The sequence below is a fragment of the Micromonospora sp. NPDC051543 genome (assembly GCF_044454415.1).
Taxonomy (GTDB): domain Bacteria; phylum Actinomycetota; class Actinomycetes; order Mycobacteriales; family Micromonosporaceae; genus Micromonospora.
In genome coordinates, this window is the sequence record NZ_JBITDT010000005.1 from 136152 (window position 1) to 251494 (window position 115343).

Sequence of the window (115343 nt, forward strand, 5' to 3'; positions counted from 1 at the left end):
CGGGACTACCTGGCCGCACTCTGCAAGGGCTGGCAGGTGGAACAGGTCCGCCAGATCGTCGCGGAGACGCTCCACGAGCTGATCAACCCCTATGTGTACGCCGAAGCCGCCGCCCTGATCGAGGAGCACCAGGCGGCCGGGCGGGACGTGGTGCTGGTGTCGGCGTCCGGCGAGGAGATGGTCCGCCCGATCGGCGAGCTGCTCGGGGTGACCGACGTGATCGCCACCCGGATGACGGTGCGGGACGGCCGTTACAGCGGTGAGGTCGAGTTCTACGCGGCCGGTCCGAGCAAGGTCGAGGCGGTCACCGAGTTGGCCGCTGCCCGGGACTACGACCTGGCCGACTCGTACGCCTACTCCGACTCGTACAGCGATCGCCCCCTGCTGGAGTGCGTGGGGCACCCGAGCGTGGTCAACCCGGACCGGCAGCTCCGCAAGCTGGCCTCGGAGAACGCCTGGCCGGTGCTGGAGTTCCGGCACCCGATTCCGCTGGGCCGCCGTTGGCGGGAGCGGCCGGCCGTTCCGGTGGCGGCGGCCGCGCTGGGGGTCGGTGTGGGAGTAGCCATCGGCATCGCCTGGTACGGCCGGCACCGCCGCACGCGCGCTGCCGCCACGGCCTGACCGAGCCCGTCCGGGCAACGCACGGCCTCGACACTCGCCGGCGACGCCACCCTCGGTAGGCATCCGCTCTCTCGGCGCTCACCCTCAGGCTGTCACCGGCATCGTCGACAGTCGTCTATCCGACACAGTTCATCATCCCCGGTCCCACGCCGTATTGAGCGGTCGCTCAAAAATACGTACCCTCCGTTTGAGCGACCGCTCAACAAGGGGCGGATCGCATGACCGACGACAGCGCACCGCCGCATCCGGCCCGTCCGAGAGGAGAGCCATGTCCGACACCAAGCAGCGTCTCCTCGACGGCGCCATCGCCGCCATCCGGGAACACGGCATCGCCGGCGTCTCGGCCCGCACCATCGCCGCCGCCGCAGGCGTGAACCAGGCGCTGGTCTTCTACCACTTCGGCACCGTGGACGACCTGCTCGCGGCGGCCTGCCGGGTGAGCACCGCCGAGCGGATCGAGCACTGGTCGGCGCGGCTGGCCTCGGCCGGTTCGCTGCGCGAGCTGCTCGCGGTCGGGCGGGCGCTGCACGAGGAGGAACGGCAACTCGGCAACGTCACCTTCCTGGCCCAGATGTTGGCGGGCGCACAGGCGGACCAGCGCATGGCCGCCCCCACCGCCGCAGCGCTCCAACTCTGGGTGGACGAGATCGAGCAGGTCCTGCGGAGGCTGCTCGCCGGGTCACCGTTCGCCGAGGTGGCCGACGTGCCCGGCCTGGCTCGCGCGGTCTCGGCCGCCTTCATCGGGCTGGAACTCTACGACGGGGTGGACCCGGCCGGCGCGGACCGGGCGATGGCCGCGCTCGACCAGCTCGCGCTCCTCATGGAGATCGTCGACGATCTCGGACCGATCGCCCGCCGCGCGCTACAGGCCAAGGTCAACCGGGCGACGCGGCGGGACTGAGCCACCGCTCACGCGGCGGCGAGAATGTCGTCGCCGATGGTGGTGAGCTGGTCGGCGCCGACCTCGACGGCCGACATGTAGTGACGCAGCCAGGAGCGCAGCCCATCCGGGGTGCCGGTGGCGAACGCGCCGGCCGCGCCGACGTACTCGGGCTCGCGTTCGGCGTGACCGACGTCCACGGCGAGCAGGCCGCGCGGGTCGAGGCCGCTGGCGAGCAGCACCAGCCGGGCGGCGCCGCGCGCCACCACGCCGGACGGTCCGGCGAACGGACGCAGATTGAGCAGTTCTCCGTGTACGACGGCGGCGAGCACCAGCGGGGAGACCTTCGTCCCGCCGGCCACCAGGCCGGCCAGCCCGTCGAGGCGGGCGGCGACCACCGGATCGGCGACCGGACGACCCAGCTCCGCCTCCGGCACGATGTCCCGGGCGGCGAGGACGTGCAGCCGGGCGAGGGCCTGCCGCGGCGCCTTCGGCCAGAGTTCACTCAGACCGGGCAGCGCACCGGCGACCCGTAACGCTCCCTGGAGCACCGGCTCGGTGACGGTCCCGGCGCGTACCTCCTCGCGCTCGTGGACGGCCCCTTCGAGCGCGGCGCTGGCCACGGCCGAGCGGAGGCCGACCTCGGCCGCGACCTGACCGCCGTTGCGGCGCAGCGCGCGGTGCCCGAGCGCCTGGTCGAAGCGTTCGCGGGCCCGGTCGACGGCGGGCGCGATGTCGGCGAGCGCGAGCAGCGGGGCGAGCGGGTCGGTGGTCACCCCGCCACGCTAGCGATCCCACCCGGCTGATCGGCCCACACCCGCCCGCAACGCGACCCGGGCCACCCGACTTGATCGCAGCGGCCCGCAGCACGGCCGTCGGGCGCGTGGCGGGGGCCACTCGGCGCGATGAGGTGGGCAGCGGTCGCCGGCCGGGGGACCCGCGACTACCCTCGTGCCCATCGAGACGCAGGTCACCCCGAGGACGAGGAGTCACGGCATGAGCGAGGCATTGGCCAATCTGCTGAACGAGACGCGCCAGTTCCCCCCGCCGGCCGAGCTCGCCGCGCACGCCAACGTCACCGTCGACGCGTACGCCGAGGCGCAGGCCGACCGGCTCGCCTTCTGGGCGAAGCAGGCCGACCGGCTGGCCTGGTCGAAGAAGTGGGACGAGGTGCTCGACTGGTCGAACCCGCCGTTCGCGAAGTGGTTCGTCGGTGGGCAGCTCAACGTGGCGTACAACTGTCTGGACCGGCACGTCGAGGCGGGCCGCGGTGACAAGGTCGCCATTCACTGGGAGGGCGAGCCGGGCGACACGCGGACTCTCACGTACGCCGACCTGCACGAGCTGACCTGCCGCGCGGCGAACGCGCTCACCGACCTGGGCGTGACCGCCGGCGACCGGGTGGCGATCTACCTGCCGATGATCCCGGAGGCGGCGGTGGCCATGCTGGCCTGCGCCCGGATCGGCGCGGCGCACAGCGTGGTGTTCGGCGGGTTCTCGGCCGACTCGTTGAGCAACCGCATCCAGGACGCCAGCGCCAAGGTGGTGATCACCGCCGACGGTGGTTACCGGCGGGGCAAGCCGTCGGCGTTGAAGCCGACCGTGGACGAGGCGGTGGCGAGCTGCCCGTCGGTGGAGCACGTGCTCGTGGTCCGCCGCACCGGCGAGGACGTGGCGTGGTCGGAGAAGGACCACTGGTGGCACGAGACGGTGGAGACCGCCTCGGCCGAGCACACCGCGCAGCCGTTCGACGCCGAGCACCCGCTGTTCATCCTCTACACCAGCGGCACCACGGCCCGCCCGAAGGGCATCCTGCACACCACCGGCGGCTACCTGACGCAGGCGTCGTACACGACGCACGCGGTGTTCGACCTGAAGCCGGAGACGGACGTCTACTGGTGCACCGCCGACATCGGCTGGGTCACCGGCCACTCCTACATCGTGTACGGCCCGCTCTCGAACGGCGCCACGCAGGTCATGTACGAGGGCACCCCGGACACCCCGCACAAGGGCCGCTTCTGGGAGGTCGTCGACAAGTACCGGGTGAGCATCCTGTACACCGCTCCGACGCTGATCCGGACGATGATGAAGTGGGGCGAGGACATCCCCGCCGGGTTCGACCTGTCGTCGCTGCGGCTCCTCGGCAGCGTCGGCGAGCCGATCAACCCCGAGGCGTGGATGTGGTACAGGCAGCACGTCGGCCGGGGTGAGCTGCCCATCGTGGACACCTGGTGGCAGACCGAGACCGGCGCCATCATGATCTCCCCACTGCCGGGGGTGACGGCGACGAAGCCGGGCTCGGCGATGGCCCCGCTGCCCGGCATCGTCGCCGACGTGGTGGACGACCAGGGTCAGTCGGTGCCGAACGGTGGTGGCGGCTACCTGGTGCTGCGCGAGCCGTGGCCGTCGATGCTGCGGACCATCTGGGGTGACGACGACCGGTTCATCGAGACGTACTGGAGCCGGTTCGAGGGCATGTACTTCGCCGGCGACGGCGCGAAGAAGGACGACGACGGGCACATCTGGCTGCTCGGTCGGGTGGACGACGTGATGCTGGTTTCCGGGCACAACATCTCGACGACCGAGGTCGAGTCGGCGCTGGTGTCGCACCCGTCGGTGGCCGAGGCGGCGGTGGTGGGCGCGACCGACCCGACCACCGGCCAGGCGATCGTGGCGTTCGCCATCCCGCGGGGCAGCACGGACATCGCCGGCGAGGCGGGTGAGCAGCTCATCGCGGACCTGCGCAACCACGTGGCGAAGACGCTCGGGCCGATCGCCAAGCCGCGGCAGATCATGCTGGTGCCGGAGCTGCCGAAGACCCGCTCCGGCAAGATCATGCGTCGCCTGCTGCGGGACGTGGCCGAGAACCGTTCGCTCGGCGACGTCACCACCCTGCAGGACTCCTCGGTGATGGAGCTGATCTCCTCCGGGATGAGTGGCGCGAAGTCCGACGAGGACTGACGACAGGCGTACCCCGATCGGTGGGTGATGGTCCGCGCGGACCGTCACCCACCGTCGTCTTTTGTGGACTCGACCGCCTGGCGTGCCGCCGGCCGACCGTTCGACGGATAACGCCTGCATCACGTTCCCGCCGTTCGGCCGGATTCTCATTTAGTTTCACGAAGGTCGGCTGGCCCTCGACGCGACGCTGCGTGCACGGAGTCCGCCGGCTTCCCTCGCCCATGCCCGAGAAACGGAGCGGCATGAACAGAAACTCCCAACCGGGGACGCGTCGACGACTACTCGTCGCGCTGCCCGTCATCGCCCTCGCGGCCACGTCACTGACCGTGAGTGGCAGTGCGGCGGCACAGCCGTCCACCACCCCCCGGGCGGTGATCGGGGCTGACGAGTACTACATCAACTACGCCGAGCCCGAGGTCCAGCCGGACACTGCCGGCCGTGAGGTCAAGGGCAAGAACGGCGTCTACACCCCCAAGGTCGACGACGCCCGCGCGTTCGACCAGAAGCACGCGCGGGGCAACCCGGTGACGGCCCGCCAGCTCGCGCAGATCGAGGCCAAGTCGATCAAGACGGGCAAGAGCCCGCGCCAGATCAAGCAGGCGCCCAACACGCAGACGGCGAAGCTGCTGACGCTGCTGGTCGAGTTCAACGACAAGGCCAACGACGACTTCACCAACGTGATGGTCCCGAAGACGGTGTTCGAGGACCGGACCTGCGTCCCCGGCACCGTGCAGAACGGGCCGAAGCACAACAAGATCCCGGACCCGTCGCGGCTCACCCACGAGGACAACAACTCGATGTGGGTGCCGGACTTCTCGCCGTCGCACTACAACAAGATGCTGTACAGCAAGAAGGGCATCACCGAGCGGGTCCGCAAGGACCTCAAGGGCCCGGACGGCAAGAAGGGCATCGACATCTCCGGCCGCACGATGCACAACATGTACCTGGAGATGTCCAAGAACGCGTACACGGTCGACGGGCAGGCCAGCCCGTGGATCACCGTGCCGCACTCCGAGGGCTGGTACGGGGCCAACCGCTGCACCCAGGACGAGAACGGCAACTGGGTGCCCGGCCGCGAGCAGTCGATGAACGGTCACCCGGACAACCCGGCCGGCGCGAGCCGGCTGGCCGGCGACGCGATCGACGCGCTCGCCGCCAAGGACCCGACCTTCCCGTGGGCCGACTACGACAAGGAAGACCAGGCCGACCGCGACGGTGACGGCAACCTCTTCGAGCCGGACGGCGTGATCGACCACCTCGTGCTGGTGCACGCCGGCAAGGGCAAGTCGAGCGGCGGCGGCAGCCAGGGCACGTACGCCGTGTGGGCGCACTCCTCCTCGGTGCCGGGTGGCTACACCATCCCGGGCACCAGCCTGAAGGTGTCGAACTACATCGTGCAGCCGGAGGACGCCGGCGTCGGCGTCTTCGCCCACGAGTTCGGTCACGACCTCGGTCTGCCGGACCTCTACGACACCTCCGGCAACGCCGACTCCGACGTGGACTTCTGGGACCTGATGGCCTCCGGATCGCACTCGGGTGAGATCTTCCAGGCGCTGCCGACGCACATGGGCATCTGGGACAAGTGGGTGCTCGGCTGGGCCGACCCGCTGACCATCCGTCCGGGCTCCAACCCGCGTGAGGTCAAGCTCGGGCAGACCTCGCGTACGCCGATCGACGCCGAGGACGGCATCAAGGTCGACCTGCCGGACAAGGTGACCGTGCTGGCCACCCCGCACAGCGGCACCAAGATGTGGCACAGCAACAACGACCAGAGCTGGGCCGACGTCAAGCTGAGCCGCTCGGTGGACGTGCCCAACGCCGCGGACTCCAAGTTCTGGATGTGGAACAACTACATCATCGAAGAGGACTGGGACTACGGCTTCCTCGAGCTGTCGACCGACGGCGGCACCACCTGGTCCGAGCAGAAGGTGTACGCCGAGGACGGCACGGTCGTCACGACGCCGGACAACTACGGCGACCCGAACGGCCGGATGAACGACTTCGGTGGCAAGAAGTACGGCCTGACCGGCAGCACCGACGGCTGGCGTCACGACTACGTCGACCTGTCGGCGTACGCGGGCCAGACCGTGCAGGTGCGACTGCGCCTGGCCACCGATGAGGCGTTCGAGGAGCGCAACTGGTTCGTCGACGACTTCTCGGTCACCGGCGGCGGCGCCACCGTATGGAGTGACGACGTCGAGGGCGGCGCCAACGGCTGGACGACCAGTGGCGGCACCTTCGTCGACACCACCGGCGCGGGCTGGAAGGTCTCCGGCGGCACCGAGGTGCACGCGCAGTACTACCTGGCCGAGTGGCGCAACTTCGACGGCTTCGACAAGGGCCTGAAGTACGCCTACGACACCATCTACTCGCGCGACGCGTGGAAGGTCGACCGGATCTCCTACAACGCGCCGGGCATGCTGGTGTGGTACCGGGACAGCGCGCTGGGCGACGTCAACCACGTCACCGGTCAGATGACCTCGCTGCCGAGCTACGGCGCCAAGGGCGGGCTGCTCATCGTCGACTCGCACAACGAGCCGTACCGGCGTACCGGCACGGCGGCCGAGAAGGACCCGTCGGTGACGGACAACCTGCCTAGCCGTCCGCAGTCGTCGAACGCGGCCTTCACGCTCCAGAAGACGTACCCCTTCACGGAGTGCCTGGAGGCGGCGGGCGAGCCGTACAGCGCGTACTGCACGAAGTTCAAGGCGCTGCCGCCGGTGAAGGGCTTCACCGACGCCAAGGGCTGGTACCCGGGCATCGAGATCCGCGACGGTGCCGCGTACGCCCGGGACAACGACGCCTCCGTCGTGATCCCGTCGCGTGGCAACGCGCCGTACACCACCCGGGTGACCAACCCGGACGGTAGCCCGGCGCCGGACTACTACGGCGTGACGCTGGGCGGCGGCGCGATCGTGCTCGGCACGGGCAACCCGGCCGACGCGGGCGTGCAGAACGGCGTCTCGTTGACGATCCGTAAGGCGGCGAAGGACAACTCGTCCGCCACGATCTACGTCACCCCGGCGACGAAGTGACGGTTTAACGGGTTCGGCAACTGATGGTGGGGCCGGTGGCGGGAGCGCCACCGGCCCCACTGTCGTTTCATCTGATCTTATTGATCGAAATACATCGTTGCGGACGTCGCCGCCCGGTCCGCCCTGACTCGAGCGCAGATGAAGCGCGGGGGTGTGACGGTGAAAAGCATTCCCAACAAAATCTTGCAACAAATCGACGCGTGCATCTTCCCACCCGTCGCAGCAGTGTCTATGTTCACCAATGGTCCCACTAGTGGGATCGATCTTTCACCGGCCCGTACCCCCGTTGGGTCGGTTCCCTCACACCGGAGGTACCACGTGCGCAAAGTCGCAGTGGGTCTGCTCGGGCTTTCACTGACGGCGACGGGGCTGGCGTTCGGACCGTCCGCCAGTGCCGCGCCGCAGCCGAAGTTGCCGACGGCCGCTCCGTCGGTCGCCGAGCCCGCCCTTGCCGACCACGACCTGCCGAACCCGCTGGAGGACAAGCGGCGAGCGCTGCGCCAGGAGGGCCTGAGCAAGGTCCTCACCGGCGAGGCGAAGGCACAGAAGGTCAACGGCAGCACGGTCGTCAAGGTCGGTAAGACCCAGGCCGACGGGGCCGCCGCCCGCACCACCGGGGCTGGCACGGCTCAGACCGAGGACCAGTACGTCGAACTCTCCCGCGAGCGGACCGACAAGATCTTCGTGATCCTTGCCGAGTTCGGCAACGAGCGGCACCCGGACTTCCCGGACAAGAGCATCGACCCCGACACCGCGGGGCCGACCAAGTTCGACGGGCCGCTGCACAACCAGATCCCGGCGCCCAACCGGGCCGTGGACAACTCCACCGTCTGGCAGCCGGACTACAACGCCGACCACTACCGGCAGCTCTACTTCGGCACCAACCCCGGTGACGAGTCGCTGAAGCAGTACTACGAGGCCCAGTCCTCGGGTCGCTACAGCGTCGAGGGCGAGGTCACCGACTGGGTCAAGGTCAAGTACAACGAGGCCCGGTACGGCCGCTCGGACGACCCGATCGCCGACGACGACACCGCCAACCCGGCCAACGACCCGGCGGTCTGCGACAGCAACGTCTGCGACAACACCTGGGACCTGGTCCGCGACGCGGCCAACCAGTGGGTCGCCGACCAGAAGGCCGCCGGCCGCACCGACGCGCAGATCGCCGCCGACGTCAAGTCGATGGACCAGTACGACCGGTACGACTACGACAACGACGCCGACTTCAACGAGCCGGACGGCTACATCGACCACTTCCAGATCGTCCACTCCGGCGGCGACCAGGCCGACGGTGACCCGATCCAGGGTGAGGACGCGATCTGGAGCCACCGCTGGTACGCCTACGCCTCGGACCAGGGCAGCACCGGCCCGGAGACCTTCCCGGGCGGCGGCACCGAGATCGGCAACACCGGCGTCTGGATCGGTGACTACACCATCCAGCCGGAGAACGGTGGCCGGAGCGTCTTCTACCACGAGTACGGCCACGACCTCGGTCTGCCGGACGACTACAACGTCATCAGCGGTGGCGACAACAACAACGAGCACTGGACCCTGATGGCCCAGAGCCGGCTCGGTGGCAAGAACGACGGCGGCATCGGCGAGCGCGGTGGCGACCTCGGCGCGTGGAACAAGTTCCAGCTCGGCTGGCTCGACTACGACACGCTCGGGCTGGGCGAGAAGCGCGATGTGGTTCTCGGCCCACAGGAGTACAACTCGCCGGAGGCGCAGGCCGCCGTCGTCGTACTCCCCGACCGTGACTACACCTTCTCGAACGGCGCGCCGTTCGAGGGCAGCAAGCAGTTCTTCACCGGCAACGAGGACAACATCAACAGCACGATGACCCGGACCCTCGACCTCACCGGGAAGTCGTCGGCTGCGTTGACCATGAAGGGCCGCTACAACATCGAAGCCAACTTCGACTACCTGTTCTTCGAGGCTTCGACCGACGGTGGCAAGACCTGGGCGACCCTGCCCGGCACCGTCAACGGCAACCCGCTGAAGGAGATCTCCCCCGGGCGCTTCGCTTTGGACGGCTCCAGCGGCGGCAAGTGGGTCGACGTCAACATCCCGATGAACTCCGCAGCGGGCAAGGTCGTGCAGTTCCGGCTGCGCTACCAGACCGACGGCGGCGTCTCCCGGGGCGGCTTCTACGGTGACGCGATCACCGTGACCGCCGACGGTCAGACGGTGTTCACCGACGGTGCCGAGAACGGTGCCAACGGCTGGACCTTCGGCGGCAGGTTCGAGATCGCCGGGGCCACCTACACCAAGGCGTTCGACAACTTCTACATCGCCGGCACCCGGTCGTACACCTCGTACGACAAGTACCTCAAGACCGGGCCGTACTACTTCGGCTACCAGAACACCCGCCCGGACTACGTGGACCACTACGCGTACCAGGAGGGTCTGCTGATCTCGTACTGGAACCTGCGGTGGTCGGACAACGACACGTTCGCCCACCCGGGTGAGGGTCGGAACATGATCATCGACGCACACCCGCGGCCGCTGTACAACCTGACCGGCGCCCCCTGGCGGGCCCGCGTCCAGGTCTACGACGCGCCGTTCAGCCTGAAGAAGGCGGACTCGTTCACGCTGCACATCAACAGCCAGGCCAACTACGTTCGTGGCCAGGCGGCGCAGCCGCTGTTCGACGACACCCAGCAGTACTGGTTCCCGGAGCTGCCGAACCACGGCGTCAAGCTGCCGGCCACCGGCCGGAAGATCCAGGTTCTGTCGCAGGACGGCATCAACACCACCGTCCGCTTCGGCTGATCCCTCGATCCGGCACCACCCGCACCACGGCGATGCCCGGGCAGGTCACCTGCCCGGGCATCGCCCGTTCCGGGGGAACCTTGGCCCGGTGGCGCGCGTCCGATCACCCGTGCGACCGCGCACCCCCACCACCTTGACCGGCGCCGGTCTGACCGTCCTGTTTGCGCTGGCCGGCTGCGCCGGAACGCGGAACGAAGGAGGCACCGTGTCCGCCGAACAGACCCCGTCCGGCACCCCGGCGACCAGCCCACCACCGGCCTCCGCCGCGCCGACCGGAAGCGGGGCCACGCCGTCGGCTCCCGCCGGCCGCCCGGCGCGCTCACGCGTCCCGCTGCCCACCCTGCGCCCGCCGACCGGACCACCGCGCAAGCCGACCGACGCCCGCCGGGCCAACGCCCTGGCCGGACGGATCAACCGGGGCGGCGACGGCCCCTGCTACGGCCTCGTCACCGACGACGGCCGGCAGTACGCGCTGCACGGCATCGGCAAGGGCACCTTCACGGTCGGCACGACCGTCCGGGTGACCATCGGCCCCGCCGACCCGGCCGCCGACTGTGGCCCGGGCATCCCGGCCACCATCGTCGACATCAGCCCGGTCGTCTGACCCCCGCAGGGTCACAGTCGGGCCGGCGAAACGGGCCACCTCCCGACGGGGTCCTAGGCTGTCAACCATGACCGACCAGCGCGGCGAAGCCGTCGACGAGTCCCGCGTCCTCACCGAGGGCCCGTGGACGCACCGTTTCGTCGGCGCCAACGGCAGCCGCTTCCACGTGGTCGAGGCCGGCACCGGCCCGATGGTGCTCTTCCTGCACGGCTTCCCCGAGCACTGGTGGGCCTGGCACCAGATGCTCCCCGCGGTCGCCGACGCCGGCTTCCGCGCGGTCGCCGTGGACCTGCGCGGCTACGGCGCCAGCGACAAGCCACCCCGGGGGTACGACGGCTACACACTCGCGGCCGACATCGCCGGCCTCATCCGGGCCCTCGGTGAGCGCTTGGCCACGCTCGTCGGCAGCGGCGTCGGCGGCATGGTTGCCTGGACGGTGGCGTCGTTCCACCCATCCCTGGTCCGTCGGCTGGTGGTCCTGGGCGCACCCCACCCGCTACGACTGCGCGCCGCGATCTTCGCCGACCCGCGCGGCCAGTTCGCCGCCTCCACCCCGGCGTTGAAGTTCCAGCTCCCCCGCTACGAACACGTGCTCACCAAGGACGGCGCGGCGGGCGTCGAGGAGATCCTGCGCCGCTGGGCCGGCCCGCGCTGGGCCGCCAGCGCGGACTTCGAGGCGTACGCCGAGCGGTGTCGGGAGGCGATGCGCATTCCGCAGGCCGCTTTCTGCGCGCTGGAAGGCTATCGCTGGGCCTTCCGTTCCGTGCTGCGGCTGCACGGCTACCGATTCGTGCGCCTCATGCAGAAGCCGCTGGTCACCCCGACCCTGCAACTGCACGGCGCGGCCGACGTCGCCGCCCTGCCACGGACCGCCCTCGGATCCGGCCGGTACGTCGTCGCCCCGTACGAGTGGCGTCTGCTGGACGGGGTGGGGCACTTCCCGCACCTGGAAGCCCCCGAGGTGGTGCTCGGCGAGATCCTGCGGTGGGCCAAGTCGTAACTGATTAGACCCGCTGTTCGCGTAGGTCGGTGACCTCGGCGGCCGGCGCCCAGCCCTGGTAGACGCCGAAGTCGAAGACCTCCAGCCGCATCGCCTCGGCCACCGGCCAACGACCACCCGTGTACTCGACGCGCAGCCACGCGTCGTGCTCGCCGAGCACGATGAACGGCTGGCTCTGCCAGGTGCAGGTGGTCCGCACGTACGCCAGATCCTCGATCTCGCTCGCCGGCAGCACCCGCACGTAGCGGCCCGCGCGGACCTCCTCGAAGCCCTCGCCCGGCTCGGGCTGGTACAGGCGGATGTCGTCGCCGTCCGGGCTGGCCTGGTACTCCCGGCCCTGCCAGCGGGCCACGTAACCGTCGCGCATCACTCCTCCGGAACCCGCCGCCAGGTGACCGCGTCCGTGTCGAGGACCGCGACCACCCGTTCGGTGCCGTCGCCACCGATTCGCCAGAGCTGCGCGCCGTGCGGCAGGCGGGCGCTGTCCACCTTGAACTCGGCCACCACGTCACTGCTCTCGCCCGGGGCGAAGCCGTTGCCCCGGAACGGCGGGCGCTCGATGACCCAGCCCTCCATGGCACGCATCGCCGCCTCGTTCTGCCCGCCGTACGGAATCCGGTAGAGGCTGGGCCGGTGCGCCGGCCAACGCAGCACGTAGATCTCCTCGGCGTCCCGCACGAACGGCGAACCGGGGTAGTTCAGGCCCAACGCGTCGTGCAGCTCGGCCGGCGTGGTCAGGTGGGCCAGCTCACCGGCCCGGTGCACGAAACCGGAGACCCGGTCGTACCCCCGCTCCAGGTAGTACGCGAGCTGGCTGGGCGCGATCGCCTTCTGCATCACCGTCGGGCGGGCCGGGTCGACCGCCGCCGGGGCGTACCGGGGACGCGCGGCGGGTTCCGCCTCGGCCGCCGGTTCCACCGGGTCGACCTCCAGGTCGTCGCCGAGGCCCACCTCGGCGGCCCAGTTGGCCAACGCGACGATCTGGTCACCGGGCAACTTCGCGCCGACCGGGGTGCCCGGGTTGACGGCGAACGACCAGTCCTCGTCGGGCCAGCGCCGGATCAGCTGGGCGAACTTCACCCGGACCGTGTCGACGGCGCCCTCGACGTGGTCGGCGAGGCGCTCCGGGGACGTGTAGACCACCACGTACGTCTCGCCGTCGAGGCGGGCGGTGCGCCAGACGAAGCCCGGGTCGCCGGGACGGCTGCCCCGCTTCGAGTCCGCCGCCGCCGGCAGCAGCACGCGGGCCAGCAGCAGAGTGGACAGGAACGTGTCCGTGCTCCCGGCCCCGGCCGCGCCGAGCAGATCCTCCTCGACGGTGTTCGCCGGCTGGAACTGCGGCGACGCCGGCTCGTCGACCGTCGGAGGCTCGACGGCGTCCGCGATCGTCGCCTCCGCGTCGGAGTCGGGGCGTACCGGCTCGGGTTCGTAACCCACCGGGGATCGGGACGACCGACCGGTGTCGCCGCCGGCACCGAAGCCAGCGTCGCCGGCCAAACGGGCATCGCCAAGGTCGGCGTCGGTAGCCGGGCCGGTACGGCCCAGGCCGGCGTCGGTAGCCGGGCCGGTGTTACCCAGGCCGGCGTCGGTGGCCGGGCCGGCGTTACCCAGGCCGGCGTCGGTGGCCGGGCCGGCGTTGGATGGCTCGAACAGGCTCGCTCCACCACCAGACGCGGCCCAGGCAGTGGGCTCCGGCACGGACGGGCCGGAGGCGAACGGGCCGGGCACGGCCGGGTCGGGCACGGCCGGGTCGGGCACGGCCGGGTCGGGCACGGCCGGGTCGGGCACGGCCGGGTCGGGCACGGCCGGGTCCGGCGCAAACGGGTCGGGCACGGCCGGGCTGAACGGTGGCGGGGCGGTGGTCGTCGGGCCGGGTCGCCGGGCGGTCTCGAAGAAGGGGCCGACCTCGGGCGGATCGAGGAGATCCCGGGACTCGATGATGGTGCCCTCGATGACGATGGGCGTGAAGCCGCGACGGGGGGCGGGCGGGCCGGAGACCGGCTCCGCGATCGCCGGCGGCAGATCCTCCACCGGTTCGTAGCGCCGCCGTTCACCGGGACGGCCACGCGGGATCGCCTGGGTCTCGTCCGCCGCGGGCGCCGGCTCCGAGAGGCGGGCCGGCGGCGGCCCGCCGTTGACCGGACCGGGCACCCGGAACGCGCGGGTGGGCTCCTCGGCCAACGGGTCGGGCCGTCGCGGCGGCAGCGGCTGCGTGGTCTCGTCGTCGGTCAGCGGCGCTCGTACCACCCGGGATGTGCCCAGGTCAGCCGCAGGCGGCCACGGCCCGCGGCTGGCGTCCGGCGTGGGCATCGGGAAGGCCTGGGTCGCGCTGTCGCCGCCGGGCGCGTCGGCGGGTCGGCGGCGCGGAAAGGGCTGACTGCCGCGCCCGAACCGCGACGGCGGCGCAGCCCGGTCGCCCGTCCGACCGTCGCCCGGGGGCAGGCCAGACTTACGACCGGACGTCGGTTCGAAGAAGGAACGCCGGCCGTCCTCGTTGGCGCCACCACCGACGGCTGGACCGTCACGCTCGCTGGCCGGCCGGGTCGCGGACGGTCGGCCGGCACGTGGAATCGGCTGGTCGACCGGGGCGGTGCGGGTGCGGTCGGCGGCCAACGGCACGTACCGCGAGGCGGCGGTGCGGCTCGGTCCCGGCCCGACGCCGGTGCCCGGCCGGACCGTGCGGGGCGGTTCGGTCGGCTGCGGTGGCCCGGCGGCGGGCATGTCCTCCACCCCGGAGCGGCGCGGCACATCACCCGGGCCGGGCGAGCGGGTGGGATGGCCCGTTGCGGGGGGCGGAGACACCGGCGGCGTGGCACCCCTCGGCCCGGGTCGTCCGGGCGGCGTCGCGTCGGGGACCGGCGGCGAGGGCGGTACGAACCCGGCGGCGGGCGGGGTCTCCCGACCGGTCGTACCCGCCCGGAACCGGGAGAGGGTCTCGGCCCGCTCCAGCCGGGCCCGGGCGCCCATGGCGCGGCCCGGCAGTCGGACGTCACCACGGGAGAGCTGCGACACGAACCAGGAGGGCAGGTACCCCTCGACGGGCAGCCCGGGGTTGACCGCGAGCCACCACTCGTGGTTTGGCCAGCCCAGCGCGAGGTCGGCGAACGGGACGCGCCGGTGGGTGCCCGCGTGCTCGCCGAGGCAGGCCCGCAGCGCGGTGCTGGAGGTGAAGGCCAGTACGTGCGTCCGGCCACCGGTCGTCCAGGTGCCCCAGCCGGCGGCCTGACCGGAGGATGCCGGTGCGGAGACGGGCAACAGCAGATCGGTACGGGACAGGAGGCGGAAGTAGAGCTCCTGGTCGTTGGCGCGCAGCGCGTCCCGCATCGCCACCTCGGCCTCCGTGGCCGGCTCCCATTCGGTCACGGCCACCTCTCCTCCCGAGAACAGGCCACAGGTATCGCGTACAACCTACAAGGTGGCATCAAGATCACAATGGCTGGCCGGCGACGGTGCGCCCCGGCGACGGCGAGGCGATAACATCCCGTTCCGGAGCCGACACGATACGGAGGCTGTCGATGTCCCGGTCGATTGCGCGCCCGGTCCTGGCCGGTCTGGCGGTCGCACTGCTGACCGGCGCGACAGGTCCGGCCGTCGCCGCCGGCGCGCGCCGATCGGCTCCGGTCTGCGCGACCCCACTGACGCCCGTTCGACCGGTCGAGGCCACACCGTGGCCCCAGCAGCGGTACGACCCCGCGCGGCTCGCGCCGCTGACCACCGGCGCGGGGGTGACGGTCGCGGTGGTCGACTCCGGCGTCGACCGGGCACACCCCCAACTGGCCGGTCGGGTGCTGCCCGGCGCCGACCTGCTCGAACCGGGTGGGGACGGCGGCCAGGACTGCGCCGGGCACGGCACCGGTGTGGCGAGCATCATCGCGGCGGCGCCGCGGCCCGACGTCGCCTTCCACGGCCTGGCGCCGGCCGCCCGGATCCTGCCGGTACGCGTGAGTGAGCAGCAGGTGGTGCAGGGCCGGGAATCGGGGCGCACGGTCAGCGCCGGCGAGTTCGCCCGCGCCATCCGCTGGGCCGTCGACCACGACGCCGACGTGGTGAACCTCTCCGTGGTGCTGTACGCCGACGACCCGCAGGTCCGTTCCGCCGTCCGGTACGCCGTCGAGCGGGACGTGGTGCTGGTGGCCGCCGTGGGCAACCTGCACGACAACGGTGACCCGCGCCCGTTCCCCGCCGCGTACGACGGGGTGCTCGGGGTGGGCGCGATCGGGGCGGACGGGGCGCGGGCCGCCTTCTCGCAGACCGGCGCGTACGTCGATCTGGTCGCCCCCGGCAGCGAGGTGCTCGTCGCCGCGCCCGCTCAGGGCCACCAGCGGGTGGAGGGCACCAGTTACGCCGCGCCGTTCGTGGCGGCCACCGCGGCGCTGCTGCGCGCGTACCGACCCGAGCTGACCGCCACCGAGGTGGTGGAGCGGATCGTCGCAACGGCTGATCCGGCGCCCGGCCCGGGACACGGCGGCGGGTACGGGGCCGGCGTGTTGAACCCCTACCGGGCGGTCACCGAGACCGGCGGCCGGCCGGGCGGACCCCGATCGGCCGCCGCGCTCGCCGATGACCGGACCGATCAGGCCGCGCTGGCCCGCCAGGCACGTCGCGCGACCGCCCGGGACCGGGCTCTGGTAGCCGGCGCGGTGATCGGCGTGACGGCGGTCGCCGTGGTGGTGCTGGCCCTCGTGCTGCCCCGGGGCGCGCGCCGACGTTGGAGACCGGCCGGGCCGGCCTGACCCGACCCGGTCGCCGCCGTGGCCCTCGCCCGACGGTGGCCGGGACGCCAACGCGGTCATGGTCAGCGCTCCCGGCCCACCGACGTCACTGGAACAGCCCGGTGTTCTTCTTCTCGGTGTCGAGGTAGTCGGCAGCGGAGTCGTCCACCGCCAACTTGATGGCACGCAGCATCGCCTGCAGGTCCTGCGAGGCGGAGCGCCACCGCGCCTGGCGCTGCTCGTACGCCTGGCGGGCGTCACCGGACCAGGCCGACACCAGCGGCGCAGCGTCACGTTCGAGTTGGCCGAGCTGCGAGTCGAGCGTGTTCAGCGCCCGCTGAATGTCCGCGCCGGCCTGTTGCAGCGCGGCAAAGTTGACGACCAGCACACCGTTGTCCATCGGAATGCCCTCCCGGCAGGTCAGAGCGGCAGCTGGATGCCGCCGCGGTTGGTGCCGGCCACCCGGCTGGCCGCCTCGTCGTCCGAGACGTCGTACTGTCGGCCGGCGGTGCGAATGGCACCGGCGGTCTCCCGCAGCGCGCGGTGCAACGCCGCCTGATCGTCTGCCCACTGTCGCTTGACCTGCTCGAACGACCGCCCGCCGGCGCCGCGCCAGGCCTGCTGCAACACCTCCAACTCGGCCAGCAGGCCGGTCAGCATGGACTGCAACGACTGGTCCACCTGCTCGAACTTCGCGGCGGTCTGCTTCATCACCGCTGCTTCTGCCTGGGTCTGGGACACCCGGACGTCACCTCGTCTCCTCGGTCGTGCCTGGCTGTCAATGCGCCCGCGGTGGGAGCGCACCGCTCGCGTGGCCCGCTCGACGAGCACGGTCGGACACGGGTCAGCGATGAACTTCGTGGCTGACGGTAGCGGCCTGGTAGCGGTTCTGCTACCCCCCGGCTCTCCCCTGTGGACAACTACGACAGCCATCGGTCGCCTACGATGTGCGGCAGCGCCGTCGCGGCGCGTGACGGGCATCCGGGGCGGTCGGCCGCCGGGCACGTCCAGACCGGGTCGAGGAGGCGCGGTGCCGCCGATCACCACTTCAGGCGCGCAATCGGCGAGCGACGCCGGGTGGGGCCCGACCGCAGCTTCCCCGACAGCCGGGCCGGACATCCCCGCCGTCTCGTCGCTCGACGCCGCCCCGGGCGTCGGATCGACCACGATCGGCGGCAACACGCCGGGCACTCTCGGCGGCGCCGCTCCCGGAGGCGGCGTACCCGCTCGACGGCCCACCGCGCGGTGGACCGCCATCGGTCGGCTCGGTGCGGGGATGCGCGCGGGCCAACTGGTCACCGGGCAGGTCGCCGTGGCGGTCGTCCTCGCCGCCTCCGGCCAGGGCGCCCCGGTCATGATCGCCGCGCTGTTGGTGGCGACGCTTCTGGTGATGGCCGCCTGCGTCCGGTTCCGGGGCCGGTGGCTCTTCGAGTGGCTGGGCACCGCCGTCGGGCACGTGACCCGCCGTCGCAAACTGGGCGAGCGGGCCGGTGCGGCCGAACTGCTCGACCTGGTCGCGCCGGGAGCCGTCGTCGGCTCGACCGAGTTGTCCAGCGGGCCGGCGGCGGTGCTGGAGGACACCGGCGGCATGGTGGTGGTGCTGGAACTCGGCGACCCGGGCGACCTCCTCGGCGACGCGCCCCGGGCGATCCCCACGCCGTCCACGCTGCTGCCGACGCCGGGGCCGGACGTGCCACCGGTACGGATCCAACTGCTGCTCACCGGCACACCGGCGCCCGTACCGACGGCGGGTGGCACGGTCGGGACCTCGTACCGGCAGCTCACCGACGGCCGCCTCGTCGGGCGGGAGCGGGCGGTGCTGGCGGTCCGGGTGCTGCGGGCGGACGGCTGGACGCCGGAGGCGCTGCGCCGGGCGCTCGCCGGCACGACCCGCCGGATCATCCGTCGGCTCGGGCCGCTGACCGCCCGGCCGCTCGGCGTACCCGCAGCGCTGCGGGTCCTGGGCGAGCTGGCCCATCACGACGGTGAGCCGGTACTCCAGGCCTGGCCGTCGCTGCGCACCGGCGCTCTGGTCCAGGCGACGTTCCGGCTGGTCCGCTGGCCGCAGGCCGGTGCGGCGGCGGCACGGCCTCTGGTGCCCCGGCTGTTGACGCTGCCGGTGACCGCGACGACCGTGTCGCTCTGCGCGGGGCCGGACGCGGTGACCGAGCTGACCGTACGCCTGGCCGCCACGTCGACGGCCGAACTGACCGTGGCCGTCGACGCGTTGGGCCGCCTCGTCGACGGCGCGGGTGGGGAACTGCGGCGGCTCGACGGCGCGCACCTGGACGGCCTGGCCGGCACGCTGCCGCTGGCGCTCCTCTCGGCCGGGCGGCCCGAGGCGGCGCTGGACGACTGGGAGCTGACCCTGGGCGAGGCGGGGATGATGGTCGGCACCAACCGGCACGGTGGAGCGGTCACCGTACGGCTGTTCCGGCCGGAGGGCACGCGGGTGCTGTTGCTGGGCGGGGTGCGTACCGCGCAGCTCGTCGCGTTGCGTGCGATGGCCCTGGGGGCGCTGGTGGTGGTGCAGACGGCACGACCCCGCGCGTGGGAGCCGTTCGTACGGGGGGTGGGCGCGCCGGGCGGAACGATTCCGCTCATCCCGCCGGGCCGGCCGGTCGCCGAATCGGCCGGCGCCGCACTGCGACCGTTGCTGCTGGTCGTCGACGCCGGACCGGTGCCGGCCGAGACCGAACCCGGTCCGGCGTGGCGGGCCACCCTCGTGGTGCGCGACGAGCTGACACCGGCCGACGTGGACACGTTGAGCCGCGCCGACCTGGCGGTGCTCCAGCGGCTGCACCCGGCGGAGGCGACGCTGGCCGGCGCGGCGCTGGGCCTGGGCGCCTCGGCCGACTGGCTCACCCGCATCCGCGACGACATGGTGGCGGTGGTGAACCGCCGCGCGTTGCGCTGGGCGCTGCTCTCCCCGACCCCGATCGAGGCCCAGCTGATCGGCCGGCCGGCACGGGCCTGAGCGCGCCCGCGCTCAGGACTTGAGCGCGGTCGGTGGTCCTCGATGGTCAACTGCCGGGTTACGCGCGTGGATGGTCCGTGGCACGATCCCCGCCATGGGTTTTCTGAAAGGGTTGCTGATTCGGCTGGCCACCACGGCACTGGCCTTCTGGCTGGCCACGCTGCTCATTCCGGGCATCGACCTGGAATCGACCTCCGCCGTCCAGACGGTCACCACGCTGATCCTGGTGGCGGCGATCTTCGGCATCGTCAACGCGGTGCTCCAGCCGGTCATCAAGACCGTCGGCTGCGGCTTCTACCTGCTCACGCTCGGCCTCATCGCGCTGGTGGTGAACGGGCTGCTGTTCCTGCTCACCAGTTGGATCGCCGACCAGGCCGGGCTGCCGTTCTCGGTGGACGGGTTCTGGCCGGCCGCCGTTCTCGGCGCCCTGTTCGTGAGCATCGTGACGTGGATCCTCGGGGCCGTCCTCGACCGCGACTGACCAACCACCGTCCCGGACCGCCCGGCCCCGAGGGGCGGGGCGGTCCGATGACCAGAGTTCGGGAATTGGCCGGCCGGCGGCCCCCTCGGGTCGGTTAGCGTCGCCGACGTGTTCACCCTGACCCGGCCCGACGGCCACCTGCTCAGCACCGATCCCGCCCGGCTCGACCTGGACCGCGTGCACCACTGGCTGTCCACCGACGCGTACTGGGCGCTGGGACGCGACCGGGACAGCGTCGTGCGGGCCTTCGCCGGGTCGCTGCCGTTCGGCATCTACCGGACCGACGACGACAGCCAGGTCGCGGTGGCCCGCGTGGTCACCGACCGCGCCACCTTCGCCTGGCTCTGCGACGTGTACGTCGACCGGGCCGCGCGAGGGCTCGGCCTGGGCACCTGGCTGGTGGGCGCGGTCCGCGACCACCTGGACGAGCTGGGCGTACGACGGATCCTGCTGATCACCAACGACGCGCACGAGGTGTACGCGCGGGTGGGCTTCACCCCGTTGGACGTTCCCGGACGGTGGATGAACCTCGATCGGCGGCCGCCGGTGACCCCGATCACCGGAAAGGAACAAAAGGGAGGTTGACCCCTTACGGTGGAGGCGTGACGCCACTGCGCCTGGGATACCTCTACGGCATCGGCGCGTACCTGCTCTGGGGTTTCTTCCCGCTCTACTTCAAGTTGCTGCGGCCCACCGGCCCGTTGGAGATCCTGGCCCACCGGATCGTGTGGTCGGTGCTCTTCGTGGCCCTGCTGCTCGGCGCGCTGCGCAACGTCGGCTTCCTACGGGCGCTGCTGCGCCGACGCGCGGCGCTCGCCGGGATCGTCGCCGCGGCGGCGCTCATCGCCGTCAACTGGGGTACCTACATCTACGGCGTCAGCTCCGACCGGGTGGTGGAGACCGCGCTCGGCTACTTCATCAACCCGCTGGTGGTGGTGCTGCTCGGGGTGACGGTGCTGCGGGAGCAGCTGCGGGCCGCGCAGTGGGTGGCCCTGGGTATCGGTGGGTCGGCCGTCGCGGTGCTCGCCGTCGACTACGGCCGGCTGCCCTGGCTGGCGCTGACCCTGGCGTTCAGCTTCGCCGGCTACGGCCTGATCAAGAAGCGGCTCGGGCTGCCCGCCGCCGAAGGGCTGTTCGTCGAGTCCGCGGTGCTGGCGCTGCCCGCGCTGGGTTACCTGGCCTGGTTGTCGAGTCAGGGCGGGATGACCTTCGGGCACGTCTCGGCCGGGCACACCGCGCTGCTGGTGCTGGCCGGCGCGGCCACCGCGATCCCGCTGCTGCTCTTCGCCGGGGCCGCCAACCGGCTGCCGCTGACCGGCCTCGGCATGATCCAGTACCTGGCGCCGATCCTCCAGCTCGCCTGCGGTGTGCTGATCTTCCACGAGCCGATGCCGCAGGCCCGCCTCGCCGGCTTCGCGCTGGTCTGGCTCGCCCTGGTGGTGTTCACCGCCGACGCCATCCGCGCCGCACGCCAGTCCCGCAACACGTCCCGCGTCCCCACCCCGGTCCCAACCCCCTAACCCCACCCTCCCAGCCCAGCCAGGCCCCAGCCCAGCCCGGCCCAGCCCAGCCCGGCCCGGCCCGGCCCGGCCCAGCCCAGCCCAGCCCAACCCCGGCCCAGCCCGGCCCGGCCCAACCCAACCCGGCCCAACCCGGTCCGGCGCGGCGATCTTGCAGTTTCTGTTGCCGATTTGTCGGCATGGACCCGGTATGACGCAACAGAAAGTGCAAGATCGCGTGGGGAGGGGGCGCGGGGTCAGGGGGCGCGGGGTCAGGGGGCGTGGGGAGGGGGCTCGGGGTCAGGGGCGCGGGGCCGCGGGGTCAGGGGCGCCGGGTCAGGGGACTGCGTAGGTGAGCAGGGGGGTGCCGTCGGCTCTCTGGAGTTCCACGCTGACCAGCTCCGCGTCGGTGAAGCGGGTCATGCCGGTGAAGACCAGGTCGTCGCCGGGCGCGGCGAGCCAGGAGCCGATCTGTTCGCTCGCGCCGCTCGGCCCCTTCGCCACCAGCCGGAACGGGTAGGCCTTGCCGTAGCTCGTCCGCGCGTCGTACCCGCAGTGCATGGTGATCTCGGTGCCCCACTTGCTGCCGGTCAGACCGATGTCGGCGTGCACCGGACCGGCGAGTGCCACCGGCCGCATGGCGACCATCGACACCTGCGGGGCGGGGCGGGAAGTGCCCTGCGCCCCCGGGTCCGGCGGCGGGGCGACCGGTCGGGGCAGCACGGCGGCCGTTCCCACGCCGACCACCAGGGCCAACGCGGCGGCGGCCAGCGTCGTCAGGGCGTACCGGCGACGGGTCCTGGTCCGTTCGCGGCGCCGGCGCGCCCGGGCCTCCTCGAGCAGCGCGGGCGCCCGGGGCGCGGTCGGCGGTGGCAGGAACTGTTCCAGGCCCGCCGGGTCGAGGCGGCCGAGCAGTCCCGGTAGGACGGCGATCTCGGCGACGGCGTCCCGGCAGGAGGCGCAGCCGGCGAGGTGCCGCTCGTAGGCCGCCCGCTCGGCGGGGGCCAGGGCGCCCAGCACGTACGCGCCGTCGTCGTGCGCGAACTCGCACCGGGTCATCCCGTCACCCCCATTTCGGCCAGGACCAACCGTAGTGAGCGCAGCGCATAGTGGGTGCGTGACTTGACGGTGCCCGGCGGCACCCCCAGCCGCGACGCCGCCTCCGCCACCGACCGCCCCTGGTAGAAGCACTCCACCAGGACTTCACGGTGGGTCGGGCTGAGCCGGTTCAACGCCTCGGCGACGGTCCACGCCTCGACGGCACGCTCGGCCTCGTCGACGACCTCTGGCGGCTCGGGAATCTCGTCGGTGAACACCTCGCCGACCCGCGTGGAGCGTCGACGCCAGGCGTCGATGGCCAGGTTGCGGGCGGTGGTGAACAGCCAGGCCCGCACGGAGCCGCGTCGTGGGTCGAGGGACTCGGGATGCCGCCAGGCCCGCAGCAGCGTCTCCTGCACCAGGTCCTCGGCCCGCTGCCGGTCGCCGTTGACCAGCCGCAGGGCGTGTGCGTACAGCGCCTCCGCGTGCTCGTCGTGCAGCGCCCGCAGCAGTTGGGCGTCATGGTCGCTGATGGCGGTCTCCTCACTTCCGGCGCGTGTCCGGCGGTGCGTCCGCCCGGGAATACGTGTGGTGACGCCGAACGGTTCAGCCCGAGGTCAGACCACTGGCGGCCGGGCAGGTGTTCACGCCCGGTTCACATCGCGGCCGACGACCGCTCACCGCGTCCTCCTAGCGTCCGGCTGGTACGCCGCCTGTCGCGCCACCACACTCACCTGGAGGCCTCCCCCATGAGCGACCGTCCCCGGCTGCTCCCGCTGTTGACCGGCAAGCGCCACGGCGCCCGTGACGCCATGACCTGCCTCTACCGCTGCGGCAACGCCTGTGACCACCCCGTACCGAACACGTCCGACAACGCGTACTTCGGTGACGTGGTGGACGCGGAGGTCTCCCGGCGCGGCGTGGTCCGGGCCGGCGCGGTCGGCGCCCTGGTGCTCGGCTTCGGCGGCACGGCGGTCGGCGCGCTGGCCGGTGCGGCCCCCGCCAGCGCGGCCCCCACCAACCCGGACGTGCCGGAGAACTTCGGCTTCGGCCGTCCCACCACGGGTGTCGGCAGCGGCGCGCTGACCTTCAAGCCGATTCCGCCGAACAAGCTGGACACGCTGGTCGTGCCGAACGGCTACGACCACGCCGTGGTGATCAAGTGGGGTGATCCGGTGCTGCCGGGCGCGCCGGCGTTCGACCTGCACCACCAGAGCGCCGCCGCGCAGTCGAAGCAGTTCGGCTACAACAACGACTTCGTGGGCGTGCTGCCGCTGGACAAGCAGGGCCGGCGGGCGCTGCTCGTGGTCAACCACGAGTACACCAACGAGGACCTCATGTTCCCCGGGTTCCCCGGCCTGGACGGACTCTCCGTGGAGCAGCTGCGCACCGCGATGGCCGCGCACGGCATGTCCGTGGTCGAGCTGGAGCGGGTCGGCGGCACCGGGCAGTGGAAGCCCGTGGGCAACGGCCGCCGGCCGTACAACCGGCGGGTCACCGCGCTGAGCACCAAGTTCGACCTGACCGGCCCGGCTGCCGGCTCGGCCTGGCTGAAGACCGCCGCCGACCCCAAGGGTCGTACGGTCGTCGGCACGCTGAACAACTGCTCCGGTGGCGTCACCCCGTGGGGGACCGTGCTCTCCGGTGAGGAGAACTTCAACCAGTACTTCGTGGGCGCGGACGCCGCGCCGGCCGAGCTGAAGCCGAAGCTCGACCGGTACGGCATCAGCACCGCGAGCCGCTACCCCAGCGGCAGCCGCAAGTGGGAACGCGCCGACGAGCGTTTCGACCTGGCCAAGCACCCCAACGAGGCGCACCGGTTCGGCTGGGTCGTCGAGATCGACCCGTTCGACCCGGAGAGCCGTCCGCGTAAGCACACCGCGATGGGTCGCTTCAAGCACGAGGGCGCGAACGTCATCGTCGCCAGGGACGGCCACGTGGTCGCGTACATGGGCGACGACGAGCGGTTCGACTACCTGTACAAGTTCGTCTCGGACAAGAAGTTCCTCAAGGGCAACTCCTGGGCCGCCCGCAAGCACAACCTGACCCTGCTGGAGTCCGGCACGCTGTACGTGGCGAAGCTCGACCAGACCAGCGCCGCCGAGATCGACGGCTCCGGCACGCTCCCCACCGACGGAGCGTTCAACGGTCGGGGGCGCTGGATCAAGCTGGTCAGCGGCAACAGGTCGTTCGTCGACGGGATGACCGCCGCGGACGTGCTCACCTTCACCCGGCTCGCCGGTGACAAGGTCGGCGCGACCAAGATGGACCGCCCCGAGGACGTCGAGCCGAGCCTGCTGACCGGCAAGGTGTACGTCGCGCTGACCAACAACACCGACCGCGGCAAGGCCGGCAAGGCGGCGGCGGACGAGGCCAACCCGCGCAACGCCAACAAGCACGGGCAGATCCTGGAGCTGGTCGAGGACCGCAACGACAACACCTCGGAAGCGTTCGCCTGGTCGCTGCCGATCGTCTGCGGCGACCCGACCGACCCCTCGACCTTCTTCTCCGGGTATGACAAGACCCAGGTCTCTCCGATCTCCTGCCCGGACAACGTCGCCTTCGACGCCACCGGCAACCTGTGGATCTCCACCGACGGCAACGCGCTGGGCAGCAACGACGGCCTCTTCGCCACCGCGGTCGAGGGTCCGGAGAAGGGCCACCTCAAGCAGTTCCTGACCGTGCCGATCGGCGCGGAGACCTGCGGCCCGTTCATCACCGGCGACAACCGCTCGGTGTTCGTCGCGGTGCAGCACCCGGGTGAGATCACCGGCGCCTCGGTGGAGAACCCCGCCTCGAACTGGCCCGACGGCGACTACGCCAAGCCGGGCGTGGTCGTCACCTGGCGCCTCGACGGCGGCCCGGTGGGCAGCTGACGTTCCCCTGGCGGTTCGGCGCTGGACCGCCGCGAGAGGCCCTCTCCCGGCCCGGGAGAGGGCCTCTCGGCCTCGCTGCGGTCAGTGATCGGCGGCGATGCCGTCGGCGACCGTACGGGCGACGGTGAGCAGCTTCGCGCGTACGACCCGGGCGGAGGTCATCATCTCGCTCGCGGGCAGGGCGCAGGCCAGCACGACCCGACGTTCCATGTCCTTGTCGGGTGCCACGAGCACCGCCGCGCAGGCCACCCCCTGGCGGAACTGTCCCAACTCCAACTGCATCCCCCGGCGGTCACCGGCGGCCAGGTCGGCCTCGAACGTCTCGCTGGCGGTCAGCGTGGCACTGGTGAAGGGACGCATGCCGTACTCGCGGAGATAGCGGAAGCGCTGCTCGGCGGTCAGGGTGGCGAGCAGAGACTTGCCGAGAGCGGTCGCGTGGGCCCCCTCGTCGAAGCCGGGAACGAGATCCTCCAGGTACGGCGAACGGTGCCCCTCGGCCACCGCCGTGATGGCGACCTGACCGCCCACGAACCGACCGAGGAAGTGGCTGTAACCGGTGTCGACGGCCGCGCGTCGCAACGTCTCGCCGACCACCGGCGGCCCACGGAACGCGGTCACCAGCTCGCGGTAACGGTCGGCCACCTCGAGACCCACGATGTACGTGCCGTCCTCGCGACGGATCACGTAACCCTCGTACGCGAGGGTGCGGACGAGGTGGTAGGTGGTGGCCACGGTCAGCTCACACCGTCGGGCGATCTGCTTGACGGTCAGGCCCTTCGGGGCGCGACCGACCGACTCGAGCACCCGCAGTGCTCGGGACACGCTGCGGATCAGGTCCGAAGGTTCTGCCAAGGGGTCGCGCACAACCACCTCCGCCGCCGGGGACTTACACCATATGAAAAACAGGCCGCGTGCGAAATGCCTGTTCGGGTCGAGGATGCCAGATCACCATCCACTCCTCGTACACCAGTGGTCACCGGGAGTTGCCTGAGCGCGACTCGCGTAGGTTTGCCGCACGATGACCGACACCGTCCTCACCCCCGCGCGCGTCCGCACCCGCCCCATCCGGGCCAGCGCCGGTGCCGTGGCCACCACCGTGGCCTGCGTACTGCCCGTCTTCCTGCTCGGCGGCCTCGCCGTCCAGATGGGTACGGATCTGCGCTTCTCCCCCGCCGGGCTGGGCCTGGCCGTCTCCGTCTACTTCGGCGTGAGCGCGCTGGCCTCGGTGCCCTCCGGACGCCTCGTCGAGCGGTACGGGCCGGCGCTGGTGGCCCGCTGTGGCATCGTGCTGGCCTCCGGGTCGATGCTGGCCGTGGCGGCGCTCGCCCGCTCGTACGAGGCGCTGCTCGCCCTGCTGGCGCTCAGCGCCGCCGCGAACGCCCTCGGCCAGTTGGCCAGCAACGCGGCGCTCGCCGAGCACGTCCCGCCGAGGAGGCAGGGCCTGTCGTTCGGCGTCAAGCAGGCGGCGATCCCGGTCTCGACGCTCTTGGCCGGCGCGGCGGTGCCCACCATCGCGCTCACCGCCGGCTGGCGTTGGGCGTTCGTGGTGGCGGCAGTCGCGGCGCTGACCACGCTGCCGGCCGTACCCCGGGAGGTGTCCGGTCGTGCGCGTCGGGCCGACGGGACGCGCGGCGGCCGGGCCACGACGGCCCTGGTGGTCGTCGGCGCGGCGGCGACGTTGGCGTCGGCCGCGGCCAACGCGCTCGGCACCTTCCTGGTCGACTCGGCCGCCGCCCGGGGCCTCTCGCCGGGCCTCGCCGGCCTCACCCTGACCCTGGGTAGCGCGGTCTGCGTCGTCGCCCGGGTGGGCGCCGGCGGACTGGCCGACCGGCGGGCCAACGGTCACGTCGCGCTCATCGCCGCGATGCTGGTGATCGGGGCGGTCGGGCTGGGCCTGCTCGCGGTGGCCGGCCCGGTGCCGCTGGTGGCGGGCGTGGTGCTCGGGTTCGGCCTGGGCTGGGCGTGGCCCGGCCTCATGAACTTCGCCGTGGTGCGGCTGCATCCGCAGGCTCCGGCCGCCGCCACCTCGATCACCCAGACCGGGGTGTACGCGGGCGGCTGCCTCGGCCCACTGAGCCTCGGCCCGCTCGCCGCCCACCTGGGCTACCCGACGATGTGGGCCACGGCCTCGGTGTCGATGCTGCTGGCCGCCGCCCTGATGCTGACGGGCAGCCGCCTCCTCAAAACCCCCCACCCCTGACCCGTTGATCATGAAGTTGTTGCCCGATCAGACGGCGTGTCGGGGCAATAACTTCATGATCAACGGAGCTGGGGTGGGGCCCAGCCGGGAAGGAGGGAGAGGGTGGGTCAGCTTGTGCGGTCGGCTATGTAGTCGCAGAGCGACTCCAGAGCCTGGCGGGACGAGTTCGCCGGGAGCGGGGCCAGACAGGCGCGGGCGTCCTCGGCGTAGCTGCGCACGGTCTCCCGGGCACGCTTGAGCGCCGGGCTCTCCCGCAGCAGCCCCAGCGCCTCGGCGTGCAGGGCGTCGTCGGTCAACGGACCGGTCGCCAGGATCTCCCGCAGCCGCACCGAGGAGGCGTCGGAGTCGTCGGCCGCGCGCGCGTACAGCACCGGGAGCGTCGGGACTCCCTCGCGCAGGTCCGTGCCGGGCGTCTTGCCCGACTGCACCGACTCGGACGCGATGTCGAGCAGGTCGTCGGAGAGCTGGAAGGCGACACCGATCGTCTCGCCGTACCCGGCGAGCGCCTCGACGTACTCCGCCGGAGCGCCACTGAACATGCCGCCGAAGCGGGCCGACGTGGCGATCAGGGAGCCGGTCTTGTCGGCGATCACGTTCAGGTAGTGCGCGACCGGGTCGTCGCCGGCACGCGGCCCCACCGTCTCGGCGATCTGCCCGTGCACGAGCCGGGCGAAGGTGCGCGCCTGCAACCGGACGGCCTCCGGGCCCAGGTCCGCCGCGATGTCCGCGGCGCGGGCGAAGAGGTAGTCGCCGACCAGGATGGCGAGCGAGTTCGTCCAACGCGAGTTGGCGCTCGGTGCGCCCCGCCGCACGTCCGCCTCGTCCATCACGTCGTCGTGGTAGAGGGTGGCCAGGTGCGTGAGTTCCATCACCACGGCCGCCGGGACCACCTGCGTGCCCGTGGGATCGCCGAACTGGGCGCCGAGCGCCACCAGCAGCGGCCGGAACCGCTTGCCCCCGGCGTCGAGAAGGTGCCGGGCCGCCTCGGAGACGAACGGGTCGGCGCTGGCCACACTGGCACCCAGCTCGACCTCGACCGCTTCCAGCAGACCCAGCACGGATGCCTCGACGCGGGGATCGGCGAGATGAAGGCCGAGCGCGCCGAACTGACTCATGCTCGCCCGACCCCGGCGACCGCCGGAACCGGTGGCACCTGAACGCTCGCCAGCCGGAATCACCACACCATCAACCATGCCACACCCGTTCTACCTGCTCCGGCTCGGGGATACGCAGCGGGGGCCGGCACGCTGCCGCGCGCCGGCCCCCGGTGGTCGAGCCACGTCTCACCGCACGAATTCGGCGGCTCCGGTAGCCAGGTCGAGCAGCGGCGCCGGGGCGACCCCCAGCGCCAGGGTGGCCAGCACGCCGATCATCAGGGCGGCGGAGGTGAGCCCGCCCGGCACGGTCACGGTCGGGGTGGACTCGCCCGGCTCGGACAGCCACATCATCACCACGACCCGCAGGTACGGGAACGCGAGCACCATGCTGGTCAGCACGCCGGCGATCACCAGCCACGCCTGACCGCCCTCCAGGGCCGGCCCGAAGATGGCGAACTTGCTGGTGAATCCGCTGGTCAACGGAATACCGGCGAAGGCCAGCAGGATGAACGTGAACAGCGCGGCGAAGAACGGCGAGCGCCGGCCCAACCCCGCCCACCGGGACAGGTGGGTGGCCTCGCCGTCGGCGTCCCGGACCAGGGTCACCACGGCGAACGCGGCGAGCACCGAGAAGCCGTACGCGACCAGGTAGAACATCGTGCCGGACAGCCCGTCCTTGCTCGGGGACAGCACGCCCACCAGCAGGTAGCCGGCGTTCGCGATCGAGGAGTACGCGAGCAGCCGCTTGATGTCGGTCTGGGTGACCGCGAGCACCGCGCCGATCAGCATGGTCAGCACCGCCACCGCGCCGAGGACCGGGGTGAAGTCCCAGCCCCCGCCCTCGAACGCGACGTGGAAGACGCGCAGCAGGGCGCCGAACGCGGCGACCTTGGTGCAGGCCGCCATGAAGCCGGTGACCGGGGTCGGCGCGCCCTGGTAGACGTCCGGGGTCCAGACGTGGAACGGCGCCGCGGCGGCCTTGAAGAGCAGACCGATGGCGAGCAGCGCCATGCCGGCGAAGAGCAGCACCGGGCTGGCCGGAGACTCACTCACCGCCGCGTTGACGGTCGCGAAGTCGACACCGGCGGAACGGCCCGGAACACCGGCGGTGAAGCCGTAGATCAGGGCCACACCGAACAGGAAGAACGCCGAGGCGTACGCGCCGAGCAGGAAGTACTTCATCGCCGCTTCCTGGCTCAGCAGCCGCCGGCGGCGGGCCAGCGCGCAGAGCAGGTACAGCGGGAGGGAGAAGACTTCCAGCGCGATGAACATGGTCAGCAGGTCGTTCGCCGCCACGAAGATCAGCATGCCGCCGATGGCGAACGTGACGAGCGGGTACACCTCGGTGAGGCCGTTGCGGCCCTCGGCCTGCTTCCGGTCGTCGGCCGACTCCGCCGTCACGGCGGCCTGGGCGACGAACGCGCCGCCCCGCTCGACGGAGCGGTCGCCGATCAGGAGCAGCGCCATGGCCGCCAGCACCAGGATCGCGCCCTGGAGGAACAGCGTCGGCCCGTCCACCGCGATGGCCTGACCGGCCGTGATGAGCCGATCGTCGGCGTTGAGGACCACCATGGTCAGCGCGGCGAGCACGGCCAGCAGTGCCAGCGTCAGCTGCACCAGGTGCCGCGAGCGCCGGGGCACGAACGCCTCGACCAGCACGCCGAGCAGCGCGGTGCCCAGCATGATCAGGATCGGGGCGAGCGCCGCGTAGTCGAGCGACGGCAATTTCAACTCGGTCACTTTGCCGCCTCCTGAACGGTGCCCACCGACGGGGCAGGGTCGGTCTTGCCGATGTCGTCCATGGTCGCCTGGACGGCCGGGTTGATCACGTCGGTGACCGGCTTGGGATAGAACCCGAGCAGCACGATCAACGCGATCAGCGGGGCGATCACGACCTTCTCGCGCAGGTTGAGGTCCCGGCGCATCCCGTCGACCTCGGTCAGCGCCGGGTTGAGCGTGCCCTGCGTGGTGCGCTGCACCATCCAGAGCACGTACGCCGCCGCCAGGATGATGCCGAGCGTGGCGATGACCGCCACCGGCTTGTTCACCGTGAACGTGCCGATCAGCACCAGGAACTCGGAAATGAACGGCGCGGTCCCGGGCAGGGCGAGCGAGGCCAGACCGGCGAAGAACAGCACCCCGGCGAGCACGGGGACGAGCTTGCCGGCCCCACCGAAGTCGCTGATCAGCGCCGAGCCGCGCCGGCTGACCAGCATGCCCACCACGAGGAAGAGCAGGCCGGTGGCCAGGCCGTGGTTGAGCATGTAGAGCACCGCGCCGGTGCCGGCCTGGGTGGTGAACGCGAAGATGCCCACCCCGATGAAGCCGAAGTGCGCGATCGAGGTGTACGACACCAGCCGCTTCAGGTCGTTCTGACCGACCGCCAGCAGCGCGGCGTAGATGATGCCGATCACGCCCAGCGCCAGCGCCCAGGGTGCGAACCACTTCGACGCCTCGGGGAACAGCGGCAGGCAGTAGCGCAGGATGCCGAACGTGCCGACCTTGTCCAGCACGCCGACCAGCAGCGCCGCAGCACCCGCTGGGGCGGCACCACCGGCGTCCGGTAGCCAGGTGTGGAACGGGAAGAACGGGGCCTTGATGGCGAACGCGAGGAAGAAGCCGAGGAACAGCCACCGCTCGGTGCCGGTGCTGATGTCGACCTGCGACAGCGCCTGCCAGTCGAACGTCTTGCCGCCGACCACCCAGAGGCCGATCACCGCGGCCAGCATGAACAGACCGCCGACCAGCGAGTAGAGGAAGAACTTCACCGCCGCGTACTGCCGCTGGTGGCCGCCGTAGCTGCCGATCAGGAAGTACATCGGCACGAGCATGACCTCGAAGAACACGTAGAACAGGAAGACGTCGGCGGCGGCGAAGACGCCGATCATCGTGCTCTCGAGGATCAGCAGCAGCGCGAAGTAGACCGGGATGGACCGCTTGGACGATTCCGCGTCGTGCCAGGACGCCAGGATCACCAGCGGCACCAGGACCGCGATCAGCATCAGCATCACCAGCGCGATGCCGTCGGCGGCGAAGGTGAAGCTGACACCCCAGTTCGGAATCCAGGTGTACGACTCACGGAACTGGAACCGGTCACCGCCGGCCTTGAAGCTGACCCACATCACCACCGAGAGCACCAGCACCAGCAGCGACCAGACGAACGCCACCTGCTTGGCCAGCTCGGGCCGACGGCGCGGCAGGAAGGCCACCACCAGAGCGCCCACCAGTGGCGCCACGGTGAGCACCGAGAGGAACCTGAAGTTCGACATTATGCGGCCTTACCTCCGTCGTGGATGCGTGGTCCGCCGGCGGGGGCGGGCGCATTGAGGTCGATCACGCCAACCACCCCGCCTGCACCGCGAGGAACGCCGCCATCACCAGCAGCGCGCCGGCCAGGATCGAGGTGGCGTACGAGCGGACGAAGCCGGTCTGCATCCGCCGGAGTCGACCCGAACCACCGCCGACGGCGGCGGCGAGCCCGTTGACCAGACCGTCGATGCCCCGGTTGTCGAGGAAGACCAGCGCCCGGGTGAGGAAGATGCCCGGCTTCTCGAAGACCGCCTCGTTGACGGCGTCGGTGTAGAGGTTGCGTCGGGCGGCGGTGACGAGGATCCCGGCCGGCTGCGGCGCGGTGGCCGTACCGGCCCGGAACAGGAACCAGGCCAGGCCGGCGCCGAGCACGGTGACCAGCAGCGACAGCGTGGTGATCACGAGGTGCGAGAGGACCGGCTCGTGCTCCGCATGCTCGCCGCCCAGACCGGCGGTGGAGGTCAGCCAGTCCGGCACCGAGGTGGAGAGCAGGAAGCCGGCACCGACCGAGCCGATCGCCAGCAGGATCAGCGGGATGGTCATCAGCTTCGGCGACTCGTGCGGGTGCTCGATGTCCTCGGTCCACCGCTTCGGACCGTGGAAGGTGAGCACGAACAGCCGCGTCATGTAGAACGCGGTCAGCCCCGCACCGAGCAGCGCCGCACCGCCGTAGAGCCAGGCGGTCCAGTCCTCCCGCTCGAAGGCGGCAACGATGATCGGCTCCTTGGAGAAGAAGCCGGAGAACGGGAACATGCCGATGATGGCCAGCCAGCCCATCATGAACGTCAACCAGGTGACCTTCATGTACGACGACAGCCCACCGAAGCGGCGGATGTCCACCTGGTCCTTCATGCCGTGCATGACCGAGCCGGCGCCCAGGAACATGTTGGCCTTGAAGAAGCCGTGCGCCAGCAGGTGCACGATGGCCAGCGCGTACGCCCCACCGCCCAGGCCGACGCCGAGGAACATGTAGCCGATCTGGCTCACCGTCGACCAGGCAAGCACCCGCTTGATGTCGTCCTTGGCCGCGCCGATGATGCAGCCCATCAGCAGGGTGAGCGCGCCGACACTGACCACCACGAGCTGGAGCGTCGAGTTCGCGGAGAAGATCGGGTTGGAGCGGGCGATCAGGTAGACGCCGGCGGTGACCATGGTGGCGGCGTGGATGAGCGCCGACACCGGGGTGGGCCCCTCCATCGCGTCCGGCAGCCACGCCTGCAACGGGAACTGGCCCGACTTACCGGCCGCGCCGAGCAGCAGCAACAGGCCGAGGACCAGCACGGTGGTGCCGGTCAGCGAGCCGACGCCGTTGAAGACCTCGTCGTACTGGGTGGTGCCCAGGGTCGCGAACATGATGAAGATGCCGATGGCGAGGCCGGTGTCACCGACCCGGTTCATCAGGAACGCCTTCTTGCCGGCCGTGGCGGCGCTCGGCCGTCCGTACCAGAAGGAGATCAGCAGGTACGACGCCAGACCGACGCCCTCCCAGCCGAAGTAGAGCATCACGTAGTTGTTGCCGAGCACCAGCAGCAGCATGGCGGCGACGAACAGGTTGAAGTACGCGAAGAACCGGCGGCGACCCGCGTCGTGCGCCATGTACTCGACGGCGTACAGGTGGATCAGGAAGCCGACGCCGGTGATGAGGAGCACGAAGACGGCGGCCAGCGGGTCGAACAGCAGGCCGAAGTCGACCCGCAGGTCACCGACCGCGATGAAGTCCCACAGGCTCAGCTCGACCGACTTGTTCTCCAGGCCCCGCAGCTGGAAGAAGGACGCCAGCCCGAGCACGAACGCGGCACCGATGGCCGCGACGCCCAACCAGTGCCCCCAGCGGTCGGCCCGCCGACCGAGCAGCAGCAGGATGGCCGCGCTGACCAGCGGGATCGCCACCAGCAGCCAGACGCCCCCGAGCAGCCCCGTGGCCTGGGCGTATTCCACAGTCTCTTCCACCGGTGGACCCCTTTAGTACTTCAGCAGGTTGGCGTCGTCGACGCTCGCCGAGCGTCGCGTCCGGAAGATGGCCATGATGATCGCGAGGCCGACCACGACCTCGGCGGCGGCCACCACCATCACGAAGAACGCCATGATCTGGCCGTTGAGGTCACCGTTGATCCGGCTGAAGGTGACCAGCGTCAGGTTGGCCGCGTTGAGCATCAGCTCGACACACATGAACAGCACGAGCGCGTTGCGCCGGACGAGCACACCGGCGGCGCCGATGGTGAACAGCACCGCGGCCAGCACCAGGTAGTAATCAGGAGTCATGGCCGGGCCTGCCTTTCGTTCGCGACTGCGGGGCTCCGCTTCGCTGCACTCCTCGCGCTCACCGGGCCTGCCTTTCGTTCGCGACTGCGGGGCTCCGCTTCGCTGCACTCCTCGCGCTCACCGGTCGGTCCCCTTCAGAGTGGTCTCCTGCGCGGTCAGCTCACGCACCGGCAGGATGTCCGGCGTGCTCCGCTCGGTGAGCCGGCCGTCCGGCAGTCGCGCCGGGGTGGCCACCGAGGAGGAGGTCGCGAAGACGCCGGGGCCCGGCTTGGGGCCCGGGTAGTTGCCCGGCGCGAAGCGGGCCCGCATGGTCGACGGCTGGTCCATCTTGTCCTGCTTGCGCCGCTCGACGTGCGCGAGCACCATGGCGCCGACCGCCGCCGTGATCAGGAGCGCCGAGGTCAGCTCGAACGCGAAGACGTACTTCGTGAAGAGCAGCCGGGCGATGCCCTGCACGTTCCCCTCCGCGTTGGCCTCGTCCAGGCCGACGGCGGTGGAGCCCTCGACGGCCCGGTACAGGGCGCCGCCGACGAGGCCGGCGAAGCCCAGCCCCAGCACGATCGCGGCGACCCGCTGACCACGCAGGGTCTCGATCAGCGAGTCGGACGCGTCCCGACCGACGAGCATCAGCACGAAAAGGAAGAGCATCATGATCGCGCCGGTGTAGACGATGATCTGCACCATGCCGATGAAGGGCCCGGCCTGGAGCACGTAGAACACGCCCAGGCAGAGCATGGTCAGCACCAGCCAGAGCGCCGAGTGCACCGCGTTGCGGGCCGCCACCATCCCGATCGCGCCGATCAGCGCGAGCGGCGCGAGGATCCAGAAGGTGACCTGCTCGCCGCCGGACACCCCGCCCGCCGCGGCGAGCACCGTAGACGTGGTCATGCGTTCTCTCCCTTGCCGACCGCCGCACGCTGGGCGGCCTGCTCGGCGCCCGGGAACGTCACGCCGGGGTGCTCCTCGACCTGGTAGCGGCCGGGGCCCATCGGCGACGTCTCGGCTCCGGCGGAGGTGCCCGGGTTGTCCAGCGCGCCGACGTAGTAGTCCTTCTCGCTGTCACCCAGCCGCATCGGGTGCGGCGGCTGCTCCATGCCCTCCAACAGCGGGGCGAGCAACTGCTCCTTGGTGAAGATCAGGTCCTGTCGGTTGTCCCGGGCCAGCTCGTACTCGTTGCTCATGGTCAGCGAACGGGTCGGGCAGGCCTCGATGCACAGTCCGCAGAAGATGCACCGCGCGTAGTTGATCTGGTAGGTGCTGGCGTACCGCTCACCCGGCGAGAAGCGCTGCTCGTCGGTGTTGTCGCCGCCCTCGACGTAGATCGCGTCCGCCGGGCAGGCCCAGGCGCACAGCTCGCAGCCGATGCACTTCTCCAGGCCGTCCGGGTGCCGGTTGAGGATGTGCCGCCCGTGGTAGCGCGGCGCCGACACCGGCGGCTTGAACGGATAGTCGGTCGTGACGACCTTCCTGAACATGTGCGAGAAGGTGACACCGAATCCCTTGAACGTTCCGGTGATCGCGCCCACGTCACACCTCCCTGGAGTCCGAGCCGGCGACGATGTTGGCCGGCTCCCGCTCGGCGACCACGCGCGTGATACGCGGGCTCGGTGGTACCTGTAGATCCATCGGCGGCAGCGGGAAGCTCCCGTACGGCCGGCTGTCGACCTGCTCCTGCGTGGTCGGCTTCGGCTGCGGCTTCCGGCTCGGCCAGAAGAGCGTGGCGAGCAGCAGGATGCCGGCCGGGATGCTGACGGCGATGACCTTGCCGCGCGTGTCCCAGTCCTCGATCGAGCGCAGGCCCGACAGGACCAGGATCCAGACCAGGTTGATCGGCAGCAGCACCTTCCAGCCGAAGCGCATGAACTGGTCGTAGCGCAGTCGGGGCAGCGTGCCGCGCAGCCACACGAAGACGAAGACCAGAGCGATCACCTTGCCGAAGAACCAGAGCATCGGCCACCAACCGGAGTTGGCGCCCTCCCACAGCGTGATCGGCCAGGGTGCCCGCCAGCCGCCGAGGAACAGCGTGGTGGTGACCGCGGACATGGTCACCATCGCGACGTACTCGCTGAGCATGAAGAGCGCGAACTTCAGCGAGCTGTACTCGGTCATGAAGCCGGCGACCAGCTCGGACTCGGCCTCGGGCAGGTCGAACGGCGCCCGGTTGGTCTCACCCACCGTGGCGATGAAGAAGATGACGAAGCTGGGCAGCAGCAGGATCGCGTACCAGCCCGGGGCCGGGATCTCGGTGCCGAAGATGGTCAGCCGGGTGGCGTCACCCTGTGCGGCGACGATCCCGCTGGTGCTCATCGTGCCGGCGGTCATGAAGACCGCCACGATGGAGAGGCCCATCGCGACCTCGTACGAGATCATCTGGGCGCTCGACCGGAGACCGCCGAGCAGCGGGTACGTCGAGCCGGAGGCCCAACCGCCCAGCACGATGCCGTAGACGCCCATGGAGGAGCAGGCCAGCAGCAGGAGCACGGCCACCGGCACGTCGGTGACCTGCAACGGCGTGTGGTGGCCGAAGATGCTCACCATCGGGCCGAACGGCACCACCGACAGCGCGGTGACCGCGCAGATCACCGAGATCGTCGGTGCGAAGAAGTAGACGACCTTGTCGGCCGCCTTCGGGAGGATGTCCTCCTTGAAAGCCATCTTCAGGCCGTCGGCGAGGGTCTGCAGCAGGCCGAGCGGGCCGACCTGGTTCGGGCCGGGCCGCACCTGCATGTAACCGACCACGCGCCGTTCGAACCAGACACCGAGCAGGGTGGCCAGCAGACCGAACGCGAAGGCGAAGACAATCTTGCCGAGAACCAGCCACCACGGATCCCGACCGAAGTCGGCAAGCGTCGGGTCCTGAGCCAGGACGATCGAGTTCACTGGTTACCCCCAGAACTGAGGATGGTCTCGTCGGCCGCCACGCGCCCGGCCGGGATGGCCGTACCCGATGCGGGGACGGAGATCCGGACGACCGTGCCGGACGTCGCCCCGAGGCTGCGTCGCACGGTCGAACCGGGTGAGTTCGTGGGCAGCCAGACCACGCCGTCCGGCATTTCGGTGATCTCCGCCGGCAGGGTCAGCGCACCCCGGTCGGTGCCGACCGTGACCGCGTCACCGTCGGCGACACCGAGCGCCTCGGCGGTGGCCTTGCCCAGCCGGACCACCGGCAGGCGGGCGGTCCCGGCGAGGTTCTCGTCGCCCTCGGTCAGGGTGCCGTTGTCGACGAGCTGGTGCCAGGTCGACAGCACGGCCTCGCCGGCTCCCGGGTGCGGCACCGTGCCCGGCGACACCGACGGCGCGGACGGCCGGGTCGTGCGCGTGGCCGGCAGCGAACCCAGCTCGCGGCGGACACTCGGCACGTCGGCGGTGCCGAGGCGAACGTCGAGGAGCGCGGCCAGCGCGTCGAGGACCCGCCCGTCGGTCATCGCGGCGGTGTTCAGCACCGCCTCGAACGGACGCAGCCGGCCCTCCCAGTCGAGGAAGCTGCCGGCCTTCTCGACCACCGGGGCGACCGGCAGCACCACGTCGGCCCGCCGGGTCACCGCGCTGGCGCGCAGTTCCAGGCTGACCAGGAACGGCACCGCGTCCAGCGCGGCCTCGGCCAGCCGCGGGTCGGCCAGGTCGGCCGGGTCGACGCCGCCGACCACAAGCGCGCCGAGCTGCCCGTTGGCCGCCGCCGCCAGGATGCCGTCGGTGTCCCGACCGGCCTGGCTGGGGATCACCCCGGCCGGAATGTCCCACGCCTCACCCAGCTCGGCCCGCGCGGCCGGCTCGTTGACCAGCCGGCCCCCGGGGAGCAGGTTGGGCAGGCAGCCCGCGTCGACCGCGCCGCGGTCACCCGCGCGCCGCGGCACCCAGGCCAGCTTCGCACCGGTACGCCGGGCCACGTCCGCCGCGGCGGAGAGCCCGCCCGGCACACCGGCCAGCCGCTCACCCACGATGAGGATCGCGCCCGGCGCGCTGAGCGCCTCGGTGACCGTGGCGTGCTCGGCGAGCACGCTCGCCTCCTCGCCCGGCACGACCCGGGCCAGCTTGGCGCCGAGCTTCTCCAGGCCCCGGGTGGCGAACGGCGCCAGCGCGTACACCGTCAGGGTCTTCTTGAGGTACGCCTTGCGCAGCCGCAGGAAGAGGATCGGGCACTCCTCTTCCGGCTCCAGGCCCACCAGCACCACGGCCGGCGCGTTCTCCACGTCGGTGTAGGTGACGTCGGTGACCCCGGCGACCGAGCTGGCCAGGAAGTCGGCCTCCTCGCGGGAGACCGGCCGGGCCCGGAAGTCGATGTCGTTGGTGTTCAGCGCGACCCGGGCGAACTTCGCGTACGCGTAGGCGTCCTCGACGGTCAGCCGACCGCCGGTGAGCACCGCCGTGCCCTGGCCGCCCTCGCGGGCCGCGTGCAGCCCCTCGGCGGCCCGGGTCAGCGCCTCACTCCAGGACGCCTCCCGCAGCTCACCGGTGTGCTCGTCGCGGACCAACGGGTTGGTCAGGCGGTCGGCGGCCCGGGTGTACTGGAAACCCCACCGACCCTTGTCGCAGTTCCACTCCTCGTTCACGGCCGGCTCGTCACCGGCGAGCCGGCGCAGCACCTTGCCGCGCCGCCAGTCGGTGCGCTGCCCGCAGCCGGCCGAGCAGTGCTCGCAGACGCTCGGGCTGGACACCAGGTCGAACGGGCGGGCCCGGAACCGGTACTGCGCGCCGGTCAGCGCCCCCACCGGGCAGATCTGCACGGTGTTGCCGGAGAAGTAGGAGTTGAACGGCACATCGCCGTCGTCACCCTGCTCGCCGTACGCGTCGTCCCGGTAGATGTTGATTTCCTCGGCGGACGACCGGCCCATCAGGTCGATGAACTTGTCACCGGCGATCTCCTCGGAGAACCGGGTGCAGCGCTGGCAGAGCACGCAGCGCTCGCGGTCCAGCAGCACCTGGCTGCTGATCGCCATCGGCTTCTCGTACTCGCGCTTGTGCTCGTGGAAGCGCGAGTCGGTGCGGCCGGTGGACATCGCCTGGTTCTGCAGCGGGCACTCACCGCCCTTGTCGCACATCGGGCAGTCGAGCGGGTGGTTGAGGAGCAGCAGCTCCATCACCCCCTCCTGCGCCTTCTGGGCGACCGGGGAGGTGAGCTGGGTCCGGACGACCATGCCGTCGGCGACGGTCTGGGTGCAGGAGGCGACCGGCTTGCGCTGCCCCTCCACCTCGACCAGGCACTGTCGGCACGCGCCGGCCGGGGCCAGCAGCGGATGGTCGCAGAACCGGGGGATCTCGGTGCCCATCTGCTCGGCGACCCGGATCAGCAGCGCCCCCTTGGGGGCGGTGACCTCGACGCCGTCGATGGTGAGGGTGACGGTCTCGGTCTGCTTGGCTACGTCGGTCATCAGTGCGCCCCTACCAGGGTCTTCTCCGACAGCATGGGAGCTTTGCGACCCTCGATGTAGTCGAGGTAGTCCTGCTTGAAGTACTTCAGGGACGAGGTCACCGAGCTGGTAGCGCCGTCACCCAGGCCGCAGAACGAGCGGCCGAGGATGTTGTCGCAGGTGTCCAGGAGGGTGTCCAGGTCCTCGTGGGTGCCCTGGCCGGAGAGGATCCGCCGGTAGACCCGGACCATCCAGTAGTTGCCCTCCCGGCACGGGGTGCACTTGCCACACGACTCGTGGTGGTAGAACTCCAGCCACCGGTACGTCGCGTAGACCGGGCAGTCCTGGTCGGAGAAGATCTGCGTGGCCGTGGTGCCCAGGATCGAGCCGGCCGCCGCCACGCCCTCGAAGTCCAGCGGCACGTCCAGGTGCTCGGCGGCGAGCAGCGGGGTCGACGATCCACCCGGGGTCCAGAACCGCAGGTTGTGACCGGGCTGCATGCCGCCGGCAAGTTCCAGCAGCTCGCGCAGCGTGACACCCATCGAGCACTCGTACTGGCCCGGGTTGTTGATCCGCCCGGACAGCGAGTAGATCATCGGTCCGGAGGACTTCTCGGTGCCCATTGACTTCCACCAGTCGGCCCCACCGAGCACGATCGGCGGCACGCTGGCGATGGTGCCGACGTTGTTCACCACCGTCGGGCTGGCGTACAGGCCGTGGGTGGCCGGGAACGGCGGGCGCAGCCGGGGCTGCCCCCGGAACCCCTCCAGAGAGTCGAGCAGCGCCGTCTCCTCGCCGCAGATGTACGCCCCGGCGCCGGAGTGCACGACCAGCTCCAGGTCGAAGCCGCTGCGCAGGATGTTGCGACCCAGGTAGCCCTTGTCGTACGCCTCCTGGACGGCGTTGCGCAGCCGCCGGGCCGCGTGCACGGCCTCGCCCCGGATGTAGATGTAGGCGCGGCTGGCCCGGATCGCGTACGACGCGATGATCACGCCCTCGACCAGCGCGTGCGGATCGTGGGTCATCAGCGGGAGGTCCTTGCAGGTGCCCGGCTCGCCCTCGTCGGCGTTGACCACCAGGTAGTGCGGCTTGCCGTCACCCTGCGGGATGAAGCCCCACTTGAGACCGGTGGGGAAGCCGGCGCCGCCACGACCGCGCAGCCCGGAGTCCTTGATCAGCTGGATCAGGTCGTCCGGGTGGGCCTTGAGGGCCTTGCGCAGGGCGGCGTAGCCGTCGAGCTGCTCGTAGGTGCCGATCCGCCAGGCGTCCGGTGACAACCAGCGCTTGGTCAGCACCGGCGTCAGCTTGGCCAGCGTCTCTGGGCGGGGAGTGGTCACTTGTGGGCCCCCGTTTCGTTCGCGGCGGCGGGGTCCGTGCCATCCGCGTCCGCCGACGCTTCGGTGAGGTTGCGCTCCTGCGCGCCGGTCGAGTCACCGGCGGGCTTACCGTCGCCGGCCGGGGCGTTGGCCGCCGCGCCGGCAGCCTCGGCCGCCTGCGCGTCGCGCGGGGCCGGCGGCGAGGTCTCCGCCGGCGCCTTCGTGCCGGGCGCGTCCGGCACGGCCGTCTTCGCGTCGGGCTGCCGGGTCTCGGCGGTACGCACCTGCGGCGACTTGTCGTCCGGCGCCTTCACGTCCGGTGCGGTGCTGCCGGTGGCCGCCTCCGGCTCGACCCGCTCGGCGGTGCCGGCCGTACCCGTGGGGGTGGCCGCGCCGTCGCCGCTGGTGACCGGGGTGGCGGGGGCCGCCGCCGGAGTGGCCGCTCCGTCGCCGCCCTTGACCGGTGCCGTGGTGGCCTCGACGGGTGCCGGCTTGGCGGCCTCCGCCTTCGCCTTCGCCTCGGCGGCTGCCTTGTCGGCCTCGGCCTTGCTGCGGATCGGGGTGTTCGGGTCGAAGCCCGGCACCGAGACGCCGTGCTCCTGCGCCAAGCGCAGACCCCGCAGGGTCGGCTCGCCCGGCCCGCCGTCGCCGACCGCGCCGTCGCGCTCGTCGGCGAAACCGGCGAGCTGCACCGCCATCTCCTTCAGCGTGCACAGCCGCGCGCCGCGCGTCGGCATCGGCCGTCCGCCCGCCCGCAGCTCGTCGACCACACCGACCGCGGTGGACGGGTCCACGCCGTCGAAGAAGTCGTAGTTGACGGTCATCACCGGGCCGTAGTCGCAGGCCGCCAGGCACTCGGCGTGCTCCAACGTGATGGTGCCGTCGGCGGTCGTCTCGTCGTGCCCGACACCCAGGTGCTCGGAGAGGGTGTCGTAGACCTCCTGGCCGCCCAGCACGTTGCACATCGTGTTGGTGCAGACGCTGACCAGGAAGTCGCCGGTGGGCTTGCGCTTGTACATGGTGTAGAAGGTGGCGACCGCACCGACCTGGGCCTTGTTCAGCCCGAGCACCTCGGCGCAGAACGTCACGCCGGCCGGGGAGACGTACCCCTCCTCGGACTGGACCAGGTGCAGCAGCGGCAGCAGGGCCGAGCGGGACCGGTCCGCCGGGTAGCGGGCGATGATCTCGCGTGCCCGCTCCCGCGTCTCGTCAGTGAACGTCGTCGTCATCGGTCACAACCACCCATCACGGGATCCAGCGAGGCGCCGCCGGCGATCACGTCGGCGATCAGGCCACCCTCGGCCATCGCCGGGAGGGCCTGGAGGTTGACGAAGCTCGGCTCCCGGTAGTGCACCCGGTAGGGCCGGGTGCCACCGTCGGAGACGGCGTGTACGCCCAGCTCGCCGCGCGGCGACTCGATGCCGACGTACACCTGGCCGGGCGGGACCCGGAAGCCCTCGGTGACCAGCTTGAAGTGGTGGATCAGCGACTCCATCGACTGACCCATGATCTTCGCGACGTGCTCCAGCGAGTTGCCCATGCCGTCGACGCCGATGGCGAGCTGCGCGGGCCATGCGATCTTGCGGTCGGCGACCATCACCGGGCCCGGACGCAGCCGGTCCAGCGCCTGCTCGACCAGCTTCATCGACTCACGGATCTCGGCGAGCCGGACCTGGTAGCGGCCCCACACGTCGCCGTCGGGGTGGGTCGGCACGTCGAACTCGTACGTCTCGTAGCCGCAGTACGGCATCGTCTTGCGCAGGTCCCAGGCGAGCCCGGCCGAGCGCAGCACCGGACCGGTGATGCCGAGCGCCACGCAGCCGGTGACGTCCAGCACCGCGACGCCCTTCGTCCGCTCGGTCCAGATGGGCTGGCCGGAGAGCAGGTCCTCGTACTCCTTGAGCTTCTTCGGCATCATCTTCAGGAACTCGCGGATCTTGCGGATCGCGTCGTCCGGCACGTCCTGCGCCACACCGCCCGGTCGGACGTACGCGTGGTTCATCCGCAGGCCGGTGATGGTCTCGAAGATGTCGAGGATGTACTCCCGCTCGCGGAAGCCGTACAGCATGATCGAGATGGCGCCCAGCTCCATGCCGGTGGTGGCCAGCCAGACCAGGTGCGACGAGATCCGGTTGAGCTCCATCATCAGCACGCGGATGGTGGTGGCCCGCTCGGTGACGTCGTCGGTGATGCCGAGGAGCTTCTCCACGGCCAGCGCGTACGCCGTCTCGTTGAAGATCGGGGAGAGGTAGTCCATCCGCGTCACGAACGTCGAACCCTGGACCCAGTTGCGGTACTCGAGGTTCTTCTCGATGCCCGTGTGCAGGTAGCCGACGACCGAGCGGGCCTCGCGGACCGTCTCGCCCTCCAGTTCGAGGATCAGACGGAGCACCCCGTGGGTGGACGGGTGCTGCGGACCCATGTTGACCACGATGCGCTCGTCGTTGATCGGGTCGGTGCCCGAGACGACCGTGTCCCAGTCCCCACCCGTGACGGTGAAGACCCGGCCCTCGGTGGTCTCGCGTTCGGTCGCGTAGTTCGACGTGGTCACTGGTAGGACCTCCTCCGGTCCGGCGGCGGGATCTCGGCGCCCTTGTACTCGACGGGCACGCCACCGAGCGGGTAGTCCTTGCGCTGCGGGTGGCCCTCCCAGTCGTCCGGCATGAGGATCCGGGTCAGGTTGGGGTGGCCGTCGAAGACGATGCCGAACATGTCGTACGCCTCCCGCTCCTGCCAGTCGGCCGTCGGGTAGACGGCGGTGACGCTGGGCAGGTGCGGAGACTCGGCGGAGACGGCGGCCTCCAGCCGGATCCGACGCCGGTAGGTCATCGAGGTGAGCAGGTAGACCGCGTGCAGCCGGCGCTCGTCGGCGCCGAGGTAGTCCACCCCGGACACCGAGGAGCACAGCTCGAACCGCAGCGCCATGTCGTCGCGCAGCACCTGGCAGACCTCGGCGATCCGCTCGGGGCGGACGTGCAGGGTCAGCTCGCCCCGGTCGACGACCACCTTCTCGATCGCGTCGCCGAAGGCCGGGTACGCCTCCTCCAGCGCGTCGCGGACCTCGTCGAAGTACCCGCCGTACGGCCGGGCGGCCTCCTCGATCGGCTGGCGCGGGCGGACCAGGCCGCCGTAGCCGGACACGTCGCCGGTGCCCTGGTTGCCGAACATCCCGCGACCCGCCGGGCTGGCCGTCGGGTACTCGGCCGGGGCGGTCGCGCTGGCGCCGGGCGGCGTCACCGGCACCGGCACCCCGCCGTCGTTGGTCTTGTCCGTCGGAGACGTCATTTCGGGCCTGCCTGCGGGTGGAGATGGTTCTGGGCGTTCATCCAGTTCTCGATCCGCAACTGCTCCTCGCGCCCCTCGCGGACCGCCTGGGTCCACTCGGCACGCCGGGCCTTGTCGTTGCGGTAGGAGGACGGCATCGAGCCGTACGGCACGACCGGGACGTCGCCGCGCTCCTGGCGGGCCGCCAGCATCTTGCGACCGTTCGGGCCCAGCGGCTCGTACATGATCTTCTCGCGGAGCTTGAGGATCGCGTCGATGAGCATCTCCGGCCGGGGCGGGCAGCCGGGCAGGTACATGTCGACGGGTACGACGTGGTCGACGCCCTGCACGATGGCGTAGTTGTTGAACATGCCGCCGCTGCTGGCGCAGACGCCCATCGAGAGCACCCAGCGGGGCTCGGCCATCTGGTCGTAGATCTGGCGCAGCACCGGCGCCATCTTCTGGCTCACCCGGCCGGCCACGATCATGAGGTCGGCCTGCCGGGGCGAGGCCCGGAAGACCTCCATGCCCCAGCGGCCCATGTCGTAGTGCGGACCACCGGCGGCCATCATCTCGATGGCGCAGCAGGCCAGGCCGAAGGTCGCGCCCCACACGGACGACTTCCGGGACCAGTTGACCAGCTTCTCCACCGAGGTGAGCAGGACGCCGGCGGGGAGCTTCTCCTCGATGCCCATCTGACGTTCCTTCCTCAGTCCCAGTCCAGGCCGCCGCGACGCCACACGTAGGCGTACGCAACGAAGACCGCGACGATGAACAGGACCATCTCCACGAAGCCGAAGATCGGCAGAGCGTCGAACGAGACCGCCCAGGGGTAGAGGAAGATGATCTCGATGTCGAAGACGATGAAGAGCATCGCCGTCAGGTAGAACTTGATCGGGAACCGCCCACCGCCGACCGGCTGCGGGCTGGGCTCGATGCCGCACTCGTACGCCTCGAGTTTGGCCTTGTTGTAACGACGGGGACCGGCGAAGCGGGCGGCGCCGACGGAAAACAGCGAGAACGCCGCGGCGAGGGCGAACAGCCCGATGATCGGTGCGTAAGGCGAGAGCGACATCGTTTTCTCCTGCTCGTCCTTCCCTGCCGTCAGTGCTTGACGAAAATCACACTATTCACGTCCCTCGCGGTGGCTGCCGGCGGGGGTCGATCTTTGTCGGCGTCGAGGCTGTGACCAGCACCGATGCCGTCCCAACTAGACGGCTGGGGCCGCCTTTGTCATCGCATTGATGACCCGGTCCATCGCGTCCCCACCCCGGGGGTCGGTCAGGTTGGCCAGCAACTTGAGCACGAAACGCATCAGCGTCGGGTGCGGCATGCCGTGCTTGGTGGCGATCCGCATGATCTCCGGGCGGCCGATCAGTTTCACGAAGATGCCGCCGAGGCGGTAGTAGCCGCCGAGGCGGGCCTTCAGCTCGTTCGGGTACGCCATCAGCGCCCGCTCCCGCTCCGGCCCGGCCGGACGCGCGAGCGCCTGCACCGCCACCTCCGCGGCCAGTTCGCCGGACTCCATCGCGTACGCGATGCCCTCGCCGTTGAACGGGTTGACCATGCCGCCGGAGTCGCCGACCAGCAGGACGCCACGGGTGTAGTGCGGCACCCGGTTGAAGCCCATCGGCAGGGCTGCGCCGAGGATCGGGCCGTCCGCGTTGGTCTCGTCGGTCATCCCCCACTCGGCGGGGGTGTTGGCCAGCCAGTCGGTGAGCAGCCGGCGGTAGTTGGTCTTGCCGAACGCGGACGACGAGTTGAGCACGCCGAGACCGACGTTGACCCGCCCGTCGCCGAGCCCGAAGATCCAGCCGTACCCGGGCAGCAGGTTGTCGCCGCTGTCCTTGCTGCGCAACTCCAGCCACGACTCCAGGTAGTCGTCGTCGTGCTTGGCCGGCGAGTGGTAGTAGCGGCGGACGGCCACGCCGATCGGCCGGTCCTCCCGCTTGGCCAACCCGAGCGCGAGCGGGAACCGGCCGGAGACACCGTCGGCGGCCACGACCAGCGGGGCGTGGAAGGTGGCGGGCTCCTTGCCGGGCCCCACCTCCGCCTGCACGCCGGTCACCCGGCCGTCGTCGTCGAGCACCGGGCCCAGCACGTTGACGTTGGTCCGCAGTTTGGCGCCGGCCGCGACCGCGCGCTGGGCGAGCAGGTCGTCGAAGTCCAGCCGGGTACGGACCAGCCCGTAGTTCGGGAAGCTCGCCAGCTCCGGCCAGTCCAGTTCCAGGCGTACGCCGCCGCCGATGACCCGCAGACCCTTGTTGTGCAGCCAGCCGGCCTCGGGCGAGGTGTCCACGCCCATCCGGATGAGCTGGCGCACCGCACGCGGGGTCAGTCCGTCACCGCAGACCTTCTCCCGGGGGAACTCGGTCTTCTCCAACACCAGGACCCGTACGCCGTGCCGGGCCAGGTGGTACGCAGTTGCCGATCCACCGGGACCGGCGCCAACGACGATGACATCGGCGTCGTGTTCCACCGCGGTCATTCGCGCCTCCTCCCGCACGCTCGTGAAATGCTTCACAAGCCAGACGGGACGAGTGTATGACCGGCGTCATACCTGCGCAGGATCAGGGGTACCTAACTCGCCGATGTGACAGCCGACGACCGTCCACAGCAGTCGACTGTCAGGCCGGGCTGGGCGCGTCCAGGCCGGCGTCGACCCGGATCGTCTCCGGTAGATGCTCCCGTAGCGCGCCACCCGCAGCACGGTCCAGGGCGGCCAGCACCTCGGCGACCACCTGCCGGACGTCCGCCGGGTCCGCGCCGGCCAGCGCGCGCAACTGCGTGATGAGTTCGGCCGCGTCGTCGTCGGTGGCGGCCACCGGGCTCGCCGGGTCTGCTCCGGTCATGCGGACGAGCGTACGGCGCAAAGTGGACTAAAGTCGGATATTCCTGAAACGCGCAAGCGTCTCGCGTGCTACGCGCGGACGTCTCGCCGTACTACGCGCGGACGGCCCGGTGCAGCGCGACCACGCCGCCGGTCAGGTTGCGCCACGCCACCCGACCCCACCCCGCCGCGGCCACCCGCCCGGCCAGCGCCGCCTGGTCCGGCCACGCCCGGACCGACTCGGCCAGATAGACGTACGCGTCGGGGTTGCTCGACACCGCGCGGGCCACCACCGGCAGCGACCGCATCAGGTACGACAGGTACACCGTCCGGAAGACCGGATTGACCGGGGTGCTGAACTCGCACACCACCAGCCGGCCGCCCGGCCGGGTGACCCGGGCCAGCTCGCGCAGCGCCGCGTCGGTGTCGTTGACGTTCCGCAGGGCGAAGGAGATGGTCACCGCGTCGAAGCTCGCGTCGGCGAACGGCAGCCGCAGCGCGTCACCGGCCAGCAACGGCACCTCGGGACGCACCCGCTTGCCGACCTGGAGCATCCCCAGCGACAGGTCCGCCCCGACCGCGTACGCCCCGGACTGGGCCAGCTCACGGGTCGACACACCGGTGCCCGCTCCCACGTCCAGCACCCGCTCACCGGGTCGCAGCCCGAGAGCCGCGCGGGTGGCCCGCCGCCAGGAGCGGTCCTGCCCGAAGGCGAGCACGGTGTTGGTCAGGTCGTAGCGCTCGGCCACGCCGTCGAACATCGCGGCGACCTCGTGCGGTTGCTTGTCGAGACTGGCGCGCTGGCCCTGCGGGGTACGGCTCACCCCGTCCACTCTGCCAGCCCCGCGCGAGCCCTCGGCCGCTGGGTCCGCGTACCCCACGGTGGTCGGCGCGCCCACATGCGCGAGGGCGGGGTGGTCGCCCACCCCGCCCTCGCGTCGCGCCTGCGTGTCAGTCGGTCGACTTCTCGTCGCCGGGAGCGACCATGACGACCTTGCGGCGGCGGGAGAGCACCAGCAGCGCTCCGCCCGCGAGCAGGATCAGACCACCGATGCCGCCGATCAGGCCGGCCTGCACACCGGTGACCGGCAGCCCACCGCCACCGGAGCCACCGCCGCCCGTGGTCGGCGACGTGCTCGTGCCCGGCGTCGTCGTGCCGCCCGGAGTCGGAGTCGCGGTCGGCGTCGGCGTGACGGTCGGCGTCGGGGTCGGCTGCGCGCTCAGGTCGACGAACACGTCGAACTGCGCGGTGTTGTCCACCTCGTCGGTCTCGGTGAACGCCCGGCGCTGCGCGCCGGAAGCGTCCCGCGGCTCCTCCTCGGGGCTGCCCTGGGTGGCCTCGAGACCGGCGGCCCAGACGAACCCGGGCCGGAGCACCGACTCGGTGACGTCCTCGCCGATCTTCACCCGGACGTCGCCCGTGTAGAACTGCCCAGGCTTCAGCACGACGCCACTGTCCTCGCAGTAGGCGTTGGCGAACCCGCCCAGCGGCTGCTCGACGCAGCCCTCGGGCAGCTTGGCGAAGGTGACGCCGGCCGGCAGCGTGATCCCGTACGCCACGCCGGTCGCCTTCTTGCTGCCGTCGTTGTAGACCGCCCAGTCCAGCGGCGCGGTGTCGCCCCGCTTGACCGGCTTGAGGCCGGACTCGCCCGCCTCGTCGCCGTCCACCGTCACGTCGGCGTAGACGTCCTGCACCCAGGTCGTCAGGTCGTAACCCGGCTTGGCGACGGTGATGTCGTGCTCGACCGAGTCGCCGCCGAGATTGGCTGAGCTGATGGTGACCACCAGCGTGCCGGCCGCGCCACGACCACCGGTGGAGAAGACCGGGATGCCGAAGTCCTCGGTGGTGCCGGCGGGCAGATCGCCGAGCAGGCAGGTGAAGGTCGTGCCCTTGACGTCACAGCCGTCCGGCGCGAGGACGCCGACCTTGCGGTTCTTCAGGCCCTTCGTCTCCACGGTGACCCGGACGTCCTTGGCGTCGACAGTGCTTCGGGTGTTGTCGACCTGGAACTTGAACGGCTTGGCCTTGGCCGCCTTGACGCCCTGAGCCAGCTCGTAGCTGAGCGGCACCAGGGCCAGGTCGGCCTGGTCGGCGGCCTGCGCCGGGGCGGCGACGGTGGCCACGCCACCGGCCGCGAGCAGGGCCACGACGCCGGCACGAACCAGGGCCGAGCGGTGGAACGCTGTCATCAGTCCCCCGGGGGTAGGGAAGAAAATTAGGATCGGCTGCGCCGAACGAGCGGACGTTATCGGAGGTCGATCTCCCACGCCAGCGTGGCGGCCGGTTTTCAACCGTCCGGCCTGGACCCGGCACACGGATCGGGCGGGATGGTCACCCATCCCGCCCGTACCGCCGTGCGTTATGTGAACGACCCTCATGGGCCGATGGAGGACGCGCCTCAGCCAGACGGCCGCACGCTATCCGTCGGCGATCATCTCCACCAGACCCACACCGGGCTATGCGCCGGCGAGCCGACCGGGAGAACCCGTACCGCCGAGTGGACGCAGGCGGAAGCAGGATCCCCGGTCAGCCGAACGGCCGGCCGCGACGTACCTCAGTTGACCTCGACGAGCGGCAGGGACCGGCCCGCGCCGCCGCCCGGCAGCGCGATCGAGGAGAAGTGCGAGACCACCCGCTCGTCGGTCGGGTCGTCGGCCGGCGTGTGGTGCACCGCCAGCCGGTTGTAGAGGGTGTCGCGCTGGGCCGGGATCCGGTCGGCAGAGCGGATCATGCCGATCAGCTCGTGCAGGTTGGAGCGGTGCCGGGCGCCGGCGGAGGAGATCACGTTCTCCTCCAGCATGATCGACCCGAGGTCGTCCACGCCCATGTGCAGGGCGAGCTGCCCGACGTCCTTGCCGGTGGTCAGCCAGGACGCCTGTAGGTGCGGCACGGTCTCGAAGAAGAGCCGGGCCACCGCGACCAGTCGCAGGTACTCGAGCGTGGTCGCCTGCGTACGACCCTTGAGGTGGTTGTTCTCCGGCTGGTACGTCCACGGGATGAACGACCGGAACCCGCCCGTACGGTCCTGCACGTCGCGGATCATCCGCAGGTGCTCGATCCGCTCGGCGTGCGTCTCGCCGGTGCCCATCATCATGGTCGCGGTCGACTCGACACCCTGCCGGTGGGCCAGCTCCATGACCTCCAGCCAGCGCTCGCCCGACTCCTTGAGCGGGGCGATGGCCCTGCGCGGGCGCTCGGGCAGCATCTCCGCGCCGGCGCCGGCGATCGAGTCGAGGCCGGCGGCCTTGATACGGGCGATGGCCTCGTCCAGGCTGACGCCGGAGACCTTGGCCATGTGCAGGATCTCGCTCGGCCCGATCGAGTGGATGGCCAGCTGCGGGTACGCCTGCTTGACCGAGGAGAACAGCTCCTCGTAGTACTCGACGCCGTAGTCCGGGTGGTGCCCGCCCTGGAGCATCACCTGGGTCGCGCCCAGCTCGACCGCCTCGCCGCAGCGACGCAGGATCTCCTCCGTCGGGTGCGTCCACCCCTCGGCGTGCTTCGGCGCGCGGTAGAACGCGCAGAACTTGCACGCCGTCACGCAGACGTTCGTGTAGTTGATGTTGCGATCGATCAGGTAGGTGACGACGTTGTCCGGATAGCGCCGCCGGCGCACCGCGTCCGCCGCCTCGCCCAACGCGTGGAAGGGCGCCTCGGTGTACAGCAGCAGGGCTTCCTCGGGCGTGATCCGCCCGCCGTCCGCGCCACGCTGCAGGATGTCGTCGATCTCCCGGCTCACCGTCACAACCCCGAGCCTACGTCGGCCGCCCGGCGGCCGGCGCGCCCCTGGGTCGCCGGTGACGAGCGCCCCAGTACGACGCTCCGCCCGCCACGGCCGTCAGGCGTCGTAGTCGACCGTGAGCTTGTCGGTGGTCGGGCTGGACTGGCAGGTCAGCACATAGCCGGCGGCCACCTCGTCCGGCTCCAGGGCGTAGTTGCGGGCCATCGTGACCGACCCGTCGACGACCTTCGCCTTGCAGGTCGAGCAGACACCGCCCTTGCAGGCGTACGGCAGTTCGCCGCGCACCTTCAACGCGGCGTCCAGCACCCGCTGCTCCCGGCCCATCGTGAAGCTCGACGAGCGGCCGTCCAGGACGATGGTGACGTCGGTCCCGACGCCCGGCTGCTCGGTGGGACGCGCCACCGGCTCGGGCGGCGCGTCGACGTGGAACAGCTCGGTGTGCACGGCCGACTCCGGCAGACCCCGCGCGGCCAGCACCTCCCGGGCGTCGACCACCATGCCGTACGGCCCGCAGAGGAACCACTCCTCGATCAGTTCGTCCGGGACGATGGTGCCCAGCAGGCGCCCCAACCGTTCGGCGTCGATCCGTCCGGACAGCAACGGCGACTCGCCCTGCTCCCGGGACAGCACGTGCACGAGGTGCAGCCGGGACGGGAACCGGTCCTTCAGGTCGGCCAACTCCTCGGCGAACATCACGGTGTTCGCCGTGCGGTTCCCGTACACCAGGGTGAAGGTGCTGGCCGGTTCGACGGCCAGGGCCGTCGCGACCAGCCCGAGCACCGGCGTGACGCCGGAGCCGGCGACGACCGCGCCGTAGTGGCGGACCCGGTCCGGCGCGAACGCCGTGGTGAAGGCGCCCAGCGGGGGCAGTACGTCGACCGTGTCGCCGCCGCGCAACGCGCCGCACGCGAAGGCCGAGAAGGCGCCGCCGGGGACCTCCCGCACCCCGATCCGCAGCCGGCCGCGCCGGGCCAGGTCGTCGGGGGTGGAGCAGATGGAGTACGACCGGCGCACGTCCTCGCCGTCGTCGGTCACCCGCCGCACCGTCAGGTGCTGGCCCGCCTGGAACGCGAAGGTCTCCCGCAACTCCTCGGGTACGGCGAAGGTGACGGCCACGGAGTCGTCGGTGAGCCGGTCGACGGCCGCGACCGACAGTGGGTGGAAGGCCGGCCGACGACGGACCGGCCGGGTGATCGTGACTGTCACAGCGCCTTCAGGTGGTCGAAGGGTTCGGAGCAGGAGCGGCAGCGCCACAACGCCTTGCAGGCGGTCGAGCCGAACCGGCTGACCTGCTCGGTCTCCGGCGAGCCGCAGAGCGGGCAGCGGACCGCGAGGGTCAACGCCACCACGCCCGGGGCGGGCGCCGGGGCGGGCGGGGCGATCCCGGCGGACGCGAGCTTGGCCCGTCCGGTGTCGGAGATCCAGTCGGTGCTCCACGGTGGGCTGTAGACCGTTCGCACGTCGACGTCCGGGTGACCGGCCGCCGCCAGGGCACGGCGCACGTCGGCCCGGATCACGTCCATGGCGGGGCAGCCGGTGTAGGTCGGGGTGATGGTGACGACGACCCGACCGGTGCCCCGGTCCTCCTCGACCGCGCGGAGGATCCCCAGCTCGTCGATGGTGATCACCCGGATCTCCGGGTCCACCACGCTCGCCGCCGCCGTCCACGCGTCGGTCCGACTCCGCTGTGCGGTCGCTCCCGCGCTCACCACTGCGCCCCCGGGTGGGCGCGGTGCAGCACCTGCATCTCGGCCAGCAGGTAGGACAGGTGCTCGGTGTGCACGCCGGCCCGTCCGCCGGTCGGTGCCCAGCCGCGCTCGGGACGGGTGAGCGTCGCCTCGGCCAGCACCGGACCGACGACCTCGTCGAACGCCGGCCGCAGACCCGCCGGATCGACCGGCGCCGCCGGGTCCGCCGCGAAGAGCTCATGGGTGTACGGCCAGACGTGGTCCACGGCCTCCTGCATCCGGCGGTGCGACTCCTCGGTGCCGTCACCGAGCCGCTTCACCCACAGCGCGCCGTGGTCCAGGTGGTACGCGGACTCCTTGCGCGCCTTCGCGCCGATCGCGGACAGCCGCTCGTCCGCGCAGCCGGCGAGCGCGGTGTAGAGCGGCACCTGGTACGCCGCCAGGAAGAACAGCTTCGCCATGGTCACCGCGAAGTCGCCGTTGGGCAGCTCGACCAGGAGCACGTTGCGGAACTCGCGGTCGTCGCGCAGGTACGCGAGCGCGTCCTCGTCCCGACCCGCGGCTTCCAGCTCACCCGCGTACGACAGCAGCAGGCGGGCCGCGCCGAGCTGGTCGAGGGCGATGTTGGCGAGCGCGATGTCCTCTTCCATCTCCGGTGCGCGGGTCGCCCACTCGGCCAGGCGCTGCGCGGCGACCAGCGCGTCGTCGCCCAGGCCGAGAGTGAAGGCGAAGGGCCCCTTCACAGGTGTGCCACCCCGTCCGGTACCTCGTAGAACGTGGGGTGCCGGTAGACCTTGTCGGCGGCCGGGTCGAAGAAGGCGTCCTTCTCGTCCGGGCTGGACGCGGTGATCGCGCCCGCCGGCACCACCCAGATCGACACGCCCTCCTGGCGGCGGGTGTAGAGGTCACGGGCATTGCGCAGGGCCAGCTCGGCGTCCGGGGCGTGCAGGCTGCCGACGTGGGTGTGCGACAGGCCCCGCCGCGCCCGGACGAAGACCTCCCACAGAGGCGAGTGTTCGTTGCTCACGCGGCCACCTTCTCCCTCGTGTCGGCGCGCTTGGCGGCGTACGCCGCGGCGGCCTCGCGGACCCATGCGCCGTCGGCGTGGGCGGCCCGACGGTGCGCCATCCGCTCGCGGTTGCACGGACCGTCGCCCTTGATGACCCGCATCAGCTCGTCGTAGTCCGGCTGGCTGTAGTCGTACGCCTGCCGCTCCTCGTTCCAGCGCAGGTCGTCGTCGGGAATGCGGAGCCCGAGGACCTCGGCCTGCCCGACGCACATGTCGACGAAGCGTTGGCGCAGGTCGTCGTTCGAGAAGCGCTTGATCTTCCAGGCCATCGACTGGGCGGAGTGGGTGGAGTCGCCGTCCGGCGGACCGAACATGGCCAGCGACGGATACCACCAGCGGTCGACCGCGTCCTGGGCCATGGCCTTCTGCGCCGGGGTGCCGTGCGCGAGGGTGTGCAGGATCTCGTACCCCTGGCGCTGGTGGAACGACTCCTCCTTGCAGACCCGGATCATGGCCCGGGCGTACGGCCCGTAGGAGCAGCGGCACAGGGGCACCTGGTTGACGATCGCCGCACCATCCACCAGCCAACCGATCGCGCCCACGTCGGCCCAGGTCAGGGTGGGGTAGTTGAAGATCGAGCTGTACTTCTGCCGGCCGTCGAGCAGCAACCGGACCAGTTCGTCGCGGCTGATGCCGAGGGTCTCGGCGGCGGCGTAGAGGTAGAGGCCGTGGCCCGCCTCGTCCTGGACCTTGGCCAGCAGGATCGCCTTGCGCTTCAGCGAGGGCGCCCGACTGATCCAGTTGCCCTCGGGCTGCATGCCGATGATCTCGGAGTGGGCGTGCTGCGCGATCTGCCGGATCAGCGTCCGCCGGTACGCCTCGGGCATCCAGTCGCGCGGCTCGATCTTCTGCTCCGCGTCGACCACCTCGGTGAAGTAGGCCGCCAGATCCTCGTCCGGTGCCGGGCCGCCGCGCCGTTGACGAGCGGCGGCGGCGCGCAGCTCGGCCTCGGCCGCTTCGACCTCGCCGAGCAGGCCCGCGCCGGGCGCGTCCGGTGCGTCGCCGGGTGCGGAGAAGTCGTTGCCATACATGAGGACAAGTGTTACAGCTTGCGCCCGAATGCACTAGGGGGTGTAACAGGAATCCCGAGTGACATTCCGTCACCGATAGGCAGATCTTCGCTACCCACCGCGACATCGGCGTTTATGACGTGGCTCACGGAAAGATGGTCAAACCTCCCATAAGCCGCAAAGTTTCGGGATTTCCTCCCGATTTCGCACGTTGCCTGGTGTCGACCTCTGGCGATCGGCCCGTCCGGACGTAGACTTCTGCCGGTCACACGATCGGCTGCCCCCACGCCGGCTCCACAGAGGCCACCTCCCCCGGCCTCGGCGCACGCACCGGTCGCCCCGGACAACGAAGCCGGTCCCCCCGGCCCTGACATCTGGAGCTCACCCAACTCATGCGATCTCGCGTGACCATGGTGTTCGCCGTCGTGGCGGTGATTCTCGGTGGCGTCCTACTGGTCCCCACCGCGTACGCCCGACTGTCCAGCGACGCCGGCGAAGGCGGCAGTGGTGGCGGCACCACCACCAGCAGCGTCGCCGCGCCCGCGCCGGCCCCGCCACCACCTCCCACGCTGGCCGCGGGCCGCGTGTCGGTGGCGTTCAAGGGCGAATTCTTCTCGTGGGCGTTGCTCGACCGGAAGACCGGCAAGATCTCCGGATCGTCGAACATGAGCGCGACCAGCTCCACCGAATCGATGATCAAGGCGTGGATCGTCTCCGACTTCCTTCGCCAGCTCAAGGACCGGGAGCCGGACCCCTCGCTGAAACAGGCGGCCAGCCTCGCCATCATCGACAGCAACGACGCCGCGGCCAACAAGATCCACGCCGCCGCGGGGGGGTCGTACAAGCCGTCGAAGAGCAGCATCCCCGACCCGGTGATCCAGCGAGCGATCAAGATCTGCGGCCTGACCGACACCAAGCGCGGCAACGTCGAGCCCTACACCGGCTACTGGAGCTTCACCCGGATGTCCCCGCGCGACGCGGCCCGGCTCGGTGACTGCATCGCCGACGGCAAGGCTGCCGGCCCCAAGTGGACCAAGTGGGTGCTGGACCAGATGAGCAAGGTCCGCGGCACCACCGACAACCAGAAGGCCAGCTCCGGTGGCGGCCGTTGGGGGATCATCGACGGCCTGCCCAAGTCGATCACCGCGCAGGGGCCGGTCAGCATGAAGAACGGCTGGACTCCGCTCGCCTACGACGGAAACTGGCACGTCAACTGCCTCGCGGTCAACGGAAAGTGGAGTCTCGCGGTGATGCTGCGCTACTCGATCAAGCTAGGGCTGAGCTACGGCGCGAAGGTCTGCGCCAGCGTCGCCACCCAACTGGTCACCCCGCAGCCCGGCGCCGCGCTCAAGGTGCCGCAGCAGCCGGTCGGGAAGCTCTGATGGCCGGGAACCGGCGTGCCGATCGACGTGGTGGAGGCGAGACGTCGCCGCTGCGCCTGATCGCCGTCGCGGTCATCCTCATCGGGCTGGTGCTGGTCTCGCTACGCCTGCTGCCCGGGTCGCCGTTCGAGTCGGCCGCCGCCGCCAAGTGGGGTGACTCCGAGGCGACGACCAGCGACCGGTCCACCAACGCGGCCACCGACCGCAGTGCCCGCCAGCCGGCCCCGCCGAGCCCCAGCCCCAGCCCTTCGCTGACGCCGCTGCCGTTCCAGGCCAAGAACCTCGACCTCGACATCGAGGGCTGGTACTCCTGGAGCGTCCTCGACCGCCGGACCGGGAAGATCATCGGTTCGAAGAACATGGGTGAGACCAGCACCACCGCCTCGCTGATCAAGTCCTGGATCGTCGCCGACTACCTGCGCCGCGCCGCCGAGGCCGGCCAGACACCGAGCGACGCGAAGCTCGCCGACGCCACCCGCATCATCCGGGACAGCGACAACACGCGGGCCGAGCAGTTCTACAACTCGGTCGGCCGGGACGCCTCGATCCGGCGGCTGCTCTCCATGTGCAAGCTGACCGACAGCAGCGTCGCCCCGGACAAGGGTTGGTCCCGTACCGCGCTCTCCCCCCGCGACACCGCGCGACTGGGCAACTGCATCGCCACCGGCACCGCCGCCGGGCCGAAGTGGACCAAGTGGCTGCTCAACGAGATGAAGCTGGTCCGGGGCGCGGGAGACTTCGGTATCCGCAAGGCGTTCCCGCCCGCGCAGCAGAAGCAGATCGCCATCAAGAACGGGTGGATCGACCGGACCGCCGAGCAGGAGATGCACATCAACTGCCTGGCCATCGGCGACACCTGGACGATGGGCGTGATGGTCCGCTACCCGATCAACATGGGCTACGAGTACGGCATGAAGAACTGCCAGAAGATCACCGAGGCGCTGCTGCGCCCCGGCACCTGACGGCGGCTGTCCTTCCGCATCCGAGCACCGCTCTGTCCTGCAGAGCGGTGCTCGGTCTATTTCGCGGCCCTCAGCGGCTTCGCGGCGCGGCGGCTACGCGGCACGGCGGCTACGCGGCCCGGCGACTTCGCGGCACGGCGCGGCTTCGCGGCACGGCGACTTCGCGGCGCGGTGGCTGGTCAGCCGGCGAAGAACTCCGGGCCGTCGGCGGGCAGCGCCGGGACCTCGCCGAGCGTGGCGACCCGCCGGGCGAACTCCCGCAGCCCGGCGACCTGCCGCTCGCCGAGCGAGAAGTCCAGGGCCCGGAAGTACGTGGCCAGCGTCGCCGCGTCGAACGCCTCCCAGCGCGCCGCCGCCTCGGCGACCTGGTCCAGCTCGGAGAGGCAGAGGTCACGCGAGCGCAGGAACGCCTCGTGCACCTCCTTGACCAGGCCCGGGTGCGCGGCCGCGAAGTCGCGGCGGACCGCCCAGACGGCGAAAACCATCGGCAGCCCGCTCCAGTCCCGCCACGCCTGCCCCAGGTCGGTCACGGTGAGGCCCCGCAACGGCGCCTCGTAGTACGCCCGCAGCGCCACGTCCCCGATCAGGACCCCGGCGTCGGCCTCCAGCAGCATCTGGGTCAGGTCGGGAGGGCAGCGGAAGTACTCGGGCCGCACCTCGTACCGCTCGGTGAGCAGCAACTGCGCCAGCATCACCCCGGTCCGCGACGTCGAGCCGAGCGCCACGCGGGCGCCGTCCAGCTCGGCGAGGGGCCGCGTGGAGACCATGTTGACCGAGAGCACCGGCCCGTCGCTGCCGACCGCCAGGTCCGGCAGGAGGAGCAGCTCGTCGGTGTGCTTCAGGTACTCCATCAGCGTGATCGGACCGATGTCGAGGTCGCCGGCCACCAGCGCCGCGCTCAGCCGGTCCGGGGAGTCCTTGTGCAGGTCTACGTCGAGCAGGCTGCCCGAGCGCATCAGGCCCCAGTAGATCGGCAGGCAGTTCAGGAACTGGATGTGCCCGACCCGCGGGCGTGCGACGCGCTCAACCATGACCCGACCGTATCCCCGGCCTCGGGATCCAGCCCGGCGGGCCGGCCCGGAGTGGCCAACCCCGCACCCGACCCACCCGATCGCGGACGCTCCGACGACGTCACCGCCGGCCACCCACGTTCGGTGGGCTGCGCGTTAACCCGCCCTGCGGGTCTCGGCCAGCCACGTCACTGACGAGCCGGCGGGCCGCCCGCGCGACGACCGGCACGAAGAGCAGCACCACCAGGAGCCCGGTCACGCCCACCCCCGCGATCAGTGGTCGAGGTGGGATTCGTGTGAGCAGGGCGCCACCGATCAGGTACCCACCCATTGAGCCACCCTGCACGGCCGCGCCGTACGTGGCGTACGCCCGGGCGCGCATCCCCTCGGGCACCCGCCGAGCGGTGAGGAGGTTGGCGAAGACGTTCCCCGCGCCGTTCGCCGCGCCGCCCACCAGCCAAAGTGGCACCAGCAGGGCCGCAGCGGGCACCCTCGCGGCAAGCAGCACCATCAGACTGCACCCGGCCAGCGTGATCAGCACTCCGCGGACCAGCGCAGCGTCGTCCGCGATCCGGCGTACGAGCTGCGCCGCTAGCCAGCCGCCCGGCAACATCCCGGCCATCCAGGCGGCCCCGACGAGGCCGTACGTGGTGGCCGACCCACGCAGGGTCTCCCGGATGAAGAACACCTCGATCACGTTGATGCCACCGATCGCCGCGATCACCACGGCGGTACTGACCACCATGACGACCATCAGCGGGTCCCGGCGGAGCCGCCAGCCCTGCGCCGTACCGGCCGGCGCGACCGGGCTACCGGCGTTCTGCTCGGCGCGGCTGGACTGCTCGGCCCGGCCGGGTTGCCCGGTGCTGTCGGGCTGGTCGCTGGCGGGTCGCCGACCACCGCGCCGAGTTCGCAGCGCGAAGCCCGCGACCACGAGCGCGAGGTAGGTCGCGGCGTCGATCAGCAGTGGTACGCGGGTGCCGAACTGCCCTACCAGCAGGCCGGCCAGCACCGGACCACCGAGCGCGCCGAGGGAGACGGCGGTCTGGCTGATCGCGCTCGCCCGCGGCAGGTCGGCGGGGCGGACCATCGCCGGGAGCAGCGCCGCCAGGCAGGGCTGGGTGACCGCGAGACCACAGGCGAGCAGCGCCACGAGGGCCACGACGAGGACTGGGTCGTCGGCGACGGCGAGCAGCAGGCAGATCGCGGTCTGCGCCAGCCCGATCGTCACCAGCAGGGTGCGGCTGTCCACACGATCGGCAAGCCGTCCGGCGAGCGGGGCCAGCACCACCAGGGGAAGGGTGGCCGCGAGCAGCAGCCCCGAGACGGCGAGCCCGCCGGCACCGGCCCCCTGCAGGGCCAGCGCGAGCGCGGTGGCGGCGAGGAAGTCCCCGCAGATCGTGGTGCCGCGAGCCGCGGCGACGATCCAGACGTCCGGCCAACGCGACGCGTCACTTGTGAAGGACATATTTCGAAAATAATCCTTCACAAGTGTTCGACACAACCCCGTCTATGCCAGCGGCACCGTCCGGTACTGCACCGCTACGGAACGTGCGCCCGCCGGCGCGTCGGTACGACGTCGAGGGTGGTACGGCCGCAGCAGCGCCAGGACCGCCTCATTCAGGGCGGCCAACTCTTCCGCGGTGAGCAGCAGCAGCGTGTCGTTGGACAGCGCCACGTCGTACCACTCGGCAGGCTCATCCCCCGCCCGCCGCAACCAGTCCCGGGCCCGTTCCATGCCACGAGCGGCGTGCGCCTCCACCAGCGCCCGCTCAGCCGCACGCCCCTCGGGACCGGCCTCGCGGCCCGCGTCGACCCACAAACTGACGCCCGGCGTACGCCACACCCGCTCCCGCGCGTCCCCCCGGCTGGGCGCCTGCTCGACCAGGCCGAACTTCGCCAGCGCCCGAAGGTGGTAGCTGGTAGCGCTCGGCGACAACCCCGCGATTTCGGCGCATTCGGTGGCGGTGCCGCCGCCCTCGCGGCTGCTCAGGTACTCGATGATCGCGATCCGGGCCGGATGCGCCAACGCCCGCATCACCTGCGGATCGCTGATCGTCATCCGACGCGACTCGGGACTGGCCTCGGTCATGCCCCCATGATCCCGGCCACCCGCCCGACCCGCCATCAACCCCGCGCGCCACTGCCCGGCGGCACGCACCGTCGAGCCGGTGGAAGCGCTGTCGGCACCCCCGGCATCCGCCGCACCACAGCGCGCCCGGGTCGGCGCCACACCGACTGCCGCCGCGCGTACACCAACGCACGAGCACGCCGAACCGCCGCGTCCGCCGCACAGGGTGAGGCCGTGCCGCCACGTGTCACGGGGCATGTAGGGCGTCATGACCGCGCGACGCAGGACCGCGTGGCGGAGGTGCGGCGCCGCCGAAAAAGCTGACCCCAGGGCGGTCCTTCGGGACGAAAATTGTCGTACACCTGTTCTAGTGTTGGTCCATGTTGAGGGCGTTGGCGCAGGCGGGCGGCGGTGTCGACGCCTGCGCCGACACCGCGCCATGGGCCCTTCCCGACGACGAACTGCTCGCGGCGCTGGACGCTTCGCACGCCCTGGCGCAGCGCCTGGCAACCATCCAGCTCGCTCTCGTGCGCGAGCTCGACGGCCGTGGTCTCGCGGTCGCCCAGGGCGCATCGTCGACCGCCGTCTGGTTACGGGAGCGGCTGCGGCTGTCCGGGCGGTCGGCCCGCCAGTTGGTCCAGCTCGCCGCCACCATCGACGCGGCCCCGCCGACGGTCCGCACCGCCCTGCTCGACGGCAGCCTCACCGTGGAGCAGGGCAAGGTGGTGGCGGAGACGATCGCGGCCCTTCCCGTCGAGGCCGGCCCGGAGGTGGCGGAGAAGGCCACCGAGTTGCTGATCGCCTGGGCCGACCGCTTCGATCCGACCACCCTGAGTCGCCTCGGCGAACGCGTCCTCGCGCACGTCGCGCCCGACCTGGCCGACGAGGCCGAGCTGGCGGCCCTCGACCGGGCCGCCGAGCGGGCCGAGGCTCGCCGGCACGTCACCCTCTCGGAGCCGAAGGACGGGCAGGTACGCCTCACCGGCAACCTCGACACCGAGACCGCGAGCCTGCTGCGGGAGGCCATCGATCCGCTCTGCGCTCCGGCCGGTGAGCACGACGACCGCAGCCCGGGCCAACGCAGAGCCGACGCACTCGGCGAGATCTGCCGGCTGGCACTGCGCACCGGCCATCTGCCCGACAACGGTGGAGACCGTTCGCAACTGGTCGTCACCATGGCGCTCGACGCGCTGGTCAACGAGGTCGGCCCGGGCACCCTGGACACCGGAGTGCGTCTCACGCCGGGCGCGGTCCGCCGCCTGGCCTGCGATGCCGCCGTGCTGCCGGCAGTCTTGAACGGCAACAGCCAGATCCTGGACGTCGGGCGTCAGCGCCGGCTCTTCACCGGTCCGCTGCGGCGCGCGCTGGTGCTACGCGACGGCGGCTGCGCCTTTCCCGGCTGCGACCGGCCATCCCGTTGGTGCGACGGCCACCATGTGCGCCACTGGGCCGACGGCGGCGCCACGACCCTGGGCAACGCGGTCCTGCTCTGCGGGCATCATCACCGGCTCCTGCACCAGGGCGACTGGGTCGTCCGCATCGCGTCGGACAGCCAGCCCGAATTCCTCCCGCCCGCCTGGGTGGACCCGCTGCGCGCCCCACGCCGCAACCTCTACCACCGGCGCTGCTGAACACGAGCGGTTCATCCCGCCACACGTCACGCACCCACAGCACGATGTGCTCGTCCTTCGTGAGCACGTCTTCGGGGGACGCCACGACAAGGCAACGCTCCCGCTCGCAGCTCGGCCCGGCAGGCGGCTCGCTGTCGCGCGGGCTCGGGCGTAGCTATCGCACAAGTCCACGACGCGCCGACTCGTCCGGGTGGTTGGCTCGGTAATTCTGTGGAAGGGGTGGCGAGAAAGGCGTAGCGTTGCAGCCCGCTTGACGGCCGAGGTGAGCTGCACCGGAACGGACGTCGTCGCGCCGGGAGGTCGGCCATCCGCCCCCGGAAACGCGAGCGAGCAGCAGATGTGAACGATGGGACGTCAGCATGCCCGCACCTGACCTCGACACGGATCTAGACACGGATCTCGCGGCCGAACGCACTCACCTCGCCACCTCGCGCGCGGCACTGCGCCGGATGCGGGAGCGGGCCGAAGCCCTCTTCTCCACCGGTGACCAGGTCGCCGGCGACTCCTACGCGGCGGAGACCCTCGGCCGCACACTCGCCCGCCGCGTCGCCGAACTGGCCGACGACCCCACCACTCCGCTGTTCTTCGGCCGCCTCGAATTCGGCGGACAAGCACTAAACGAGGACACCGCAACCGGCCTGCCGGAGGCAACCAGCAACAGCCCGACCACCAGCAACCCGGCCGGCGGCAGCAGCGTCGCAAGCAGGAGCGCCGGCAGCCCAGGCGACGGCAGCAGCGGCAGCGGCAGCGGCAGCGGCAGCGAGCATGCTGGGCGGCGGTACCACGTCGGGCGGCGGCATGTCACCGATGAGCTTGGCGAGCCGCTGGTGCTGGATTGGCGGGCGCCGGTCTCCCGCTCGTTCTACCGGGCCAGCGCTCGCGACCCGCAGGGTGTCGCGGTGCGGCGGCGGTTCGGGTTCAGCAACGGGGTGTTGACCAGCTTCGAGGACGAGCGGCTGGACCGGGGCGAGGAGCTGGGTACGGCCAGCCGGATCCTCACGGCCGAGATCGAGCGACCGCGCGTGGGACCGATGCGCGACATCGTCGCCACCATCCAGCCGGAGCAGGACGAGCTGGTCCGGGCCGACCTGGCCGATTCGATCTGTGTGCAGGGGGCGCCGGGCACCGGGAAGACGGCCGTCGGCCTGCATCGGGCCGCGTACCTGCTCTACCTGCACCGGGAGCGGTTGCGTCGGGCGGGCGTGCTGATCGTGGGGCCGAACCGGGCGTTCCTGTCGTACATCGCGGCGGTACTGCCGGCCCTCGGCGAGGTCGAGGTCGAGCAGGCCACCGTGGAGGAGCTGATTTCGCGGGTTCCGGTGCGGGCGGTGGAGACGCCCGCCGCCGCCGCGCTGAAGCACGACGCGCGGATGGCGACCGTGCTGCGCAGGGCGGTGCAGGCCCACATCGGTACGGCAACCGACTCGATCACCGTCTCCGACGGCTCGTTCCGGTGGCGGATCGGGCTGGAGCCGCTGCACCGGATCGTCGAGGAGACCCGACGGGAGGGGCTGCCGTACGGCACCGGTCGGGAGCGGGTCCGGGCGCGGGTGGTCAGTCTGCTGCAACGGCAGGCCGAGGCGCGGCGGGCCGAGTCGCCCGGCGACGCGTGGCTGCGCCGGATGGGCCGGTGCCGGCCGGTGGTGGACTTCCTGGACGCGGTCTGGCCGGCGCTCACCCCGGAAGGGCTGGTGCACGGCCTGCTCGCCGACCCGGCCCGTCTCGCCGCCGCCGCGGACGGGCTGCTCAACGATGCCGAGCAGGAGCTGCTGGTCTGGGCGAAACCGGCGCGTACCCCGAAGGCCACCCGCTGGACCGCGGCGGACGCCGTGCTCGTCGACGAGGCGGCCGGGCTGTTGGAGCGACCGTCCGGGTTCGGGCACGTGGTGCTGGACGAGGCGCAGGACCTGTCCCCCATGCAGTGCCGGGCCATCGCCCGCCGCAGTGAGCACGGGTCGATCACGCTCCTCGGTGACCTCGCGCAGGGCACCGCGCCGTGGGCGGCGACCGACTGGCGGGAGTCCCTGGCACACCTCGGCAAGCCGGACGCCGTGGTGGTCCCGCTGACGGTCGGCTTCCGGGTGCCCGCCGCCGTGGTGGCCTTCGCCAACCTGCTGTTGCCGGCGCTCGCGGTGGACGTACCCCCGGCGGAGTCGCTGCGTCACGACGGCGGCCTGGACGTGCGTACCGTGGCCGACCTGACCGCCGCCACGGTGGCCGAGGTGCGCGCGGCGCTCGCGCACGACGGGTCGGTCGGCGTGATCGCCGCGGACGACGCGGTCGACGGGCTGCGCGCGGCGCTGGCCGCCGTCGGCGTCGCCAGCGCGACCGCCGACGACGTCACGGCCGCCCAGCGGGTCACCGTGGTGCCCGCGACGTTGGTCAAGGGCCTGGAGTACGACCACGTGGTGGTGGTCGAGCCGGCCGCGATCGTCGCGGCCGAGCCGCGCGGGCTGCACCGGCTGTACGTGGTGCTCACCCGCGCGGTGTCCCGGTTGTCGGTGCTGCACAGCGAGCCGCTGCCCGCGCCGTTGCTGACCGCACCGCAGGCCACCACGCTGGCGCCGGTGCCGCTCTAGGTCGCCTCTCGCAGAAGCCCCGGCGTCGGGCGCATCCTGGGGCACGGCCGATGCCTGTCGCACGTGCCCCAACGTCGAACGCGTCCTCGGGGCACGGCCGACGGGCCAGCGCGCGGCGTCTCTGTCGGCAACCGGGCAGTCGCGCGGGGCACACAGGTTCGACTTTGCATCGTAAAGTAGTTTGCATGGGGCCCGAAGACGATGACCTTCCACCCTCCGACGCCGCCGCCGCTCTCCGGCTGATCGACGACCAGCGGGCGACCACCGTTCGCCACCTACAGCCCGACGCGCGGCTGCTCTACTGGCCGTGGGGGGTGGCCTGGTTGATCGGTTTCGGGCTGTTCTTCCTGCGCTTCTCCCCGGGTGGTCGGGTGCTGGTCGCCCTGCCCGACTGGCTGCCCCTGACGGTGCTCTTCGCCCTGCTGATCGTCGCCGGGGTGATCCAGGCGGTGGCGGGCGCGCGGGCGTACGGGCAGGTGTCCGGCGACTCGGCGGTGCGTGGCCGTTGGTACGGGTGCGCCTGGGCGCTGGGCTCGGTGAGCGTGTACGCGGCGGTCGGCCGGGTGTCCGAGCACCTGCCGCACGACCTGGCCGGTCTGCTCTGGTCGGCCGCTGCGGTGGGGCTGACCGGCGCGCTGCACATGGCCGGCGGCGCGATCTGGCTGGACCGGGACCTGTTCCGCCTCGGCGTGTGGATCAGCGTCATCAACGTGGTTGGCGCGATCGCCGGGCCTGGTTGGCACGCGCTGGTCATCTCGGTGGCCGGCGGCGTCGGAATCCTGGCCGCCGGGGCGATCGCCCGGCTGCGCCAGCGAGGGCGTTCGTGACCGACCTCGATCCGGTCATCCACGCCCAGGCACGGCTGCGGGTGGTCGCCGCGCTCTCCGCGCTCGGCGACGGCGACCGAATCACGTTTCCCCGGCTCCAGGAACTGCTCGCGATGACCGCCGGCAACCTCTCCGTGCACCTCCGCAAACTGGAGGACGCCGGCTACGTCGAGATCAGCAAGACCCACCGTGGACGTACGCCGGCCACCCTGATCCGGCTCAGCCGGCGCGGTCGGCTGGCGTTCGAGGAGTACACCGAAGCGATCCGCAGCCTGCTCGATCCCTCCCCTCTGGACTCCACAGCGTCGAAGGAGCAGTCATGACCCTCGCCCGCGCCGACCAGGTCAGCCGCCGGTACGGCGACGTCCTCGCCCTCGACCGCGTCGACCTGGAGGTCCGGGCCGGCGAACTGGTCGGCCTGCTCGGCCCGAACGGCGCCGGCAAGAGCACCCTGATGAACCTGCTGGTCGGTCTGCGCAGGCCCACCTCCGGGCGGGTCGAGTTGAACGGCCGCGACCCGCGCGACCCGGAGGCGCGGCGGCAGATCGGCGTCACCCCGCAGGAGACCGGTCTCCCGGGCACGCTGCGGGTAGGTGAGGTCGTCGACTTCGTCTCCGCCCACTACCCCGACCCGGTGCCCCGCGGCGAACTGCTCGACCGTTTCGGGCTGGGCGACCTCACCCGGCGGCAGACCGGCGGACTGTCCGGCGGCCAGCGTCGCCGGCTGGCCGTGGCGCTGGCCTTCGTCGGCCGACCCCGACTCGTCCTGCTCGACGAGCCGACCACGGGCCTGGACGTCACCGCCCGGCACACCCTGTGGGACGCGATCCGCGCGTTCCACGACGACGGTGGGACGGTGCTGTTGAGCAGCCACTACCTGGAGGAGGTGGAGGCGCTCGCCCGCCGCGTGGTGGTGATCGGGCAGGGCCGGGTGCTCGCCGACGACACCGTGGACGCCGTACGCGGCATCGTCGGCGTACGGCGGGTCAGCCTGGTCACCGACGAGCTGCCCGACCTGCCCGGCGTCGTCCGCGCCGAACGGATCGACGGACGCCTGCACCTGCTCACCACTGACGCCGACGAGCTGGTCCGGGCGCTGGTCCGCTCCCAGGTCGCCTTCACCGACCTGGAGGTCCGGCCCACGTCGTTGGAGGAGGCGTTCCTCGCCCTCACCGGCGGGACCGACACGGCCCTCACCGGTGGGACGGACACGCCGGCTCAGGCCTCACCCGCTGCCGCCGACAGCGGCCAACCCACCGCCGTCTGAGGAGGCGCACCGTGCAGCTCGCCCTGGTCCACGCCCGCTACCAGCTTCTGGAGACCATCCGGATTCCGGTCGCCGTCTTCGGCAGCGCCTTCTTTCCCGCCGCCGCCATGATCTTCTTCGTGGTGCCGTTCACCGGCGACGATCCGGTCGGCGCCACCTTCGCCACCGCGTCGATGATCACCTTCTCGGTGATGAGCGCCAACATCTTCCAGTACGGCGTCGGCGTCGCCGAGGACCGCGACCAGCCGTGGAGCCCGTACACCCGGACCCTGCCGGCCGGGCCGGCGCCCCGGTTCGCGGGCCGCGTGCTGGCCGGCCTCGCGTTGACCTACCTGTCGCTGATCCCGGTCGTGGTGATCGGCGCGACGCTCACCCCAGCCCGGGTCACCGCGACGGCGTTCCTGCTGACCGCCGTCATCGTGGCCGTCATCTCGGTGCCGTTCACGCTGATGGGTCTCTCCATCGGCTACTCGCTGCCCAGCAAGGCGGCGATCGTGGTGGCGCAGGTCGTGTTCCTGCCGCTCGCGTTCGGCGGCGGACTGCTCTCCGCACCGGGCGACGCGCCCGGCTTCATCGAGACGATCGCGCCGTTCCTGCCCACCCGGGGCGCGGCCGAACTGATGTGGTGGGCGGTCGGCGACTATCCCGTCCAGCCACTCGCGATGATCATGCTCGGTGTCTGGATCGTGCTCCTCGCCTCGCTCGCCGCCTGGGCGTACCGGCGGGACGAGGGTCGCCGGTTCAGCTGACGATTCGTCCGTTTCCGCCCCGTGCCCCAGCGGGACGGTGCCAGGATTCCCGCAGGAGGCCCGCCCGTGGCCGCCGGCCGAGAGGGGTCTTGACGTGAGCACCGTCCCGCCGGGCACGCCGTGCTGGGCCGACCTGGCCACCCCGGACCTGACCGACGCGCGGCGCTTCTACCCCGAACTGTTCGGCTGGACCGGACGGGTGACACCGGAGCCCGAGGCGGGCGGCTACACCGTCTTCCTGCTCGACGGCAGGCCGGTGGCCGGCGTCGGGCCGCCCGCCATCGAGGACCAGGTGCCGATCTGGTCGACGTACATCGCCACCGACGACGCGGCGCTGGCCGCCGGCCGGGTCGAACGGGCCGGCGGGCAGGTCGTCGTACCGCCGTTCGAGGTCTTCGACCGGGGCTGGATGGCCGTGTTCTCCGACCCGGCGGGCGCGACGTTCAGCGTCTGGCAGCCGCTGACGATGCCCGGGGCCGAGGTGTTCAACGTGCCCGGCGCGATGAGCTGGAACGAGCTGGTCACGCCCGACCCGGAGGGCGCGAAGGTCTTCTACGAGCTGGTGTTCGGCTGGCAGCCGGACGAACAACCGGTCGGCGACATGACGTACACGGGGTGGCGGCTCGGGGCGCGGATCGTCGCCGGGATGATGCCGCCGCTCGGGGACGGCTACCCGGCCGACCTGCCCGCATACTGGACGGTGTACTTCGCGGTGACCGACGCGGACGCCGCCGCCGCGCGCGCCGCCGAACTGGGCGGGACCATCCTGGTGCCACCGCGGGACATCCCGACCGGCCGGTTCGCCGCCCTGCGCGACCCCCAGGGCGCCCTCTTCTCGGTCATCGACCTGGGCTGACCCCTCGGCGAGCCGCCACGCCCCAAGATCGCTCCGATCTTGCACTTTCGGTTGTCGACATCAGCGGGAATGCCCCTTGTGTCACGACAGAAAGTGCAAGATCGCGGGGGAAGGCGGGTCAGGCACCAGGGCGGACGGGGACCACCAGGGGGCCGTTGGTGCCGGGGAGCACCCGGACGCTCGCCCGGTAGTGGGTGGCGAGGAGGTGTTCGGTCAGCACCTCGTGCGGCGTGCCGGTCGCCACCACCCGACCCTCGGCGAGCATGACCATCCGGTCGGCGTACTCGCCCGCGAGGGAGAGGTCGTGCATGGTGGCGAGCACCGTCAGGCCGTGTGCCCGGCGCAACTGGTCGACCAGTTCCAGGACCTCCTGCTGATGGCCGATGTCCAACGCGCTGGTCGGCTCGTCGAGTAGCAGCAGCGTCGCGCCCTGGGCGAGCGCCCGGGCCAGGAAGACCCGCTGTCGCTCGCCCCCGGACAGGGTGGCCAACTCGCGGCGGTGGAAGCCGCCGAGGTCCAGGCGGTCCAGCACGTCGTGGACGGCGGTCACGTCGGCGGCCGACTCCCGACCGAGCGGCGGGATGTACGGGGTGCGCCCGAGCAGCACGTAGTCCAGGACGGACATGCCGGGCGGTACGACCGGGGACTGCGTCACCGTCGCCACCACCCGGGCCCGTTCGCGGCGGCGCAGCGCGCCGCTCGGTGTACCGAAGAGGGAGATGGCGTCCGGCGCGGGCAGCAGGCCGCCGACGGCACGCAACAGGGTCGACTTGCCGGCGCCGTTCGGGCCGATCACGGTGACCCACTCGCCGACGGCGACGGTGAGGTCGACGCCGGTCAGGATCGGCGTGCCGTCCAGGCTGACGTGCAGCTCGCGGACCTCGACGGCCGGCGCACCCGCGCTCACGTGAGCACCCGGCGGGCGGTCCGCAGCACGAGGACGAAGAACGGGCCGCCGAGCAGGGCGGTGACCACGCCGATGGGTACCTCGGCCGGGGCGGCGGCGGTACGGGCGACCACGTCGGTCAGGGCCAGGAACGCAGCGCCGAACAGCAGCGACAGCGGCAGGATCACCCGGTAGCTCGACCCGGCGAGCAGCCGGACGGTGTGCGGCACGATGATGCCGACGAAGCCGATGAGGCCGGTCGCCGAGACCGCCGCGGCGGTGCCCAGGGACGCGGCGGCGATCAGCAGGTAGCGGGAGCGCTGCGGGTGCAGGCCGAGGCTCGTCGCCTCGTCGTCGCCGAGCGCGAGGACGTCCAGCTCGCGGCGGTGCAGCAGCACCACGACCGTGGTCACGGCGGCGTACGGCAGCACCAGCAGCACGTCGTGCCAGCCCGCCGTGGCCAGCCGTCCCAGCAGCCAGGAGTAGACCGGCTGGATGCTGTCCGCGTGGCGCTGGAGCAGGTACGTCTGCCCGGCGGAGAGGAACGCCGAGACCGCGACCCCGGCCAGGATCAGCATCGCCGGTGACCGGCTCCGCCCGCCGGCCGCGCCGAGCAGGTAGGTCATCGTCACGGCGAGCAGCGAACCGACGAACGCGGCCAGCGGGATGGTCAACGGCAGCCCGGAGATCGCGCCCTGCCGACCGACGCCGCCGAGGGCGATCACCGCGGTGACCGCGAGGCCCGCGCCGGCGGCCACCCCGAGCAGGTACGGGTCGGCCAACGGGTTGCGGAAGACGCCCTGGTAGCAGCCACCGGCGAGGGCGAGCAGCCCGCCGACGAGCAGGCCCAGCACGACCCGTGGCAGCCGCAGCTCGGTGACGATGGCGATTTCCCGCTCGTTCAGTCCACTGTCGAGGTGCACACCGGGGATCAGGTTGAGCAGCTCGGCGGCGACGCTGCCCGGTGGCAGGCTGACCGGTCCGAGCGACACCCCGGCGACGAGCGCGACGAGCACCGCGAGGACACCGATGACCAGCCAGCGCGCACGCAGCCCGGCGGGCCGGGACGCGCGAGGCGTACCGGCCGGCCGGGTGGCGGGTGCTCCAGAGGTCATCTGCGACGTTCTGGTCACGGACGGACCACGGTCACGCGGGCACCTTGGCGACCGCGTCGATGATCGTCCGGAGCAGGTCGACGACGCGCGGACCCCAGCGGGACGCGATGTCGTCGTCCAACGTCACGACCTGGTTGTTCTTGACGGCGGTGAGCCCGGCCCAGCCGCTGCGGGCCTTGACCGAGTCGCCGTTCTGCTGGCAGCACTTGGAGTCGGCCAGGAAGACGAAGTCCGGGTCGGCCTTGACGATGACCTCCTGCGACAGCTGCGGGTAGCCGCCGTTCTTGCCGTCGGCGTCGGCCGGGTCGGCGATGTTGGTCAGGCCGACGAGGCTGTAGATCGAGCCGATGAAGGTCTTGCTGGTCGCGCTGTACAGCTCCGGGCCCAGCTCGTGGTAGTAGGTGAGCTTGTCGGTGCGCTGCGGCAGGTCCTTGACCAGCTTGGCGATGTCGTCCTTCATCCGCTTGGCGACGTCGGCGGCCTGGTCGGCGTGCCCGGTCAGGGAGCCCAGGTCGGTGATCTGCTGGTAAGAGTCGTCGAGCGTGGTCGCCGCCGGGGTCAGGTACACCGGGATCTTCAACTTGCCGAGCTGGTCGACGATCTTGTTGGTGTCGTTGGAGAGCACCACCAGGTCGGGGTTCTTGCCGGCGATCGCCTCGGCGTTCGGCTGGAAGCCGGACAGGTCGCTCTTGGGCGCCTCAGCCGGGTAGTTGGACTGGTCGTCGACGGCGCTCACCTGCGAGCCGGCGCCGATGGCGAAGAGCATCTCGGTGGCGCTGGGCGAGAGCGACACGATCTTCTCGGGACGCTTGTCGAGCGTGAGCGTGCCGACCGTCACCGGGTAGCTGGCGGCCGCGGTGCCGGCGGCCGGCTTGTCGTCGGTCTTCTCCGCGCACGCGCCGAGGGCGAGCGCGGCGACCGCGAGGGTCGCGGCGAAGAGCCGAGGGGTACGTCTGAACATGGGGCCTCCTGTCGGTCGAGGAGTGTGGTGCTTCGCCGACAGGACTTCGGTACGCCCGCCCACGAGGCGCCCTTCCTCGAGAGCGCGTGTCGCGACCCCTCCGCAGGCGACCTGGCTCGTCCCCGCCGTCGGGCGGGGCATCACAGTTGCGGGACAGCGCCGGTTTCACACCGGCTTCGCTGCGGATTGGTCGCTAAGACGGTAGCGCACCGCCGGGACGTGCCGGATCGATCAACGACCGATCGACGTACGACGATCAGGAGTGGGGCCTTTGCCCCGGAATGGGAGGCTCGGGAGTGGGTGGTGGGGCCCCGCAGGGGCGGTACGGGGCCCCACCCGATCAGGAGGCCGTGATGGTGACGTTGTCCACAGCCGCCTCCACCAGGCTCGCGCCGGACGCGTCCGCCGCCTCGACGAGGATGCGGACGGACTGCCCGGCGTACGGGCTCAGGTTGAGGTTCGCCACCGCCCAGCTCCCGTTACGGTTGCTGGCCGCGCCGGCCTGGGTGAGCAGGGCGGTGGTGCCGCCGCTGTGCACCACGCTCACCCGCAGGTAGTCGGCCGAGGACGCGTTCGAGCCGTGCGCCAGGTACCAGGCCAGCGAGAGCGTCAACGTGCCGGACGACGGCAACGTCACCGCCGGGGACCGGGCGCTCGTCACACCGCCGTCGACGTCGTAGTCACCGGCCGCCGAACCGGCGAGCCGGCCGGTGACCAGGTCGTTCGAGCCGGCGTACGGGGCGAGCTGCTTCGCCCCGGACGAGGTGGTCGCCTGGGCGGCGCCCACCTCGAACGCCCCGAGCGTCGCGGTGTCGGTGCCGGACGGGTTGATCGTCCAGCCGGTGGCCGTCTCGAAGGTGTCCGACCAGACCGTGGTGCCCCCACCGCCGCCGCAGTACTGCGACTGCTTGCCGATGGCCCGGTACGGGCAGTCGGCGTACTCGCTGAGCATGAGTACCGCCTCGCGGTTACGGGTGGTCTGCGCGGGGATCACCTCGTCGGGCGGGTAGAAGCCGCCACCGCTGGCGGAGCCCGGGTACATCTCGAAGGTGTACGCCCAGATGCCGTGGGTGGCCCACATCCAGTCGATGCTGGTGCCGTCGGCGATGTAGAGATCGCTGGACTGCTCCGGCGTGTAGCTGTTGGTGGCCGCCATCTGCTGACCGATGGTGGCGAAGGTGTTGTACTGGTCCGCGCTCATCCCGGACGGGTTGTTCGCCGTGGTGTAGCCGAAGGGCCAGAGCACCAGCTGCGAGTACGTGTGGAAGTCGATGTTGGCCTTGATCTGCTGGACGCCACCGACGACGCGGCTGTTGACGAAGTTGCGCAGCGCCTGCGTCTCCGGCGCGGAGAACGCCGACGGCCCCCGGTACGTCTCCGACGAGGTGGTGCCGGACGAGCCACCGCAGCAGCCCCACTGGTAGGACCAGTTGCGGTTCAGGTCGGTGCCGACGTTCGACGAGCCGCTGTTGGGCTGGCGGTTCTTGCGCCAGGACCGGTACGACCCGGTGGCGATGTCGTACTCGCTGCCGTCCGGGTTGACCGTCGGCACGATCCAGATCTCCCGGCTGTTGACGAGGTTGGTGATCCGGGAGTCGCTGCCGTAGCTGTCGGTGAAGAGGTTGAGCAGGTAGATCGCCATCTCGACGGTCAGGTGCTCGCGGGCGTGCTGCTGGGCGTTGAACAGGATCTCCGGTTCACTCTCGTCGGTGCCGACGTTGTCGGAGATCTTCACGGCCATCAGGTCGCGGCCCTCGTACGACGTACCAATGCTGATCTTGCGGGCGATGGCCGGGTGGTCGGCGACGGCCTGGTTCACGACGGCGGTCAGTTCCGCGTAGTCGTGGTAGTTGGAGTCGGCGGGCGGGAACGCCAGCGTGCCCACCTCGCCCGCGCCGCGTTCGGTGCTCGGTGGCGGAGCGAGCGGTTCCAGCCGGTAGCCGAGCTTGCCGATGGCGGCGGCCTCGGCGGCGGTGGCCGAGACGTGCAGGACGCCGTGCTCGGAGTAGTCGATGGCGGCCCCGGTGCGGGCCACCGCGTTGCGGTCGGCGAGGGTCCGGGGCCCGAGTACCCGGTAGCCGGCGGCGGCGGCCGACTCGGTGGTCCGATCCGGCGCCGGTTGGGCGGCGACCGGTCCGGCGGCGACGGTGACGATTCCCAGTCCGGTGACGACGGCGAGCACCAGGACGCGGCGGAGAGAGTGAGGTGGGCGGAGGGCCATGGACTACCTCCTAGAAGGGCGGAAGATCCCGCTCGGTGATGCACACTTCACCATCAGTCACATGGTCATCTCAATATCGATCGCCGCGAAATCCATCCCAGGTTGACCATCGCTGCGGCAATGATTTTCTACCGCTGAACATCTGGCGAAACTTCCCTCCAAGCGGAAAACTGACCAGCGACGATGCCCCCACTCGACACCGCGGAGCACCCATGGCCCCCTCCCGCCTGCACGCGGCCGCCCTCGCCGGCGTCAGCGCGCTCACCCTGCTCGCCACCGCGGCCCCCGCCGCGGCGGCCCGGCCACCCGCACCCGCCCACGACGAGCAGATCACCTTCCAGGACTGGTCCGGGCCCGCCGACTGGCACCGGGGCAGCCAGGCCGGCACCCGCGTCGTGCCCGGCCCGCGCGCCGGCGTCACCCTGGCCCGCCCGACCGGCACCACCGAGTACGCCGACCCGCACACCGGCACCACCCGCACCTGGGAGTACGGCACCTGGACCTCACCCGTGACCCGGATCGGGTTCGACGCCACCGAACTGATCGCCTCCTGGAACGCGGAGACCCCCGCCGGCACCTGGATCCAGGTGGAGATGCAGGGCGGCTACACCAGCGGCGACCAGACCCCCTGGTACGTCCTGGGCCGCTGGGCCTCCGGCGACACCGACATCAGGCGGACCAGCGTCGACGGGCAGGGCGATCCCTGGTCGACGGTCTGGACCGACACCTTCAGCATCGACGACGCCGACGCCGGGGTGCTGCTGCGGTCGTACCAGCTGCGGCTGACTCTCTACCGGACGCCGGGGCAGACCGCCGCCCCGGTGGTACGGATGCTCGGCGCGATGAGCTCCGCCGTGCCGGACCGGTTCACCGTGCCGCCGAGCGCCGGGCACATCGCCTGGGGCGTCGAGCTGCCGGTGCCCCGCTACTCGCAGAACGTCCACAAGGGGCACTACCCCGAGTACGACGGCGGTGGTGAGGCCTGGTGCTCGCCCACCTCCACGGAGATGGTCGTCGAGTACTGGGGGCGCAAGCCGTCGGCCGCCGACACGTCCTGGGTGGACCCGACCTACCCCGACCCGACCGTCAACCACGCCGCCCGGATGACCTTCGACTACGCGTACGACGGCGCGGGCAACTGGCCGTTCAACACCGCGTACGCGGCCAGCTTCCCCGGCCTGGAGGGTCGGGTCACCCGGCTGCACTCCCTGGACGAGCTGGAGCGTTTCATCGCCGCCGGCATCCCCGTCGTGACCAGCCAGTCCTTCCTCGCCAGTGAGCTGGACGGGGCGAACTACGGCACCTCGGGGCACCTCTTCGTGGTGGTCGGCTTCACCGCCGACGGCGACGTGATCGTCAACGACCCGGCCTCGTCCAGCAACGACGTCGTCCGCAACGTCTACAAGCGCACCCAGTTCGAGCAGATCTGGCTGCGTACCAAGCGCACCAACGCCAGCGGCGGAGTCTCCGGCGGCTCCGGCGGCGTCGCCTACCTCATCAAGCCCGAGTCCAAGCCCTGGCCCAAGGTCCCCGGCTCCACCAACTGGTAAAACCCGTCCATCCGGCCCGACTGAGCGCGGTTGATCAAGAGGTTTGCGTCACTGGATGCCACTCTGGTGACGCAAACCTCTTGATCACGCTTCTCAGGTGCGGTCGGCTGGGTCGGGGAGGGTCTCGGTTGGGGCGCGGCGGCGGCGGATCTTCCAGGCGAGGAAGAGCACCCAGGCGACGGCGGCCACCACACCGGCGAGGGTCAGGGCGGTGACTAGCAGCCAGGTGGAACCGCCGGCGGCGGCGAAGACGCCCTTGCGCGCGCCGGTGTCCAGTGCGGGGGCCGTCTCGCCCGTCGACAGGGTGTCCGGGGCGTCGTAGAGGATCACGTCCGCCCGCTTGGCACCTTCGTCGGCCACGAAGTCGCCGTGCCAGGTGCAGCTACGGCGGGAGCACTCCTTAGAGACGGCCGTGAAGGTGCCCGCGGTGCCACCACCGCCCTTGGCCTGCCAGGCCGGTCCGAGGTCACCAGCGCCCAGCACCAGACCGATGCCGGCGATGACAGGCAGGCCGATCCAGACGAACAGCTTGGCCCGCCAGTCGTTGATCTTGTTGAAGATTTCCACGGCGGGAGACACTAACGGCAAGCAGCCGCTCCCGCCGCCCCGTTTTGACGGGTCCCGCGCGGCGCGCGTCCGCAGGCCCTACGGCTGCCGCCGCTCACCCTCGTCGGACTGCTCGTCCTCGCCGGCCAGGGCGGAGCGGAGACGCTCCTTCTCCGCCTTGCGACGGGCCGTGGCCTCGGCCATCTCGTGAGCCATCTCGTCGCGCCAGCCGCGCAGCAGGAAGAAGGAGAGCGCGGCGGAGAACGCCAGCGCCAGGATCAGCTTCAGGAAGATGTCCACGTCGACCAGCCAGAGGGCCGCCAGTACGGCGACGAACAGCCCGATCCGGCCCAGCGTGTACTTGAGCGCCGCGCTCACCTCATGCACTCCTTCTCCGCGCCCGGTGGGCGGGTCATTCAGCCCGTCCGGCGGGCCAGCCAACGGACGCCGGGAAACCAGATCGTCGCGTACGCCACGGTGAACGCCGCCGCCGCCAACGCGCCGGACAGCAGCGGCGCCAACCCCGCGCCCAGCCCGGCGACCAGCAGCCCCACGAACACCGCGACCGCCGCCGCGACGAGCGCCGCCACCACCCGGGCGGCCCCGAACCCCCAGGCGCGGAAATCGTCCCAGAACAGCCAGGCCGGCAGGATCACCGCGAGCCAGCCGTTGGTGTGCCCGAAGTCGGCGGCGCCGAACGAGGCGAACGCCCACTCGAACAGCACGAGCGCCAGCACACCGATGACCAGGCCGGCCAGGCACACCCCGAGCAGGTCGCCCAGCGTACGGACTCGTCCCTCGGCGTCCCGTCGGGGAAAGCCGCCCTGCTGCTCGGCGCTGCGCTGCTCGGTCATCGACTGCGAGGGTACGTGGTGTCTCAGGCCCAGACCTGCTGCGGCTCGGCGCGGCGCTCGGCCAGCGACGGCGCCCTGTCGTACTCCCGGACGACGTTGTAGCGGGTGTCCCGCTCGACCGGCTGGAAGCCGGCGTCCCAGATCAGGTGCAGCAGGTCGTCGCGGTGCATGGTGTTCGGGGTGCCGTACGAGTCGGCGTCGTGGGTGATCTTGTATTCGACCACCGAGCCGTCCAGGTCGTCCACGCCGAAGTTCAGCGAGAGCTGGGCCACCGACAGGCCGTGCATCACCCAGAAGTTCTTCAGGTGCGGCACGTTGTCGAACAGCAGCCGGGACACGGCGAACGTCTTCAGCGACTCGGCCGGCGAAGCCATCGTCGTCCGCGCCTGGATCCGGTTACGGATCTTGCCGTCCGCCGAGTCGACGAAGTCGTGCTGGTAGCGCAGCGGGATGAAGACCGCGAAACCGCCGGTCTCGTCCTGCAACTCCCGCAGGCGCAGCACGTGGTCGACGCGGTGCCGGGGCTCCTCGATGTGGCCGTACAGCATGGTCGCCGGGGTCTTCATGCCCTTCGAGTGGGCCAGGGCGTGGATGCGCGACCAGTCCTCCCAGTGGCACTCGTGGTCGACGATGTGCTGGCGGACCTCCCAGTCGAAGATCTCCGCACCGCCACCGGTCAGCGACTCCAGGCCGGCGTCCATCAGCTCGTCGAGAATCTCGTCGGCGCTCAGGCCGCTGATCTTCTCGAACCACTGCACCTCGGTCGCGGTGAAGCACTTGAGCTTGACGTTCGGCAGCGCCGCCTTCAGCTCGCGCAGCACCTTCGGGTAGTAGCGCCACGGCAGCGTCGGGTGCAGGCCGTTGACGATGTGCAGCTCGGTGAGCCGCTCATCCTCCATCTCCTTGGCCTTGCGGACCGCCTCGTCGATGCGCATCGTGTACGCGTCCTTCTCGCCCGGCTTGCGCTGGAACGAGCAGTACGCGCAGGACGCCGAGCAGACGTTCGTCAGGTTGAGGTGCCGGTTGACGTTGAACATCACCCGTTCACCGTTCAACTCGGTGCGCCGGTGGTGCGCGAGCCGCCCCAACCAGGTCAGGTCGTCGCTCTCGTAGAGGGCGACGCCGTCCTCCCGGGTCAGCCGCTCACCGGCGTACACCTTCGCTTCGAGCTCACGCTTGAGTCCGGCGTCCATGGCACGTCCCTTCCACCTGCGGTCTTTCCCGAGGGTACGTCGGGGTCCGGGCGGACCGGGCGGCACGGTCGGCCGGAGCGATCCGGTTCACCGGACTCTCAGCCTCTCGTAACCTGCCGACGCATCGACATCGCTGCCGCTGTGCGGTAAGACAAGGTGGGGCGGAACTCACACACTGGTACCGTCCCGACGGTCGCGCCCACCGAGCGCGACGACGAGCACCGGACGGGGAGCGGAATGGTCGACAGCGGGCGCGGGCGACGGCAGCGACGACGGAGCCCGGTGATCTCGCCGGTGCTGCGGCCGAAGCTCTGGGCCGCCCTGCTCGGCGCGATCGCCGCCGCCGTGCTGGCCACCCCCGCGTACGCCGAGCCCACCATGCCCTCGACCGTGCCGGACACCGGCTCGCGTCCGCCGGCCATCGGCGCCCCGCAGGTGCCCGGCAGCCCGCCCGTCGGCGGCATCCCGGCTCCCCCGGTCAACCTCGGCAACGGCCCGCTGGCCGCCCAGATCGCCGCCGCCGAGAGCCAGGTCGGCCTGCTCGGCGACCAGCTACTGCTGACCCGGCAGAAACGTACCGACGCGCAGGCACAGCTCGTCGCGGCCGGCAAGGTGCTGGCGACCACGCAGGACGCCCTCCTCCGCGCCCAGCAGGCAGCCGACTCCGCAGCCTCGGATGCGGTCAAGGCGGCCGCCGCCCTGCCGCCGGGTGACTTCGTCGACGACATCCAGGGGCTGAGCCGGCTCCAGCGCATCAACCGCGGCGAGAAGGTCGAGGGCGCCACCACCGCCGTAACCGGCGAGTTGGCGCGGGCCCGGGCCAGCGAGCAGGACGCCTACCAGAAACACGCCGCGGCCAAGGCGGCCGTCGACGCCGCCGAGGCGGAGTTCGCCACCGGCGAGAACGCCCTGCGCACCGCCGAGACCAGCCTGCTCAAGCTCCGCAAGGACAACGCCGCGCAGCTGATCCTGCTCGAACGACAGCAGGAGGCCGCCGAGCAGCAGTTCGGATCCGGGTACGTCGCCGGCCAGAGCACCAGCGGCATGTCCGCGCACCCGCGGGCGCTGGCCGCCGTCCGGTACGCGCTCGCCCAGCTCGGTGACCCGTACAAGTGGTCCGAGGAGGGGCCGGACCAGTTCGACTGTTCGGGGCTGATGTGGGCCGCGTACCGCTCGCCGGGCGCCGACTACTTCGACCTGCCCCGGGTCTCCCGCGACCAGTACGCCGCCACCCGGGCCCGCACCGTACGGCCCACCGAGGCGCTCCCCGGCGACCTGATGTTCTTCGCCTCCGGCAGCAGCTACACCACGATCCACCACGTCACCATGTACATCGGCAACGGCAAGATGGTGCAGGCGCCCACGACCGGCGACGTGGTCAAGGTCTCGACGGTCAACTGGTCCCGGCTCTACGCCGTCACCCGGGTGATCGGGGCGGTGCCGACCCCGAGCGTGCCCCTTCCGCCCGTGGTGCCGCCCGCCACCACCAAGCCGACGCCGCCCGCGAAGCCGACGCCCACCCCCAAGCCGACGCCCACCGGCAAGCCGACCACCAAGCCGACGCCCACGCCGACCGGATCGGGGACGCCGAAGCCCACCGGCACGCCGACCGGTACGCCGAAGCCGACCGACAGCGGCTCGCCGACCCCGACGGACAGCCCGACCAACACGCCGACGACGCTGCCGCCGCCCCCCACCACCGCGCCGGCCAGCTCATCGGCCTCCGCCGCCAGCACGCCGTCCACCAGCCGGAGCGGGACGACCAGCGACAGCCCGAGCGCGGGACGCTGATCCGCCACCCGGGGCTCCGGCTGTCCGCCCGGGACGATCTGTGGCACGGTGACAACCAGGCACACCCGGTCCGATGTCGCGGGCCGGGTGCGAGCGTGGCGCGGAGGGCGGAGATGGCCGAGCAGAGTGATCCGGCGGAGAGTGTCGACGTCGGCCGGGCCGCGAGGCTGACGACCGCAGATCCGGCGACCGCAGACCAGGCGACCGCTGATCCGACGACCGACACCGGCTCGCCGGGCGGTGCTCCCAGCGCCACGCTGAGCAGCGCCGACCGGGACGCCGCGCCCACCGACGCCGCGGCGCGGGACGGGAACGCCACGCTCGACGGCGAGACCGGCGACGGGGTCGCGGAGCCCGGCGGAAAGGCCGTCGGCACGTACGACGCGACTGCCGGGGACGACGCCGCAGGCGACCCCCTCGACGACGTCGCCACGCACGGCGGCGGGGCGGAGGGCGAGCCGTCGGAGAATGCCGCCGCCGAGCCGGCCGCCGCCCCGGTGCGGGCGCGAGCCAGCGTCGCGACAGCCCACCCCCGCCCCGATGATCTTCCGGTGAGCGCTCCCGCCACCGCGACCACCTACCGGGCGGCCGGCTCGGCCAGCACACTGCCCGCACAGCGGGACAGCTCGCCCGCACCGGCATCGGCCGACGCCTCGACCGCCCCGGCGCGCGCCAGCGCGACGGCGTCGGTGACCGCCAGCGCCACCACGCCGACCAGCGCCACCGCCACGGGCCAGACGCCGCCGCAGGCCACCGCCACGGGCCCAACGCCAGCGCCCGCCCCCGCCACCGGCCGGACGCCGGCACAGGCCACCGCCACCGCCACCGGCCCGACGCCGACGCCGACGCAGGCCACCGGCCCGACGCCGGCGCGGGCCAGCGCCACGGTCCCCGGCAGCAGCCGCGTCGCGGCCGGCGGCGAGGCCGCGCCGGAGCCCCGGGCGAGCACGTCCGCCGTCTACCGGTCGGGACCGGTGAATCCCGAACCGCCCGAGCCGGCGCAACCTCCGGAGCCGGCGCAGCCACCCGCGCGTCCGGCCCCGGAACCGACACCGCCCGGGCCGGGCGAGCCGGAGCCCGCACCGAGCCCGGGGCCGTACCCGCCCGGTCCGACACCGACGCCGGGCCCCTTCCCCACGCCCCGACCCGACCCGGTGCCGCCGGTTCCGGGACCGCCCGTGCCACCACCCTCGCCGGTTCCGCCGGTACCGGGGCCGCCGACGCCACCCGTCCCCGGGCCGCCGATGCCGCCGCCCGGCCCGCCGGTGCCCGCGCCACCGCTGCCGCCCGGGCCGATGCCGGCGCCACCGTTTCCGCCGCCACCGGCGACGATCGGCACGCCAGGCGCACCCACCATGGGGTCGGTCTCCGCGCCGCCGGCCACCTTCCCCGGATGGACCGCCGCGCCGCCCGCCCCGGCCAGCGCCTGGGCCGGGGCACCCGTATCGGCCCCGCCGGTGGTTCCCGCGCCCGCGCTGCCGACGTGGCCGCCGTCCACCACCACCCCCCTGACCGGCGGTACGGACCACCGGACGACCACCCCGCACGGCGGGCCCGAGCGGCGAAGCACGACGGCCGGTGGTCGTACCGGAACCCGTGCCGGCGGCGCCGACCAGGCGGGCACCGTCTACGCCAGCGGCGACGGGCCGGGTTTCACCACGATCGCCCTACCGGCGAACGCGGCGGTGGAGAATTCCGGCTCGCTGACCGGGCACATCCTCGCCCAGGGCTGGTCGGACACTCCGGCCGAACGCTCCCGGAACACCCGCGTGGTGATCGTCCTGATCGCCGCGTTGGGGCTCCTGATCGGGATCAGCGTGCTGGTGGTCCTGCTCGCCAACAACGCCCTGGACGGCCTGATGGGCGGCATGCTGAACGGCTGATCGACAGCACGGCTGGGAGGGTGAGTCCGCCCACTACGGTCGGTCATCCGGCTGGCGACTCCGCCGAATCGCCGTACACTGGTCAGGATCACTGACCTGGCGCGCCCGATGTGCGCCCATGGGCGATCTTGCGGGCGATCCGGCGGCACAGCCGCGGCAGGCCATCGCGAAGATGCGCCCCGCTTGAAGGGCATTTTTTGACCACCTCTGCTGACCCCAGCATCGTTCCGTCCGTTTTCGATTCCGCCCCGGCGGCGGTCGACGCCCCCGTGACGTCTGACGCCCCCGAGACGCCCGACGCCGTTCCGGCCGAGACCGCCGAGTCGATCGACTTCGCCGGTCTGGGCCTGCCCGAGCCGCTGGTTCGCGCTCTGGCACGACAGGGCATCACCGCCCCCTTCCCGATCCAGCAGGCCACCGTCCCCGACGCCCTCGCCGGCCGGGACGTGCTCGGCCGTGGGCAGACCGGGTCGGGTAAGACCCTCGCCTTCGGCCTCCCGCTGCTGGCCCGGGTCGCCGCCGGGCGTCCGGCGCGTCCCCTGCGGCCGCGCGCCCTGGTCCTGGTACCGACCCGCGAGTTGGCCATGCAGGTCAACGACGCGCTCCTGCCGTTGGGCAAGGCGCTCAACGTGTTCCTGAAGACCGCCGTCGGCGGTGTTCCGTACGACCGCCAGATCGACGCGCTCCGCCGTGGTGTGGAGATCATCGTGGCGACCCCGGGGCGGCTCGGCGACCTGATCGAGCGGGGTGTCTGCCAGCTCGACGATGTCGAGGTGACGGTGCTCGACGAGGCCGACCAGATGGCCGACATGGGCTTCCTTCCCGAGGTGACCGAGCTGCTGGCGAAGACGCCGGCCGGCGGTCAGCGCCTGCTCTTCTCCGCCACCCTGGACGGCGACGTCGACGCGCTGGTCAAGCGCTTCATGAACGACCCGGTGACCCACTCCACCGCGCCGTCCACCGCCTCGGTCTCCACCATGGACCACCACGTGCTGCTGATCCCGCCGCACGACAAGTTCCCGGTGGCCGCCTCGATCGCGGCACGGGACGGGCGGACCATGGTGTTCGCGCGTACGCAGATGGGCGTCGACCGGCTGGTCGAGCAGCTGGCCGCGGTCGGCGTGCGGGCCGGTGGTCTGCACGGCGGCAAGACCCAGCGGATGCGGACCAAGACCCTCGCCGAGTTCCGCGAGGGTCGGATGAACGTCCTGGTCGCCACCGACGTGGCGGCCCGGGGCATCCACGTCGACGGGGTCACGCTGGTGCTGCACGTCGACCCGCCGAAGGACCCGAAGGACTACCTGCACCGCGCCGGTCGTACCGCCCGGGCGGGCGAGTCCGGCGCGGTCGCCACGCTGGTGCTGCCCAAGCAGCGTCGTACCACCCTCGCGATGATGGAGAAGGCCGGCGTCGCGCCGGCCGAGACCCGCGTCCGGGTCGGTGACCCGGTGTTGGCGGAGCTGATCGGCGCCCGCGAGCCCAGCGGCGTTCCGGTTCGCGTCGAGGCGGAGCCGCGCGGCTTCGGTGACCGCTCCGGCGGTGGACGACGCTTCGACGACCGCTCCGGCGGCCCGCGCCGGTTCGGCGACCGCCCGCAGGGCGAGCGCCGCTACAGCGACCGGCCCACCGGCGAACGCCGCTACGGCGACCGGCCCCAGGGCGACCGGCAGTACAGCGACCGGCAGTACGGCGACCGCCCGCAGGGCGAGCGTCGCTACGGCGACCGGCCCACCGGCGAGCGCCGCTACGGCGACCGCCCGCAGGGCGACCGGCAGTACGGCGACCGTCCCCAGGGCGAGCGCCGCTACAGCGACCGGCCCACCGGCGAACGCCGCTACGGCGACCGGGACAGTCGTGGCTACGGCGACCGCCCGCAGACCGACCGGGGTGACCGCCCGGCCGGCGAGCGCCGCTTCGGCGACCGTCCCCAGGGCGACCGGCAGTACAGCGACCGCCCGCAGGGCGACCGGCAGTACGGCGACCGTCCCCAGGGCGAGCGGCGCTACGGCGACCGGCCCACCGGCGAGCGCCGCTTCGGCGACCGCCCGCAGGGTGACCGGCAGTACGGTGACCGGCCGACCGGCGAGCGGCGCTACGGCGACCGCCCGCAGGCCGACCGGGGTGACCGGAGTGAGCGGCGCTTCGCGGACCGCGACAGCCGGGGTGGCTACCGCTCCGAGGGCCGTGGTCGGGATGACCGGCCGCGTGACGATCGGCGGGGTTTCGGCGGGCGGCCGCCGGCGCGTACCCACTGATCTTCTGATTTAAGCCGAACGCCGTCGCGGAGCTTGCGCTCCGCGGCGGCGTTCGCGCATGCGCTGCCGACGGCGTCCGGGTCGCGTAACGTCCGGCTCATGGCGACCATGACCAAGTCGATCTTCTGGTCCCGGACGGACACCGCCGGCAGCGAACATGCCCTGCTCGACGACGGCGAGGCGTTGTCGGCGCGCGGCACCGTGCTCGCCGTCGATCCGATTCCGTTCACCGCCCGCTACCGACTGACGACCGCGCCCGACGGGAGCACCGCCCGGGTCGAGGTCGAGGCCGAGGGGTCGGGTTGGCTTCGGCGCGTGACCCTGGAGCGGGCCACGTCCCGGTGGCGGGTGACCACCGCCGAGCAGGGCGACCTGGACGCCGCGCTGGTCGGGGCCGGACACCCGCGAGCCGGCCTGCCCGGCACCGACGACCCGGATCGCCTCGCCGACGCCCTCGACGTCGATCTGAGTGGCTCGCCGCTGTTCAACGCCCTTCCGGTACGCCGGCTCGGGCTGACCGGCGGACCGGCCGACATGCCGCGTCGGATCACGGTCGCGTGGGTGCTGCTGCCGGGCCTGGAGGTGGTGGCGGCCGAGCAGATCTACACCGGGCTCGGTCCGGGCCGGGTACGGTTCGCCAGCGGCACCTTCACGGCCGACATCGACCTGGACGCCGACGGGTACGTGGTGCGCTATCCCGGCCTGGCCGAACGGATCGACCCCCGCTGAAGGCGCACCCCGCTCAGGCGGGCCAGTCCCCGCTGCTCAGGAAGCGTTCGACGGTCGCGGCGTGCGGCGTCAGGTCGAGGCCCTGGGCGGCGACCCAGTCGTCGGAGTAGTACGTGTCGGCGTACCGGTCACCGGCGTCGCAGATCAGGCTGACCACCGAGCCGGTCCGCCCCTCGGCCAGCATGCCGGCGATGAGGCTGAACGCGCCCCACAGGTTGGTGCCGGTGGAGCCGCCCACCCGACGACCGAGCACCGTCGAGCCGGCGCGCATGGCGGCCAGCGAGGCCGCGTCCGGCACCTGGACCATCCGGTCCACGACCGACGGCAGGAAGGACGCCTCGACGGTGGGCCGGCCGATCCCCTCGATGCGGGAGCCCTTGCCGGTGCGTACGGACCAGTCGGCGGCCACCCAGGCGGGGTAGAAGGCGGAGTTCTCCGGGTCCACGACACAGAGCTTGGTGGCCAGGCGGCGGTAGCGGGCGTACCGGCCGATGGTGGCGCTGGTGCCGCCGGTGCCGGCGCCGACCACGATCCAGGCCGGGATGGGGTGTCGTTCCAGTTCCAACTGCGCGTAGATCGACTCGGCGATGTTGTTGTTGCCTCGCCAGTCGGTGGCCCGCTCGGCGTACGTGAACTGGTCCATGAAGTGGCCGCCGGAGTCCTCGGCCAGCCAGCGGGCCTCGACCACCACGCTCGCCGGGTCGTCCACCAGGTGGCACCGGCCGCCCTGGAACTCGATCTGCGCGATCTTCTCGGGCGAGGTGGAGGCGGGCATCACGGCGATGAACGGCAGGCCGAGCATGCGGGCGAAGTACGCCTCGGAGACCGCCGTGGAGCCCGAGGACGCCTCGACGATCGTGGTCTGCGGCCCGATCCAGCCGTTGCACAGGCCGTAGAGGAACAGCGAGCGGGCCAGCCGGTGCTTCAGCGAGCCGGTCGGGTGGGACGACTCGTCCTTGAGGTAGAGGTCGATCCCCCACGCCCGGGGCAGCGGGAAGGGCAGCAGGTGGGTGTCGGCCGAGCGGTTGGCGTCGGCCTCGACGGCGGCGATCGCCTCGGTCACCCAGCTACGGCTGGCCTCGTCGCACCGGTCGAGATGAGTCACGCCGGAAACCTAGCAACCAGCTCAGGTGGGCTGCTGACCGACCGCCTGGGGGCGGTTCTCCCACTTGGTGGAGAGGGCGATGGCGGTGCGCGTGGAGGCGACCCCGGGGGTCCGGTTGAGCCGCACGATGAGCTGCTCCAGCTCGGCGATCGTGCCGACCCGGGCCTTGAGCAGGAACGACTCGACGCCCGCCATGAAGTAGCAGGACTCGATCTCGGGCAGCACCCGCAGCGACTCCAGCATGTCGTCGGAGTCCGCGCCGGAGTCCTCGACGATGCCGATCAGCGCGGTGACACCCAGCCCGATCGCCTCGGGCGCCACGTCCGCGCGGTAGCCCAGCACCACGCCGCTGCTCTCCAGCTTGCCGACGCGTTCGTGCACGGCCGGGGCGGAGAGGCCCACCTGCCGGGCCAGCTCGGCGTACGACAGGCGGGCGTTGCCGCGCAGCAGGTCGACGAGGCTCAGGTCGATGGCGTCCACGGAGAGTGACCTTAACGCGTTGGGCGTAACGCGAGGCCTTCGGCATCCGTTGGTCAGAACAGTGAGTAACTGTTCATAAACTGACGGTCTAGGTAGGGGTTGCACCAGTACCATTTACTAACTTCCCAGTCAGTGCATTTTTCGCGTTTGGCGGACAGGCCAGGTCCCTGGTGCTGTAATTGCCATACGTCCCTCATGACGGCTCTGGGCTCGCACCAGCCGGGGGCAGTGTGTTCAGCCAGGGGCTTCGTCGACGCGAGGAGGGGGCTGTGGACACTGGAGATCGCCTGCTGACACCGGGTGAGGTCGCCGCGCTGTTTCGGGTAGACCCGAAGACTGTGACGAGATGGGCGGCGGCCGGCCGGATAGGAAGCATCCGGACTCCAGGCGGGCATCGCCGGTTTCGGGAATCCGAGGTGCGAGCCCTGCTTGAGGGGGAGGGCATGCTGGACGAGGTGGACGAGGTCGGAAAGCCACGCAACGTGGGTCCGGCCGCCTCCACCGGGCCGGGTCCGGCCAACGCCGGCATGTACTGAACTGGTGCGGACAATGTCAGGCGGACCGGACACCCGTCCGGTCCGCACACCACTGGAACCCAGTTGACGGTTCAGCTCCGGGCCGCGCCGAGTTGGCCGGACCACCGGCGGAACAGGGTGTGTGGCACGCCGAGCGCGTCCAGCACCTTGCCGGCCACGAAGTCGACCAGTTGCTGGGCGCTGGCCGCCGCGCCCGCGCCGTAGAAGCCGGGGCTGGCCGGCAGCACGACCGCGCCGGCGTCGTGCAACGCGATCAGGTGCTCCAGGTGGCTACGGGTCACCGGGGTCTCCCGGGGCACCACCACGACCGGTCGGCGCTCCTTCAGGTTGACCTCTGCGGCCCGCTGCAGCAGGTCCTTGGAGAGCCCGATCGCGATGCCGGCGCAGGCCGCGGTGCTGGCGGGTACGACGGCCATTCCGCGTACCCGGTAGGAACCGCTGCTGGGTCCGGCGGCCAGGTCGCCGGCCGGCCAGTGGCGTACGTCCGTTCCGGTCAGGTCCCGGCCCAGCCAGGCCGCGAGGTCCTCGGCCCAGTGCGCGTCGCGGAACGGGCGCCCGGTCTCGTCCAGCAGGGTGAGCCGTGCCGCCCGGGACACGATGAGGTCCACCGGCTCGCCCGCGTCGAGCAGCCCGCCGACGACGGCCGCCGCGTACGGCGTACCGGAGGCACCGGAGACACCGACCACCCATGGTTCCCGCATGCCCCCAGCCTGCCTGGTCGACGCCGCGCGCCGCTGGGCACCCCACGATCCGCCGCGCCGCAGCCGTCCGACTTGTCCGGCCGGGTAGGTGGTCGTCCCGGCGACCTGCGATGCTGCCGATGGCGATTCGCACCGGGAGCAGTTCGCACGGGAGGCATCGGTGACGACCGGCGAGGTCCTCTGGGCGCTGCGCGCCGAGTGCCCGATCCCACCCCGACTCTCGCCGCACGCCGACCGGGTCCAGCAGTGGCTCGTCGGCATCCTGCCTGAGCTGGGCCTGCCGCTGGACAACGACGCGCTGCACCGGCTGGCCCGGGGCGGCTTCGCCCGGTACGCGGGGCGGCTCTACCCGGATGCCAGCGAGGCCGACCTGCGGGTGCTGACGGCCCTCTTCACCTGGTTCTTCCTCGTCGACGACGCCTGCGACGGCCCGCACCGGCTCAGCCCGGTGCAGATCCGGGCGCTGCGCGACGGGACGTTGGCGCTGCTGCACGATGGTCCGCGCCTCCGGCATGGTGGGTTGACCGGGCCGCTGCGGCGACTGCTGGTGCTGGCCTGGCGGGAACCGCGCAGGCGGATGCCGTCCCGGTGGCGGCTGCGCTTCGCCGACGCGGTGGGCCGGCACCTCGACGGCACCTGGCGGGAGGCGGCCAACAAGGAGGCCGCCGTCCGACTCGGCGTGGACGAGTACGTCGAGCTGCGGCGGGCCACCTCGGCGGCGGAGGTGTCGTATCCGCTGGTGGAGTTCGTCGGCGGCCGGCCCCTGCCCGATCCGGTCTACCACCATCCGCTGCTGCGCGAGATCGCCCGTACCGGCAACGACCTGCTCTCCTGGTACAACGACCTGGCCTCGCTGGAGAAGGACCGGGCCACCTCGGGCGGGCACAACCTGGTCCTGGCGACACAGGCCGAGTGGGGCGTGTCGTCGGACGAGGCGGTACGGCGGGTGGCCGAGCGCTGGCGCGAGTCGATGCGGCGGTTCGTGGCGCTCCGCGCCGCCGTGCCGTCGTTCGGGCCGGCGTTGGACGAGGCCGTCACCGACCATCTCGACGGGGTCGCGTACGCCGTGCGCGGCACCATCGACTGGACCCTGGAGAGCGGCCGCTACCCGACGGCCGCTAGACGCTAGGGCCGCAGGTCGAGGCGGATCACCAGGTCGAGCAGGGCGAAGACGAACAGCGCGATGCCGACGAACCCGTTGGCGGTGAAGAACGCCCGGTTGACCTTGCTGAGGTCGGTCGGGCTGACCACCAGGTGCTGGTAGGCGAACGCCACCGCGGTCAGCGCCAGGCCGACCCACCACAGCCAACCGAACCCGATCAGCGCCCCGAACCACACGAACAGCCCGAAGGTCACCACGTGCGCGAGCGTGGAGGCGTGCAGCGCGAAGCGGCGACCATACCGGGCGGGCACGCTGTGCACGCCGATCCGCTGGTCGATCTCGGAGTCCTGGCAGGCGTAGATCAGGTCGAAGCCGCCGATCCAGAGCCCGACCGCCGCGCCGAGCACCCAGGCCGGCCCGGAGCCGTCCAGGGTGCCGGTGACCGCGAGCCAGGCCCCGACCGGGCCGACCGCCTGGGCGATGGCGAGGATGGCGTGCGGCCAGTTGGTGAACCGCTTGCCGTACGGGTAGACGACCAGCGGCACCACGGCGAGCGGCGCGAGCACCAGGCAGAGCGGGTTGAGCAGCGCGGCGGCGGCGAGGAACACCACGAGCGCGACGGCCGCGCCGGTCCAGGCCGTCCGCACGCTCACCGCCCCGGTGACCAGTTCCCGTCCAGCGGTACGCGGGTTCCGCGCGTCGATCCGGCGGTCGAGGATGCGGTTGGCGGCCATCGCGAACGTCCGCGCCCCGACCATCGCCACGGTGATCAGCAGCAGGTCGAGCCAGCGAACCCGCCCCCCGGAGACCTGCATGGCGGTCAGCGCGGACAGGTACGCGAACGGAAGCGCGAACACCGAGTGCTCGATCGCGACAAGATCCAGGAAGGCGCGCACCCTCCCCCGCGATCTTGCACTTTCTGCTGGGACAGATGGGGAGGAAGGGCGCGAATCGTCGACAGAAAGTGCAAGATCGCGAGGGGTGTCGGGGGTCGTCATCAGATCCCGTACTCCTTCCAGCGCTTGTCGACCAGGGCGGTGACCTCGGGGGCCATGGTCATCTCCTCCGGCCAGCCACGGGTGTAGCCCTCTGCCGGCAGCTTGCGGGTCGCGTCCACGCCCACCTTGCCACCCCAGAACTGCTGGTACGACGAGTGGTCGAGGTGGTCCACCGGGCCCTCGGTGAGCAGCAGGTCCCGCGCGTAGTCGACGTTGCCGAAGGCGCGGAAGGCCACCTCGTTGTAGTCGTGCACGTCGCAGTCCTCGTCGACGATCACGATGAGCTTGGTGAGCGACATGAGGTGCGCACCCCAGATCGCGTTCATGACCTTCTGCGCGTGCTTCGGGTAGCGCTTGCGGATCGACACGATCGCGCAGTTGTGGAACACCCCGGCGGCCGGCAGGTCGTAGTCGACGATGTCCGGGATCAGCAGCTTGAGCAGCGGCTGGAAGATCCGCTCGGTGGCCTTGCCGAGGCCGTGGTCCTCCTGCGGCGGCTTCGAGGTGACGATCGAGTGGTAGACCGGATTCCGCTGCATGGTCATGGCCTCGATGTGCAGCACCGGGAACGGCTCGACCGGCGTATAGAAGCCGGTGTGGTCGCCGAACGGCCCCTCGGGCAGCCGCTCGCCGGGCTCCAGGTAGCCCTCCAGCACGATCTGGGCGTGCGCCGGCACCTGCAACGGCACGGTGAGGCAGTCGACCATCTCCACCCGCTCGCCGCGCAGGAACCCCGCGAACAGGTACTCGTCGATGTCGCTGGGCAGCGGCGCGCTGGCCGCGTACGAGACGACGGGGTCGCAGCCGATCGCGACCGCGACCGGCAGGCGCTGCCCGAGTCGTTCGGCGACCGCGTGGTGGGCGGTGGAGTCCTTGTGGATCTGCCAGTGCATGCCGAGGGTGTTGCGGCCGTGCTGCTGAAGCCGGTAGAGGCCCAGGTTGCGCTTGCCGGTCTCCGGGTGCTTGGTGTGCGTCAGCCCGTAGTTGTGGAAGATCCCGCCGTCGCCGGGCCACACCTGCAACCCCGGCAGCCGGTCCAGGTCGACGTCATCGCCCCGGTAGACGATCTCCTGGCAGGGCGCGGTCTTGACCTTGCGCGGGGGCACCGACTTGAGCTGCATGACCTTGCCCAGGCCCTCGCGGATGCCGGACCAGCCGACCGGCAGCTCCGGCTTGATCAGCGCGCCGATCCGCGCGCCGACCTCGTCCAGCGAGTCGACGCCGAGGGCCATCGCCATCCGCTTCTCGGTGCCGAAGAGGTTGATCGCCACCGGCATCTCACCACGGGTGGGGTGCTCGAACAGCAGGGCCGGCCCGCCGGCGCGCACCGTGCGGGTGACCACCTCGCTGATCTCCAGGGTCGGGTCGACGGGGACGTCGACGCGACGCAGCTCCCCCGCGCGCTCCAGCGCCGCGAGGAAGTCCTTGAGGTCGGTGTACGGGAAGCCACGAGCCATGTCGCCCAGTCTCCCGCACCGGGTGCGGCACGGCCCACGCCGGGTGCTGTGACACCCGCGACGGCGCATCCCACTCGGCGAGCCCCGACGAGGCCCGGCGTTGATCCACTCGGGTTCCCGGAAGTCGGGGTGTCCGGCGGCCTGGAACGGCCCGACTTCCTGAAGACCGAGTCGATCAACGTTCGAGCGCCGCGTCCGCAGGCATGTGCAGCGCGCGTAGGCATGGCCGTGGGTCGAGCGGGTAGCCGGGCAGCCAGCGGGCGGGACGGCGGTCGGAGGCGGCGAATGGGTGGCGATCGGGTTCCGGCGGGGTTCACCGAGCAACGGGCACGGGTCGGTCGGATGACCATGAACTATGTCCGTGGTGGCAGCGGCCCACCGCTGGTGCTGCTGCACGGGTACCCGCAGTGTTGGTACATGTGGCGGCAGCTGCTGCCCGAGTTGGGGCGATCCTTCGAGGTGGTCGCGCCCGACCTGCGCGGTTTCGGGGACAGCGACGCCCCGGCCGACGGGTACGACAAGAAGACCGTCGCCGCCGACCTGCACGGCCTGCTCGACCAACTCGGCCTGGTCGGTGACCTGCGAGTGGTCGGGCACGACCTGGGGACGATGGTGGCGTACGCGTACGCGGCTGCCCATCCGGAGCGGGTGAGCCGGCTGGCGCTCACCGAGGCGCCGATTCCCGACGAGAGCATCTACACGTTCCCCGCGCTCACCGCGGCCGGGCCGGCGGTGTGGAACTTCGGCTTCTTCACGCTCGACAACGGGCTGCCGGAGGAGCTGGTCCGTGGGCGGGAGTCGCTCTGGGTGGACCGGTTCACCGACGCCCTGATGGTGCACAAGGGCAGCATCGCCGCGCCGGACATCGAGGAGTTCGCCAGCCACCTGCGCGACCCGGCGCACCTGCGGGCGAGCTTCGCCCACTTCCGGGCGTTCGATCGGGACATCGCCGACAACGCGACGTACCGGACCACGAAGCTCACCATGCCGGTGCTGGCCGTCGGCGCGTCGGCCAGCCTCGGCGGTCAGGTCGCCGAGCAGGTACGCCGGTACGCCGACACCGTTCGCGGCGAGGTGATCGACGACTGCGGGCACTGGCTGTACGAGGAGCGCCCGGACGCGATGCTCGCCCTGCTGCGCGACTTCCTCGGGGCGGCCTGAGCGGGAGCCCCCGGGGTCAGGGGGTGCGGGTCAGCTCGACGAAGGCCCGCCACGCGGCCGGGCTGAAGGTCAGCACGCCGCCGTCGCGGTCCTTCGAATCGCGGACGTGCACCCGGCCGGGCAGGTTGTCGGCGACCTCGACGCAGGCGCCGCTGTTGTTGCCGCTGCGGGTGGACTTGCGCCACTGAGCTCCGGTCAGATCCATGGCTTCACGATCTCCTCGAGCAGGTCGATGGACTGCTGCCGGGGCAGCGCGTCGCTGCGCAGACTCTCCCACCTTCCGAGCAGGGTCGCCACCTCGTTGTTCTCGTCGACGGCGGTGCCGCCGGTCTGGTTGTCGAGGAAGCCGAGCCAGCTGCCGTCGGCGGTGCGGCCGAGGATGAACGGCCCGAACATGCCGGCGTGCAGCCCGACCGCCTGCGGCAGCACGTGCACCCGGATGTGGGGGCGGCGGGCGCACGCCACCAGGTGCCGGAGCTGGCCGGCCAGCACCCCGGCGTTGCCCTCCGCGAAGCGTCGCAGGGCGGCCTCGTCAATCACGGCGGTGAGCTGCGGCGGGTGCTCCCGGTCGAGGATCGTCTGCCGTTCCAGCCGGGCGGCCACCAACTCCTCCACCCGCTCGGCGGTGAGCCCCAGGTCGAGCCGGAACACCGCACGGGCGTAGTCGGCGGTCTGCAACAGGCCGGGAACCATCGTCGCTTCGAAGCACCGCAACTGGGTGGCCACCCGCTCGACCTCCAACCAGGGGCGGAACCACACCGGCTCGGCGTGCCGGCGACCCAGCTCGCGTAGCGAGACCAGCAGGCCGCCGGTGTCGAGCACCTCGTCGGCCCGGGTCAGGTAGGTCAGGTTGGGCACCGTCGAGCCCACCTCGACCGAGGACACCATGGACGGTGAGTAGTGCGCCCGTTTGCCGTACTCCTCCTGGCTGAGCCCGGCCGCGAGCCGGGACCGCCGGAGCTGGTCTCTGATCATTTCCGCTGTGGACAGTGTCGTGGTCACCGCGCCTCACCTTCCGCTGCCGAACAGGGCCACACCGGCCCTTCTGGCGCAAGGTAGCGAAACCACGACCCTGAGTCAGCCCTCTACCGGCATGTTGCGGTAACGCGGTTCGGTCAGGCGGTCGGTGTCCAGGCGTGGACCGCCAACGGCGGGTCGAGCGGCGCGCGGGTGAGCCGATTGGCGAAGGCCGACATGGTGTACGCCCCCACGCCCAGCACCACGTCCAGCGCCTGCCGGGGCTGGTAGCCGGCGGCCAGGAAGGCCTCCAGCTCCTCGTCGGGCACCGCGCCGTGGTGCTTGAGCACGGCAAGCGTGAACTGGCGCAGCGCCTCCAGTCGGTGCTCGGGCAGCTCCGTGCCGGCACGCAGCGCGGTGATCAGCGCGGCGCTCGCGCCGATCTCAGTGATCTTGCCGGTGTGCAGGGCCACGCAGAAGTGGCATTCGTGGGAGGTGGAGACGGTCAGGATGACCACCTCCCGCTCCACGGGCGCGAGGCTGGTCTGTTCGAATCCCGCGCTGGCAACCAGGAAGCCGCTGAGCAGCTGTGGCGACTCGGCAATCAGGGCCACCGCGCTGGGAAGCCAGCCGAACCGGCCGCGTACTCCCTCGATGGCCCGGCGGGCGGCGGCGGGCGCGGTCTCGGCGGTGTGGGCGGTGAAGACGGTCATGGGTGCCTGCCTTAAGATAGTCAACGTGGTTGACGAAATAGTAAACGTGGTTGTCGAACATGGCAACCCCTGAGCCCGCCCGGCCCGGCTTCCAGCTCCCGCTGCTGCTGCTGGCCGGCTTCCGCACGCTGATCGACGACCTGCACGCCGAGCTGGCCCGCGAGGGGCATCCCGACCTGCGCCCGCTGCACGGGTTCGTGCTTCAGGCCGTGGGCATCGACGGCACCACCGCCAGCGAGCTGGGGCAACGACTGGGCATCTCCAAGCAGGCCGCCGGCAAGACCGTCGACCGGCTCGTCGCCGTCGGCTATCTGGAACGGGTCGACGATCCCGCCGACGCCCGCCGGCGACTGGTCCGGATGACACCGCGCGGCGTCGACGGGCTCCGTCGCTCGGCCGAGATCTTCGATCGGCTACGGGGCCAGTGGGCCGCGACGCTGGGCGAGGAGCGCGTGGCCGCGATCGAGGACGACCTGCGCACGATGGCCGCCGCCAACTGGTTCCGCCTCGACATGCCGGGCTGGTTCGGCGGCTGACCGAGATCGACAACCGGTGATCACGCCAGGACCGATCGACTGATCGGAAACTGTCACAGGTGATCTCTAGGATCAGGGGTGCCGGTCGGGCTGACGTGACGCCGACCGGTCCCCCTCACCAAGGAGATCGATGAGATCTGTGCGTGTTTCACGGGGCAGGGTCCTACGCGTTCTCACCGCGCTGGTCGTGGGTGGCGCGACGGTCGGTGTGGCCGCCACGCCGGCCCTGGCGCAGGACGATCCCGGCTGGGTCGAGGCCTGGCTCTACGACGCCACCGTCGGCGGCCCGGGCGCTCCCGCTCGGACGCTTCCGCTGACCCTGACCAGCACGGGCGCGGCCCAACCCCGGGTGACCGTCGACCTGAGCGGCCTGTCCGGCGTGGCCATGGCCACCTTCCCCGCCTCCTGCGTCACCGAGGGCACCTCGGTGACCTGCCCGATGCCGGCCGACGCCGTCGAGCAGTACGGCAGCGTCACCGGCACCGTGCCAGTCGTCTTCCGGACCGCGCCCGGGGCGGCCGACGGGGCGACCGGCACCCTGACCTACACGGCGCTCGGCGAGCAGACCGAGCCGTCCACCCAGCAGGCGACGATCACCGTTCGGTCCGGGCCCGACCTGCTCGACATGGTCGACGAGCAGGTCGACGGCGTCGACGTGGGTGACACTCACGCCGTCCCGGTGGCCGTGGTCAACGGCGGCGACCAGCCGGCCGTCGACCTGCGGCTCACCATGCGCTTCCCGGTGGGCCTCGTCCCGGCCAGCTACCGCAACTGCCGGTACGGCACCGACCAGGTGCTCGCCACCGTGGTCGTCTGCACCGTGCGGGGCACATTCGCGCCCGGCCAGCGGCACGAGCTGCGCGGCGGGCTCGCCACCACGGTCGGCCCGGCCACTCTCGGCGACAAGCGGATCTTCCAGATCGTGGAGCCGCTGGCAACCGCCGGGCCTCTCCCCAGCGGTGTGCGGCTCACGCACCGCGAGAGCGATCAGGCACTGCGGCTCCGGCCGGTCGGAAAGCCGCTCGGCGTGATCCCCGTCGAGGCGGACGGCAACGGCGGGCAGACCTACCTGCCTGCGGTGCACGGCGCCTTCGACATCGTCGCCCAGGGCGCCGCCATCACCGGTGCGGTCGGCGACACCATCCAGGTCACCGTGGGCATCCGTAACGAGGGGCCGGGCGTGCCGGACGGCACGATCTCCGGCGACACGGTCGGCGCGTTCTACTTCACCCCGCCCGCCGGCGTCAGCGTGGTCGGCAGTCCGCGCTGCTCGCAGGTCGGCAGTGAGGAGGAGGAGAACGGCGACGACGCCCCGAAGACCTGGTACTGCGACGGACAGAGGGCCGTGTTCACCGCCGGGACCAGCAACACGGTCACCTTCGACCTGCGCATCGACAGCCTCTCCGGAACGCCCGGCGAGGTCCAGCCGCACGGCCGCTACCCGCGGGTGGACGACAACCCGGCCAACGACATCGCCCCGGTCAGCGTGAGCTGACCAGGGCACCGAAAGACGGCGGGCCGGTCACGGAGGAATCCGTGGCCGGCCCGCGCTGCGTTGTCAGGTCAGTTCAGCCCGCCGTACGAGTGCAGGCCGGTGAAGAAGATGTTCACGCCGAACAGGTTCATCAGCATGGTGAGGAAGCCGAGCACGGCGATCCAGGTGGCCACGTTGCGCTTCACGCTGGGCGTGGCCCGCGCGTGCAGGTAGCCGGCGTAGACCACCCAGGAGATGAACGCCCAGGTCTCCTTCGGGTCCCAGCCCCACGGCCGACCCCAGGCCGCCTCGGCCCAGATCGCGCCCGCGATCACCGCGAACGTGAAGATCGGGAAGGCGAACGCGTGCAGCGCGAACGTCAGCCGCTCCAGGCTCACCGCGGCGGGCAGCCGCTTCGCCAGGGTGTACGGGAAGCTGCGCTTGCCCTGCTCGTACCCGTTGCGCATGAGGAAGCCGACGGCCGGCACCGCGCCGAGCAGGAAGATGCCGGACGCGAACACGATGGTCGAGACGTGGATGACGAACCAGTACGAGTTCAGCGCCGGCACCAGCGGCACGATCGGCACGTAGAGGACCAGCTCGGCGGTGGCCACCAACAGCACCATGACGAGGGTGAGGAACAGGCCGAGCTTGCGCAGCGACGGCCGCTTCCAGAGCACCACCAGCCAGGCCGCGACCCCGATGAACGTCACCGTGAGCACGAACTCGTACATGTTGCCCCACGGCATGCGGTCCGCCGCGAGACCGCGGGTGACAAGCGCCGCGAGGTGCAGTACGGCGGCGAGAGCGGTGGCCGCCACGGCGACCAGCCCGGCGATCCGCGCCCGGTTGGCCGAGCCGTCGGCAGTCGGCGGGACCGACGCGGGCGGCTCCGGGATGACGCCGCCGGCACCGCCGACCCCCGCCCCCACCAGCTCGCGGGTGGGCGACGCCACGGCGGCCCGGGTACGCGCGTTGCCCAACGCGTACTCGACGGCGTGGCTGATCATCGCGATCAGATACGTCAGGATCGCGAAGGTCACCAGATTGTCGGAGAGCGCGGACATCACTCGGTCCCTTCTCGCACACCGGCCGGGCCACCGGATTCGGTGTCGGCACCGGCCCGCTCAGCCGCCCGTTCGTCACCGTTCACGGCGGCGACCAACTGGGCGAACTCGTCGGCGAACCCTGGATAGTCGGTGCGCGGCAACCCACCGGCCTCCATCAAGCTACTACCGCCTGTCGGAGATCCATCAGCGGGGTCGGCCGGCAGCGCCCGGAACCACACCCGGCGACGCCGCCCGAACAGCGAGCCCATCAGCCCGACCAGCAGCACACCGCAGCTCACCAGCAGTGGTGTCGAGCCGGGGTCGTGCCGGACGGAGAGCGTCACGTACCGCTCGGTGCCCAGGAACTCGACGGTGGTGCCGTCGTCAAGCGTCCACTTCTCGCCCTTGCGGAGCAGCTTGCTGCCGAGTTCCTTGACCTTGCCGTTGCGCACCTGCCGCTGGTCGAGCTGGTAGACCGAGCCGGGGATACCGGCGTCCATGCCGAGGTTGCCCCGGTAGGCGACCAGGTTCAGCGCCGGGTTGCGCTCGGTGGGGTACTCGGAGCGGACGAACGGCGGCTGCTGCGGCGCGGTGGGCAGGTAGATGCCGGTGAACGCCATCTGCTCACCCGGCACCCGCTTGCCGGTCGCCGGGTCGACGTTCGCGTCCGGGAAGGCGGCCAGCCCCTCGCTGGTCAGGCCCATGTCACCGGTGGTCAGGAACGGCTCGTCACTGACCTGGCTGTTGCCGTACCGGTCGGTGTAGCGGATCACCGGGGCGTACCCGTGGCCGAGTAGGTAGACGCTCGCGTCGGCGAGGCGCAGCGGCGAGTTGACCGAGAAGTCCGCGCTGCGGGTCGGCTCGTCGGGGCCGTCCACGGTCACCCGGGCGTTGAAGAACTCCGGCTGGCCGGACGGCAGGAACCGGGCCTGGAAATCGTCCAGCCGCAGGCAGAAGCGGGGCAGGTCGGCGCTGTCCACGCGGGGGCCGAGCTTGGCCTCGGCGTACTGCTGGCGGGTGTTGCAGAACGCGTTGTCCGCGCCCGCCACCAGCAGGCGGTTGCCGCTCCACCCGTACCACGAGCCGAGCGCGACGCCGATCAGCACCGCGATGAGCGAGGTGTGGAACAGCAGGTTGCCGGTCTCCTTGAGGTAGCCCTTCTCGGCGGAGACCTCGTTCCCGCGTACCTCGACGCGCCAACGGCGCTTGCGCAGCACCTCGGCGACGGCGTCCACGCCGCCGGCCGGGGCGGGCAGCGTGGTGTGCTGCGGCAGCCGGGCCATCCGCCTGGGCGCGACCGGTGGCCGGGACCGCAGCGCCCGGAAGTGGTCGCGCAGGCGGGGCGTTATGCAGCCGATCAGCGACGTGAACAGCAGCAGGTAGATGGCGGAGAACCAGACCGAGCCGAAGACCGCGAACGCACCGATCCGGTCGAGCCGGGGTGCCCAGTCGGGGTGGTCGACGAAGTACTGGTTGACCTTCTCCGGGCTGATCCCGCGCTGCGGCAGCACCGAGCCGGGAATCGCGGCGATCGCCAGCAGGAAGAGCAGGATCAGGGCCGTACGCATGCTGGTGAGCTGCCGCCACGAGTTGCGCAGCAGGGCCAGCAGCCGGCTGGGCCGGCGGCGCGGCGCCGGGGCCTCGGCCTCCGGGCGCTCGTCGACGACCGTCATATGCTCACCTCGCCCACCCCGACGGTGGTCTGCAACCAGATCACGAAGCTCTGCCATCCGCCGGTGACCAGCGCCAGGCCGATCAGGATGAGCAGGGCGCCGCCGACCCGGGTGACCCAGCGGCTGTTGCGCCGGATGGCGCGGAAGACCCCGAGCAGGCGCTGGAAGCCCAGCCCGAAGACGACGAACGGTATCCCCAACCCGAGGCAGTACGCCACGGCGAGCACCACGGCCCGGTCACTCTGCCCACTGGTGGCCGCCATGCCCATCACCGCGCCGAGCGTCGGCCCGGTGCACGGCACCCAACTGAGCGCGAAGACCGCGCCGAAGACCGGTGCGCCGAGCAGGCCGGCCGACGGCAGCCGGGAGATCCGGAACTCGCGTTGCAGCGCCGGGATCATCCCCAGGTAGCCCAGGCCGAGCACGATGATCAGCACGCCGACGACGATCTCCAACTGCCGCTCGTAGTCGAAGAAGACCCGACCGATGCCGGCGAACAGGATCGCGGTGGCCACGAAGACCACGGTGAAGCCCGCGATGAAGAGCAGCGTCCCGGCGAGCACCCGCCCCTTGACCGCCGCCGCCGGTGCGGTCCGCTCGCGGACCGCGACCCCGCCGCCCGCCTCGGCACCGTCGGGCGTCGGGTCCGTCGCCGGCCGCCGACCTTCGAGGTCCGCCCCGGCCAGCCCGGTGACGTACGACAGGTAGCCCGGCACCAGCGGCAGCACGCACGGGGACAGGAAGCTGACCAGGCCGGCGAGCGCCGCCGCACCGATGGCGAGCACCAGCGGCCCGCTCTGGGCCAGCTCCTTGAACGTCTCACCCATCAGTTCGACGCCGGCTTCTCGGCCGCGATCTCGTCCACGATCGGCCGCAGCTCGTCCTGGGTCACCGCACGGCGGATCACCGAGGCGACCCGTCCCTCCCGGTCGAGCACCACCGTCGCGGGGACGGTGTTCGGCGGGATGTCCAGGCCGAGCGCCAACCGGCTGGCCGGGTCGAAGAGGCTCGGATAGGTGACCCGGCCCTCTTCGAACGCCTTGGCCTTGTCCCGCGAATCCTGCACGTTGATGCCGAGGAAGGTCACGCCGGAGCCCTTGGTGGCCTGGTAGACGGCTTCCAGGTCGTCCGCCTCGGCCCGGCAGGGCGCACACCAGGAGCCCCAGAAGTTGACCACCACGACCTGGCCCCGGGCCTGGGTGACGTCATAGTTGCCGCCGAGGAGCAGTTCCCCGGCAAGCTTCGGAGGAGCCGAGCGCTGGTCCGGCGCACATTCGATGATGCCGTCGGAGGCGGTCGAGCAGGTCTTCTCCTGCCCCTTCGCCGACGTACAGCCGGCCAGCGCCACCGTGGCGACGGCGGCGAGCAGACCGGCGGTCCACCTCCGGGCGGTCATCAGGCCCCCTTGGCCGTCCGGGCTGTCGCGGAGAGAGCGACGAGGTGCGCGGCCGGCTCGCTGTAGCCGATGCCCTCCACCTTCGCGCCGTCGAAGTGGAACGAGGTCAGGCTCGCCAGCCCGCACTGGCGCTTGCGCGGGTCGTGCCAGAGCCGCTTGCGCTCGACGTGGCGGCGCAGCGTCCAGATCGGGAGCTGGTGCGACACCAGCACCGCCTCGCGTCCCTCGGCGGCGACCCGGGCGGCGTGCACGGCCGCGAACATCCGCTCGGCGATCACCCGGTACGCCTCACCCCAGGACGGCGTCACCGGGTCGCGCAGCACCCACCAGTTGCGCGGGTCGCGGAACGACCCGTCGCCCGGGGAGACCTTCTTGCCCTCGAACCAGTTGGCGCTCTCGATCAGCCGCTCGTCCACCCCGACCGGCAGCCCGAACTGGGCGGCGATCGGCTCGGCGGTCTGCTGGGCGCGCTCCAACGGGCTGGCCACCACGTGCACGATCTCCCGCTCGGCGAGACCCTGCGCGGCGGCCTTGGCCATCTGCACGCCCAGCTCGGAGAGGCGGAAACCGGGCAGCCGCCCGTACAGGATCTGGTCGGGGTTGTGCACCTCGCCGTGCCGGAGCACGTGGACCACCGTCTTCGCCACTCTTTGTTACCCCCCGTGACCAGCGGCTGCCGCCGCGTTCGCCGCCGTCGGCAACGCGGCGGCGATGTGCTCCAGAGCGGCGTCGTCGATCGCCGCCGACACGAACCACGACTCGAACGCGCTCGGCGGCAGGTAGACGCCGGAGGCGAGCATCGAGTGGAAGAACGCCTTGAACGCCGGCACCTGCTGGGTGCGCGCGCTGTCGTAGTCGACCACGTCGGCGTCCGTGAAAAAGATCGAGAACATGCTGCCCGCGTACGACAAACGGTGCGGGACCCCGGCGGCGGCCAGCGCGTCGGACGCCAGCTTGCCCACGACGGCGGCCGTGTCGTCGAGCCTGCGGTAGAGCGCGTCGTCGGCGAGCCGCAGGGTCGTCAGACCGGCGGCGCAGGCCAGCGGGTTACCGGAGAGCGTCCCGGCCTGGTAGACCGGGCCGGCCGGCGCGAGACGCGCCATGATGTCCGCGCGCCCGCCGAACGCCGCGGCGGGCAGGCCACCACCCATGACCTTGCCGTACGTCCACAGGTCCGCGTCGGAGGCGTCGAGGCCGTGCCACCCGGCGCGGGAGACCCGGAACCCGGTCATCACCTCGTCCACGACGAGCAGGGCGCCGTGCGCGTGGGCGATCCGGGCAAGCTGCTGGTTGAAGCCGTCACGGGGGGCCACCACGCCCATGTTGCCGGCGGCAGCCTCGGTGATCACGGCGGCGATGTGCGGGCCCTCGGCGGCGAAAGCCTCCTCGACGGCCCGGATGTCGTTGTACGGCAGCACGATCGTCTCGCTGGCCGCCGCGCCCGTGACGCCGGGCGAGTCGGGCAGGCCGAGGGTCGCCACACCGGAACCGGCCGCGGCGAGCAGCGCGTCGACGTGACCGTGGTAGCAGCCCGCGAACTTGACGATCTTGGAGCGGCCGGTGAAGCCACGGGCCAGCCGGATCGCCGACATGGTCGCCTCGGTGCCGGAGTTGACCAGGCGGACCTGCTCCACCGGCGTCCGGTCGACGATCTCGGCGGCCAGCTCCACCTCGCCCGGGGTGGGCGTGCCGAAGCTGGTGCCCCGGGCGGCGGCCGTCTGCACGGCGTCCACCACCTCCGGGTGGGCGTGCCCGAGGATCAGCGGACCCCACGAGCACACCAGGTCGACGTAGCGGCGACCGTCGGCGTCGTACAGCCACGGGCCCTCACCACGGACCATGAAGCGCGGGGTGCCGCCGACGGCCTGGAAGGCGCGCACGGGGGAGTTGACCCCGCCGGGCACGATGGCGCGGGCGCGGTCGAACAGGGCCTCGGAGGCCGGCGCGTCGGCCGGGTAGCGGCCAGATCCGGCGGAAACGATGTCGGTCACGATGCCGCCATTGTGTCAGCGCCGGACGGTCAACCAGCAGCCACCCCGGGCCAGGGTTACCGGGCTCACCCAGCTCCGGTGCTCGATCGGGCCGGCTGGTCGCCTCGACAGGCCGGGTCGGCTGGATCGCGCTAGGCTGACCGAGTGGATCGTGCCGAACTGTCCATCACGCTACACCGGACGGGTGACGAAGCAGTGCTTCGCCTGGCCGGTGAGATCGACATGCTCACGGCCGCCCAGCTCAGCACCGTGGTCAACGAGGTGCTGGCTGATCCGCCTCCGCGGATCGTGCTCGACCTCGGCGGCGTGACCTTCTGCGACTCGCAGGGCCTGGGCACGCTCGTGGTGCTCAGCCGCAAGGCCAGCCACGCGCAGAGCCTGCTGATGCTCACCCACGTCGGTGACTTCCTGATCCGCGTCCTGGACATCACCGGCCTGCGCAGCGCCCTGATGATCCGCAACGACCAACCCACCGGCTGACCCCACCCCCCGGACCCCCACCCCCCGGCCCCCCTCGACCACCCTGTTGATCAAGAGGTTTGCGTCAGAAATCGTGCTTTCCGTGACGCAAACCTCTTGATCAACGCGCGCTTCAGGGGGTGGGGATGTCTCGGGAGTGGAAGGCGCGCAGGGCCAGGGTTAACAGGGTGGCTGCTGCTGCGCTTAGGGCCAGCAGGGGGAGCGGGGTCCAGTTGTCGTTCAGGACCTGGGGGGTGTGGGTGAACGGGGAGATGTCCAGGACCCACTGGCTCAGCTCCAGGATCGCGCCGATCTGACCCAGCAGCAGGCAGCCGGCGAGCACCGCCCAGGCCGCCCACGAGAACCGGGGCAGCCACCCCACCAGCAGCGCCGCCAGCCCCGCGAGGACCCACGCCGCCGGAACCTGGGCCAGCCCCACGCCGAGCAGCCGGGGCACCTCGCCGCCGACGTCACCGACGCTGAGGCCGTACGACAGTCCCGTCGCCGCCCCCGTCACGGCCAGCACCACCACCGGGCCGAGCAACGCGAAGACCAGGTGCGCCGCCAGCCAGCGGACCCTGCTCACCGCCGTGGCGAGCAGCGGTTCGGCCCGCCCGGCCGTCTCCTCCGCCCGCGCCCGCAGCGCGGCCTGGATGCCGTACCCGGCGGCGGCCAGCGCGGTCAGGCTCAACGTGCTGCCGAGGTACGCCTCGGCCAACGTCGACGACCCACCCAGCCGGGCCAGCAGCTCGGCGACCTGCTCGTTGCCCTGCACCGCGTCGCCGGCCGCGTCCGCCGCGCCACCCAGCACCAGACCGAGCAGCCCGAAGCCGACCGCCCAGCCGAGCAACTGGCCTCGGTGCAGCCGCCACGCCAGGCCGAACGGTCCGGCCAGCGCGCCGCCCGCAGTGGCCGGACCGAGCCGGGGCGGCAGCACGCCGGCACCCACGTCCCGGCGCACCGAGACGGGGTACGCGACGAGCGCCACCGCCACACTGAACAGCACCGGTAGCAGCAGCACCCACCAGCGCTCGCCGGCGAAGGCCCGCCCCCGGGGCGCCCAGCCGAGCGGGGAGATCCAGCTCAACCATTCGGCACGTCCGCCGCTGCCACCGGAACCTCCGGCGTCGCCGCCGAGGCGCAGCGCGAACGCCAACCCGAGCACGCCCAGCCCGATGCCGCGCGCCCCGCCGGCGCTCTGGGTGAGCTGCGCGGCAAGGCCGCCGACCGTGGCGAAGGCGATGCCGGTCAGGGCCACGCCGGCGCCGAAGAGCAGCGATCCGGCCCCGGGTAGACCCGCCGCGACCAGGCCGCCGGCGATGAGCAGGCCGAGCAGCAGATTCGCGGCGTACGTGACCAACAGCGCCGCGGTCAGCCCGGCGTACCGGCCGAGGACCGATGCGCCCAGCAACTCCCGCCGGCCGGCCTCCTCCTCGGTGCGGGTGTGCCGTACCACCGTCAGCACGCTCGCCAGGGCGGCGACCAGGGCGAACAGCCCGGCCCGCTGGACGGTGAGCGCGCCGGTGCTGTCGCCGTACACCGGCCCGAGCAGCGCGACGATCGACGGGTTGCTCGCCGTGCTGGCCAGGTAGGCGGCCCGCTCGGCGGCGGTCGGATAGAGGCCGTTGTACGCGCCGGCGTAGCTGGCCGGCAGCACGGCCAGCGGAAGGATCCAGATGGGCAGCACGATCCGGTCCCGCCGCAGGATCAGGCGCACCAGGTGTCGGGTGCCGGTGAACGCGCTCGTCGAGCTGCCTTGCGATCGCGGCTGCGGGGCTCGCAAACCCGGCTCACTCCTCGCGCTCACGAACGCACCTGCTCGCCCTGGTAGTGCCGCAGGAACAGCTCCTCCAGCGTCGGCGGTTGGCTGACCAGGCTGCGTACGCCGATCTCGGTGAGTCGACGGAGCGCGCTGTCCAGCGCGGCGTCCTCCACGTCGAAGCGCACCCGCTGCCCGTCCACCCGCAGGTCGTGTACGCCGGTGAGCTGACCCAGCCCGTCCACCGGACCGGTCAGCTCGGCCTCGATCGAGGTGCGCCGCAGGTGCCGCAGTTCGCTCAGGGTGCCGGTCTCCACGTCCCGCCCGTTGCGGATGATCGTCACCCGGTCGCAGAGCGCCTCCACCTCGGCCAGGATGTGGCTGGAGAGCAGCACGGTCCGACCGTCGGCCTTCGCCCGGCGTACCCAGCGCTGGAAGACCTCCTCCATGAGGGGGTCCAGGCCGGACGTCGGCTCGTCCAGGATGAGGAGTTCGGCGTCCGACGCGAGGGCGGCCACCAGGCCGACCTTCTGCCGGTTGCCCTTGGAGTACGTCCGGCCCTTCTTGCGGGGATCCAGCTCGAAGGAGTCGAGCAGTTCGGCTCGGCGGGCCGGGTCGAGCCCGCCGCGCATCCGACCGAGCAGGTCGATGACCTCGCCGCCGGAGAGGTTGGGCCAGAGCGTCACGTCGCCCGGCACGTACGCCAGCCGGCGGTGCAGGGCCACCGCGTCGCGCCACGGATCGCCCCCGAGCAGGCGGACGACCCCCGCGTCCGTCCGCAGCAGACCGAGGAGGGCCCGAATGGCCGTCGACTTGCCGGCGCCGTTCGGCCCGAGGAAGCCGTGCACCTCGCCCGCGCGGACGCTCAGGTCCAGACCGTCGAGCGCCCGGACGCGGCCGAAGGTCTTGACCAGGCCGGACACTTCAATCGGAGTTTCCATGCATCGGAAGCTACACTCGTTTCACAAAGTTGTGAAGACAGTGTGAGCGGGGCACCATCGGTGCCCACGAACCACGCGGGAGGGGCAGAGATGGCAGCGGCCGACGGCCACGACCCGGTGCACCTCTTCGTCGAACGGATGGCCCTCACGTTCGCCGAGGTCGGCTTCCCCCGGATGGCCGCCCGGGTGCTGTTCACGGTGATGAGCGCGGACGATCCGCTGACGGCCGCCGAGATCGGCGAACGGCTCGGAGTCAGCGCGGCGGCGGTCAGCGGCGCGGTCCGTTACCTCACCCAGTTCGGCGTCCTGATCCGCGAACCGGTCCCCCGGTCCCGGCGGGACCGCTATCGCATGCCGGACAACCCCTGGTACGAGGCGACCATCACCAAGACCGTGCTCTACAAGACATTCATCGACGCGTCTGAAAGCGGTGTGGTCGCCCTCGGCGGTCCGGACACGCCGGCCGGTGAGCGGGTGGCCGAGATGCGCGACTTCTTCATCTTCGTCCAGGAAGAGATCGACTCACTGGGCGAACGCTGGCGCGTCCGCCGGGCACAGACCGGCCACCTGCGCCCGGGCGAGTCAGGCTGAGCTGCCCCAGCGGGCCTGCTCCAACAGCTCCACCGCACGGTCCCGGGCCCCGGAATCGTCGGAACGAAGGAGGGTGGTGGCCTCGTCCACCGCGTCGGTGAGCCGCCGCCACTGCGCGTCGCGATCCCGCACCAGGTCCGACTGGGCGGCCAACTGCCGGGTCTTCACCCACAGCTCGACGAAGACCGACACCTTGGCCCGCAGCACCCACGGATCGAACGGCTTGGTCAGGTAGTCCACGGCACCCACCTGGTAGCCCCGCAGCGCGAGCTGGGCGTCCCGGTCGGCGGCGGTGAGAAAGATGATCGGCACGTGCCGGGTGCGCTCCCGGCGCTTGATGTGACTGGCCGTCTCGAAGCCGTCCATGTCCGGCATCTGCGCGTCCAACAGGATCACCGCGAAGTCGTCCACCAGCAACTGCTTGAGTGCCGCCTCGCCGCTCTCCACGGCCACCGACTGGACCGGCAGGCCCTGGAGGATCGCCTCCAGGGCCATCAGGTTCTCCCGGCGGTCGTCCACGAGCAGCGCCTTGGCCATCTGGGTCACGAAGTCTCCTCGGTGCGGCTGCCGCTGATCCAGGACGACATCAGCTCGATCAGGTCGTCGAGGTCGACCGGCTTGGTGATGTAGTCGCTTCCTCCGGCCGCGAGCGCCGACTCGCGGTCGCCCGGCATCGCCTTCGCCGTCAGGAAGACGACGGGGAGGTCGGCGAACCGGTGGTTACGCCGGATCTGACGGGTCGTCTCGTACCCGTCCTGGTCGGGCATCATCGCGTCCATCAGCACGATGTCCACCTCCGGATGCTCGGCCAGCAGGCGGACGCCGTCCGCCCCGTTGTCCGAGTACAGCACGGTCATGCCGTGCAGCTCCAACGCGCTGGTCAGAGCGAAGACGTTGCGCACGTCGTCGTCCACGATCAGCACCGTGGCCCCGTCCAGCTGCCGGGTGGCCGGCGCCTCCGGCCGCTCCGGCAACAGCTCCAGCGGCGGCATGAGCAGCGACGACGGCAGCCCGGCGCGCTGTGGCGACGGCGACTGCGGCGCGACGACCGCGTCCGGGGCGAGGACCTGGGGTACGAACAACGTGAACGTCGAGCCCTGCCCGGGCGCTGACGAGACGGTGATCGTGCCACCGATCAGTCGCGCCAGGTCCCGGCTGATCGACAGACCCAGACCGGTGCCGCCGTAGCGGCGGCTGGTCGTGCCGTCCGCCTGCTGGAACGCCTCGAAGATGATCGACAGCTTGTCGTCGGAGATGCCGATCCCGGTGTCGATCACGGTGAAGGCGATCACCTGCTGGGCGTTCGTCAGCGCGGGCACGTCGAACACCGCGTTCGGCGCGGCCGGAGCGATCCGCAACGTCACCGCACCGTTGTCGGTGAACTTCACCGCGTTGGAGAGCAGGTTGCGCAGGATCTGCTGCAACCGCTGCGCGTCGGTCACCAGTGCCGGCGGCAGATCCTTGCTGACGCGTACCTGGAAGTCGAGATTCTTCTCCTCGGCCTGCGGCGCGAACGCCTGCTCGACGAAGCCGCGCAGCTCGGTGAACCGAATCTCGGTGGGCTCGACGTCCATCCGGCCCGCCTCGATCTTGGACAGATCGAGGATGTCGTCGATCAGCCGCAGCAGGTCGGAGCCGGAGCCGTGGATCGTCCGGGCGAACTCGATCTGCTTCGGGCTGAGGTTCTGCTCCGAGTTCTCCGCGAGCAGGCGGGCCAGCAGCAGCAACGAGTTCAGCGGCGTACGCAGCTCGTGGCTCATGTTGGCCAGGAACTCCGACTTGTACGCCGACGCCCGGGTGAGCTGCTGCGCCTTCTCCTCCAGACCGAGGCGGGCCAGCTCGATCTCCCGGTTCTTGGTCTCGATGTTGCCCTTCTGCTCGGAGAGCAGGGTGGCCTTCTCCTCCAGCTCGGCGTTGGTGCGCTGCAACTCCGCCGACTGCTCCTGCATCTCGTGCGCCAGCCGCTGCGACTGGGCCAGCAGCTCCTCCGTACGCCGGTTGGCCTGGATGGTGTTGACCGCGATGCCGATGGTGAGCACCAGCCGCTCCAGGAACGACAGGTGCAGCTCGGAGAAGGCGGACACGCTGGCGAACTCGATCACCCCGAGCAACTCCCCCTCGAACAGCACGGGGAGCACCACCAGGTCGGTCGGGGGTGTCTCGGCCAGACCGGAGCGCAGCGTGAGGCGGCTGTTCGGTGGGGCGCTGACCCGGATCGTCCGGCGCGAGAGGGCGGTCTGCCCGACCAGCCCCTCACCCGGCCCGAAGGTCACGTCGTGCCCCCGCGCCACATAGCCGTACGACGAGGTCAACCGCAGCCGCATGCTGCCGTCGGTGTCGTCGGCCAGGAAGAACGCGCCAAGTTGCGCGTCGACCAGCGGCGTCACCTCGGTCATGATCATGCGGCAGACCTCGCCGAGGTCGCGCTGACCCTGCAACAGGCCGCCGATGCGGGCCAGGTTGGAGTCCAGCCAGCCCTGCTCGGCGTTCTTCTTGGTCGTCTCCCGGAGGGTGACGATCATCTGGTTGATGTTGTCCTTCAGCTCGGCGACCTCGCCCTGCGCCTTCACGGCGATCCGCTGGGTCAGGTCGCCCCGGGTAACCGAGGTGGACACCTGGGCGATGGCCCGTAGCTGGGTGGTCAACGTGGAGGCGAGCTGGTTGACGTTCTCGGTGAGGTCGCGCCAGGTGCCAGACACGCCCTTGACCTGCGCCTGACCGCCCAACTTGCCCTCGATGCCGACCTCGCGGGCCACCCGCGTGACCTCGTCGGCGAACGACGAGAGCTGGTCGACCATCGTGTTGACGGTGGACTTCAGCTCCAGGATCTCGCCCTGGGCGTCCACGGTGATCTTCTGGGACAGGTCGCCCTTCGCCACGGCCGTGGTCACCGAGGCGATGTTGCGGACCTGGCTGGTCAGGTTCGACGCCATCGAGTTCACGTTGTCCGTCAGGTCCCGCCAGGTGCCGGACACGCCCTTGACCTGCGCCTGACCACCGAGCTTGCCCTCGGTGCCCACCTCACGGGCCACCCGGGTCACCTCGTCCGCGAACGACGACAGCTGGTCCACCATCGTGTTGACCGTCGACTTCAGCTCCAGGATCTCGCCCCGCGCGTCCACGGTGATCTTCTGCGACAGGTCGCCCTTCGCCACCGCCGTCGAGACCTGGGCGATGTTGCGGACCTGGGCCGTCAGGTTCGACGCCATCGAGTTCACGTTGTCGGTCAGGTCGCGCCAGGTGCCGGCGACCCCACGCACCTGGGCCTGACCGCCGAGCTTGCCCTCGGTGCCCACCTCGCGGGCCACCCGGGTCACCTCGTCAGCGAACGACGACAGCTGGTCCACCATCGTGTTGACCGTCGACTTCAGCTCCAGGATCTCGCCCCGCGCGTCCACCGTGATCTTCTGGCTCAGGTCGCCCTTCGCCACCGCCGTGGTCACCGAGGCGATGTTGCGGACCTGGCTGGTCAGGTTCGACGCCATCGAGTTCACGTTGTCCGTCAGGTCCCGCCACGTACCGCTGACGCCCTTGACCTGCGCCTGACCGCCCAGGTTGCCCTCGGTGCCCACCTCACGGGCCACCCGGGTCACCTCGTCGGCGAACGACGAGAGCTGGTCGACCATCGTGTTGACGGTGTTCTTCAGCTCCAGGATCTCGCCCTGCGCGTCGACGGTGATCTTCTGGCTCAGGTCGCCCTTCGCCACGGCCGTGGAGACCTGGGAGATGTTGCGGACCTGGCTGGTCAGGTTGCCGGCCAACTGGTTGACGTTCTCGGTGAGGTCACGCCAGGTGCCCGAGACGCCGCGTACCTGAGCCTGACCGCCCAACTTGCCCTCGATGCCCACCTCGCGGGCCACCCGCGTGACCTCGTCGGCGAACGACGACAACTGGTCCACCATCGTGTTGACGGTGTCCTTCAGCTCCAGGATCTCGCCCTGCGCCGCCACCGTGATCTTCTGCGACAGGTCACCCCGCGCCACCGCCGTGGAGACCTGGGCGATGTTGCGGACCTGGGCCGTCAGGTTCGACGCCATCGAGTTGACGCTGTCGGTCAGGTCCTTCCAGGTGCCCGCGACGTTCGGCACCTCGGCCTGGCCGCCCAACTTGCCCTCGGTGCCCACCTCGCGGGCCACCCGGGTCACCTGCTCGGCGAAGAGCCGCAGCGTGTCCGTGAGGTAGTTCATCGTGGCGGCCAGCTCGGCCACCTCACCACGGGCGCTGACCGTGATCTTCTGCGACAGGTCGCCCTTGGCCACCGCCGTCGCCACCTGCGAGATCGACCGCACCTGGCCCGTCAGGTTCGACGCCATGGTGTTCACCGAGTCGGTGAGGTCCTTCCACGTGCCGGCGACACCGCGAACGTCGGCCTGGCCGCCCAGCTTGCCCTCGGTGCCCACCTCACGGGCCACCCGGGTCACCTCGTTGGAGAACGACGAGAGCTGGTCGACCATCGTGTTCACGGTGCGCCCGATACGCAGGTACTCACCGCGCAGCGGCCGACCGTCGATCTCCAACGCCATGTGCTGGGACAGGTCGCCGTCGGCGACCGCCACGATGACGCGGGCGATCTCGGTCGTCGGCCGGCCCAGGTCGTCGATCAGCGAGTTGATCGCCCGCTGCCCCTCCGCCCAGGAGCCATCCAGCCCCTCGTCATCGAGCCGCTCGGTGAGCCGGCCGTCCCGACCGACGATCCGGCTGATCCGCCGCAGGTCCAGGTACTGACGCTCCTGGAGCGAGACCACCTCGTTGAAGGCGTCCGCCACCTCACCCGCCGCGCCGGCGCGGCGGGGCAGCCGGACCTTCAGATCACCGCGACGAACCCGTCGCAGCGCCTCGGTCAGCTCACCGAGAAGCGCATCGTGGTCGGGCGCGGACGGATCCGCGTACGACTGCTTCGCCGTGGTCATGATGCCTCGCTCACCTGGGGGGGGTCCGTGCCCGTACAGACACACCGGCACCCCATATTGTGCCCGCGTCGGCCGTAGTGCCAGGGTGCGCGACCCGCCGATCGAACCCGGCGGCCCCCGGGATCCTCGCGGCGGTACCCAACCCGACACAGAAGTCGCCGAGTGGCGCTCGTCACATGGGTGACGCCGCGCCGCCCCCGCCGATCACGGATCGGCTTGGCACCTGGCCGGGGGACGGTAGAGGATACGGGGGTGTCAGCCGAGGCGGGGCCCGCGACGGCCGGGGCCCGGAACGGGGCCGTCCGGCGTGTCCGTCTGCCCGCCGACCGCCGTACGCCCGCCGCCGCCCGCGCGGTCGTCCGCTCCGTCCTCACCGAGGCGCACCTCGACGACCTGGTCAACGAGGCGCTGCTGCTCACCACCGAGCTGACCACCAATGCCGTCGAGCACGCCGGCACCGAACTGGACATCGAGGTCGTGGCGGACGGTGTCGGGCTCTCCGTGACCGTCTCCGACTTCGCGCCCAGCTCGGGCAACGACGAGCTGAGCGTCGGCGTCCGCAACGACACGACCGAGATCGACGAGGTCTCCGAGCGAGGTCGCGGACTGCTGCTCGTCGACCACTTCGCCAGCCGCTGGGGCACCACGTACCTGCCGACCGGCAAGGGCGTCTGGTTCCGCCTGGACCGGCCCGGCACCGAGCCGGGCGCCGGCGCCAGCGCCGGCGGTACGTCGGTGGTCGTCGGCCCCGGGGCCGGCGACGGCTCGGCGCCGAGCGCGGGCGCGATGAGCGAACTCATGCAGACCGCCCCCGACATGTACGCGGACGACCCGCTGCCCGACTTCGCCGCCAGCCTGCTCAGCCGGGTCGCCGAGATGGTCGGCGCGGCCGGTGGGGCCGTCCGCCTGGACCGGGGCGACGGGCAGGGCCGACAGTTGTTGGCACGCTTCGGCCGGCAGCCCCGCCCCGACAGCGAGTTGCTCCGGGTGCCGCTGACCGTGCACCGCCCGTACGCCGGGGAGTTGGAGCTGGACGCCGCGCCATCGGCGTACGCCCGCCCGTTGGCGGTGCTCACCGCGGAGCGGCTGTCGCTGCACCTGGAGAACGACCGGCTGCGCCGGGCGGACGTCCGCCGGCAGGCGTGGCTGACGTTCCTCGCCGAGGCGAGCGAGCTGCTGGCCCAGTCGCTGGACGTCGAGCTGACCATGGCGTTGATTCCGCAGTTGGTGGTGCCCCGCCTCGGCCAGTGGTGCGCCGTGCACACCACCGACGAGTGGGGCCGGCTGCGGCTGGCCGCGACCAGCCACGCCGACGAGTCGGTGCTGCCACAACTGCACCGGGTGCTGGCGGAGACCGGCCCGGATTCCATCCAGGCCCGGCTGCGGGAGGCGTCCCGGAGTGCGGCGCAGATCCCGCTCGGCGGCCCGATGGAGGGCTTCGCGGTTCCGCTGATCGCCCGCGGCCAGCGACTCGGCACTCTCGCGGTGGGCCGGCACCAACGGCACCGGCACGACCCGGACGAGGTGGCCGTCCTGGAGGACGTGGCCCGGCGGGCCGCGCTGGCGATCGAGAACGCCCGGATCCACGCCGAGCGCCGACGGGTGGCGCAGACGCTCCAGAAATCCCTGCTGCCGCCCGTGCTGCCGGTCGTGGAGGGCATCGGCTTCGCCGCCGAGTACGTGCCCACCGGCGACGACGCCGAGGTCGGTGGCGACTTCTACGACGTGGTGCCGCTGCCCGACGGGCGCTGGCTCGTGGTGATCGGCGACGTGTCGGGCAAGGGCGTCCAGGCGGCGGCGGTCACCGGGCTCGTCCGGGACGTGATCCGGGTGCTGGTGGGTGACGGCAAGCCGTTGCCGGAGGCGCTGGCCCGGCTCAACGAGACGCTCGTCGAGCGGGGCGGCGGCCGGTACTGCACGTTGGCCCTGGCCGCGGTCGGGCCGGGCGACGGCGACCACCTCGACGTGTCGCTGCACCTGGCCGGGCACGACCGGCCGGTGCTGCTGGCCGGCGCGGGTGGTGCCCGGTTCGTCGGTGTCGGGGGCACGGCGCTGGGTCTGCTCGACACCATCACCTCACCGACGACGGAGATCACGCTCACCCCCGGCGACTCGCTGATCTTCTATACCGACGGGGTCACCGAGCGGCGGCACGGTCGGGAGCTGTTCGGCACCGACCGGCTGCGCGACGCGGCCGCGCCGCTGGCCGGCTACTCCGCCGACGTGGTCGCCGCGCGCCTGCGCGCCGCCGCCATCAACTTCTCGGTCGAGCCACCCCGGGACGACATCGCCGTCCTGGTGCTCCGCAACGACGCGGTCTGACCGGCGCAGGCTCAGCGGGCCGGCGTAGCGCCACGCGTGGGCTCGACGGCCGCACCGGGGCGGCCTCACAGGCCGCCGGGGAGGCGGCCGGGGGCGAGGCGTCGCTCCGGGTCGAGGTGCTCTTTCGCGGCGCGGAGCTGGACCAGGCCGGCCAACTCGCCCCACAGGTCGACGGCCTGTCGGACGGCGGCCGGGGCGGAGACGACCACGCAGCGACCCTGCCGGGCCAGCAGCACCCCGCGGACGGCGGCCAGGATGGACGCGACCCGGTCGGGTGGCACCGCGCCGGGCAGGGCCGCGTGCACCACGCCCAGACCGGCCGAGCCCCGCACCGGCACGGGAGCGCCGGCCGCGTCACGCAGCGCGTACACGGCGGCGTGCAGATCGCTGATCGGCACCTCCAGCCGTAGTGCGGTGTCGCCGGGCGCGAAGGGGTAACGACGCCACCACGGCGGTGCCGAGTGGGTCACGGTCGCCTCGCCGTGCAGCAGGCCGACCAGCCGTTCGGCGCGTTCGTTCACCTCGGCCGGGCCGCCTTCGAGCAGCACGACGAGGCTGCCCGCCCGGGACGGTGCCCCGGACCGGCCGGACATCGACGGGTGGCGCTCGCGGGCGGTGGCGGACGGATGGCCCGGCGGGTACACGCTGCGCGGCCGGGGCAGGCCACCGGGCAGGTCCAGCTCGATGGCCGCCGGGTCGAGGCGGGCGGCGAGGATCGACCGGATCAGCTCGTGGACCTCCAGCGGGGTCCACACCGGCCGGGACACCCACAGCCGGCTGGCGGGCACCGGCTGCACCCGCAGGCTCGCCGAGACCAGCACGCCGAGCGCGCCCTGCGAACCACACAGCAGCCGGGCCAGGTCGAGCCCCGGGGCACCGCCGCCGGCGCTGACCAGCTCACCGTCGGCGGCCAGATAGCGGACGCCGACGAGCTGGTCGCACGGCCTGCCGTGACGGTGCCGCAGTGGACCGGCCTCCCCGGCGGCGAGTACCCCGCCGAGGGTCGCGCCGGGCGAGGGGGTGTCCATCGCGAGCCGCTGCCCGGTGCGTTCCAGGGTCGCCTGCACCGCCCGCAGTGGAGTGCCCGCGCCCACCTCGACCACCGGGGCGCCCACCGGCTCGTGGCCGATGCCGGCCAGCCGACCCGTGTCGAGCAGGATGTCGACCTGCGTCGGGGTGGCACCCCAGTCGATCTTCGTGCCGGCGCCCCGGGGAACCACCGCCAGATCGTGGACGGCGGCCAGCCGCAGCACCTCGGCCGCGGCGTGCGGACCGCCGGGCACCGCAACCCAGCGGGCGGGCCGCCCGGCCACCTCGTCGGCCGGGCCGGCGAGTCGGGCGAACGGCGGACCGCAGATCGCGGTCAATCGCCGGGTGATCTCGAGGGCTCCGGACCGGCCGAGGGAACTCGCTGCTGCCGCCATGCCGGCCATCGTACATGTGTTCGAAAGACCGGGTGGGGATGTTCGGGATGCCGCTGGTCCGGCACGGAGGGTGAGTCGGCCGGTAACGTGGCCGCCGTGACCACCGAGACTGCCCCGCCCGCGGCGAAGCGGGTGCCCACCGAGCGCACCCACCACGGCGACACCGTCGTCGACGAGTACGCCTGGCTCGCCGCCAAGGACGACCCGGAGACGATCGCCTACCTGACCGCCGAGAACGCGTACACCGAGGAGCGCACCGCGCACCTGGCCGCCCTGCGCGCGGAGCTGTTCGAGGAGACCCGCCAGCGGACCCGCGAGACGGACCTGTCGGTGCCCACCCGCAAGGGCGGGTACTGGTACTACACCCGCACGATCGAGGGCCAGCAGTACGGGGTGCACTGCCGGCGTGCGGTCCGCGACGGCGAGTCCGAGCCGCCGGTCAGCGCGGACGGCGCCCCGCTCGACGGCGAGGAGGTGCTGCTCGACGGCAACCTGCTGGCCGAGGGGCACGACTTCTTCTCGCTGGGCGCGTTCGACGTCAGCCCGGACGGGCGCTGGCTGGCGTACTCGACGGACTTCTCCGGCGACGAGCGCTTCGCGCTGCGCGTGAAGGACCTGAACACCGGCGAGCTGCTGCCCGACGAGGTGCCCGACACGTTCTACGGCACCGCCTGGTCGGCTGACGCGTCGGCGCTGTTCTACGTGACGGTCGACGACGCCTGGCGGCCGAACCGGGTCTGGCGGCACACCATCGGCTCCGCCGCGTCCGACGACGTGGTGGTGCACCAGGAGGACGACGAGCGGTTCTGGGTGGGCGTCGAGCTGACCCGGTCGGAGAAGTTCATCCTCATCGACATCCACAGCAAGATCACCAGCGAGGTTCTGGTGATCCCGGCCGGCAACCCGACCGGCGCGCCGGCCGTCATCGCGCCACGGCGACAAGGCGTCGAGTACGCGGTGGAGCACCACGGCCACCGCTTCCTGATCCTGCACAACGACGGCGCGGAGGACTTCGCGCTGGCGTTCACCTCGGCGGACACCCCGGGCGACTGGGTGCCGCTGATCGAGCACACCCCGGGCACCCGCCTGGAGGCGGTCGACGCGTTCGCGAACCACCTGGTGGTGTCGCTGCGCACCGACGGCCTCACCGGCCTGCGGGTGCTGCCGATCGGCAGCGACGACGGGTACGACATCGACTTCCCCGAGCCGCTCTACAGCGTGGGCCTGGACGCCAACCCGGAGTACCGCACCGGGCAGGTCCGGCTGCGCTACTCCTCGCTGGTCACGCCCGACTCGGTGTACGACTACGACCTGGTCACCCGGCAGATGGTGCTGCGCAAGCAGAAGCCGGTGCTGCCCGGGCCGGACGGCCGACCGTACGACCCGGCCGAGTACGAGCAGCACCGCGACTGGGCGCTCGCCGACGACGGCACCCGGGTACCGATCTCGCTGGTCTGCCGGGTCGGCACACCCCGGGACGGCTCGGCGCCCTGCGAGCTGTACGGCTACGGCTCGTACGAGGCCAGCATGGACCCGTGGTTCTCGGTGGCCCGACTGTCCCTGCTGGACCGGGGCGTGGTCTTCGCCGTGGCGCACACCCGGGGCGGCGGCGAGCTGGGCCGGCGCTGGTACGACCAGGGCAAGATGCTGGCCAAGAAGAACACCTTCACCGACTTCGTGGCCTGCGCCCGGCACCTGGTC

98 protein-coding genes, 3 pseudogenes and 1 riboswitch (2 of these 102 cut by a window edge) are annotated in these 115343 nt (G+C 71.6%); of the genes and pseudogenes, 37 read left to right on the forward strand and 64 right to left on the reverse strand.

Features of this window, described 5'->3' with window-relative positions; genetic code table 11:
* On the forward strand, positions 1-621 hold the 3' portion of the coding sequence (locus ACIA3K_RS10755) for an HAD-IB family hydrolase (protein ID WP_357123615.1). The gene continues 183 nt to the left of window position 1, outside the view; only the last 621 of its 804 coding nucleotides appear in the window; its start codon lies beyond the left edge, outside the window; its stop codon occupies positions 619-621.
* 268 nt (positions 622-889) lie between these two features.
* Positions 890-1522 (forward strand): TetR/AcrR family transcriptional regulator, encoded by a 633-nt coding sequence (locus tag ACIA3K_RS10760; RefSeq protein ID WP_396800461.1) that lies wholly within the window; start codon positions 890-892, stop codon positions 1520-1522.
* 8 nt (positions 1523-1530) lie between these two features.
* On the opposite strand, the gene ACIA3K_RS10765 is transcribed toward ACIA3K_RS10760, so the two are convergent.
* The gene (locus tag ACIA3K_RS10765; RefSeq protein ID WP_396800463.1) at positions 1531-2277 is read right to left on the reverse strand and encodes an oxidoreductase; all 747 of its coding nucleotides are present in this window, start codon (positions 2275-2277) and stop codon (positions 1531-1533) included.
* A 220-nt stretch (positions 2278-2497) separates the two neighbouring features.
* Here ACIA3K_RS10765 and acs point away from each other — a divergent pair, with 220 nt between their 5' ends.
* From acs to ACIA3K_RS10790, 5 genes are all read left to right on the forward strand, one after another.
* On the forward strand, positions 2498-4462 hold the full coding sequence (gene acs, locus ACIA3K_RS10770) for an acetate--CoA ligase (protein WP_396800464.1): 1965 nt from the start codon (positions 2498-2500) through the stop codon (positions 4460-4462).
* A gap of 242 nt (positions 4463-4704) precedes the next feature.
* The gene (locus tag ACIA3K_RS10775; protein WP_396800465.1) at positions 4705-7497 is read left to right on the forward strand and encodes an immune inhibitor A domain-containing protein; all 2793 of its coding nucleotides are present in this window, start codon (positions 4705-4707) and stop codon (positions 7495-7497) included.
* 333 nt (positions 7498-7830) lie between these two features.
* Positions 7831-10266 (forward strand): immune inhibitor A domain-containing protein, encoded by a 2436-nt coding sequence (locus tag ACIA3K_RS10780; protein ID WP_396800817.1) that lies wholly within the window; start codon positions 7831-7833, stop codon positions 10264-10266.
* Between the two features lie 205 nt (positions 10267-10471).
* Positions 10472-10870, forward strand: a complete 399-nt coding sequence (locus ACIA3K_RS10785) for a hypothetical protein (protein WP_357123594.1) — start codon at positions 10472-10474, stop codon at positions 10868-10870.
* A gap of 67 nt (positions 10871-10937) precedes the next feature.
* Complete coding sequence (locus ACIA3K_RS10790; RefSeq protein ID WP_396800467.1) at positions 10938-11870, forward strand: alpha/beta fold hydrolase; 933 nt, start codon at positions 10938-10940, stop codon at positions 11868-11870.
* Positions 11871-11874: 4 nt separating this feature from the next.
* Here ACIA3K_RS10790 and ACIA3K_RS10795 read toward each other — a convergent pair whose 3' ends face one another.
* The 3 genes and pseudogenes from ACIA3K_RS10795 to ACIA3K_RS10805 form a co-directional block, all read right to left on the reverse strand.
* On the reverse strand, positions 11875-12240 hold the full coding sequence (locus ACIA3K_RS10795) for a hypothetical protein (protein ID WP_396800468.1): 366 nt from the start codon (positions 12238-12240) through the stop codon (positions 11875-11877).
* Positions 12237-13636 (reverse strand): annotated as a pseudogene (locus ACIA3K_RS10800) (SseB family protein); the annotation flags it as partial. The gene ACIA3K_RS10795 and the pseudogene ACIA3K_RS10800, both read right to left, overlap by 4 nt.
* 1318 nt (positions 13637-14954) lie before the next feature.
* Positions 14955-15194 (reverse strand): annotated as a pseudogene (locus tag ACIA3K_RS10805) (hypothetical protein); the annotation flags it as partial.
* A 191-nt stretch (positions 15195-15385) separates the two neighbouring features.
* On the opposite strand from ACIA3K_RS10805, the gene mycP reads away from it, so the two are divergent.
* The gene (mycP, locus tag ACIA3K_RS10810; protein ID WP_396800469.1) at positions 15386-16603 is read left to right on the forward strand and encodes a type VII secretion-associated serine protease mycosin; all 1218 of its coding nucleotides are present in this window, start codon (positions 15386-15388) and stop codon (positions 16601-16603) included.
* A gap of 85 nt (positions 16604-16688) precedes the next feature.
* Here mycP and ACIA3K_RS10815 read toward each other — a convergent pair whose 3' ends face one another.
* Both ACIA3K_RS10815 and ACIA3K_RS10820 read right to left on the reverse strand, forming a co-directional pair.
* The gene (locus ACIA3K_RS10815) at positions 16689-16982 is read right to left on the reverse strand and encodes a WXG100 family type VII secretion target (RefSeq protein WP_396800471.1); all 294 of its coding nucleotides are present in this window, start codon (positions 16980-16982) and stop codon (positions 16689-16691) included.
* A gap of 20 nt (positions 16983-17002) precedes the next feature.
* A complete protein-coding gene (locus ACIA3K_RS10820; RefSeq protein ID WP_357123575.1) occupies positions 17003-17323 on the reverse strand; it encodes a WXG100 family type VII secretion target in 321 nt (106 codons plus the stop codon).
* Positions 17324-17612: 289 nt separating this feature from the next.
* Between ACIA3K_RS10820 and eccE the strand changes: the two genes are divergently transcribed.
* The 4 genes from eccE (at position 17613) to rarD (ending at position 21560) form a co-directional block, all read left to right on the forward strand.
* A complete protein-coding gene (gene eccE, locus ACIA3K_RS10825) occupies positions 17613-19559 on the forward strand; it encodes a type VII secretion protein EccE (protein WP_396800472.1) in 1947 nt (648 codons plus the stop codon).
* Positions 19560-19653: 94 nt separating this feature from the next.
* Entirely contained in the window at positions 19654-20040 is a 387-nt protein-coding gene (locus tag ACIA3K_RS10830) for a phage holin family protein (protein ID WP_355049298.1), read from the forward strand.
* Positions 20041-20148: 108 nt separating this feature from the next.
* Positions 20149-20625, forward strand: a complete 477-nt coding sequence (locus ACIA3K_RS10835; RefSeq protein ID WP_396800474.1) for a GNAT family N-acetyltransferase — start codon at positions 20149-20151, stop codon at positions 20623-20625.
* A 17-nt stretch (positions 20626-20642) separates the two neighbouring features.
* The gene (gene rarD, locus ACIA3K_RS10840; RefSeq protein ID WP_396800475.1) at positions 20643-21560 is read left to right on the forward strand and encodes an EamA family transporter RarD; all 918 of its coding nucleotides are present in this window, start codon (positions 20643-20645) and stop codon (positions 21558-21560) included.
* A gap of 315 nt (positions 21561-21875) precedes the next feature.
* Here rarD and ACIA3K_RS10845 read toward each other — a convergent pair whose 3' ends face one another.
* Together ACIA3K_RS10845 and ACIA3K_RS10850 are read right to left on the reverse strand one after the other, a co-directional pair.
* Entirely contained in the window at positions 21876-22598 is a 723-nt protein-coding gene (locus tag ACIA3K_RS10845) for a zf-HC2 domain-containing protein (protein ID WP_355048256.1), read from the reverse strand.
* On the reverse strand, positions 22595-23110 hold the full coding sequence (locus ACIA3K_RS10850; protein WP_357124632.1) for a sigma-70 family RNA polymerase sigma factor: 516 nt from the start codon (positions 23108-23110) through the stop codon (positions 22595-22597). Before ACIA3K_RS10850 ends, ACIA3K_RS10845 begins: the two co-directional genes overlap by 4 nt.
* Before the next feature lie 216 nt (positions 23111-23326).
* On the opposite strand from ACIA3K_RS10850, the gene ACIA3K_RS10855 reads away from it, so the two are divergent.
* Positions 23327-25453 (forward strand): PhoX family protein, encoded by a 2127-nt coding sequence (locus ACIA3K_RS10855; RefSeq protein ID WP_396800476.1) that lies wholly within the window; start codon positions 23327-23329, stop codon positions 25451-25453.
* A gap of 81 nt (positions 25454-25534) precedes the next feature.
* Here the strand turns inward: ACIA3K_RS10855 and ACIA3K_RS10860 are convergent, their stop codons facing one another.
* Complete coding sequence (locus ACIA3K_RS10860; protein WP_396800477.1) at positions 25535-26317, reverse strand: IclR family transcriptional regulator; 783 nt, start codon at positions 26315-26317, stop codon at positions 25535-25537.
* Between the two features lie 154 nt (positions 26318-26471).
* On the opposite strand from ACIA3K_RS10860, the gene ACIA3K_RS10865 reads away from it, so the two are divergent.
* Positions 26472-27653 (forward strand): MFS transporter, encoded by a 1182-nt coding sequence (locus tag ACIA3K_RS10865; protein WP_396800478.1) that lies wholly within the window; start codon positions 26472-26474, stop codon positions 27651-27653.
* Positions 27654-27760: 107 nt separating this feature from the next.
* Here the strand turns inward: ACIA3K_RS10865 and ACIA3K_RS10870 are convergent, their stop codons facing one another.
* From ACIA3K_RS10870 to paaA, 25 genes and pseudogenes are all read right to left on the reverse strand, one after another.
* Positions 27761-28846 (reverse strand): polyprenyl synthetase family protein, encoded by a 1086-nt coding sequence (locus ACIA3K_RS10870; RefSeq protein WP_396800480.1) that lies wholly within the window; start codon positions 28844-28846, stop codon positions 27761-27763.
* A gap of 90 nt (positions 28847-28936) precedes the next feature.
* Positions 28937-30490, reverse strand: coding sequence for an NADH-quinone oxidoreductase subunit NuoN (gene nuoN / locus ACIA3K_RS10875; protein WP_396800481.1), 1554 nt, complete (start codon positions 30488-30490; stop codon positions 28937-28939).
* Complete coding sequence (locus tag ACIA3K_RS10880; protein ID WP_396800483.1) at positions 30487-32019, reverse strand: NADH-quinone oxidoreductase subunit M; 1533 nt, start codon at positions 32017-32019, stop codon at positions 30487-30489. The genes nuoN and ACIA3K_RS10880 overlap by 4 nt, the downstream gene beginning before the upstream one ends.
* A 64-nt stretch (positions 32020-32083) precedes the next feature.
* Positions 32084-34009 carry an NADH-quinone oxidoreductase subunit L gene (gene nuoL, locus ACIA3K_RS10885; protein WP_396800485.1) on the reverse strand — a complete coding sequence of 642 codons (1926 nt, stop codon included), beginning with the start codon at positions 34007-34009 and terminating at the stop codon, positions 32084-32086.
* 12 nt (positions 34010-34021) lie between these two features.
* Entirely contained in the window at positions 34022-34321 is a 300-nt protein-coding gene (gene nuoK, locus ACIA3K_RS10890; RefSeq protein WP_355048264.1) for an NADH-quinone oxidoreductase subunit NuoK, read from the reverse strand.
* A gap of 117 nt (positions 34322-34438) precedes the next feature.
* Positions 34439-35209, reverse strand: coding sequence for an NADH-quinone oxidoreductase subunit J (locus tag ACIA3K_RS10895; protein WP_396800486.1), 771 nt, complete (start codon positions 35207-35209; stop codon positions 34439-34441).
* Positions 35206-35847, reverse strand: a complete 642-nt coding sequence (gene nuoI / locus ACIA3K_RS10900) for an NADH-quinone oxidoreductase subunit NuoI (RefSeq protein ID WP_355048266.1) — start codon at positions 35845-35847, stop codon at positions 35206-35208. The genes ACIA3K_RS10895 and nuoI overlap by 4 nt, the downstream gene beginning before the upstream one ends.
* Before the next feature lies 1 nt (position 35848).
* Positions 35849-37201 (reverse strand): NADH-quinone oxidoreductase subunit NuoH, encoded by a 1353-nt coding sequence (nuoH, locus tag ACIA3K_RS10905; RefSeq protein ID WP_355048267.1) that lies wholly within the window; start codon positions 37199-37201, stop codon positions 35849-35851.
* Positions 37198-39690, reverse strand: a complete 2493-nt coding sequence (locus ACIA3K_RS10910) for an NADH-quinone oxidoreductase subunit G (protein ID WP_396800488.1) — start codon at positions 39688-39690, stop codon at positions 37198-37200. Before ACIA3K_RS10910 ends, nuoH begins: the two co-directional genes overlap by 4 nt.
* Entirely contained in the window at positions 39690-41006 is a 1317-nt protein-coding gene (gene nuoF, locus ACIA3K_RS10915) for an NADH-quinone oxidoreductase subunit NuoF (RefSeq protein WP_396800489.1), read from the reverse strand. The genes ACIA3K_RS10910 and nuoF overlap by 1 nt, the downstream gene beginning before the upstream one ends.
* A gap of 457 nt (positions 41007-41463) precedes the next feature.
* Positions 41464-42214, reverse strand: a pseudogene (nuoE, locus tag ACIA3K_RS10920) (NADH-quinone oxidoreductase subunit NuoE); the annotation flags it as partial.
* Positions 42211-43536 (reverse strand): NADH-quinone oxidoreductase subunit D, encoded by a 1326-nt coding sequence (locus ACIA3K_RS10925; protein ID WP_396800490.1) that lies wholly within the window; start codon positions 43534-43536, stop codon positions 42211-42213. The pseudogene nuoE and the gene ACIA3K_RS10925, both read right to left, overlap by 4 nt.
* The gene (locus ACIA3K_RS10930; RefSeq protein WP_396800491.1) at positions 43533-44270 is read right to left on the reverse strand and encodes an NADH-quinone oxidoreductase subunit C; all 738 of its coding nucleotides are present in this window, start codon (positions 44268-44270) and stop codon (positions 43533-43535) included. The genes ACIA3K_RS10925 and ACIA3K_RS10930 overlap by 4 nt, the downstream gene beginning before the upstream one ends.
* Positions 44267-44944: an NADH-quinone oxidoreductase subunit B family protein gene (locus ACIA3K_RS10935; RefSeq protein WP_007454590.1), complete on the reverse strand. Its 678-nt coding sequence runs from the start codon at positions 44942-44944 to the stop codon at positions 44267-44269. The genes ACIA3K_RS10930 and ACIA3K_RS10935 overlap by 4 nt, the downstream gene beginning before the upstream one ends.
* Before the next feature lie 14 nt (positions 44945-44958).
* A complete protein-coding gene (locus tag ACIA3K_RS10940; RefSeq protein WP_007454588.1) occupies positions 44959-45324 on the reverse strand; it encodes an NADH-quinone oxidoreductase subunit A in 366 nt (121 codons plus the stop codon).
* A 135-nt stretch (positions 45325-45459) separates the two neighbouring features.
* On the reverse strand, positions 45460-46737 hold the full coding sequence (locus ACIA3K_RS10945) for a geranylgeranyl reductase family protein (protein WP_396800493.1): 1278 nt from the start codon (positions 46735-46737) through the stop codon (positions 45460-45462).
* Between the two features lie 139 nt (positions 46738-46876).
* Positions 46877-47101 (reverse strand): hypothetical protein, encoded by a 225-nt coding sequence (locus tag ACIA3K_RS10950; protein ID WP_355048274.1) that lies wholly within the window; start codon positions 47099-47101, stop codon positions 46877-46879.
* 91 nt (positions 47102-47192) lie between these two features.
* Positions 47193-47903 (reverse strand): demethylmenaquinone methyltransferase, encoded by a 711-nt coding sequence (locus tag ACIA3K_RS10955; RefSeq protein WP_396800495.1) that lies wholly within the window; start codon positions 47901-47903, stop codon positions 47193-47195.
* Between the two features lie 127 nt (positions 47904-48030).
* On the reverse strand, positions 48031-49269 hold the full coding sequence (locus tag ACIA3K_RS10960) for an LPXTG cell wall anchor domain-containing protein (RefSeq protein WP_396800497.1): 1239 nt from the start codon (positions 49267-49269) through the stop codon (positions 48031-48033).
* Positions 49270-49634: 365 nt separating this feature from the next.
* Entirely contained in the window at positions 49635-50825 is a 1191-nt protein-coding gene (gene mqnC / locus ACIA3K_RS10965) for a cyclic dehypoxanthinyl futalosine synthase (protein ID WP_396800498.1), read from the reverse strand.
* A gap of 93 nt (positions 50826-50918) precedes the next feature.
* The gene (gene paaE / locus ACIA3K_RS10970; protein ID WP_396800500.1) at positions 50919-52028 is read right to left on the reverse strand and encodes a 1,2-phenylacetyl-CoA epoxidase subunit PaaE; all 1110 of its coding nucleotides are present in this window, start codon (positions 52026-52028) and stop codon (positions 50919-50921) included.
* Positions 52025-52531, reverse strand: coding sequence for a 1,2-phenylacetyl-CoA epoxidase subunit PaaD (paaD, locus tag ACIA3K_RS10975; protein ID WP_396800502.1), 507 nt, complete (start codon positions 52529-52531; stop codon positions 52025-52027). Before paaD ends, paaE begins: the two co-directional genes overlap by 4 nt.
* A complete protein-coding gene (gene paaC, locus ACIA3K_RS10980; protein ID WP_396800503.1) occupies positions 52528-53253 on the reverse strand; it encodes a 1,2-phenylacetyl-CoA epoxidase subunit PaaC in 726 nt (241 codons plus the stop codon). The genes paaD and paaC overlap by 4 nt, the downstream gene beginning before the upstream one ends.
* Positions 53250-53537 (reverse strand): 1,2-phenylacetyl-CoA epoxidase subunit PaaB, encoded by a 288-nt coding sequence (gene paaB, locus ACIA3K_RS10985; protein ID WP_266248073.1) that lies wholly within the window; start codon positions 53535-53537, stop codon positions 53250-53252. The genes paaC and paaB overlap by 4 nt, the downstream gene beginning before the upstream one ends.
* Entirely contained in the window at positions 53534-54610 is a 1077-nt protein-coding gene (paaA, locus tag ACIA3K_RS10990) for a 1,2-phenylacetyl-CoA epoxidase subunit PaaA (RefSeq protein ID WP_396800506.1), read from the reverse strand. The genes paaB and paaA overlap by 4 nt, the downstream gene beginning before the upstream one ends.
* 371 nt (positions 54611-54981) lie before the next feature.
* On the opposite strand from paaA, the gene ACIA3K_RS10995 reads away from it, so the two are divergent.
* Together ACIA3K_RS10995 and ACIA3K_RS11000 are read left to right on the forward strand one after the other, a co-directional pair.
* The gene (locus ACIA3K_RS10995; protein WP_396800507.1) at positions 54982-55971 is read left to right on the forward strand and encodes a hypothetical protein; all 990 of its coding nucleotides are present in this window, start codon (positions 54982-54984) and stop codon (positions 55969-55971) included.
* Positions 55971-56933: a hypothetical protein gene (locus ACIA3K_RS11000; RefSeq protein WP_396800508.1), complete on the forward strand. Its 963-nt coding sequence runs from the start codon at positions 55971-55973 to the stop codon at positions 56931-56933. Before ACIA3K_RS10995 ends, ACIA3K_RS11000 begins: the two co-directional genes overlap by 1 nt.
* A gap of 179 nt (positions 56934-57112) precedes the next feature.
* On the opposite strand, the gene ACIA3K_RS11005 is transcribed toward ACIA3K_RS11000, so the two are convergent.
* From ACIA3K_RS11005 to ACIA3K_RS11015, 3 genes are all read right to left on the reverse strand, one after another.
* Entirely contained in the window at positions 57113-57964 is an 852-nt protein-coding gene (locus tag ACIA3K_RS11005) for a menaquinone biosynthetic enzyme MqnA/MqnD family protein (protein ID WP_396800510.1), read from the reverse strand.
* 100 nt (positions 57965-58064) lie between these two features.
* Positions 58065-59411 carry an MFS transporter gene (locus ACIA3K_RS11010; protein WP_396800511.1) on the reverse strand — a complete coding sequence of 449 codons (1347 nt, stop codon included), beginning with the start codon at positions 59409-59411 and terminating at the stop codon, positions 58065-58067.
* A gap of 42 nt (positions 59412-59453) precedes the next feature.
* Complete coding sequence (locus ACIA3K_RS11015) at positions 59454-60035, reverse strand: ArsR/SmtB family transcription factor (protein ID WP_396800514.1); 582 nt, start codon at positions 60033-60035, stop codon at positions 59454-59456.
* Between the two features lie 359 nt (positions 60036-60394).
* Here ACIA3K_RS11015 and ACIA3K_RS11020 point away from each other — a divergent pair, with 359 nt between their 5' ends.
* From ACIA3K_RS11020 to ACIA3K_RS11050, 7 genes are all read left to right on the forward strand, one after another.
* Entirely contained in the window at positions 60395-61645 is a 1251-nt protein-coding gene (locus ACIA3K_RS11020) for a DUF222 domain-containing protein (protein ID WP_396800515.1), read from the forward strand.
* Between the two features lie 359 nt (positions 61646-62004).
* On the forward strand, positions 62005-64224 hold the full coding sequence (locus tag ACIA3K_RS11025) for a HelD family protein (RefSeq protein WP_396800516.1): 2220 nt from the start codon (positions 62005-62007) through the stop codon (positions 64222-64224).
* Positions 64225-64409: 185 nt separating this feature from the next.
* Positions 64410-65051 carry a transporter gene (locus ACIA3K_RS11030; RefSeq protein ID WP_396800518.1) on the forward strand — a complete coding sequence of 214 codons (642 nt, stop codon included), beginning with the start codon at positions 64410-64412 and terminating at the stop codon, positions 65049-65051.
* Entirely contained in the window at positions 65048-65374 is a 327-nt protein-coding gene (locus tag ACIA3K_RS11035) for a transcriptional regulator (RefSeq protein WP_355048288.1), read from the forward strand. The genes ACIA3K_RS11030 and ACIA3K_RS11035 overlap by 4 nt, the downstream gene beginning before the upstream one ends.
* Positions 65371-66318 (forward strand): ABC transporter ATP-binding protein, encoded by a 948-nt coding sequence (locus ACIA3K_RS11040; RefSeq protein ID WP_396800520.1) that lies wholly within the window; start codon positions 65371-65373, stop codon positions 66316-66318. The genes ACIA3K_RS11035 and ACIA3K_RS11040 overlap by 4 nt, the downstream gene beginning before the upstream one ends.
* Before the next feature lie 11 nt (positions 66319-66329).
* Complete coding sequence (locus ACIA3K_RS11045; protein ID WP_396800521.1) at positions 66330-67067, forward strand: ABC transporter permease; 738 nt, start codon at positions 66330-66332, stop codon at positions 67065-67067.
* A gap of 94 nt (positions 67068-67161) precedes the next feature.
* Positions 67162-67923: a VOC family protein gene (locus tag ACIA3K_RS11050; RefSeq protein WP_396800523.1), complete on the forward strand. Its 762-nt coding sequence runs from the start codon at positions 67162-67164 to the stop codon at positions 67921-67923.
* Positions 67924-68041: 118 nt separating this feature from the next.
* Here the strand turns inward: ACIA3K_RS11050 and ACIA3K_RS11055 are convergent, their stop codons facing one another.
* From ACIA3K_RS11055 to ACIA3K_RS11070, 4 genes are all read right to left on the reverse strand, one after another.
* Positions 68042-68830 carry an ABC transporter ATP-binding protein gene (locus tag ACIA3K_RS11055; protein WP_396800524.1) on the reverse strand — a complete coding sequence of 263 codons (789 nt, stop codon included), beginning with the start codon at positions 68828-68830 and terminating at the stop codon, positions 68042-68044.
* Positions 68827-69924: a FecCD family ABC transporter permease gene (locus ACIA3K_RS11060; RefSeq protein WP_396800525.1), complete on the reverse strand. Its 1098-nt coding sequence runs from the start codon at positions 69922-69924 to the stop codon at positions 68827-68829. The genes ACIA3K_RS11055 and ACIA3K_RS11060 overlap by 4 nt, the downstream gene beginning before the upstream one ends.
* Positions 69925-69955: 31 nt before the next feature.
* Positions 69956-70885 carry an ABC transporter substrate-binding protein gene (locus ACIA3K_RS11065; protein WP_396800527.1) on the reverse strand — a complete coding sequence of 310 codons (930 nt, stop codon included), beginning with the start codon at positions 70883-70885 and terminating at the stop codon, positions 69956-69958.
* Between the two features lie 110 nt (positions 70886-70995).
* Positions 70996-71060, reverse strand: a riboswitch (cobalamin riboswitch).
* A gap of 165 nt (positions 71061-71225) precedes the next feature.
* Positions 71226-73106: a M14 family zinc carboxypeptidase gene (locus ACIA3K_RS11070; protein ID WP_396800529.1), complete on the reverse strand. Its 1881-nt coding sequence runs from the start codon at positions 73104-73106 to the stop codon at positions 71226-71228.
* A gap of 212 nt (positions 73107-73318) precedes the next feature.
* Here ACIA3K_RS11070 and ACIA3K_RS11075 point away from each other — a divergent pair, with 212 nt between their 5' ends.
* The gene (locus ACIA3K_RS11075; RefSeq protein WP_396800530.1) at positions 73319-74656 is read left to right on the forward strand and encodes a C39 family peptidase; all 1338 of its coding nucleotides are present in this window, start codon (positions 73319-73321) and stop codon (positions 74654-74656) included.
* Positions 74657-74749: 93 nt separating this feature from the next.
* On the opposite strand, the gene ACIA3K_RS11080 is transcribed toward ACIA3K_RS11075, so the two are convergent.
* The 4 genes from ACIA3K_RS11080 to mqnE all read right to left on the reverse strand — a co-directional run bounded on the left by ACIA3K_RS11080 (position 74750) and on the right by mqnE (position 77249).
* Positions 74750-75223: a hypothetical protein gene (locus ACIA3K_RS11080; protein ID WP_396800532.1), complete on the reverse strand. Its 474-nt coding sequence runs from the start codon at positions 75221-75223 to the stop codon at positions 74750-74752.
* 78 nt (positions 75224-75301) lie between these two features.
* Positions 75302-75580 (reverse strand): DUF4229 domain-containing protein, encoded by a 279-nt coding sequence (locus ACIA3K_RS11085; RefSeq protein WP_357133704.1) that lies wholly within the window; start codon positions 75578-75580, stop codon positions 75302-75304.
* Positions 75581-75618: 38 nt separating this feature from the next.
* Positions 75619-76056: a hypothetical protein gene (locus ACIA3K_RS11090; RefSeq protein ID WP_355048297.1), complete on the reverse strand. Its 438-nt coding sequence runs from the start codon at positions 76054-76056 to the stop codon at positions 75619-75621.
* A gap of 23 nt (positions 76057-76079) precedes the next feature.
* A complete protein-coding gene (gene mqnE, locus ACIA3K_RS11095) occupies positions 76080-77249 on the reverse strand; it encodes an aminofutalosine synthase MqnE (protein ID WP_396800534.1) in 1170 nt (389 codons plus the stop codon).
* Positions 77250-77486: 237 nt separating this feature from the next.
* On the opposite strand from mqnE, the gene ACIA3K_RS11100 reads away from it, so the two are divergent.
* The 4 genes from ACIA3K_RS11100 (at position 77487) to ACIA3K_RS11115 (ending at position 83907) form a co-directional block, all read left to right on the forward strand.
* Complete coding sequence (locus ACIA3K_RS11100; protein ID WP_396800535.1) at positions 77487-79040, forward strand: C40 family peptidase; 1554 nt, start codon at positions 77487-77489, stop codon at positions 79038-79040.
* A 113-nt stretch (positions 79041-79153) separates the two neighbouring features.
* Positions 79154-80923, forward strand: coding sequence for a hypothetical protein (locus tag ACIA3K_RS11105; RefSeq protein WP_396800537.1), 1770 nt, complete (start codon positions 79154-79156; stop codon positions 80921-80923).
* 269 nt (positions 80924-81192) lie between these two features.
* Positions 81193-83178: a DEAD/DEAH box helicase gene (locus tag ACIA3K_RS11110; RefSeq protein WP_396800539.1), complete on the forward strand. Its 1986-nt coding sequence runs from the start codon at positions 81193-81195 to the stop codon at positions 83176-83178.
* A gap of 108 nt (positions 83179-83286) precedes the next feature.
* Complete coding sequence (locus tag ACIA3K_RS11115) at positions 83287-83907, forward strand: putative glycolipid-binding domain-containing protein (protein ID WP_396800819.1); 621 nt, start codon at positions 83287-83289, stop codon at positions 83905-83907.
* A 13-nt stretch (positions 83908-83920) separates the two neighbouring features.
* Here the strand turns inward: ACIA3K_RS11115 and ACIA3K_RS11120 are convergent, their stop codons facing one another.
* Both ACIA3K_RS11120 and ACIA3K_RS11125 read right to left on the reverse strand, forming a co-directional pair.
* Entirely contained in the window at positions 83921-85012 is a 1092-nt protein-coding gene (locus tag ACIA3K_RS11120) for a PLP-dependent cysteine synthase family protein (RefSeq protein ID WP_396800541.1), read from the reverse strand.
* 21 nt (positions 85013-85033) lie between these two features.
* Positions 85034-85492: an Lrp/AsnC family transcriptional regulator gene (locus ACIA3K_RS11125; protein WP_396800542.1), complete on the reverse strand. Its 459-nt coding sequence runs from the start codon at positions 85490-85492 to the stop codon at positions 85034-85036.
* 269 nt (positions 85493-85761) lie between these two features.
* Here ACIA3K_RS11125 and ACIA3K_RS11130 point away from each other — a divergent pair, with 269 nt between their 5' ends.
* Positions 85762-86028 (forward strand): BldC family transcriptional regulator, encoded by a 267-nt coding sequence (locus ACIA3K_RS11130; protein ID WP_007454516.1) that lies wholly within the window; start codon positions 85762-85764, stop codon positions 86026-86028.
* Positions 86029-86099: 71 nt separating this feature from the next.
* Here ACIA3K_RS11130 and ACIA3K_RS11135 read toward each other — a convergent pair whose 3' ends face one another.
* Entirely contained in the window at positions 86100-86729 is a 630-nt protein-coding gene (locus tag ACIA3K_RS11135) for a UbiX family flavin prenyltransferase (protein ID WP_396800544.1), read from the reverse strand.
* 160 nt (positions 86730-86889) lie between these two features.
* Here ACIA3K_RS11135 and ACIA3K_RS11140 point away from each other — a divergent pair, with 160 nt between their 5' ends.
* Positions 86890-87858 carry a terpene synthase gene (locus ACIA3K_RS11140; RefSeq protein WP_396800545.1) on the forward strand — a complete coding sequence of 323 codons (969 nt, stop codon included), beginning with the start codon at positions 86890-86892 and terminating at the stop codon, positions 87856-87858.
* Here the strand turns inward: ACIA3K_RS11140 and mqnP are convergent.
* Entirely contained in the window at positions 87855-88829 is a 975-nt protein-coding gene (gene mqnP / locus ACIA3K_RS11145) for a menaquinone biosynthesis prenyltransferase MqnP (protein WP_396800546.1), read from the reverse strand. The two genes, ACIA3K_RS11140 and mqnP, sit on opposite strands and share 4 nt — an antisense overlap.
* Positions 88829-90286: a menaquinone biosynthesis decarboxylase gene (locus tag ACIA3K_RS11150; RefSeq protein WP_396800548.1), complete on the reverse strand. Its 1458-nt coding sequence runs from the start codon at positions 90284-90286 to the stop codon at positions 88829-88831. Before ACIA3K_RS11150 ends, mqnP begins: the two co-directional genes overlap by 1 nt.
* Positions 90287-90628: 342 nt before the next feature.
* Here ACIA3K_RS11150 and ACIA3K_RS11155 point away from each other — a divergent pair, with 342 nt between their 5' ends.
* Complete coding sequence (locus ACIA3K_RS11155; protein ID WP_396800549.1) at positions 90629-91447, forward strand: alpha/beta fold hydrolase; 819 nt, start codon at positions 90629-90631, stop codon at positions 91445-91447.
* Between the two features lie 16 nt (positions 91448-91463).
* On the opposite strand, the gene ACIA3K_RS11160 is transcribed toward ACIA3K_RS11155, so the two are convergent.
* The 3 genes from ACIA3K_RS11160 to ACIA3K_RS11170 all read right to left on the reverse strand — a co-directional run bounded on the left by ACIA3K_RS11160 (position 91464) and on the right by ACIA3K_RS11170 (position 93117).
* Positions 91464-91652 (reverse strand): DUF397 domain-containing protein, encoded by a 189-nt coding sequence (locus ACIA3K_RS11160; protein WP_396800550.1) that lies wholly within the window; start codon positions 91650-91652, stop codon positions 91464-91466.
* Complete coding sequence (locus ACIA3K_RS11165; protein ID WP_396800820.1) at positions 91643-92422, reverse strand: helix-turn-helix transcriptional regulator; 780 nt, start codon at positions 92420-92422, stop codon at positions 91643-91645. Before ACIA3K_RS11165 ends, ACIA3K_RS11160 begins: the two co-directional genes overlap by 10 nt.
* A gap of 140 nt (positions 92423-92562) precedes the next feature.
* Entirely contained in the window at positions 92563-93117 is a 555-nt protein-coding gene (locus ACIA3K_RS11170) for a carboxymuconolactone decarboxylase family protein (RefSeq protein ID WP_396800552.1), read from the reverse strand.
* Positions 93118-93176: 59 nt separating this feature from the next.
* Here ACIA3K_RS11170 and ACIA3K_RS11175 point away from each other — a divergent pair, with 59 nt between their 5' ends.
* Both ACIA3K_RS11175 and ACIA3K_RS11180 read left to right on the forward strand, forming a co-directional pair.
* Positions 93177-93653, forward strand: coding sequence for a MarR family winged helix-turn-helix transcriptional regulator (locus ACIA3K_RS11175; RefSeq protein ID WP_396800554.1), 477 nt, complete (start codon positions 93177-93179; stop codon positions 93651-93653).
* A gap of 130 nt (positions 93654-93783) precedes the next feature.
* On the forward strand, positions 93784-95148 hold the full coding sequence (locus tag ACIA3K_RS11180; protein WP_396800556.1) for a hypothetical protein: 1365 nt from the start codon (positions 93784-93786) through the stop codon (positions 95146-95148).
* Positions 95149-95216: 68 nt separating this feature from the next.
* On the opposite strand, the gene ccsB is transcribed toward ACIA3K_RS11180, so the two are convergent.
* From ccsB to hemL, 6 genes are read right to left on the reverse strand one after another with little or no spacing between them, the layout of a single operon-like run.
* Entirely contained in the window at positions 95217-96194 is a 978-nt protein-coding gene (gene ccsB, locus ACIA3K_RS11185; protein ID WP_396800558.1) for a c-type cytochrome biogenesis protein CcsB, read from the reverse strand.
* A complete protein-coding gene (locus tag ACIA3K_RS11190) occupies positions 96194-97849 on the reverse strand; it encodes a cytochrome c biogenesis protein ResB (RefSeq protein ID WP_396800560.1) in 1656 nt (551 codons plus the stop codon). Before ACIA3K_RS11190 ends, ccsB begins: the two co-directional genes overlap by 1 nt.
* Positions 97846-98676, reverse strand: a complete 831-nt coding sequence (locus tag ACIA3K_RS11195) for a cytochrome c biogenesis CcdA family protein (RefSeq protein ID WP_396800562.1) — start codon at positions 98674-98676, stop codon at positions 97846-97848. Before ACIA3K_RS11195 ends, ACIA3K_RS11190 begins: the two co-directional genes overlap by 4 nt.
* Complete coding sequence (locus ACIA3K_RS11200; RefSeq protein WP_396800564.1) at positions 98676-99245, reverse strand: TlpA family protein disulfide reductase; 570 nt, start codon at positions 99243-99245, stop codon at positions 98676-98678. The genes ACIA3K_RS11195 and ACIA3K_RS11200 overlap by 1 nt, the downstream gene beginning before the upstream one ends.
* Entirely contained in the window at positions 99245-99892 is a 648-nt protein-coding gene (locus tag ACIA3K_RS11205) for a histidine phosphatase family protein (RefSeq protein WP_396800566.1), read from the reverse strand. Before ACIA3K_RS11205 ends, ACIA3K_RS11200 begins: the two co-directional genes overlap by 1 nt.
* Before the next feature lie 6 nt (positions 99893-99898).
* Complete coding sequence (gene hemL, locus ACIA3K_RS11210) at positions 99899-101236, reverse strand: glutamate-1-semialdehyde 2,1-aminomutase (RefSeq protein WP_396800568.1); 1338 nt, start codon at positions 101234-101236, stop codon at positions 99899-99901.
* A 144-nt stretch (positions 101237-101380) separates the two neighbouring features.
* On the opposite strand from hemL, the gene ACIA3K_RS11215 reads away from it, so the two are divergent.
* Complete coding sequence (locus tag ACIA3K_RS11215; RefSeq protein WP_007454492.1) at positions 101381-101716, forward strand: STAS domain-containing protein; 336 nt, start codon at positions 101381-101383, stop codon at positions 101714-101716.
* 112 nt (positions 101717-101828) lie between these two features.
* On the opposite strand, the gene ACIA3K_RS11220 is transcribed toward ACIA3K_RS11215, so the two are convergent.
* Together ACIA3K_RS11220 and ACIA3K_RS11225 are read right to left on the reverse strand one after the other, a co-directional pair.
* Positions 101829-103502, reverse strand: a complete 1674-nt coding sequence (locus ACIA3K_RS11220; protein WP_396800570.1) for an ABC transporter permease — start codon at positions 103500-103502, stop codon at positions 101829-101831.
* Positions 103499-104395 carry an ATP-binding cassette domain-containing protein gene (locus tag ACIA3K_RS11225; RefSeq protein WP_396800572.1) on the reverse strand — a complete coding sequence of 299 codons (897 nt, stop codon included), beginning with the start codon at positions 104393-104395 and terminating at the stop codon, positions 103499-103501. The genes ACIA3K_RS11220 and ACIA3K_RS11225 overlap by 4 nt, the downstream gene beginning before the upstream one ends.
* Before the next feature lie 90 nt (positions 104396-104485).
* Between ACIA3K_RS11225 and ACIA3K_RS11230 the strand changes: the two genes are divergently transcribed.
* Complete coding sequence (locus ACIA3K_RS11230) at positions 104486-104986, forward strand: GbsR/MarR family transcriptional regulator (RefSeq protein ID WP_396800574.1); 501 nt, start codon at positions 104486-104488, stop codon at positions 104984-104986.
* Here ACIA3K_RS11230 and ACIA3K_RS11235 read toward each other — a convergent pair.
* Both ACIA3K_RS11235 and ACIA3K_RS11240 read right to left on the reverse strand, forming a co-directional pair.
* Positions 104978-105532: a two-component system response regulator gene (locus ACIA3K_RS11235; protein WP_396800576.1), complete on the reverse strand. Its 555-nt coding sequence runs from the start codon at positions 105530-105532 to the stop codon at positions 104978-104980. The two genes, ACIA3K_RS11230 and ACIA3K_RS11235, sit on opposite strands and share 9 nt — an antisense overlap.
* On the reverse strand, positions 105529-109896 hold the full coding sequence (locus ACIA3K_RS11240) for a HAMP domain-containing protein (RefSeq protein ID WP_396800577.1): 4368 nt from the start codon (positions 109894-109896) through the stop codon (positions 105529-105531). Before ACIA3K_RS11240 ends, ACIA3K_RS11235 begins: the two co-directional genes overlap by 4 nt.
* 252 nt (positions 109897-110148) lie before the next feature.
* Between ACIA3K_RS11240 and ACIA3K_RS11245 the strand changes: the two genes are divergently transcribed.
* Positions 110149-112218, forward strand: a complete 2070-nt coding sequence (locus ACIA3K_RS11245; RefSeq protein ID WP_396800578.1) for a SpoIIE family protein phosphatase — start codon at positions 110149-110151, stop codon at positions 112216-112218.
* 65 nt (positions 112219-112283) lie between these two features.
* Here ACIA3K_RS11245 and ACIA3K_RS11250 read toward each other — a convergent pair whose 3' ends face one another.
* Entirely contained in the window at positions 112284-113642 is a 1359-nt protein-coding gene (locus tag ACIA3K_RS11250) for an FAD-binding oxidoreductase (protein ID WP_396800580.1), read from the reverse strand.
* 96 nt (positions 113643-113738) lie between these two features.
* Between ACIA3K_RS11250 and ACIA3K_RS11255 the strand changes: the two genes are divergently transcribed.
* Positions 113739-115343, forward strand: the 5' portion of a protein-coding gene (locus tag ACIA3K_RS11255) for a S9 family peptidase (RefSeq protein ID WP_396800582.1). Its footprint extends 492 nt past the window's final position; 1605 of the gene's 2097 nt are visible here — the first part of the coding sequence; it begins with the start codon at positions 113739-113741; its stop codon lies off the right edge, out of view.

Excerpts from the sequence above, each read along its gene's own strand:
- ACIA3K_RS11005 (WP_396800510.1), bottom strand. The coding sequence starts at position 57,964 with ATGGTTGAGCGCGTCGCACGCCCGCGGGTCGGGCACATCCAGTTCCTG.
- ACIA3K_RS10910 (WP_396800488.1), bottom strand. The coding sequence starts at position 39,690 with ATGACCGACGTAGCCAAGCAGACCGAGACCGTCACCCTCACCATCGAC.
- ACIA3K_RS11015 (WP_396800514.1), bottom strand. The coding sequence starts at position 60,035 with ATGACCGAGGCCAGTCCCGAGTCGCGTCGGATGACGATCAGCGATCCG.
- ACIA3K_RS10950 (WP_355048274.1), bottom strand. The coding sequence starts at position 47,101 with ATGACCGGAGCAGACCCGGCGAGCCCGGTGGCCGCCACCGACGACGAC.
- ACIA3K_RS10930 (WP_396800491.1), bottom strand. The coding sequence starts at position 44,270 with ATGACGTCTCCGACGGACAAGACCAACGACGGCGGGGTGCCGGTGCCG.
- ACIA3K_RS10865 (WP_396800478.1), top strand. The coding sequence starts at position 26,472 with ATGACCGACACCGTCCTCACCCCCGCGCGCGTCCGCACCCGCCCCATC.
- ACIA3K_RS10940 (WP_007454588.1), bottom strand. The coding sequence starts at position 45,324 with ATGTCGCTCTCGCCTTACGCACCGATCATCGGGCTGTTCGCCCTCGCC.
- ACIA3K_RS11165 (WP_396800820.1), bottom strand. The coding sequence starts at position 92,422 with ATGATCAGAGACCAGCTCCGGCGGTCCCGGCTCGCGGCCGGGCTCAGC.
- ACIA3K_RS11065 (WP_396800527.1), bottom strand. The coding sequence starts at position 70,885 with ATGTTCAGACGTACCCCTCGGCTCTTCGCCGCGACCCTCGCGGTCGCC.
- ACIA3K_RS11195 (WP_396800562.1), bottom strand. The coding sequence starts at position 98,676 with ATGGGTGAGACGTTCAAGGAGCTGGCCCAGAGCGGGCCGCTGGTGCTC.
- ACIA3K_RS11190 (WP_396800560.1), bottom strand. The coding sequence starts at position 97,849 with ATGACGGTCGTCGACGAGCGCCCGGAGGCCGAGGCCCCGGCGCCGCGC.
- ACIA3K_RS11000 (WP_396800508.1), top strand. The coding sequence starts at position 55,971 with ATGGCCGGGAACCGGCGTGCCGATCGACGTGGTGGAGGCGAGACGTCG.
- ccsB (WP_396800558.1), bottom strand. The coding sequence starts at position 96,194 with ATGTCCGCGCTCTCCGACAATCTGGTGACCTTCGCGATCCTGACGTAT.
- ACIA3K_RS11030 (WP_396800518.1), top strand. The coding sequence starts at position 64,410 with ATGGGGCCCGAAGACGATGACCTTCCACCCTCCGACGCCGCCGCCGCT.
- ACIA3K_RS10880 (WP_396800483.1), bottom strand. The coding sequence starts at position 32,019 with ATGTCGAACTTCAGGTTCCTCTCGGTGCTCACCGTGGCGCCACTGGTG.
- ACIA3K_RS10935 (WP_007454590.1), bottom strand. The coding sequence starts at position 44,944 with ATGGGCATCGAGGAGAAGCTCCCCGCCGGCGTCCTGCTCACCTCGGTG.
- ACIA3K_RS11070 (WP_396800529.1), bottom strand. The coding sequence starts at position 73,106 with ATGGCCCTCCGCCCACCTCACTCTCTCCGCCGCGTCCTGGTGCTCGCC.
- ACIA3K_RS11105 (WP_396800537.1), top strand. The coding sequence starts at position 79,154 with ATGGCCGAGCAGAGTGATCCGGCGGAGAGTGTCGACGTCGGCCGGGCC.
- ACIA3K_RS10995 (WP_396800507.1), top strand. The coding sequence starts at position 54,982 with ATGCGATCTCGCGTGACCATGGTGTTCGCCGTCGTGGCGGTGATTCTC.
- ACIA3K_RS11240 (WP_396800577.1), bottom strand. The coding sequence starts at position 109,896 with ATGACCACGGCGAAGCAGTCGTACGCGGATCCGTCCGCGCCCGACCAC.
- ACIA3K_RS10815 (WP_396800471.1), bottom strand. The coding sequence starts at position 16,982 with ATGGACAACGGTGTGCTGGTCGTCAACTTTGCCGCGCTGCAACAGGCC.
- ACIA3K_RS11100 (WP_396800535.1), top strand. The coding sequence starts at position 77,487 with ATGGTCGACAGCGGGCGCGGGCGACGGCAGCGACGACGGAGCCCGGTG.
- ACIA3K_RS11150 (WP_396800548.1), bottom strand. The coding sequence starts at position 90,286 with ATGGCTCGTGGCTTCCCGTACACCGACCTCAAGGACTTCCTCGCGGCG.
- ACIA3K_RS11160 (WP_396800550.1), bottom strand. The coding sequence starts at position 91,652 with ATGGATCTGACCGGAGCTCAGTGGCGCAAGTCCACCCGCAGCGGCAAC.
- acs (WP_396800464.1), top strand. The coding sequence starts at position 2,498 with ATGAGCGAGGCATTGGCCAATCTGCTGAACGAGACGCGCCAGTTCCCC.
- ACIA3K_RS10775 (WP_396800465.1), top strand. The coding sequence starts at position 4,705 with ATGAACAGAAACTCCCAACCGGGGACGCGTCGACGACTACTCGTCGCG.
- ACIA3K_RS11175 (WP_396800554.1), top strand. The coding sequence starts at position 93,177 with ATGGCAACCCCTGAGCCCGCCCGGCCCGGCTTCCAGCTCCCGCTGCTG.
- ACIA3K_RS11040 (WP_396800520.1), top strand. The coding sequence starts at position 65,371 with ATGACCCTCGCCCGCGCCGACCAGGTCAGCCGCCGGTACGGCGACGTC.
- ACIA3K_RS10870 (WP_396800480.1), bottom strand. The coding sequence starts at position 28,846 with ATGGTTGATGGTGTGGTGATTCCGGCTGGCGAGCGTTCAGGTGCCACC.
- mycP (WP_396800469.1), top strand. The coding sequence starts at position 15,386 with ATGTCCCGGTCGATTGCGCGCCCGGTCCTGGCCGGTCTGGCGGTCGCA.
- ACIA3K_RS10895 (WP_396800486.1), bottom strand. The coding sequence starts at position 35,209 with ATGACCACGTCTACGGTGCTCGCCGCGGCGGGCGGGGTGTCCGGCGGC.
- ACIA3K_RS10960 (WP_396800497.1), bottom strand. The coding sequence starts at position 49,269 with ATGACAGCGTTCCACCGCTCGGCCCTGGTTCGTGCCGGCGTCGTGGCC.
- ACIA3K_RS10945 (WP_396800493.1), bottom strand. The coding sequence starts at position 46,737 with ATGACCGCGGTGGAACACGACGCCGATGTCATCGTCGTTGGCGCCGGT.
- ACIA3K_RS11010 (WP_396800511.1), bottom strand. The coding sequence starts at position 59,411 with ATGTCCTTCACAAGTGACGCGTCGCGTTGGCCGGACGTCTGGATCGTC.
- paaA (WP_396800506.1), bottom strand. The coding sequence starts at position 54,610 with ATGTATGGCAACGACTTCTCCGCACCCGGCGACGCACCGGACGCGCCC.
- ACIA3K_RS11060 (WP_396800525.1), bottom strand. The coding sequence starts at position 69,924 with ATGACCTCTGGAGCACCCGCCACCCGGCCGGCCGGTACGCCTCGCGCG.
- nuoK (WP_355048264.1), bottom strand. The coding sequence starts at position 34,321 with ATGACTCCTGATTACTACCTGGTGCTGGCCGCGGTGCTGTTCACCATC.
- ACIA3K_RS10830 (WP_355049298.1), top strand. The coding sequence starts at position 19,654 with ATGGGTTTTCTGAAAGGGTTGCTGATTCGGCTGGCCACCACGGCACTG.
- ACIA3K_RS11250 (WP_396800580.1), bottom strand. The coding sequence starts at position 113,642 with ATGGCGGCAGCAGCGAGTTCCCTCGGCCGGTCCGGAGCCCTCGAGATC.
- ACIA3K_RS11225 (WP_396800572.1), bottom strand. The coding sequence starts at position 104,395 with ATGGAAACTCCGATTGAAGTGTCCGGCCTGGTCAAGACCTTCGGCCGC.
- mqnP (WP_396800546.1), bottom strand. The coding sequence starts at position 88,829 with ATGACGACCCCCGACACCCCTCGCGATCTTGCACTTTCTGTCGACGAT.
- ACIA3K_RS11200 (WP_396800564.1), bottom strand. The coding sequence starts at position 99,245 with ATGACCGCCCGGAGGTGGACCGCCGGTCTGCTCGCCGCCGTCGCCACG.
- ACIA3K_RS11075 (WP_396800530.1), top strand. The coding sequence starts at position 73,319 with ATGGCCCCCTCCCGCCTGCACGCGGCCGCCCTCGCCGGCGTCAGCGCG.
- ACIA3K_RS11180 (WP_396800556.1), top strand. The coding sequence starts at position 93,784 with ATGAGATCTGTGCGTGTTTCACGGGGCAGGGTCCTACGCGTTCTCACC.
- ACIA3K_RS11230 (WP_396800574.1), top strand. The coding sequence starts at position 104,486 with ATGGCAGCGGCCGACGGCCACGACCCGGTGCACCTCTTCGTCGAACGG.
- ACIA3K_RS11155 (WP_396800549.1), top strand. The coding sequence starts at position 90,629 with ATGACCATGAACTATGTCCGTGGTGGCAGCGGCCCACCGCTGGTGCTG.
- ACIA3K_RS10760 (WP_396800461.1), top strand. The coding sequence starts at position 890 with ATGTCCGACACCAAGCAGCGTCTCCTCGACGGCGCCATCGCCGCCATC.
- ACIA3K_RS10845 (WP_355048256.1), bottom strand. The coding sequence starts at position 22,598 with ATGACCCGGTGCGAGTTCGCGCACGACGACGGCGCGTACGTGCTGGGC.
- mqnE (WP_396800534.1), bottom strand. The coding sequence starts at position 77,249 with ATGGACGCCGGACTCAAGCGTGAGCTCGAAGCGAAGGTGTACGCCGGT.
- ACIA3K_RS10790 (WP_396800467.1), top strand. The coding sequence starts at position 10,938 with ATGACCGACCAGCGCGGCGAAGCCGTCGACGAGTCCCGCGTCCTCACC.
- ACIA3K_RS11115 (WP_396800819.1), top strand. The coding sequence starts at position 83,287 with ATGACCAAGTCGATCTTCTGGTCCCGGACGGACACCGCCGGCAGCGAA.
- ACIA3K_RS11090 (WP_355048297.1), bottom strand. The coding sequence starts at position 76,056 with ATGACCGAGCAGCGCAGCGCCGAGCAGCAGGGCGGCTTTCCCCGACGG.
- ACIA3K_RS11135 (WP_396800544.1), bottom strand. The coding sequence starts at position 86,729 with ATGCGGGAACCATGGGTGGTCGGTGTCTCCGGTGCCTCCGGTACGCCG.
- ACIA3K_RS11170 (WP_396800552.1), bottom strand. The coding sequence starts at position 93,117 with ATGACCGTCTTCACCGCCCACACCGCCGAGACCGCGCCCGCCGCCGCC.
- ACIA3K_RS11025 (WP_396800516.1), top strand. The coding sequence starts at position 62,005 with ATGCCCGCACCTGACCTCGACACGGATCTAGACACGGATCTCGCGGCC.
- ACIA3K_RS10855 (WP_396800476.1), top strand. The coding sequence starts at position 23,327 with ATGAGCGACCGTCCCCGGCTGCTCCCGCTGTTGACCGGCAAGCGCCAC.
- ACIA3K_RS11020 (WP_396800515.1), top strand. The coding sequence starts at position 60,395 with ATGTTGAGGGCGTTGGCGCAGGCGGGCGGCGGTGTCGACGCCTGCGCC.